Genomic DNA, 114308 nt, shown 5'->3' with positions numbered 1-114308 from the left:
GGGACAACGGGCTTCTGCTGAAACTTACCATCTTGGTCCTTTACGCGGACAGTGATGTTATGCGAGACGGGATTTTGTTCCCTGCTCATATCCAGAACAAAGTTAGTCCCTTCTTGTCGGAGGTAAGTAATCTCGTTTTCATCGTATACTTCAACCAACTTAGTCTTGGTGTTTCTGCTAACATCCGTCATCGTATAGTACCGAATAACCGCAATCAGCTTGGCTTTAACCGTCGTGTCATACACAGCGATACACTCGTCTGCTTTGAACTCAGTAATGCAAATCTGTCCATCCTCGTCAAAGTAGTAGTATTCGAATACTTCTCCATCGATAGAACCGTCCTCGATAATATCGTAAGACAAGCTCTCTTCATCGTTATCCATCAGGACGGCCTGCAGCTTTTTAACGTACTCTTCCACGTCTGCTCCTGCCTCATTGGAAGAATAGCGAATAGGGTTACTTGCAATGTATGAAGTACCGAAGTCGATAATTTTCCGAGCAAAATTTAAGACGATTTTGTTATTCGGCTTACCCTTTTCCTCTTGTTTGTGGAGAATGTCCTGGTCTCCATCGACATACCTTCGCATGAGCGAGTAGTCCTTCGTCTGATGCTTTTTTATCAGATCTGATACCCACCGCCACGAATTGTTGGCTTTGTTTTCTTCGTAAAACTGCTCCAGCAGCATCGTTTGCATTTTCGTCACCCCCTAAATTGTTTTTTGGAACCATCACCATAACTGGACGTATACAATTCTTGAGGTGATTGAAATTGGCTACGTTTTTCTTTTATTTGTGCGCGATTGTTTTATTTGCAACGATTATTTTGGCTATCATTTTCAGGAGAAATAAAACTACAAGCCTTGGAATTATCCTAGCTGGCTTAATGGTTTGTATCCCACTATTTTTCCTTGCAGATTGGGGATTAAAGAACCAACACAAGGCCGAAATAAATCGTGTAATTACAAAAAATCATGGTACGGTTATTGAAATTGATAAAGTAGATGCAAAGGAAACTCCTTTTTATCTGGAAGCCAGTGCATCCAACCGTTATTACAAAGTAATTTTGAATTGAACAACGAGAAAATCATTGGCTGGTATAGATCTACTAACTCCATCAATGACATACACTCCACACCTTCAAAAGGATATCCTGAAATGTGGATTTTACCTGAGTCTTTTGATACGAGTTATTAGGCCACTTTCCAAGGGATGACCTTGAATCTGCTGATCAGCAACTGATGAAACACCTTGCTGTTCCAAACTAGATACCGAAGACCATCCATAGAGTGATCATTTTCCTTCACTGGCACCTCAGCGCGGTCGCCTGTAACATCTTCCGGATATCTGTAGTTCGTCAATTCTTGAATGACCTCTTTCAAATGATCGGAAATGAAAATGTTTGGCCTGCCGTTGTCACTCTTCACTTTAAACAGAGTGGAGACAGCCCGTATGCCTTCTTTCAAGTGCTTCTGAGCTGCTTTAGCTGGCAAACCATTAGTCAGATACGTTTTAATGTTGCTGGCGTCCTCTGAGTCACACCAAAACATTTTGATCTTCCACTTCTTCATGATCTCCTTGTCTTGAGCCACCCAGCAATCTGAGCTGCCGGGGACAAGAATCTCCATTTGAGCCTTGTAGATGGCATCAACAACCCACAACTCTCCGTTGGCGGTCATTGCCCCAACGAGAGTAACTCCGGGGTTGGTAAAGCCCCAGTCTTTGCCCGCCTCAATGTGAACAAAATGTCCGTCTTTGAACTTCTGCTCGCAAAGAGCGCGCGGTACAACATGTATCGATCGGTCAAATTCCTCGTAAACCTGCCCAAAAAACACATCGAACCGGGCGAAAATCTCCCGGTCAACATATCGTTTCGGCATGGTTTCAATCATGCGCTGAATATTCTTTTGCAACTCCGGCAAGGGGTTGTCCTTGCTCGTCCAGTAAAAATTTTGCCATTCTGGATCATTGCGATACTCGTCCAGTTGGCCGCCTGCTTGCGTATGCTGCCCATTCAATACGATGTCATGGTAAAACCAGTTCATTCCCTCTGGCGTGGTCGTCCAAACGCTCCAGCCTCCTTTATCAGCGAGAGCATAAGATAGATATCCGCTCCATGTCTGCTCCTTCATCTTGGAAGCCTCATCAAGCCACACGCCATCCAGCCCTTTACCGACTAGCGTCTTCGGATTGTCGGCAGATTTAAACTGAATGAGGATGTACCCTTTCAGCCACACCCGATTCTTAGACAAGTCCCAGCTCTCGATCATTTCCTCTGGGATGACTGCTGCCAGCTCTTCCTGCTGTATCTCTGACATGGAATATGTCGGGGAAATGCACCAGTATTCTAGCCTGGGCTTCGGTTTTTTCATCACCTTCAAATTACGAGGTGGCTTGTACGGCAGTCCCTTACCTGCCTCAATATCAGCAAGGATGTTATCAAAAAACTTGCGAGCTCCCACGTTTGTTTTACCACCACGGCGTCCGCAGTTCATGACCACGTTACGGGCATCACATTCCATGACTTCAATCTGTTTGGGGTGAGGTGTCCAGTTCTCAAATGGATCAAGGTCAAGCGCCAGACTTGTCACGCGACCACCTCCGTACGGTGATCTCTTTCTCTTGCCCACCGCCATTGCTCAGTAATTGTGCTTTTAGCTGTATGGCCTTCAATTTCTTGTCCTGGACTCGGGTCAGGGCTTCCTCGAGAGACAGGATATCTTCAATCGCTCGATACTCCGTCTCTTCGATTTCAGTCGTGACCAACTGATTTCGAGTAAGCACAACTGTCTTGGATTGCCCAGACTTTTCATCGTGGACCTGCACAGGCTCCTTTATGGAGACCCTCTCTTGAAGGACACGACGCTGTTTTTCCGTTAATCCTTCCGTCAGTTTGCGAATCCGCATCATCATTCGGCGTTCTCTGATGCTAAAAAAACGAAGCTGCTCATTTACTTGAGCCATTGGATCGAGGTCAATTTGCTCGTACAGTTCGAGCTCCTTCTCGTCAAGGGTGTCAAGCCAGATGGTTTCATATTCACCTGTTTTAATGGCATTATGATTCCGTAATGGTGCGCCGCCTCCAACGTTTCCTACTGCATTTTTATTACCAGTAGGAGCACCACCACTTTTACCGAATGCGTTTTTGTTCCCCTTGGGTGCCCCGCGTTTTCTTGTTGTACAACTTTCATCGGGTGAGTGTTGTACAACTTTCCACTTATCACGCTGTTTCCAAACAGCAATGACCTTCTCATTTACCCCTAGCATTTCAGCGATCTGTCGGTTAGTTACGTTTCCGTTGTGTTCCAGCCAAATTTGATACGCTCTGTCTCGATTCGGATTTCTCTCCCTAGGCATTACATATCACCTCACCTCCGCAAGGGATTGAATTGTGTTTGAATTAAAATTGAAACAAATACCCTATTAATTCGTACAAATTACCAAACAAAAGAAAGAGGTAATGTCATGGAATTAAAACTTTCCGATATTCTTACCATAATCCAGGCAGTTGCAATAATAATTGCTGGGCTTATCGCGATTACACATTACTGCTTCCAACATCAACGTAGGCAATCCAAAATTGCATTAATATTGGAAACTTACAAGCTACTCCCTGTGATGATAGTCTTTTTTTTACTCTCTCTCATATCATTTTTGACCCCCATTTTTATAGAGGGCGCCAAGCTTAGTGATGCATCTGTCAAAATTCTAATTATTAATATAGTTGCACTAATAGCCGCATTCGTAGAAATAAAAATACTAGCAAAATACGCAAACGAAAAAATTAAAAATGTGCTGTATATTATCTTGTTTTTCGTTCTGCTATATTTCGATCTCAAATTGATGATCCCACATATAAACGAAATCAGTTTTTTTGTAATTGCATTGGGATGTTTCACGCTACTATGCTATTTCGTGTCGGCTTGTGTTAATTTGTACTCTTTGTTTTTTAATGACATGAAAGGTGCAAATATGTTATTCAAGCTTCAAAATGGGGAGGAGTTCTCTGCTGAGTTACTCTCTGAAACTAAGCAGGGGGACTTCATAGTAAAAAAGGCTTCCGAGCCCAACACAGAATATTGGATAAATCGTGATCAAGTTATACACATAGTTAAGGAGGTTCCAAGAGTCAGAAGTTAATTTCTTTCTGCAGCTCAATGTCCAACTCTATCAGCTTCTTCAAATCATCCACCGTTTTAATCTCGATGTGGCCTGATTGGAAGTCCTTAACCCACTTTGCAATAGCTGCTTTCACGACTTTTCGGTACTGCTCCTTTGATTCCAAGATACTCTCCATGACAGCGATCTCGTGTTGAAGAAGTAGGTCACCTGCAGAAGAACAAGAACGTTTGTTTGTATTTTTCATTGTGTCGCCCTCGGCTTTCCTGTAAAATGGAAAACGAGATAGCGAGTGATGACTACTGCGGCCGCAGGTATCGCTATCTCAGCCGGGGTGACTCGGTTGCTTAGGGGGACGTTGACGCGTCTCCCTTTTGCTATTTAAGCAGCTTCTCCAAGTCTTCTATTGAGTACAGGTTCAATGCCTGTTGCTTCGAAGAACCTCCTTTTGATGACATCACAGAATTTTGGATCAAGCTCCATGGTTCTACAGCTACGCCCCATTTGTTCGCAAGTCATGAGTGTTGAACCGCTGCCGCCGAAGAGATCTACAACGATGTCATCCTTTTGACTACTGTTACCAATTGGAATTGCCAACAATTCAAGTGGCTTTTGGGTAGGATGAACGTACTTACTGACGTCACCGCGTGAGACCTCCCAAACTGAATCAGGCTCTTGTTTATCCCCTAGTAGACCTGACCGCCACACAGTAGTCTGCTTGCGATCGCCATACCATGCCGGAGCTTGTCCTTTCAAATGCGCATAGAATACTGGTTCATGTTTGAACTTGTACTGAGCAAATCCAAATGTAGCTGCATTCTTTACCCAGATACATTGCGTACGGACCACAATACCTGCTTCGTTCATTTTCGATTCAAACTCACGTTGATAGCTGGACGGATGGAATACGTAAATAGCCGCTTTGTCATCCATTAGGTCCGAATAGTTCTGAAATGTGTACCCTAGAAACTCCTTAAATTGCTCCATTGGCATATCATCGTTCATGATGCTCGCCCTGCCATCTGCAGCAAGCTCTGAAGAATCACTCTTGAATGCAACGTTATAGGGCGGGTCAGTTACGACCAGGGCTGCCTTTACTCCATCCATGAGCTCTTGGACGTCATGTCGACTGGTAGAATCTCCACACATCAGTAGATGCCTTCCAAGTCGCCATATATCTCCCTGCTTTGTCTCGGGCTCCTGGATCTCATCTAAAGCCTGCTGAACGTCGAAATCATCGTCAACGACCGGCTCCTCTATATGGATACCCAGGTATTCACTAAGTAGTTCTGTGACTTCTTCCTCGTCAAAACCAGACAGCGAGATATCCAAATCGCTTTCCTTGAGATCAGCCAGTACATAAGCTAACTTCTCCTCATCCCAATCCCCGCTGATTTTGTTCAATGCTAGATTGAGTGCTTTTTCCTGGTTATCATCCAGATCAACGACTGAGACCTCAACCTCTGCTTCTTGCAGTTCGTTGATGAGAATTTTTAAACGCTGATGTCCACCAACGAGGTTTCCTGTTCGTTCATTCCAGATCAGAGGCTCAACATAGCCAAATTCCTCGATGGACCGTTTCAGCTTTTCGTACTCAGGATCACCCGGCTTCAGGTCGATCCGTGGATTATATTCTGCGGCTCTGATCATAGAGACTGGAATTTTCCGTATGTCCATGCTATTCAGTCCTTCCTTAAGACACAGTAAGAATGAAAAAGCCAGCCTAAGCGAGTGACAGCTTTCTGAGCCGTCGCTTTGCCTTTTGGCTGGCTTTGATCTTTACGAATTTTGAGCTGCGACCTAATGGACGAAATACTTTTACGATCTCGTCCGACCGGCGTAGCACTTCCTCCGTGTAATATATTTCCCCTGTCGCTGAGTCGACATATTGGCGCACTACATTTCACCCACCTCCAAAAGAAAAACACCGCTAGGGTGTTTTTTGCTCTACATCTTTTTTTTGTTTGGATAAATCCAAGTTGAGCCTTTCATATTAAATTCATATAAAACCTCAGGCTCGTCATTATCATGTAATAATAGCAGTGTATCCTTAGCTCGCTGCACATCATGGACTAGTTTGAGCCTTTCATTTTTGAGAGTGTTGTATTCAATAGATACATTATTAAGATCGATAGTAGCTCCTGCCTCTATACCTGGGGGAACGAGTGGAACAAATATTTCGATACCCTTTTCAAAAACCCCAATATTAACATTAATATCGTATTTTTTCTCTTCTTCATATGAAATGTCAATTTGGATCTTACAATCAAAAATCGCGTCAGGGTTACCGAAGTGAGCCAACTTTAAAAATGATGTATTTATACTTTGTTGTTCACTATCTTTTATACGGCTTATTAAATCTGAGTAACCTGGCGTATCTATTATTCTGCTATTTTCATTCGTGTTAACATTAGTTAGTCTGAGTGGAGCTGTAAAATCGTGCACCTGAATATAGGATCGATTATTTTTTCTATCCTGGTTATCCTCTTTCTCTTTTTGCTTTTGAAATGAATAAATAGCTATGGTTATTGCGCCAATTAAGCCAAGGTAACTCCCCCAAAAACCAATCCATGCATTTGTATCACCGTTCACACCTGGAGCACGCCAAGACATTATCACGTAATTAATTAAAATTGGCGATAAAAATAACCAGACGTATACATTTTTTATAAGTTTCACTTTTCTCCCTCCAATACTTCCACATTTCGACAGAAGAGAGAATTTTCCTTTTAACGTCCATCGAACAGGGAGCGAGTGACCTGAGTCTCGACTCGCAAATAAGTCCCTGTTTACTGGGCGCTACTTCCCATCACCATAACATAATTGTCGCAATGACGAACCTCCAAGCAGATCGGTCATGGCCGTTATCGCAACGAACGATACAAATACAATGTAAACAGCATTTAATACGCTATCACATATTCCCCGTACCCTTCGCCGCAACTCCAAGGCATGCTTTGTGTTAAATCACATCATGCGTGCTAGGACTCCTGCTGCTCTGCTTGGTAAACCAACAGCTTTCATCGTCCATTCGACATGTACCGGTGCGTCATTGATAAGGGATAGACGGTATCTCCCAAGAGCCGATGTCGCTTGCTCTTGACTCAAGATTACCGTCCATAACATTTCAAATCGTCCTGCCTTTTATCCCTGATTTTGTCCGGGTTTTATCCAGCTTTTTGTCGGGTTTTTGTCGGTCTTTTCGGCATAAAAAAGACACTCAGATCATCCCGAGTGCCGTAGCAATTTGACGTATAGCATCTTTTTTTCTCTCATAGTATTGGTCCTTTGTCAGGCCCATATCAAGATAAACGTTGATGTCTTTTACACGTGATGTGCTGAGATACTTCTCTTCGATGATCTGACGCTCTACTTCATCCAACGAATACTGTAATGCCCTTTCAATCTGTCTTGCTTTCAACTCATTCGTGGACTCAGACTTTTGAAGCCGTGGAAACAGTTGATCGATACCCTTCTCCTGTCGCTCTTGTTTATTTTGTACAGCAACACGAAGGGCTTTATACTCTTTTAATGCTTTGACAACAGCCTTTCTGACTTCTTTTTCATCTACTGGTTCCAGAAATGACAGTTGCTCTTGTGCGCTCATCTTTCCAATTCCCCCTCGCGGCAAGCCCGTGATATAATTAGTTTAGGCGAACATATATACGGGCTCCCATTTGGGGGCTTCTTTTTTTGTCTCTTTTAATTGACTCCCGAAATAGTATGTTAAATAGACTTTTTACTTTAAAAGGAAACAACAACCATATTTTTACGTATAACATGTAACCGAAAATATTGGAGTGATTATAGAATGTTCACAAATGACTTTGGACCATCTTTCTCTAGTGGTTTTGGTCCGCCCTGGTGGTTTTTAGTGATTGCTGGAATAATTGTACTTTTCATCTTAGGAGCGATTATAAATGGTATCAGGATTTGGATGTCAAATAATGCCTCCCCAATCTTAACTCAACCTGCAAAAATAATTGGTAAACGCACTAGCACTTCAGGTGGCGGTAATGATACCAGTGTATCCACATACTATTACCTTACTTTTGAACTCAGCAATGGAGAAAGACTAGAATTCCATGTAAAAGGTAGTGAGTATGGCTTGCTGGTCGAAGGTGATACAGGCATATTAACTTATCAAGGCACCCGATATAAGGAATTCAGCAGACGGCCTTTGTAAAATAGGGTCGTCTTTCTACATTTCTATCTCCTTTCTATACCCCCTTCATCACAATTTCTCATGTGTTAAAAATCCTGCAGCAACTCTAGGTTCAATTGTTCAGTCCGATCTCTAATTATTGAATTCCCCCATTTTTTCAACTCATGTAAATTAGTCCAAGCATTATTTCTTTTCCTTCATATGTTGATCCTACGAAACTTAAATTAGTGTAGAAGGTGAAAACGTGAAAAAGAAAAAAAGATCATCATCCAAGATTGTGAAAAAAGGAGGCGTAAAACGGACAAAAATCATCACCCTAAGTCGGAAAAATGTACGTATAACAGAGAGTCTCGGAAATGGCTTTTGGCGCCACAGGTTTCAGCCCATCGAAATTAGACCATATTCATATGAATATATTAACTTGATACCAGCACCAGAAGGTACTAGGAGGGTTATCAGCGCTGGATGGATCATTGAACAACTTGAACCTGTATATGTGCTTGCAAATTACCCACTTGGACTAGATAGATGGTTTATGCAGATCTATAACCCAACTAACGCTTATAGAAGAGTATTAACTTGGGTAATAACTAAATCGCCATAAAAGGAAATTTGATGGACACGCAGCTGTTCAATTGCTTTGGTTTTGTCAGAAGTCTCGATATATCGAGCAAACATTTCGACTCCTGTCTCCTTGCAGGAGTTTTATCTTTTCGCTTGCAAATTAACTAGGAAAATATGTCTGCTACGCTTCATTCGACTTTCCTCTTCTCACAAGTAATGTTTTGTTAAGCTAATGATTTTTCACTGACGTTGTTGTAAGATAATCCCAGCACCATCAGCGAAGAGGAATGATTATGTGATTACATCCGCCGAAGAATTTGTAAGACTTAGAACAAGTGAGAATCCTGATGAATATCTTCGTGCAGCTTGGGATGAAGCCCCATTGGATGTTTGGCATGAGGTAATTCAACATTATCCAGACATGTCTTTTTGGGTTGCTCAAAACAAAACAGTTCCTATTGAGATCCTCAAGCTCCTTGCAAAAAATCCAGAGTGGAGAGTTCGAAGCATGGTCGCTTCAAAAAATAAGCTCCCTGAAGAATTGCAAGTAAAACTTGCTCATGATCCTGACTTTTCCGTTAGAAGGAGCATTGCCGCTAATAAAAAGGCAACTCTCAAGGCCCTTCAAATTCTTGTTGATGAACAAGATGATGACCTTAGAAAACTTGTTCTTGCAAGAATTGCTGAAGGTCGACACAAATAACTTAATTTGAAATGTAGCTACCTAGAAGGAACACCTAGTCTTTTATCCGTAACGACGCTTAAATATCCAAAAAACCATTGCCGGTTTATTCCCATCCGCAGAAACATTATCTTACGTACTACTTGTATCCCGTTCCCCTCCCCAATTCCAGAGTCCTTGCTGCCCTTTTGCTGGCACCGGATCGATTCGTTTTACGTTCGTCATTTCCCAGGCGTACCGACCTGGTTCAAACCATCCGAAGAGCCTTTCATGTCCGTCGATCCTTATCGACTTGTGTCCGGTTTCACCGCCATACGCAATGATTCCGTCATCCGATAAAGAAATTGGGAGACAATCATTAAGACTACATGTTGCCACAATCGCCCCGGTTGGCAAATTGTCTGCTGTATACCCGTGCAAATCCAAAACACTTCGGAAAGGCTCTTGTAGGCAAATCTCCTTGTCCACTTTCTTAGCGGCATGAATCCCAATGGGTCCGCGGTACCTAGTTGGCCAGCCTCTAGTTTCGAATCGTTTTTCCCCGAGGGCGATCAGTGTCGCCCATGGCTGGTGAATGGTTATGGCTTTCACTTGGTTCCCTCCATTCAAGCTGCTTCTATAAGCCTGCTTCGCAGTTTCTTTATGTCATCAATAAGCGCTGCCTTGTCTTCGGGAAAAAACAGCATCATATCCAGCTTGATATCTATCAAATCTTTGATTTCCTTCACCGACATATCCTGTTCCAAGAATTGCTCGGTTGGAGAACCTAAGCCACTAAATTGGAATCTTGATGAACAATTGAAGAGAGTTCTGGATGTTAAAAATATTGGCAACCAATAATTATTTCCCTACACAATTTGTAAAGCAACTTCCTAATGTCCTCCATATGGGATACAATTGGTATTTGTTGGATTTCCTAAGGAGGATTTGTAATGTATGAACCATTGATTTTTAAAATGCTGTTACTTCTTGTCTTATCTCTTGGAATACTACTGATTGCAATATTTCCATTGATCGGAAAAGTACATAAAGGGTTTGCTACGGTAAGTTTAGTTGGTGGATTATCAGTAATTTTGCTCCTGCTATTCATCATTTTCGGACACCCTGTCCTTAGAGAGGCGATTTTTACATACGGTTTATCTTTCTGAGCACTGTGTATCCAGCGTCATACAGCTTCTTCGTCGAACACATCAAACGGTGTATTCCTACTCTCATCACGGATGTATGTGGTCCATCTAACTTTGCATGGATCGCATTGCATGTGGGCTATGATGGACCAAGGGCATTGACGCTTGAAGTCGATACGCCGCAGCTCACGGCCCTGCTTACCGCAACACTTGCAATCAAACTCGTGAAATTTCCTCATCCCGTACACCTCACTCGCACAGGCCGTAAGCGCTGGAACACGCTGGCACGTTTTCAAATTCGATTGCTTTGACAAGATCAAGCTGCTTCCCACCATATGAAGTCTTGGACCAATCTACCCACTCGTAGATGTCGTTTCCCTGACCGTGGGCCGTGGGAAAGAAGGTTGCGGCTCCACGCTTTGATGCAAGCTTGACCAACTGCTCCCACTCAGCCACCCTCGCTATTTCCTCCGGGAACCTTCGGGCTATTTCAAAAAGTTCTGCCTTGTTGCAGTTGATGCATGGCATGCAGCCGACCCGGCCCATTCCGAGCTTGTACAACGGGTTTGGTTCGATGTTGTGGCGACGATGCATTGCGAAAACGTCTGCTACCGTCCAGCGGATCAATGGTCGGTAAACTGAGAATCCTTCCCCGTCTTCATGCTCAGGCAGGTTAGCCCGCGCTCGGCTCTCTTCGGCCCGTACACCTTGCCAGCTTACGATGTCGTATCCTTCAAGTAGTAGCGGTTCATACACCTGTTCCTGGATGACCTCCACCTTTAGAAACTGAGTGCAGAACCTTGCTTTGGTCGAAGGGAATCTGCCCTTCCAAAGGCACAGGTCAAGAAACGGAATTCCGGTAGGGTGCAAAGCCATCAAGGCTCTATCCACCACAGCAGCTGCTTCAGATTCGCTCATGCCTTTCTGTTCGGGTAGCCATTCCCAGTCACCAGATTTATGTGCCTTTTGCTTGTCTACTGGCTCCCAATCTGGCCTATCATCAGGCTCATCATCTTCCGAATACTCATAATGCCAGCGACCCGGGACGTCTGCTGTCAGCTTTCGAGGCCAGTGCTCTTGAACATACAATCGCTTCTTTGCGATCCGTTCGGTGAAATCTGCTTTCACCCGTTTGATAGCACCGAGCTGTTGTTCCAAATAGCTAAGATATTTGTATGTCATTGGGTGTTCATGGCCTGTGTCTGCGAAGACTGGGATTACTGTCTGTCCCAGTTCCTTTGTTGCGTAAATCCACATTGCGGCGCTGTCTTTGCCGCCTGATACCGAGAGGACGTTTGCTATTTTCAATCCCCGTCACCCCTCTCTTTTCTCCCTGAGCAATTTACAAAGCCTATAATCCGCACATATTTTCCAATAAGTCCTAATATCGTTAATGTATCAACGAACCATTTTGAAATGAGGTGACTTTATGAAAAAGTTATTTGTTATTGCATTTACTGTTGCTATGCTTGTAGCTCCTTTGTCGAGCGTGCAAGCTGCTGAACCCGATTGTGGCTACCCGCCTGGCTGGGGTGGTGGTGGTAGACCCTACGATTGTACGCCTATACCCCCAATGTAATTTGTGTAAGCCTCCACTTGGGGGCTTTATTCAATTGAGCTTGTGTTCCTATCTTTTTTGTTCCAGTCTCCTCGTGGCATAATGATGACGAAGGAGTTGGTCACGTGGAAAAGTCGTTTTACTATTCGGTGTCTTGGTCCGAAGTGGGTTACTTGAAAGAAACATTACAATCTATGGAGATACCGTTTGCTATTGAACAGCCCTCGGATAAGCTGAAGCTTACTCCTGGAGACGTTGCTTTTGTTTTCCCTGATATGCATGTAAGGGTTTATCGCCATATTCATGAGCTATTTGGCAGCCATGGGCGAGCTTACCCCAGATAATTCATTCGGTAAAACGCCCAGTCTGTCGTAACATTCAGTGGTCTAGCTACCTGTTGTCCTTGACCGTCTCATACGGTCTAGCATTCCCATTAGTTCCGGGTCATCACGTAATAAGCGCGGTGATTCCCGGGACTGGAACGCCCCTGCCCTTTCTTGCTCCATTTGCCACTGAACAGATGCTGGGAGACTGTCTGCTCTTAGCTTGCTATCTCTGATCGGTACAACCTTTTGCGATTGCTGTTGTTGGAACTCCTGATTAGCCTTCTCTGCTTGTTCAGCAGTACGCACCCCTTGAACGAACATCTTCTCAAGCGTTCCTTTTGCGTAATCCCAACCCTTACCTTTTTCGGCTGCATATCGCATTACCCAAGCCAACATGTCCAGCTGTAACCCGTCATCGAGATAGCTATGTAATAACTGCATGATGACTGGATTAGGGTCAAAGTTGAAATAGTATTTATATTGGTCAATCACGCTGTTAAATACATGTAGGTCCCTACCACCTACCACCACGACGCTTTTATACCGTGCCTTGGAATCAGTAGTAGTGGTATCAGGAATCAGTTTAAGGGAATCAGGAATCAGAGAATCAGCAGGGCTTTTAGTAGGCTCGTCACTACCTAGGTACGGAATTTCCGAGGAAAGCCCTAGGCTGTTCTGAGGCTGTGCCTTACCTTGGTCGGTCACAGCCCTAGGCTTGTCCTTACCTACTTCGGGCTTTGGTATTTTGCTCGCTGCTTCTCTATGATGAGGATTTTGATGGTCCTTAAATTTTGGAATACTAATGAAACGCTCTCCATCCACTTCGTATCTGATGATAAAGCCAGCGTGATGTAATTCCTGCAAGCACTGGTCTACCTCGACATTCTCATATGGGAAAAGCTCACCCTTAATTCTCTTTGGTCTATCCTCTAGAAACCCCTCACGATCAGCTAAGCACCACAAACCAATGAACAATAATCTTGTGTGGGGACTGAGATCAGACAGGTCCTCGTTTTTAAAAAATCCTGGTTTGATGTTCCTTGCTCTAGCCACTTCCCTCAACTCCTCCCGGCTATGATGCTCCTCCCTGATAGAAAGGAAGGAGAGTGCTTTGTTGGTATTCAATAAACGCTAAGCGACCCGCTCGCGTGTTATGAGCCTTCCAGTGACACGTCCCAGTCTGTGTAACTGGTCCGCATGCCAATGCAACGTTCCAGGGCTCCCCAGTTCCTCCTTGGCTTCGGAAGATAATGTGGTGCCCTTCTAATGTCCATACTTGCTTACTACTTTTCTTACAAAGCACGCAGCAGCCCTTATCCCGTTCCCACACCTCAGCGAGAACTTTGGAAGTAATCTTCCCGCGATCCTTTTGTTTCTTAACTCTTCGCTTAAATGTAGGTTTAGGAACGGCTCGAACTTCAATGAACATGCTCATTTTTATCGCCTTCCTTTTGTGCAAGTACTCTATACTGCTTTATCTTGATTGGAGTCCATTCCGGATAGTACCTCCTCATGAATGCCGCTGCGAATCGTTTTAGCGTCTCGGTATCTTCAAACACTCGATACATGTCGGGGAGTAGAAACCATCGCTCTATCATTACTCAGCTGCCTCTTCATCGGGTTCAGCCTGACCTTCTTCTACGACCTTATAATCCACATCGAAAATGTTGTCTGACTCAATTCCGTTATCTTTCCGAAGCTTCAGAACGGCTTCATCAGTCGAAAGCTTCTCCTGCACTTCGATGCTAATCGGCATGTATTTCGCCATTTCCTTGATGCAGGTTTTCTTGCACATACTCTCAAAGTGGTCTTTCCATGGACCTACTAGCTTTCCGTCTTTTTTGGCTGCGGAATGCGCCATGGCATGCTTTTGGCATTGCTCGGCAGTCATGGTTACAAAATCAAAAGCTCCATCTTTTAGTCGATAAGCTGAATAGTAACGAACTGGCTTCCCTTGATCATTTGCTCCCCTAGATTTAATCGCCCCGATAGCTTGGGCCATCATAATGTCCATGAAATCATCCTTATTCGGAGTGAAGTTCTCTAGGTGGTGCAGCATATCAAAAGGAACATGGACTAGACGCTTGTCCTCACCTTTGATGTAAATGAACAAGTCGTTTTCGTAGACGGTCTCAGCATAAATCTTAGAAACATCACCAGTGCGCCGAATCAAATCAATCTGTCCTTTATATCCAATCTGAAACTGGCATTCCATTTGCTTAGTACGGTTGTTTTTGAACGGAACTAAATAGGCGTGTCCGATTAAATTAGGCTCCAGTCCCAACGTCGCGCAGTTCATTACAGCTCCGACAATTGAAGCAGGTGTGCAATCAATAAGTGCTGGTGTCCTACTGATAGCTGTTAATGTGATTCGAGCTAAACGCTCCGGTGTCATGTGCTTTGGAACCAACGATTTAATAGCTTGAAAGTTGTCGGCAAGCTCTTTCTTGATCACTGCGTTAAAGTTTTCAGCCTTAGTCATCGTGCGCTGTGCTAACTGCCCGGCTAAGGCTGACTGATTTACCGTCTTGGCTTCAGACATTATTCATCGCCTCCAATTACCCGAAATATTCGGCCGCGCTTCCCGGTCTTCCATGTAAACCGAAGATCCCCTTGAAAATACGCTCTTTCGCTTGTCTGCATATAGCCCTTAATCTGATTCTTTGCTGCTTCCTCTCGCTGTTCGGCTTGGCTTTTAGCTACTCTTGCTAGATGCAACTCTTGGATAATCGGGTATGCCTCCTCAGGTAGCTCAATCGAAGAATCTGAAACAGATTCAGGAAATGCATCCTTGAGATACTCAGTATCTTGATGAGAAAAGACTGGCGGAACTTTTGCCATCACATGCTCTTCCCAGAATCCCTTTTCAATAGTAATCAGGTTCTTGATCAGCTCTTCATCCCGTTCGATCACGCGCCATTGGAAATCCCAGCCCCCAATTAGCACCGCGATGAACCATCTATCTGCCCCAGTAACAGCCATGTAATGGTTGCATTGAAGAATGTATTCCGTTGGAGCCTGCGTACCAGACCAGTCATCCTTGCAATATTCAGATGTGTTCTTGCATTCCAAGCCTGCATTCTGTCCAGGTAGCCAGCGATCAATGTTTGCTAACATGAAGGGATGCTCAGGATGCTGGAATATCGCGTTTTGGCGCCATACTTTATATCCGGTATCCTCTGCAAACCACTCAGCAATAACAGGTTCCAGAAGTCGTCCTGCCTTCATTTTTGGATTGTCCTCTACCGGAGGTAGCTCTCCCAATTTCTCTAGATAAACTGCCATCGATGATTTGTAGCGACTTAACCCACAAATCGCAGCAGCATCGGAACCACCAATTCCAAGACGTCGATGTTCCAGCCAGTCTTCATGCTGCATGTTTAGCGTATTCACCAAGCGAATGGCTTGCATGCTCAGTCCCTCCCTCTTGTTTTTTAGAGGTAAACACGTTACGCTAGAAATAACCAAGTTTTAGCCGCTAGACTCCGTTGCCGCGGAGTCTTTTTCATTGTCTAGCTCAATGTCATCCAGTGTGGTCCAGTATTCTTCCCCTCGGAAATCTCGTACCTTGACATCAACACCATGAAATTCTTCTTTTGCGTCAACGACGATGACCTTGTGCTTCAGAGTCCCTGTTCTCCGGATCAAGTCCTCACGCTTCTTTACATTGAACGGCCTGCTCCAAACCACGTTCATCCTCCTTTCCTTTTTGGATACGAGGTGCCGCGTCCCAACCTCTACGCGGCCGTTGCAGCTCCCTTGACTGCGCCACGCTCTTTCTCCCTCGCTATGTAACCTGTCTCATCAGTGCCGGTAGGTTATTCCCGGCAGACTGAGGCAATGTTGCCCCAGTTTCGACTATTTGAGTAAGCGCCTTGCCTGTTCTCTGATTCCATCAATGAAATCCTCAAAGTCCATTGTTGCTTTCCCATCAACTAATAGCTCCAGCTCCTCGATAACATCCCGTACTGTCCATTCAATTCCACTGTTATCGATATCAAATGCCAAAGTTTCTATAGCACGCTGCCTGCTCGGCTCCGTTTTCTCTACATACTCTTGAAAATCAAGCACTGGTGCGCGCATTCTTAATCTCCTCCTCTAATGCTGCGATCTCCCTTACACGCCACTCTATTTCATGGGCCAAATCACGTTTATGAACATCTAGTTCCTCACGAAGACGTTTCATTTGAACGTATTGCACATCTACCGCTCGCCAATCATCATCAGCTTGTCGATATGCTTGTTCTGCGTTTTCAAGTTCACGCTGCAGTTCTGCTATTTGAGAAGTCACTGACTTTTTCAAAGGCTTGTCCTCCCCATCCAGGTATGGTACTCTTCGGTTAGTAATGTTTTTCTAAGCCGTCCGTTCGCCGCGGGTGGTTTTCTCTTTTTCTACCATTCGGTCCAATTCAACCATTTCCCCGAGAGTAATCACCTTGCGTCCAACCGGGTGATCTCCGTCGCATACTAACTCGATTACACCTTGAGCAGTTGTTAGTTCCTTCATGCCTTCTCCTCCTCTAGATCTTCTTTAAATAGAAGCAACCGATCACGATAGTTTTCGTTTTGTTCGTCTGCTGTCGTGTATTGCTTTGCGACCTCCGGCATCAGAACTTCCGTCATAGTAGCGTCATATTGGTATGTTTTTTCGAGTACCTCGAGCATTCTCCGATTCCAGTCTTGATTTGTTTTCATTGAGCCCGTCCTCCCGCAAATAACATTTCTTGTCGTTCGCGGCGCATTAACTCACGTGGATCGGTTATGACAATCTCCAGGTCTCTTGCTTCTAATAACCAGTTGTGTTGATGAATGGCTGGATCAATCCCGTACCGTTCGTCCATCAAGATATGTACGTCATCACATGCCTGGAATAGGTCTTCAATCTGCTTACCTGCTTCCTTCAAGAGACTTTCTTCATCTGTCGATAACGAATCCCATGGCCGCCTTTTACGCTCCCATTCAATCAATGCCTGTGCTTCATGGATTACATCCTGGCACTGTTTGATGAGGTTATATAAAGTAGCTGTAAGATTGACCATCAAGCGCGGGTCAGTCGGCGGTGGTGCATCGCCAAACAGATGTTTTATCATTCGAACCGATCGGTGATTGCCACATTCCTTCACGAACGCTTCCGCGTCCTCTCGGGACGGTGTCGCTCGACCATTAATCACATCCGATACCCAGCGCGCCGATCTTCCTAGCCTCTTCCCAAGTGATTCGTACGTCAGTTGTTCGCCTGTACGCTGATTTTGATAAGCATATTCACATATGTCATGTATCCGAGAGCGAGAGTATAGTGAGATTGTAGTGCTGTTGTTCCCCATCTGTTCTCCTCTTTTCTATTTGGGTTTCGAATTACAATGAAACTGTGCTCATCTTTCAGACTTCCCCTCGGTTACTCGCCTTGGGGTTTTTCTTTTAGGCCAGCCTTACAAGAAATAACTGGTAGGACTTTCCATAATCCCTGTCGAATCTGATGTCGGAAGAACGTGAACTTTGGAGAGTGGCGTTCTTCAGAGGCCGAAAAAAGAAGGGGTGAAAATATGATTACTTATGCGGAAGTCAAATGTTTTAACTGCGAAAACAAGTTTCCTATCTATTGGAACAACTGGCATAAAAACTTACCGATTGAATGCCCATTTTGCGTTGCAAAGTTTGATGAGAAATTCACAGAAATGCTTAAATATGCTTTAGGGACTGCTAGTGAGTTGAACAGCGAACTACGAAGTCGACATGCTGATGGAGTCCATGATCTTTTTCAGGTGGATTTTAAACATGTATACGTTCCAATCGAAAAGTATCGCTTAGATGACTAAGTAGGTGCTGTGATTGCATTTCGGTAAGACCGGCTGTCTCTAACACGCCTCTGATTGTGTCATTAAGGTGCTGATACCGGTCTTTACCGATTAAAATTTTCACCTCAATCTCGTTCTGTTTGTGGTTTGCGATTACTCTTTCTAAATTTGCAATGCCATTTGAACGGTTCATAACTTCTCACCTCACTTTCATCACACAACTGCATGCAGCGTCGAGTCTTGGCAGTGACCCCACCTTGACCTTGTTATCACCCTTACCTGGTGAAATGGTGGAATGTATTATGGCGCGGCTCATATCTTCGCTCGCTCCCGCTCTTCGGCGCTCTATGCAGTTGTGTGAGGGTCGTTCAGAACTCCTTTAGGCTGTTTCCTCTTTCTTTACTGGTTGATCCGTTTCAGTGACTTCTTTTGGTTCTGCTGGCTTTGACTTAAGCAAAACCTCCAAAGCATGGACCATTCGTTTCATATCAGGTGCGAACTCACGATGGAATTCGATTCCTTTAGGTTGTTTGATCATTGTTAGTCTCCTTTCAGGCTGTTTTTTGTCCTATTTTGTCACATTTACTTTCAAAAAAAAGTGTCCAATCACACTCAAGTGCCACAGCAATTTTTTTTGCTGTTTTGACTGCTATCGAACTTCCATTTTCCGCCTTTGTATAGGTAGAACGTTCTACTCCAGCCAGCTTTGCTGCTTTTTCCTGTGTAAGTCCCTTACTACAACGTAAGTCTATTAACCAATTACGACGTTTCATTTCTTCACCATCCTATCGAATAGATAATGTTCTGTATGATCACATTATAATGTTCCGATTCGTCACAGTCAACGTTTAATGTTCTTTTTCAGGACATTTATTTTTTTGTGATGTTCTATCACATATAATAGACTTCAGTCATGTAAGTTTGGAGGAAAGTGCTATGAGCCTGGGACAACGTTTAAAAGCGTGCCGGAAAGCGAAAAAACTGACACAGCTTGATCTCTCAGAGACCTTAGGCTTTAACCGTTCAACGTACGCAAAATACGAAACAGGGGATAATGAACCTGACAACCAAACCCTTCAAAAGCTAGCAGACTTTTTTGGAGTCTCTGTTGACTACCTTCTTGGGCGTACAGATGTTGATTTCATTGTCAAAGAGGACAACACTCATTATGATAAGTCCCCCTCCCCTATCGACAAAAAGGACACAGGACTTTCAGAGTTTGAAAACCTCTTCTTTTTCGAACTGGATAAACTGAGCGAGGAAGATAAAAAGAAGGCTTTAGAGCATGTGAGATACTTGAGGTATCTTGCTGAGCAACAGAAATGAGAAGGAGACACTCGGATCGGAGTGTCTCCTTGTTTTTGTATGAGAAGACTATTTGTGGACAGAGAATGAAGTATAAAGATAATAAAACCGAATTGCAGATATTTGGGTAGATCTATGATGTTCTGTAGCATGCAAAAAAGCTCTAAAACTCCTACGAGATATAAGCCTTCGCTTGTATTTACCTTAACAACCACTTAACCCCTTCGTGAGTATATGTTTTATCAAGCAATAAAAAGCCCCAGTGAGTGCTTCTTAACAGGGGCCTTACGATACATTACAAAATTTGGTTACAGGAAATAATGTTTCCGTAATTACATATTCTTCATTTAACAGTGAACCCAACTGTGTACTCTCGAATAAATATCGAAGCATTTAACGAGTACATGTTAAGTAATTCATCAATTTTTCTTGTATCTTGAAAAGAGCCATGTGACGCTATGGCTTTTGTAAACCCAAGCACCCTTGACTTTAATAACTCCAACTTCTCCGAATTCATAATCCGGATATTAGGATTTGGAGATGAGGCATACTCAAAAACTGTAAACGGATGGATCATGACTGGCGTAAATCTGCAAGAGCTATCATACTTCTCTTGAAACCAGACTATGGAACCATTTAATTGGTTACAGTCATGTTTATTTATTGTTGGAGCGGTAGCCCCATTCTTGCACTCAATTACGATATACTCAAGATTTCCAATTTCCCATAAAACATCTGGCCCTTTCTTGTACTCAGCCTCCGGTCTTTGTGCCGAGAATCCTAAATGATATGCCAGTTCCTTGCATGCTTGCTCAAACACAGAGGCTGAGTCAGGTTTAAAGACTAATTGTTCTAGTAGCTTATTTACACCTATTACAAGCTTGTTAGTAGTGTTGTATTTTTGACCCAAGAAGGTTGAAGCCTGTACTGCCTGACTACCTATAAACCTCTGCAACTTTGCATATTGAATGCCTTCTAGTGGATGAAGAACCAAGTTATTATCATTAACTGCAGATTTTAAGGTAACATGTGATTCTTCTTGATCAATAAAATATAAATATTCAGCTAACTGTTGCTTCAAATATCCCTTACTTTTCAAATCAGCAGTTTCATTTACCGCTTCATTGATAAGCTGAACAGACTTAGTGTAATCCCTAATCAAGGCAGCATTGAAAGCCTCGCGTTGTTTCTTAGTAACTGAATTTACCTTAAAGGTCGCATCATATTTGAGATGTAATAGTACCCCTTTACTCTTGGAGATCCATGAAGTGTTTCTATATAGACTATAATTTATGACATCCTTTAGTTCCCATATACTTGCCCCTTTAACCTGTTTAGCTAATTGTTCGGAAAGCTTGATCTGCGCTTTAGTAGCAGGGGTAAATTTATCAATCGCACCTTCACCATAAAGATTGTTAATGAGTGTTCTTCCCATTAGGAAAACAACACAGTAGTCATCCTTAGAACGAATTCCTCTTCCCATTCCTTGTTCAATTCTTTGAATTGTTTTTGACAGAGTATCATCTGTGCCAAATAATACTCCCTGCTCAATTTTGTCTATCTGTCTACGAACATCTGGCAAACCATCAATAACCAATATCTCGCAAGCTTCCTTAGCTAAATCAATTCCATCATACTTATTTATAAGTACAACAAGTCCAACATGGCCATTTTTAAGCCTTGTTATGCCTTCTTGAAGGTTTGAAGCTGTAAGGATTAAATCACAACTGTCACTCCAAAAGTGAGCACGATAGTGGGATGGGACGATAACAACAACATTATGTTTTTTTGACTCTTCCTTTAAAAATTCCTTAATGTCAATATCTTTTATATCAGGATTCACTTCTTGCGGTATAACAATCATTCTATCGCCAATGTCGTCCGTAGACTCTGGAGTAATTGTAAGCTTAATTTTTTCAGTGTCGATATTAAAATGCGAAACTAGTATGCTGTCATCAGCCAGGGTAGCACTCATAAAGATTTTTCTCTTACAATCTACAAAACTCGGAATAGAGTCGATTGGTAAGCATCTGGGTGAGATTTCTATTTTATCACTCCCGAAAACACAACTACTCAATGGTAAACAGTTTTTAAGTAACTGCCAAGAAAATCGAAGTGAATCGAAATCCTTGACTGCTTTTCCCTTTCTATAATCTTCTTCTGCAATTCTATATGCTTCATACAGTATTTCTGTCACTTGTTTAATATTATCTTGCCAAGACCAAAACGGAACTAGCATATTTACAGTAGGGCTTTGAGCTTCCAATTCTAAAATTCCAGTGTGATATTGTTCGGTAAGTGGACCTTTAAAAATTCGATATAGTTTGGTATAGAGGTCTGTAGAATATGGGATTTCCATAGTGAACTGCGACTCTGTTATATCTAAACAAGCATGGGCATCGTCGATAATAATACTTCCAATCGGTATTCTTTTTTCGTGAACTCCAAACGATGACTTACCGTTAAAAAGCTTATAAACATTAATAACTAAAATTGCTTGACCTTTCTTAAAACTAATAGAGTCTTCATCGTCTGTAACCTCAATACCTAACTTTCTAGCTTCTTCAAAAACCTGGGAGACTAGATAGGGGTCAGGTACTATGTATACAGCAGGACCTTTTCCTTCATTTAAGCAACTCTTAAGAATTAGCAGGCCAACAACTGTTTTTCCACTGCCTGTATTCATTTTAATTAAATTGTACTCATTGTTCCTAACGTTATCGTCAAACCATTTATTCCATACCTCTGTCTGGACATCTCTAGGATAATTATAAATTGGATCTTTTTTTGGTAATAAACTGAATATCTCACGTGGGTTTATGACTGTATCGGCAGAATTATCTCCACCAAGCATATCGAAATTAATCTTCACTTTACATTCCTCCAATTGTAAATCCTATACATTAAAAACTTTACAGATGACAATTATCCTATATCTAGTATCTTCAAAACCTTTCTGTACTTATATAGCTGTATTAGACTGATTATGACCTAATAGCATGTTTTTTGAATAATCCTTCGAAGAACTCCACTATAATTTCCGACCCTCTTTCTTCGTCCATCAATTCGTACCCCCCAAATCTGTACACTTCATATCCGTTCAGTTTTAGCTCCCTATCTGCTTGTACCATCTCAGCATATTTTTTGGGATTGGAAATATCGCCATCGGAATAATGCTGCTTTCCGTCTATTTCGAGGACTACTCGCTGTTTGTTTGAGAATAACAAGAGAAAGTCCATACGTTGTCTCGGCAAGTACACTTTTCCTGATCTTTGCCTAATAGTGTAAGGATCATAATGTAAATAAACTTGAGGTATTAAAGCAGGGAAATTCTTGTCAAACTGTTCCCTGAAATACTTAAAATAGCTTTTAAACAATAATTTCTCCGGTAAAGAATCTAAGGAACTGAATAGCCTTTTGTAAAGTTCAATTTCCGTCTCTCTACTAAGATTTTGAATATCGTTCATTTCTGCCCACCAAAAAACAAGGTCTGTCCAAAACAACCCCGTGTTTGGAATAGGGCGATCATAAATCAAGCAGTTATCTTCATATTTGACGATTTTAATGTCGTTATTGATTGAATCACTTATAACAATTTCCGGCTTGTGCCCAACTGCCGCGAATATCAAGTTTTTTACATGGCCTTTTACTCCATTGAGCACCTTATCTATTTTATAGACTGGAAACCCTGAAATATTTTCTGCCAATATTAAACTAAATCCATCATGAACTAAGTGCTTATTTATAGCTTCAATATACTCACCCTGCTCAACTTGCGGTCTCACTAATGGATGCACTACCTGCTCAATAAATTTGACAAACAATTCATCGGTTGCAATCATTAATTCTAAATACTTTTCAAATAAGTAAACATCGTCCCAGTCAGAATTATTGACCATGTGTTGCCATACATCACCCGCTGCTGTCTTAAACCTGTAGTCTGTTGAAGGCATACTGTCTAGATTCCATATCCTGTTGAGAAACTCGACCAATTCATATTTTCCCGTAATATTGTTCCTAGCGTATAACTCGTCCATGATATTTCGCCTGGTTATCTCACTGATCATAAAAAGTCCAGTTGAATTGAGGCGACGCACTAACTTAAGCAATGCGTTAGCTTTCGATCCATAGTCACTAATAATCCTTTTAGCTAAGTCCAATAGAAATAATTGATCTTTACCTTTAAGTCTTTTTTGGACATAAACTCGTCTGCTTTGAAAAGCCTCAGATTCGTCTCCACTTTCCAATCCATATCGGGTACAAACAGTCGGTAAATCATATGTTTTTTCCTCTCTTAGTACCAGAGTTATCTCATCAATAAGCTCATTGATACTCGCCATAATTCCCCCCATTTTAGAGCAACTTTGCATCGCGTTTATTCTCTTGAATAAGTGAAAAAAACATGAAGCGTGACTTATTTCTTGACGCACCTCGAAGTTAAGATTGACCACCTCAATTATTATTTTGGATTTAAACTTGAGAGATAGGGAGGCTCAAATAGAACCGCTAACATCCCCCCTGAGGCCATTAGTACTCTCGGTCCACCACAGCCTCGCAACAACCATTATTATTTTATTGTCAATAATACAGATTTCGCTTTTTAGTACGAATTACCTACAACATTCGATCGAGTTTATCTGACATAAAACGACAAAACCTCCTGATCAGTGATCAAGGAGGCACTATTTCTTGCGTTTGTTTTGCATAATAAATTTAATATCCAAGAATTAATTGAACTAGTTAGCTAAAAAAATATATTAATAAAAAACAGTTTAAGTAGTTGCTTAACCCATGATCCGTAGACTTATTCTGAAACAAGTACTACCACGCTAGAAGTACTACGTCTCCCATGAATAAAACAATTCTAACTTCCTATCCAGATATTGTGAAATGGATGTTTGCAATAAATTTTTATTAATGAAAATATCTTTACCGTCAACAAAGTAAATATCAAATCTTTTAAAAATATCCTGATATTCTTTAGCAGAATAAGTTCTTTCATTAGATATTAATTCCTGTTGGGTTTTATTATCTTGTATCAAACTAAGTAATGTTCTTTGAGAACCATCGTTTTCCAATATTCTGACAAACCTTAAAATGTTATCGTTAAAATCATTTGATCTGTAATAATACGTTTCAAGAGTATCGTAATTCCCAGTTGATCTATTTTCTGATGTTAGATATCTATTAGTGAGTATTGTTTTATAAATTTCAGGTTTTTTATATTTTAAGGTTATAAGGTAAAAATAAATTTCCAACATTTTAATATCAGTATCACTTTCAAAAATAGTATTAAATAATAGTTTTATATTAGTTGAGACAGTGTTAATATCCCTTAACGATAGTTTTAAACTCTTAAAAAGTTTAACAGAGAAACTACATAGATTGCTTTCTATTATTATTCCTTTTTGCTCGAAAATAAATTCCGTATATTCCTCTACTGTTGGGCTAGGAATATTAAAATTTAAATTAAAGAATCTTCTTAAATACCCCTGAGAGTCCATATTATTACCATACACTGTTGAGATCGAATGTGATAATTGCTCCATATCAAGTGATAAAACAAATATAATATTATCTATATCAAAAAAGTGCTTCACTGCTTCCAATGTCTCAATTGCATATAGTGGTTTGCATCTATCTAACTCGTCAATGAATAGTACGATTTTTTTCTCTTTACTAATTTCAGTAAGTACACTTTTAAACTCATCTTTTATCTTTTCATATTCTTCAAGTTCTTTGAATGGATCATAATTACTATCAGTCTTAAGAGAATCTATTACTTCTGCTTCGCTAGTTCCTAAAATATCCGCAATCTCATTTAGGTCGACGCCACTCCATTTTTTCACTGTGCTTACTGTCAAATGCTTTGAAATTCCTAAAGCCTTCTCCATCAGGTTCGTTTTAAGTTTAGTTTTTATTCCAGTAAACTTATACTGTGTTATTAATGTGTTTACAATTGGGATCAATGCATTGTCCCAATTATCAAATGACCAAGCATTATAGTAAAACGTGTCAAAACTTTCTTTAAACTCATCAGAAATATAATTCTTCCACATGTTAATAAAGGTGCTCTTTCCAGTGCCCCAAGGAGAGTTCAAAGCTACTACTAAAGAACCTTCATTAACATATTCTTTTGATTCTGATAACACTTTTGTTAATTGAATCGCAAATGTCTTTCGATTTAGCTTATCGTCATTCTCAAATGTTAAATAACTCATAATATTCCCCTTTGGCTTTCATTTTCATTAACATTTTTCCTGGTATAAATTCGTTAAAAAGTCCCCATTACCTTCCTATTCCAAACGAGTTAAGTCAGCATAAAACGCCAAAACCTCCTGATCAGTGATCAAGAGGGTGTTTTAAATAAAACTAAGAAGATATGCAAAACACATACCCTTAATTTTTTGAATTTATTTTGTATAAGTCTCTTTCAATAAGCATTCTTTTGAAGTTACGAAATACATGTTGGTCAAAGTTCGATATACATTCGTTAAACTTTTGATAGATCTCTTGAATGTTTTTAGGTGTTACTAGTTGTTTATTGTATCTAGCAAATGGGCCGTCTGTTTCAAAAAGCATAAGGTCCTTTGGTATTAGGCTTATTATTTTTTGACCCTTCTTAGATGACAACATGCTATGGTTTATTGAGAAAAGATAGTTACATTCAATAATTTTTTCGAGTGTACTAAGCTTACCACTATACCAATGAAAAACTGCTTGCTTTACTTTATTCTTCTTTAAAATCTCAAGGACCTCATCTTCTCCACCTGTCGAATGGATAGAATAGATCTTTCCAAAATTATACTTAGGTTGTGTTATGAATTCAAAATTCTCAACTTGTTTATTAATCAATTCTTTCGTATCACTGCTGATGTCAATTCCTACTTCACCAATATAACTTGTTGTTTGAACTAACTTGTCAAAAAGGTCCCTGTTAAACGGAAACTCTCCAGTAAGATCAGGATGATAGCCAATCGCAAGCTTTACAAATTTGTACGCTGCGAACTTGGCATAATGTTTCTCGAATAACTCCGGCAAGTTTGTGACAAACAGAGCATATATCTTATGAGTTTCATACTCGTTTGCGACTCGAATAGGATCAGGGTAATGATCAATATGCACATGAAAATCAATAAATCGCATACTTGGACCAGAACCTTTCAAATTCGCGGCTGAACTCCTTTAACATTATTGTCGTCCTCTCGTTATAGTCCCCAGTCTCATAATCCCGAGGTCGGATATCGATGTAAGAGTAAATACTCCCATTATCAATATTACCCTTTAACTCTCTGAAATAATCCACAGAAGACTTATACTCATTTTGAACATACTTGTCCTTAATACTACGCAATTTATAGTCATAAGGAACATCGTACTCAACGTCGTAGTGTTCATTATCGTATGCAGCTAAGGAAATTTTCCTTAAAATACACGGTATACAGTGCCCGCATTGGAATTTCCCCACATAAATATTTTGTCTACTCCTGCTACAAGTATATGTATTAGTAATAGCAACTTTAAAAGTGTTGCTTAAACGATCAATAATAGCACCCTTTGTTTCAAATAAAAACGGATTCGAAATCATAATATCTAGCTCAAGTACCTTCAATAATTGATTATATAGTGAAATAGTTCTTGGATGTGTAGTCTTTGTAGTGAAACGATGATTAATTACTGGATTCAAAGATAACACACCATTTTCATATATAAAGACATCCTTAATCTGATAGGAATATGCCAGAGCACAAGCTAGGGCCAAGAATAGAAGGGAACGCGTTGCCTGTGTGGGCTCAATCTTTGTCACTTTTAAATTTGGCGATATTTTTGAAGCTGCTGATGGATCCTGTAAACAAATAAATTCACTCACTAACTTCTGACGTTTGTGCTCAGAGTTGTTGCTGTTCTGATACCCATTATATAAACTAGGTATACCATTAGCTATATTATGGTATGCTCCACTAAATGAATCTAGTCCACCAGAAAGTAGTGATACGGCTTTAAAGTTTCCCTTTGTAAGGTCAGTGAATAAACCGGTTCTAAACTCCTTTTCTCGTTGAGTATATGTAATCTCTACCTGATCTCCACTGACAAAAGTTATTAACCTACTTAGAATTGGCCTAGCTTGTTCCCACAAAGAAACATTTGTAACTGGAACACTAACCTCAAACTTTCTTGACCACGAATCTCGTCTCTTTGTTTGGATATCTCTAATGTAAATTGTACTGATAACGTCGACCAAATCTAGAATTTTCTGATCGTTATCTGTGATAAAATTATTTCCTAAATTCTCTAACAATCGCTCATGCGGTAACTGATCCAATGTAGTCAAAGTTCTTACCCCTTTTATCAGAACTCACCGATTTTAACAGCATTTGCCTTGGATGTTATTTGCTTTAACAGTACTTTAAGTTGAACTTTCCCATCAACATAGTCCGTAATGAGGTCATTCAATTCTTCTGAAACAATCAGCCTCACCTGCTGTTTTATTAAGTCATTAATTTGATCATGACCAAAATCAGTATAGACATCACTAAATGCTTCAATTAGTTCTCCCTGGACCAAAAGAAAAATGAGATAAAAACAGAAGTCTAAGACAAATTCTAAAATTGCCTTATCTTCCTTCAATGTTGCTGTAAGAGCAAGTTTAAAAGCCCTTAACATTACATCAGCAAAATCAGTGTCTACTGTCTCCTCGACAATATCAAGAATTCGCTGGATTATTTCCTGTAATGTTACTTCATTGATTTTGACTTCTTCGAAATCAATTTCTCCAAACTCGCCAGCCCTTACCCGATTAATCCCATTAATTCCTGCCACGACAAATAGTCTAAAAGAGTCCTCTTTGAACACTTTATCAAGTTCTTTTTCAGTAATAATTTCTGATGTAGCTATTGGAACAGATTCCTTAATGTCTTTGCTTGAATTATTTTGAATCAACTGTTTTATTTTCTCATTTAATTTACGCTTTGAAGTTCCCATAACCTTCCTCCAAATACCAAATATTAGTTATTTTTACCTATTTAGAATATACCATTGTTTTTTCCATTTTGTCATTCAATCACAAATTATTAAGATGTAAAATTTATTTTTTAACACTATCTTTTTGTCCCTTTCTATTACCTTATAGAACTTTTTATACTGGGTTAAATCCACCTATATATAACCCCTTCTTCCTCAGATTACACCCCCGTACTGTTCAAAGATTAGGAGTGACACAAACAATACACTGGAAGATAGATGGAATATAGGATATATTAGCAAGATAAATAGAACAAACGTTCCTGTAGGGGTGAACCAATGAAATTGTCCTATTCTCCTACTCCGCTCGAAATCTGGATAAGTCAACTTTACAAACAGCTAGGAATTAACACACCTGAAGAACTAGATGAACAACGTATATCAAGATCACTAGGAATCCATCTCTTTTACAAAGAGATACCATCAATGGCATATGAATTCGGCCGCTTCAAAAGTATAACGATAGACAAAAGACTCCCTTCACTTATGCAAAGGGAGCATTTTTATCATGAGCTGTGTCATATCCTCCGTCATTCCGGACGCCAGCTAATGATGCCCGCCGCCTTCCGTGAGCTACAGGAATGGGATGCAAGGAATTTCACAAGATACGCTGCCTTACCCCTACATATGCTGGAGAACTATGATTACAAGCAGCCTGAAATATTAGATATCCTATCAGATCAGTTTAAGGTTACACCGGAACTTTGTTCTGATAGGTTGCTGAGAATCAAATCAAAATTGTCATGCAACCCTATTCAATTCATCTCGTAACATATCTAAAGCACAATTCAAAAATAGGAGGGAACCATGTTGCGGTTAGGAGTTTATGCACGTGTCAGTTCGGACGATCAAGCAGAACGTGGTACAATCGAAAACCAGCTCGAGTTTGCGCGTAAGTATGCAGATCTCCATCAGTTAGAAATCGTTAAGTGGTACAAGGACGACGGCGTTACAGGAACCGTCCCACTGGAAGCTCGTCCAGCCGGACGCGAACTGTTACAAGATGCTAAGAATGGCGAGATTGATCTCCTTCTCATCTACCGCTTAGACCGACTTGGACGTTCCGCCAGAATCATCCTGAATTCCGTTCACGACCTAGAAAGTGACGGTGTAAAAATCCGTTCTATGACGGAGCCCTTTGATACTGGTGATCCATCTGGCCGTTTCCTTTTAACCATTCTAGCAGGGGTGGCTGACTTAGAGCGTGAGACCATCATAGAACGTCTGTGGTACGGTGCAAACCGCGCTGCACGGGCTGGTAAATGGCTTGGAGGTATTGTCCCCTATGGATATCGCGTAGACAGTGAAGGCTATCTGGTGGTTTGTGAAGAGCTACTCCCCCACTCAGATATGACAGAGGCAGGAGTTGTTAGGCTGATTTTCCATATGGTTGCTAACCAAGGCCACTCATGCATAAAAGTCTCAGAATACTTAAATGCCCTAGGTGTTCCTACGGCTTATGCAAGGGATGATCGGAAAATTACTCGAGGAAAACGAAAACAGAAAACTGCAGGTATTTGGCGCCCCTCGAGAATACGTGGGATCATTACGAGTACCACTTACTATGGATTACATATCTATGGAAAACGGAGCAAAAGAAAACGCGATTTGATAGAACGCGAAGTTCCAGCCATTGTTGATATTGAAACATGGGAAAAAGCACAGGCAGTCCTTCGAAGTAATCAAATAGAAGCAATGCGTAACACCAAGAATCAATATTTACTTCGAAGCCTACTAAAATGTCAGTGCTGCGGATTAACGTATGTGGGGATTCATTATCCTGGAAGTAAACGAGCTTTGAAAGGATTCTATGTCTGTACTGGTAAACAAGCATTTAAGGGTCCAATGCAAGGGAAGTGTACATCAAAGAATTTGCCGCAAGATTGGATCGAGGACCTTGTGTGGAGAGATTGCTTGGCCTTTATTAATCAGCCAGGGGAGGCCCTTAAGGAGATTGCTGCAGCTAGGGAAGTAAAACAAACTGAGAAGGTCGATTTGGAATCTGAAATAGCACTTATTCAAAAGAGCATCGATGATAAAGATGTAGAACGCCAGAGTATCCTGGACCTCTTTCGTAAAAGCATCATTACTTTTACCGATCTAGAGAAACAGATCCAAAAAATCAATCAAGAGAAAGAGATCCTCGAGCAACGCATAAAAGAAATACGGACCTCGCTGCAAGTTGACCGTGATTATTCTACTAAGGTAATGAATGCTTTTCAATTACTCACATCACTACGAAACAAACTAGATGACAATCCATCATTTGAAACGAGACGTGAAATTGTGAAGGCTCTGGTACAACGCATTCAGGTGCATACAACCCCTAGTGAAGGATCAAAACGCCCTCGTGCTTCTGTCACCGTTCAGTATTGTTTTTCCAAGGATATTATCTACACGGACATGGATTGCACGAACCGATTAACAGAAACCGAGCAGGAAAGGTAAAAACCTGCTTAGATCGTCCAATCGTAACAACCCCTGATTCCAGCGGCTGGCGCAGTACCTCTAATACATGCCGAGAAAACTCGGGCATCTCATCGAGGAAGAGGATACCACCGTGAGACAAGCTACACTCTCCGGGACGCGGGATTTGCGCACCACCGCCAATCAGTGCAGTAGCGGTAATTGTATGGTGCGGGGCACGAAAAGGTCTTTCCTCGACAAGCCCACTCTCCCGCTTCAATTGACCAGCAATACTGTATATTTTCGTCACTTCGTAAGATTCATGTATGGTCATGTTCGGCATGATACCAGGCAGGCAAGTAGCTAAAAGGGTTTTCCCTGAACCTGGAGGCCCCACCAATATCACATTATGAAATCCAGCTGCAGCAATCTCCAAGCCACGTTTTACAAAGTGTTGTCCGTAAACATTGGCAAGATCCGGGGGCAACTGGTTGGCATTTGTCTTGCTTGTCTCCGATTCGGTAAAAATCAAGTCTGAGTTCTTACTATGAAGTCCTTCCTTCCAGTAGTTCACAGCCTCTTCCAGATTGCTCGCAGGCAATACGGTAATGTCGACTAACCGTGCTTCCGATGCATTTTGTTCGGGGAGGATCACGTGGGTAAATCCTGCATTTTTAGCTTCTAGCAAAATGGGGAGTACACCCGTTACAGGGCGAAGAGAACCGTCTAATGCCAACTCACCAAGGACGAGGGTTCTCTCTGGTCTAGGGAGCATTTGCTTCGAGGCTAGTAAAATCCCAAAGGCAATAGCAAGGTCAAAGCCTGAGCCTTCTTTGCGCTGGTCAGCTGGTGCCAGGTTGACGGTGATCCGCTGCATTGGGTAGTCGTATCCTGCGTTGCGCAAGGCTGCACGAACGCGATCTCTCGCTTCTTTTACTGCGGAGCCGCCAAGTCCGACCAAATCGAATTGAGGTAAGCCATTCGCTATGTCTGTTTCTACAGTGACGACCATTCCGTCTATGCCGAGTACAGTGCCTGAATAGCTGCATGCGTACATATTCTCTCCCCCTCTGGTTATAGGGTAGGAAAAGACAGAGGGGGTAGGCAAGTAAATTGGAGCTTCTATCGCCAAAACGTTTATGTCGAGAGCAATTCTTTAATGGCTTTTTTGTAACGCAACAACCGCTCATGGTCTTTTGAGTTTGGATCTGGGATACGGCTCAAGTCACAATTATCTTCTAGGTCTGCCAGTTTAACAGCCCTTGCTATCAGGTTGAGTTTTGCTCTTTTGACAAACTCCATATAAGTTTCGTCTTCATCTCTAGTAACAGCTATTACAGCCTCAACAATCTCATTAGAAAACCCCGCTTGAAATAGATCTTCTTTTGTTACCTCTGTGTCTTCCAGTACATCATGGAGTACAGCAACGATCCTCGATTCCTCGCTTGGCATCTTCATCATTATCCTTAATGGATGAAGTATGTAAGGATTCCCACCTTTATCAAGCTGTCCAGTATGTGCATTGGTTGCAATAACAATCGCTTTTTCTAAAGTACTCATCTACTTCCCCCCTTTTCTAATGAAATGCCAATTCTATTGAACATTTTTTAAAAGCCCACCTAGGGTTTCAGGTAAACATTCATCACATAATAACTTTCCGTCTACTCTCGCTCCGTAATTCCTTCTGATTTAAACACTGCTTGAATTCCATCAAATACTTCCTCGATTGCTACGCACTGTCTTTCCAAATATAGTTGGTTTATTTCTTTCAAACTGATGAATCAGTTCTTCTCCAAAGATGCTTATTGATTGCTCCCAGGGATGCCCTAAGTATCCCCATTTAAAATCTTTATTCAAATAGAAGCTATAGTCCCCATCCGGGTAAAACCCTATCCTTCCGCTTGTATTACCATTCTCTAGATGCGGATTATAGAGGTAGCATTCGTGATGCCAATCAAGTGCATAGATAAATTCGTCAGACCCAGTCACCGCTCTCAGGTTCGTAACACACTTCTCCTCAAGATCATCGATATCCTCATCCGTATATTCAGTAATATCAAAAGTAACAAAAGGAATCGGTAAATGAAAGGAAGGCCAATCACTGCTATGGACACTAGGTTTGAAATTGAAATCCTTATAAAATCTTCCCCAAACCAGACGATATTGCACATCCGAAAATGGTATCCAATTGTCCATTTTACATCTCCTCTGGATTTATTATTGATTCATTCCTGTTTGTGAACGGAATGCAGTTTCAAGTTTCCTCTCACCCGACCTTACGCCCAACACACGAATCTCTCTGATTTTTCGAGGCAGTTGACCAAAAAGATCTACACTCCCCCCAAGCAGCTACCACTCCTCCATACATTTATGGAAAACTTTCACTCCAACAGGTATACTGCAAATAAACAGGTAAGGAGTTGGTTCTATTTGATTTTTACGGTTGATCGCCATCAAATTTCCATCCACTACGAACATGCTGAACCTGTTCAGATCGACTGGGACGAAGTATACAGTATCTCTTACTATAAGATCGATTGCATTGAGTACGAAATGGGTTACCTCGTTTTTGACTTGGTTTACGGTGAGTATATCGAGATTAATGATAGTGATCAAGATTGGGAAAAAATCGTAAATGACCTCGAAAAATACTTACCTTCGCAAACAAGCGATTGGAGGCATTCTTTACGTATTTGGTCGATCGACGACGGTATTCTTTATCTTTATGAAAAAGCGTAAAAACGAAGGTGAACTGAATTGAAAATTTCCAATGATTTAGAACGAGTATTATTGCTGAAACCATTTGAATACGATGGGGAGAACGATAATCGCTGGTCCTGGACCTATGATCAAGACCACATTCAGATCAATATATGCCTTGGCCGTATCTTTCTGAAAATCTTCAAGAATGGGACCACACCGTTCCAGATGGATGTAATTACAGTTTACTCCTGATTAGTGATTTTCCACTCATTGACTACGAACAAGACAAATACAATCCGGATTTTGTCATCTCGGTCCTGATTCCCAAATATGTAGCCGTTTTACGTAAAGTCGCTGGAGAAGTTTACTACCACTCTGGTAATCATCATGCTGAATACGTAAAAAAACTGCTCACTCCACCCCTATTGCGACAACTGCGCAGTCGTGGCTCAGTCACCCTTAACCTCACTGCTTTCTCTTCAATTCATTCAGTAGTTCAATGATTCGTTGGTTTTGATCGACTTGCGTTACTATGTTTTGATTCAGCTTCCGAATCGCATCGTAGATTGCAAAAAGTCCTGCCAGCAGTAGAATAGCAAACAACAAATCCATGCCGTTTTTACCTCCTTATGATTCATGTTGATATAAAAAAGACCCGCGATCGAATGCGAGTCATTTCTCGTGCTGTGTTGTATCTTCTTGAGCAAATCGAGCTACTTCTAATAGACAGAGATGTACTCTTTTTGCACGTGATCTGCTAACCAAACGAGCTCATTTCCATGGTAAAACTTCACACCATCTTGCCAAGCTTGCCTCGCATCGATTCGCAAAAGTACGGGATGATCGTCTCGTCTTTTCCCAACCTGCTGTGCTGTTTGGACGTCTTCAGACAGATGCACATACTGTCTTCCTTTTGGAACAAGACCGCTAGCCAAAATAGATTCGAGGAATCTTTGCGGCGTGCCATGAAAAAGATACGCAGGCGGTTCTTTTTCTTCCTTTTGAATCTTTTGCGGCACTGAATGTCCGTAGAGAGCGCGAATTTTGCCTTGATTGATCTCATGGCGCTTTTTTTCTGATAACGCAATCATCGTATGTAAATCTTTTTCTGTAACCGCTCGCCACTTACGCTGTTCATGAAGTGACGAAAGCAATTGCTTGATAGGAACCCATCCTTGTTCGTCTAACTCAAGCTCATATTCATGGGGTGCATGACGAAGCGCATAGGACAATTCTTTACTCAATTTGTGATAATCCATACACTCATCTCCCCTTACAGGTCATAGTCACTTCTTTACGCAAAAAAGTAACTGAGACTCACTATTGCAGCAATAAATAGGTGAACGATGAAATTTCCTGTTAGTCGAACCCAGAGCTTTTGGCTTTTCATCGTCCAAAATCCATAGAGGAGAGCAACGATCAGGTAAGCCAGAACATAAACGAAAAACACAGGACTGCTCTCCTTTTTAGGACATTTCTTTTTTTATGTTAGCAATTAGCTTGTCAGCATTGTTTTCATCATTATCAAACATAACCAGGTCTTGCAATTCAATCCCTTCCACGGATTGAATTGCTGTGGACATAGAATCGGCCAGCTGCTGCATATCAGCTTTGTCTGCTATTTCAACATCTAGAACCAGTACAAGTTTTTTCTTCATGGCGAAAATCCTCGCTTTACGATAAGTATGGATAGTGCAATCGAGCCATATCATCCCCATTATACATAATAATCCGGTACACATCGATACCGGGTGATCACAGCCTAATCGGGAACCTCTATATATGCGGAAACACTCGATTTTAAAATCTCGATCAGTTCCTCATCCATGTACATGTATTCATCAGGAATGCCCAAGCAAATGATCCTTTTATCCATCAGTTCCAAGCTAAACTTTTCTTGTAACCGCCTTGCATGTTTTTTCTCCATACAAAAAATGAGATCAGCCCAGCCAATAAGACCACTTGTTACTTTGATACGCGCCCCAGTTTCCGTACCTGCTGATCTTACCTCATAGTCATTGATTCCTTGAAAAATCTTTTCTGCCGTCAAGCTCCTCCATTTATTTCTGCTGCAGATGAACAGTAGCTTCATTCTTCCTCCTCATCCAAATCTTCAAACTTCCATTCCTCTGGTACCGGAAAATAAGCGTCATACTCTTTCCTGGCATCCTCGCTCATTTCCTCTAGCCATGGCCAATAATGCATGACATAGTCCTCACCAAAACCCATCCGCCAAAACAAACTATAAGGATGCTCCTCTGGAAACACTATCCATGGCGGCAAATAGAAATGTGGTTGATACCCCTCTAGGCTTTCACGTACTTCCATCCACAATCTTCCTAGTATGTTTGGATCGTTACTCGTACGATCGATTAAGGCTGCATCCCCAGTAGAGAGCAGGATTTCACGAATGACAGGGTGCTGTTCTACTTTTGCTTGTAATGCCTTGCGCATGTTCTCTTTTTTAAGGGTAGTCCCTGAAACTTTCTTGCCTTGCAGATAGTGTTCCAAGGTTGTCCATATTTCCCCTTCCAGCTCTACTGGATGACTGGAGAAATTGGAGAAGCAGCCGTACGGTTTGTCTGGTTGATCAAAATGAATTTCGATAGGTTGCTGTATATGTTTTCGGATATGATCCTGCATGAATATTTGTACCTCCTATCTATCGTAACGTTTCCATAATGACTAACTAACAATCCATGCCTTCTGTAGATACTTCCGAAATATCTCATCCAGCTTATCTGTTGGGTCCTCCAGATCATTTGTATATTGGCTTGTCAGTGCAGTTAGACGCTCTATTTGATCCTCAATAAAATGGTGAAGTTCTTCGATTCTTGGCTCAAAGTTCAACTCATCCCCAGCTATTTTTCTTTGGAGCAACTCAGAAATTTTACCTTTTAACGTAGAATCGGTTATCAGCTCTGCAACTAGCTGATCAAATCCAATGGGGGGATTCGTATGATATGTTTCAATCCAGATACATGCGAGAATGGGGCGTAACACGTAGAAGTATTTTTTGATTTTGACTTGCTCGCCTTGCAGATAGTCCCGAAAATTACCTTTTGCCATACTAAGATAATGATGCAAGGAAGCCTTTGGCGAAAATACTTCCCCTTGCAACCTTACCAGCTCATCTCGAAAGCCTAATGTATCAAGATAAACAATGTCTGACACAAGCCATTCTTGTAGGGGTGGATTCGATTTTCGAAATAGCTTGAGCGCTTTTCGAATATCCCAGCCGTTTATATCTAAGAGGTCATTGATCGGTACTTCCACAACATCCCGTTTGTCGTCAATGGACAAATACCATTCCGGTTTCTTCACATAAACAAAACGTACATCAAAATCGCTATCTTTGGACGGAAATCCCCATGCCCGGCTTCCTGATTCAACAGCGAACAATATTTTCAAGTCATGCACTTGTTCGATTTCTTTTAACTTTTCCAAGATGATCTCTCTCAAGATTCATTCCTCCTCCACAACAAATAACAGTGCTTCCTTTACTTTTGAAAAAAACTCGCTGAACCAATTAAGATTCAGCGAGTTTTCTGTCCTATCTTATTTTACGGTAACTTCAATTTCTACTGTATAGCCTTTGTATTTTGCTGTAATAGTGGCCTTACCTTTCTTTTTCCCTTTTACAGTTCCATTGTCTGATACGGTGGCTACAGAAGACTTGGAGGACTTCCATGTAGCTTTGGAACCGCTGATATCATCGCCATCATATGTGAGCTTGATCTTTTCGGAGTCACCTTTTTTGATTGTAATCGTGTCGTCATCTGCCTCCAACTTGCCTGAGCCAGATCCGTCAACTTTTACCTCAATCTCCACTTTTTCGCCTTTATACGTAGCGGTAATCGTTGCCGTTCCTTTTCCTTTTGCAGTAATCGTACCACTGCTGCTGACAGTCGCTACAGAAGTTTTAGAGGATTTCCATGATGCTTTAGAACCACTGATGATGTCGCCATCATATTTCAATACAACGATTTCTCTGTCACCTTTATCCATGGTGAGGCTGGTATCATCAGCTTCCAGCAATGAGGAGGAACCATCAACAGTTACATCAATATCTACTTTTTCGCCTCTGTATTCGGCAGTAATCGTTGCCTTACCTTTACCTGTCGCTGTGATAGTACCGCTGCTGCTGACAGTTGCTACGGAAGATCTAGAAGTTTTCCAGGTTGCTTGGGAATTACTGATCACAGCACCATCGTAAGTCAAAATAATGATTTCACGATTTCCTCTCTTCATGGAGAGGTTGGTGTCGTCCGCTACCAGCTTACCTGAAGTATTTGCATCAACTTTTACTTGGATCTCTACCTTGTGACCTTTGTATTCAGCTGTAATGTAAGCAGTTCCTTTACCTCTAGCTGTTACAACCCCGTCACTTACAGTTGCGACAGACGAATTGGATGTTTTCCAAGTTGCTTTGGAACCCGACAATCTTTCATCGTCATATCTTAACTGAACAGTTTCTCTTTGTCCGTCTTTCAAAGAAATACTAGTATCATCCGCTTCCAGTCTACCTGAGGCATCTGTATCGACATAGACGTCAATTTCTACCTCGTCGCCCTTGTATTTGGCAGTAATCGTAGCTGTACCTTTGGCTCTAGCAGTAACGACCCCATCATCACTGACTCTAGCTACGGAAGTATCCGACGATTTCCAAGTTGCTTTGGAACCAGACAGTTTATCATCGTCATATGTCAATTTGATTGTTTCTTTATCGCCTTTCTCCATCTTGAGTCGAGAGACGTCTGCTTCCAGTTTCCCATCTGAGTTGCTTTGATCAACATTTACTCGAATTTCTACTGTTTGGCCTCTATATTCCGCAGTAATGATTGTGCTTCCAGAAGATACAGCTTTTACCTCACCATCATCCACAGTAGCAATGGATTTATCCTCAGTACTCCAATCTGCCTTTGATCCAGCTAGAGTCTTATCAGCATATTTCAAACTAATTGTTGATTTCTTACCTTTTTTAATATTGATTTCAGTACGATTTGCTTCCAAAATCTCAGCTTTTGAAACGGTGACTCTGATTGTTACTTTATGTCCATTGTATCTTGCTGTAACAATAGTCGATCCTGCCTTCTTTCCTGTCACGACTCCATTGTTAACAGTAGCGATACTAGAAGTACCTATTTCCCAGTCAACCAGTCCATTATCGATGGAGTTGCCATTATAAGTAAGGCGAATCGTTTGCGTTGAACCTACGGAGATATTCATTGCACTCGAATTGGCTTTTAGGCCAGAAGTGCTTGCTACCACGCTATAAGCTTGTAAAGCTTGTGGTGTTACGACTTGAGCTGAAGCAATACCTGTAACTGAAAACTGAACAGTACAAATAGTTGCAACCGCTAGGGAGACGTTTTTCATTAAGTTGCTTTTGATCTTTTTCATGTTTTTACCTCCAAATTATTTCCTATACTTGTATTGACGTATGAGATGGAAAAATGTCACACCATATCGGCTATTTTTTTGAAAAATATTTGTTTTTCTTTCAAACAATTGTTGATACCCCAGATTTAAAAGCAAAAGAGATACTAGTTATGGGCTTGTCTGTACAAATCGATCCATGTCATCAAAAAAAATGCTTCCCAGCTTTTGAGCCGGAAAGCGGATATTGATGCTTGGAGGAGTTTCATCGCGTCGAGTACAGTACATAGTACGCTGGCTCTGCGACTGATGCTGTAGACGTATCCCCAATATATTCGTGGTCAAGAGCCCGTTTTTCCTAGAACGCACTCTCATAATGCTCAATGACCGGCTTCATGAAGTCTCCACCTTGCGTTGATGTACCGGTGTAAATCGCGATGACATCAAAACGAAAGGCCGGGATTGGCTGTGAGGTTTTTTGCAAATATTCGATGGCAAGCTCACGCAGCTTCTGTTTCTTCTTCCACGTAATGGACTCGCCCGCTGTTCCAAAAAATTGGCTGCTCCTCGTTCGAACCTCAATGAAAACCAAGCAATTTCCGTCTAGAGCAATCAAATCCATTTCCCCACGTTTTGTTCGAACATTTCGATCGACAATGCGGAAACCCTTGTTCACTACATAGCTTTCAGCAAGCTGTTCTCCTCTTTGACCAAGAAGGCGGCGGCGATCGCTCATGATTTGGTTCCTCCGCCTTTATCGATGCGATAGACAAAAGCAAGGATTTCTGCCACAACTTGATACAGCTCCGGAGGAATTTGTTGATCCAAATCCAGCTTGCCCAAAACCTCTACAAGTGATGGGTCCTCTTGTACGGGTATATCATGCTCCTTTGCTGTCTTCAGTATATTGTCAGCCACGTACCCCTTGCCTTTTGCTACAATCTTTGGCGCTTCCATGATACCCGCCTGGTATTTTAGCGCAACTGCCTGTTTGCGTTTTTGTTCTGAAGAGGATGGTGGCTTCATACGCGAAGGTCAACCCCTTTATAGTCAGCCAAGATGGGGCCTTTGGTTTGAATCGGGCTTGTTGACTTGCCGCGCTCGGCCGGGACAGGCTGGACCCGCATAGCCGATAGATGGTAACCGACGTCCTGTAATTGGTCAGCAAAACGATCCTTGGACCCTTGAATGAGTGCTTCCACCCATGGTGTATCGTTAAAAATTTGCAGGTTAACAATTCGATTCACGATACTTACATCAATCATGGTTGTCCCCATGCTTTGGAGTTCCAAATGAAAGAATAGACGGCAGTTCTCCGGATCAAGCTGGCCAGAGCCTTTCTTTTTCGACTCAATTTGGACGAAAGCCGTCTCATCCCCTTCACCTTGGCGAATCGGAATTTGCATCACAATTTGAGACAAAGCTTGGTTAGCGGGCTGTACCATCATCAACTGTTGCCCGGTCACTTGTTGCAGCAGTTGATCTGCAGCTTCACGCAAGGCGGTTGGAATTGCTTGAGCTGGCGCTTGACTGATTTGGAGCAAGAGGGATTTGACTGTATCCATCTGCTTTAATGAATGGGAATCGATCGCCCCTTGTGAAAATGCCTGTCCCATCAATTCTCTCTCGTGGGTTACGCCTAAATGACGAAACAATTCAGCAATCGGGTTAGCAGCTGTGGCTCCATTTACCGCACCAGATGCTTGAGACACCATTTGTGGCATGACTTTTTGTCCCGCGTCTGTCACTACGGTCCTTTGCTCTGCCGTCTGCTTGTTTTGGATCGACTCCTGATTCATCTGTGTTGACTGAGGAATAGGCAAGGACTCATTTCGAGCAATTTTTGACTCGACGCTTGCACCACTGGTCTGGTTCGACACCAACTGATTACTCTTACCAGTCATGGCGTTTTGCTGCGATTCCACCTGCTTACCGGCGGTGTTTGGTGCAGGTACTGTCTCAGTGGAAACAGATGACGAAACAGCTTGTGATGGCGATGGTATGGTACTGAAAGCCTGTGTTGATGATTGGGGCGATGTCTGCACTTGCGATGAAGGCTGACCGCTCTGCGCAGGCAGAGGCTGAGTCTGGCTTCCTCCAGTCGCGTTTTGCGAAGCACCTTGATTGGGCTGATTCCCTTGTGGCATTTGTTTGACCGCCAGTCCCTCGTCTGTACCATCGTTGCCCTGGATAAGGAAAGAGAGTCCCGTCAACTTTTCTTTTAACTGACTGACAAGCTGTTTGACATCTCCCGTTGCTGCATTAGCTTGTCCGGGTACTTGCTGTGATTGGCTTTGAGGCACCTGCCCTGTCGTCTGGGAAGGCTGGCCCTCTCCCTCTAAAAAGAGCGAGGCTTGCTGCAGCAGGTTTTGTATGAGCTGCCCCATTGGCTTGTCCGATAAAAAAGCCTTGAGCCCTGCGATTGTATCGGGAGACAGTGGCAAATTTCGTTTCATGGCAGTCAGGAATGCCTCGATAGTGGCATTGTCTACGCCTAATCTCCCAGCAACGGCTGAAAAAGCTTGTATGGTTTCCTTATTCACAGGAAGATTGGCACCAAGCAGAGCTTGCACGATTGCTTTGTTCTCTTTTGTATCGGCAATCCCTAGTGAACGCATTAGCCCTTCTAGAGATGCTTCTTTTCCAGCTCCGTCCCCAACGCTTTCCAAAACCTTCAACGTGACGACACCTGTTGATGGCTGGACTTGCAGCCAAGCTTTCTGGCCCGGTTCCAGACTTGCTTCCATTTTAGCCTGAACCTGCATTCCCCCGACTTGTACGAGCGCCATATTGTCCGGGTAATGCTTGATTACCGTGCCTTTAAACACTTGACCGGGAGTAAGCTCAACCGGCTTCGGAGCGGATATGGGTGCTTTTTGCACGAATGATTGAATAAGTTGCGACGGGGAAAACATGCAGATCCTCCTCCTGTAGCTCGTATGTTACTAGCACTTTTTAGGCGTGTTCTTTTACGCCAGTAAATGTCTTCCGATGAATCGGCGTAGGTCCAAATCGAGCGATTGCTGCCAGATGCTCAGGGGTGCCGTAGCCTGCGTGTTTGTCAAAGCCATAGGCTGGATATTGTTCGGCATACTGCGCCATCAATCGATCACGGGTGACCTTCGCTACGATCGATGCGGCTGCAATCGAGACACTCTTGGCATCTCCCCCAATAATCGGAACCTGCTCGCAATCCATTCCGGTTAGCTGCACAGCGTCAATCAGTAATGCATCTGGTGCTTTACCTGCCTGTTGGATCGCCAGCTTCATCGCCTCTTTTGTAGCAGCTAATATATTGATCGCATCAATTCTTGCTGCTTCGACAATTCCGATTCCCACAGCAAGTGCATCTCTTTGAATGATTTCGCAAAAAGCCTCCCGGGTGGATACGGGTATCTTCTTCGAGTCATTCAGGCCTGGCAAGTAAAAATCCTTGGGCAGGCACACGGCACACGCGACAACTGGACCAGCCAATGGACCTCTTCCGACCTCATCAACCCCGAATATGTACTGATGCCCCTTCTCAAACATCGCTTTCTCATAGACGGTCATGTCAGCCCACATCTGTGCGAGCTTTTCTTGACGCGCAATCGCTGCTTCCATCTGCTTCGCCAGAGCCTGTACACCCGCTCTTTTATCTTCTTTCAGCAATTGTAAAAAATCTTTGGGTACCTCGTCCAACTTTTCCATCGTCACTCGTATTTCTTTTATCGACATATCCGCTAGATTCATTGACTCATTTCTCCTTACCGATCCTCATAGTAAAAACCTGCCTACCGTATATGTCGATAGACAGGTTTTTGATGGCTGGAAAAGCTTATTCTGGAAAAGATACCGGCTTACCAATCGGTTCGTCCATTTCCCAGTCAATCGGGCGCTCGACAGAGATCGTTCCCAGCTTGCCGGAACGCAGCTCACGCAGGAAAATTTCCGCTGCCTTGTCGTAGTCGATATTTCCGCCAGAAACGAGGCATCCACGCTTCTTCCCGATTTCTTCGAGCATTTCTACTCGATCCTCAGGCAATTCTTTTAGCTTGAAGCGTTCGATCAGGCGTTCCGGATAGTAGTGCATCATGTAGCTGATGACAAATAATGCTACCTCCGTAAAATCGATGAGCTCGTCTTTAATTGCCCCACTTGCCGCCAATCGCAGACCTACCATCTGATCTTCAAATTTCGGCCAAAGAATACCAGGCGTATCGAGAAGCTCCAGTGTATCGCCCATTTTTACCCATTGCTGCGCCTTGGTTACTGCCGGACGATCACCTGTTGCCGCTACCGAGCGCTTGGACAATCGGTTAATGAGGGAAGACTTGCCGACATTGGGGATTCCCAAAATCATGATGCGGATGGCACGCCCTTGCATCCCCCGCTCACTGCGCTTTGCCAGCATGTCAGCAGCTAGCTCCTTACACATTTCTGGGAGCTTGCTGACACCTTTTCCACTGAGAGCATCAATCGGCAATGTGCGAATGCCTTGTTTGCGAAAATAAGCAATCCACTCATCTGTTGCCCGTTCATCCGCCAAATCTGCTTTGTTAAGTAATATCAAACGTGGTTTATCACTGACAATCTCGTCAATCATCGGATTACGGCTGGAAAGCGGCAGACGTGCATCGAGAAGCTCAATGACTACATCGATTAATTTCAGCTTTTCCGTTACTTGACGACGTGCTTTAGCCATATGGCCAGGAAACCATTGGATCGTCATGATGTCTCACCTACCTTGAAGCTTTGCGTTATCTAGTCAAGCGAATTCCCGCAACCGGCCAAAATGTAAACTCAGCTCTACCAACAACCGTACTGACGGCAACAGGACCGATGGCTCTGCTGTCATGACTGTTCAGCCTGTTGTCGCCCATCACAAAGATATGGTCTGCTGGTATTTGGACCGGGGGAAAATCGTGGGTAAAGAACGGCTCTCCCTGCTGCTTCGCTTGTTCTTTTAATTGTGTAAGATACGGTTCCTCTACCACTTTGCCATTGACCAGCAGCTGATCGCTTTTAACCTCAACTGTATCACCCTCAACAGCAATGACTCTCTTGATGTAATCCCGTTCCTTTTCAGCATGGAACACGATGATTTCACCAGGCTTCGGATCTTGCAAAAAGTAAATAGCTTTGTTCACAACTAATTTTTCGCTGTTATGTAATGTACTTTCCATGGATTCGCCTTCTACAATAAACGGGGCGAACAAAAAGGTACGAATGAGAAACGCCAAGACTAAAGCGATCCCAAGTGCCTTTATCCATTCCCATAGTTCATTTTTCTTCTTATGACTGGAGGTAATTTCTTCGCTCATGACTTACGATCCTCCCATGAGAACTCGTCCAACCTTAGCTGTAACATATGTCAAGATGAACTATTTTATTTCAAGATCGCTAAATGGAAAAAAGAGGCCTGGCAAGCAGGCCAGTCCTCTTTCTAAGCGTTACGCTTATCGACGAATTTCTTTAATACGAGCTGCTTTACCTACGCGATCGCGCAGATAGTACAGTTTCGCACGACGTACTTTACCATGACGCACGATTTCGATCTTGTCGATCTTAGGCGTGTGTACTGGGAATGTACGCTCAACACCTACGCCGTAAGAAATCTTACGAGCTGTAAATGTTTCGCTGATACCTGTACCGCGACGGCGAATGCATACGCCTTCGAACAGCTGGATACGCTCACGCTGACCCTCGATAACCTTAACGTGTACACGAACAGTGTCACCAGGTCGGAACGCAGGAATGTCCTGTTTCAATTGCGCTTTTTCCAGTTCACGGATAATTTGGTTCATTTGAATTTCCTCCTTCCGATAGACGTTCTTACTCGTCTAACCCATAGGTCCAGCCGCTTAGGCTGCGTTACGAGTAGCGGACCGCCTTAGTCAGCGGGCAAAATTGCCACAAGAAGTATATTAACACAGTGGCTACAAAACTACAAGGTTCTTCTCCTATTTGTGCCCTACTTTTTTTCTTGCTCCAATTCAGCCAATAGCTTTTTCATTTCATCTGTCAGCGCAAGCTTTTCCAACAAATCTGGACGCCGTGCTTTTGTTCGACGCAACGATTCTTTTAACCGCCAGCTTTCAATATTGGCGTGGTGACCCGACAACAATACGTCTGGCACCTTCCAGCCGCGAAACTCAGCCGGTCTTGTGTAATGAGGGTATTCGAGCAGTCCTGTTGAAAAGGAATCCTCAACAGCTGACGTCTGGTTGCCCAACGCCCCTGGTTGCAAACGAACGACACTGTCAATGACCACCATCGCCGCGAGCTCTCCCCCAGTCAGGACGTAGTCGCCAATCGAGATCTCATCCGTGACGAGATACTCCCGAATTCGCTCGTCGTACCCTTCATAATGACCGCAAATGAAGACAAGGTGCTCTTCTTGCGCTAACTCCTCTGCAAGCTTCTGATGATAAGGCACACCCTGTGGACACATCAGAATCACTCGGGGCTTTTTCTCTCCTGTCAAGGCTTCTACGGCCCGGAACAACGGCTCTGGCTTCAAAACCATTCCACCGCCACCACCATAAGGGGTGTCGTCTACCGTACCGTGCTTGCTCTCAGAGAAATCACGAAAATTGGTGACGTGAAAATCAACCAGTTCTTTTTCGCTTGCCTTTCCCAAAATGCTGCTGGACAAAACACCTGTAAACATCTCGGGAAAGAGCGTAAAAATGTCGATCCGCATCTGAAGTTCCTCCTACAGCAAGCCTTCCATCAGATGGCAGACCACACGTTTGTTTGCGATGTCCACTTCCTTAATGCAGTCATCGATATACGGCAGCAAGATTTCTCCGCGTTTTCCCTTCACTACCCATACATCGTTTGCTCCCGGCTGCATGACATCCACGATTTTCCCCAGTTCTTCGCCCTCATCGGTTACGACGACGCAGCCGACGAGCTGATGAATGTAGAACTCATCCTCTTCTAATTCCATCAGCGCTTCCTCTGGAATTTTCAACTCTCCGCCCTTGTACTTTTCGATATCGTTAATATGCTCATAGCCTTGAAAGCTCACAATCTCAAAATTTTTATGCGAGCGACGAGAAGCGATTTTCAATTTGAGCGGCTCACTGAGTGTCGGATGGAACAAGTACAGCTCATTTCCTTTGCGAAAACGCTGGTCTGGAAAGTCAGTCGTTGGTGTTACACGTACTTCACCACGCAGGCCATGCGTATTAACCAGTTTGCCTACCCCGTAAAAACTATTTTGGCTCAACGTGTTCATTCCTCCTTTTCTTTGTTCCCATTTTTCATTTGTAGTCGAATCTCATGCACCAGGCCATCTTTTATCATGATTTCCGTTCCGGACATAATTTCATCCCATACATCGCCCTCTTGAATCGTGACAGGGCTTTGGACAGTCTGGTAATCGATCTCGCTTCCCTCTGAGAGATTTTCTACCTGCTGGAGGGTATATGTCAGGTGATCTATCTTTTCCTTGCGCCGACGCTCTTCCTGCGCGATTTTTTCCTGCGCCAACGCATATGTATCCGCAGACTTTTTCTTCGCCTCGGTTAATAGCTTTTTCGATTGAAACTGCCACTGCTCCCACTCTTTACGCTGCAAACGAAGTCGTTGGCTATACTGATCAATGAGAGCAGCCCGTGATGCTTCCGTAATGATCAGTTTAACCTGTACCGTCCGAAATATAGTAAGCACCTTCGCCACTCCTTTCGGAAAAACCATCATGGTTGATGAGCATCCTGGATACTAGAAAAAAGACTGGGAAAGCTCCCAGCCTTTTCTCATACAATTTCAACCGTGACACGCTTGTCCGTTTCCACGGATGCGGCGATCACGACCGTGCGCAGGGCTTTCGCGATTCGACCTTGCTTGCCAATAATCTTCCCCATATCATCAGGGTGTACCGACAATTCAAAGACGAGAGTTCGCTCTTTGTCCACTGCGTTAACACGAACCTCATTCGGATGATCGACGAGAGCTTTAGCGATCGTTTCGACCAGCGCTTTCATCATCAAACCTCCAGATGACCGACTTATTTGCCGTATTTGGTTTCGTGTACTTTTGCGAGTACGCCTTCTTTGGAGAGAAGGTTACGAACGGTGTCAGTTGGAGCTGCACCATTCAGGATCCATTGTACCGCTTTGTCGGTATCAATTTTCACCACTGCCGGTTGAGCAACCGGATTGTAGTAACCGATTTCTTCAATGAAACGGCCATCGCGTGGGGAACGGGAGTCAGCTACTACTACACGGTAGAAAGGAGCTTTCTTGGAACCCATACGCTTCAGACGGATTTTTACTGCCATGTTGTGTCACCTCCTGTATTAATCAACGCTAGAAGAGCATCTGCGTTGGTGCTACTATATCTGAACCATCGCGGCCAGCTGACAAGTCAGTGTCGCGAAGAGATCATGCCTACTCACTTGAACGGTGGCTTGAAGTTAAAAGGGAAGTTCATCCCGCCCTGGTTGTTGCCTCCGCCTTTTCCCATGAAAGGTAATCCGAAGCCTTTTTTCTTCGACTTCTTGACCATCTTGTCAGCAGCGCCTGAGAATTGCTTCATCATCTTTTTCATTTCCTCGAACTGCTTGAGGAAGCGATTGACTTCTTGAATACTCGTTCCGCTTCCGCTTGCGATGCGCTTGCGACGGCTGGCATTCAATAAATCAGGATTCGCGCGCTCTTGTTTGGTCATGGATTTGGCGATCGCTTCAACGCGGGCAATCTGCTTCTCATCCACGTTCATTTTGCCCTTCATCTTGTTCATTCCTGGCAGCATGCCGAGAATGTCTTCAAAAGGACCCAGGTTGCGAAGCTGCTGCATGGAATCCAGGAACATGTCGAAGGTAAACTCACCTTGACGCATTTGGCGTTCCATATCGCGTGCTTTGTCTTCATCCACGGATGCCTGTGCTTTTTCAATCAGGCTGAGTACGTCACCCATACCCAAAATACGGGAAGCCATACGATCCGGATGGAACGGTTCGAGCGCATCCAGCTTTTCACCCATCGCCGCGAATTTGATCGGCTTGCCAGTGACAGCTTTGACGGACAGTGCCGCACCGCCTCGGGTATCACCGTCGAGCTTCGTGAGAACCACACCAGTCAGTTCGAGCTGGCTGTTAAAGCTCTCTGCTACATTGACGGCATCCTGACCTGTCATCGCGTCCACGACGAGCAAAATCTCATCGGGCTTGGTTACTTCGCGAATTTGCTTCAACTCATCCATCAGCGCTTCGTCAATATGCAGGCGACCTGCGGTATCGATAAGGACTACGTCGAGATGATTCGTCTTCGCGTGTTCAATCGCTTGGCGAGCGATATCGACAGGACTGACTTGATCACCGAGAGTGAAGACGGGAACATTCAGTTGATCCCCTAAAACCTGAAGCTGCTTGATCGCAGCAGGACGGTAAATGTCTCCCGCTACCAGAAGCGGCTTGCGGTTTTGCTTTTGCAAGTACTTGGCCAGCTTACCAGTTGTGGTCGTTTTACCTGCCCCTTGCAGACCTGCCATCATGATGACGGTCGGCGGGCGGTGCGCCATCGTGAGCTGAGCGACGTTGCCACCCATCAGAGCGACCAGCTCTTCGTTCACGATCTTGATCACCATTTGACCAGGCGTCAGGCTTTTCATGACTTCCTGACCGACTGCGCGCTCCTTGACACGAGCAACGAAGTCTTTTACCACTTTAAAGTTAACGTCTGCTTCCAGCAGGGCCAGACGGACCTCACGCATCGCTTCATTCACGATGGTCTCGTCTATTTTCCCTCTGCCGCGCAGTTTGTCAAACGCGTTTTGCAGCCGATTGGCTAAGCTCTCAAACGCCATGCGAGCCCTCCTAATCCATCTCTGACAGTTGGTGGAGCAAAGTGTTCAGCTCGTCTCTTGTCTCGCTCTCCGAAAGCTCATTTACAAGTTCGGTCATGCGATTCAACACGTCCATGCGCTTTTCATGACGCTCAGCGAGGCGAAGCTTCTGATCGTATTCAAACAGTTGCTTCTCTGCCCGCTTAATATGATCATAGACAGCTTGGCGGCTGACCTCATGCATCTCGGCAATTTCTCCGAGCGATAAATCGTCCAGATAATACAGCTCAAGATATTCTCGCTGCTTGCCCTTGAGTAGCGGCGCGTAAAAGTCAAACAAGAGATTAACTTGATTGGTCTTTTCTAACATGAAACCAATCCTTTGCTATGAGGTACTCGTTTCAAACTGTAAAGACTTTTTCTTTACAGCACGTAGATTATAGTACCTAATTCCACACCTAGTGTCAAGCTTTTTTATTGACATCATTTTTATATCCTCGAAACACTATGTTTTACGCGTTTTCCTGCTGTTCTGTTTCATCTTTTTGGATCAATCCAGCAAACAGCGCGTGAACAAATTGCTCGGGATCAAACTGCTGCAAGTCATCCATTCTTTCACCCAAGCCGACGTATTTCACCGGAATGTTCAGCTCGTTGCGAATCGCAATGACGATACCGCCCTTTGCTGTACCATCCAGCTTGGTCAGGACCAAACCTGTTACACCAGCAGACTGTCCAAACGTTTTCGCTTGTGAAAGCGCATTTTGCCCAGTCGTAGCATCCAAAACTAGCAAGACCTCGTGCGGAGCTCCTGGCAATTCGCGCTGCAATACGCGGTGAACCTTCGCCAGCTCTTCCATCAGATTGACTTTGTTTTGCAAACGGCCTGCCGTATCGCACAACAGCACATCGACCTGTCGGGATTTCGCTGCCTGAATCGCATCGTAGATCACGGCAGCTGGATCAGAGCCTTGCTGCTGCTTGATTACGTCAACTCCTACACGCTCTCCCCAGACCTCCAGCTGTTCAATAGCTGCTGCACGGAATGTGTCACCTGCTGCCAGCAGCACTTTTTTATTTTGCTGCTTGAACATATGCGCCATTTTACCGATCGTAGTCGTTTTCCCAACTCCGTTAACCCCTACGAACAAAATGACGTTCAGACGACCGTCCTCTACATTCAGAGTCGTATCCGCAGCATCATCATTTTTCAAAAGGGCAACCAGTTTTTCTGAGAGAATGGGCTGCAGGTCGATCGCATTCTCGATTTTTTGCTTGCGCACCTCTGTCCGCAAGTCGTCAATGAGCTCCATCACGGTATTGACGCCCACATCGGACGTAATCAAAATTTCCTCTAATTCATCGAAAAAGTCATCGTCGATCTTTTTGTAGCGACGTACCAGATCCTCTACTTTTTCTACTAGCAGGTCTCTCGTCTTAGCCAAGCCATCCGTAAACTTCTGGGTGACCTCTTCGGACTTTTGGACAATAGCATCACGAAGGCGCTTGAAAAAACTCATGTTCATCTTCCTTTGCGGGTAGTATCAATTGAATGGCAAATCCGATTAAGAGGCAGATTCGATAAACTTGTCACTGTCCTCCAGCTTCACGGAGACGAGTTTGGACACGCCGCCCTCCTGCATCGTGATACCGTATAGCACATCTGCGCTCTCCATTGTGCCTTTTCTGTGTGTGACGCAAATGAACTGTGTCTGGTTGCTGAAATGGTGCATGTACTCGGCGAAACGGTTAACGTTTGCCTCATCCAAAGCGGCTTCTACCTCATCCAATACACAGAATGGCACTGGCTTCACACGCAGGATGGCAAAAAGCAAGGCCATTGCAGTCAAAGCACGTTCGCCCCCGGACAAGAGCGCAAGATTTTGCAGCTTCTTGCCAGGTGGCTGCGCCACGATATCGATGCCCGTCTCAAGCAGGTTGTCTGGGTTGGAGAGTACAAGATCTGCGCGTCCTCCTCCAAACAGTTGGACAAACACGTCGCGGAATTGCTCCGAGATCGCATCAAATGTTTCTTTGAAGCGGCGCGACATCTCTGCGTCCATTTCTTGGATCACTTGATAGAGCATGTCTTTTGCTTCATTCAAATCAGCTTCCTGCGAGCTTAAGAACTGCTGACGCTCGGACAAGCGCTCATATTCCTCAATCGCGCCAAGATTCACAGTGCCAAGTGCCCCAATTTGCTTTTTGAGACGATTGACCACTTGTGTCTCTTCCTGAATCTCGCCACGTGCCGGATATTTTTGCTTCGCCAGGTCGTAGCTCATTTCGTATTCTTCGGAGAGTTTATTCAACAAATGATCGAGCTCTACCTCGTTGCGGTTGACTTTTACTTCTTCCTGATGAAGCTTTTCCTCGAGTGATTTGACCTCGCGGCGGATTTCCTTCACCTGCTGTTCCACTTGCTCCTGTTTGTAAAAGAGAGTCGCCCGCTCACTTCGCCGCTCTTGAATCAAGCCAGCTACACGGTCTTTATCCTGACGCAATTCGCTAATGCGCTGATCCAGCTCAAGCCCGGATGATTCGTTCGTACGCTCCAGCTCATCAAGAGATGCCAAGTTCGCGTTTTGTTCTTCCCATTCGCGCTGCAATTGGCTCTTTTGCTCCAGCAAGCGTTCGGTTTGCTCCAAGCGAGATTGATACTCTTGCTTGACCTGGGCATTCAGTACTTTGAGACTTGTTATTTTTTGATTCATTTCTTCTTTGGATTCGAGCTGCTCTTGGCGTTTCGCCTCTGCTTCTGCAATACGCTCACCTAGCTCTTTTTCCTCTTGTTCCATGGCGGTCAAAGAGGCTTGCAGCTGCTCTTGCTTGCGTTTGGCTTCTTCCATCTCGCGGCGATAGCCTTCAATATCTTGTTCAACAAGCTTTGCCCGCTCGCCCAAGGATCTGCCTTCCGATTCTTTTTGCTGCAAGAGCCCTTTTACTTCCTGTTCTTTCAGTCGCAGACTCTCGCCTTCTGTGCGCAGAGCTTCTTGCTCGTTCTGCATTTGCGCCATTTCCTTCGTCAACTGCTCCATAAGGGTAGTATGCCCAGAAATTGCCTGGTCGATTTCTACCAGCTGCGCTTCCAGCTCTTCTGATTGACGGTTGCGTCCAAGCAGGTTCGTGCTGTTCTTTTTCAAGGCCCCCCCTGTCATGGAACCACCAGCATTCACGATATCGCCTTCCAGCGTCACGACACGATAGCGGTAGCCAAGCGTACGGGCCACACGGTTTGCCTGCTCCAGCTTTTCCGTAATAATGACGTTGCCCAGAAGACTTTCGAGGATGGGTCGGTATGCTTCCTCAAAGGTCACGAGCTCACTCGCGATTCCGACGACTCCACTCTCCGCCTCCAGCAGGCGCTTATCACTTGCCTGCAAGGTGCGAGGACGGATGACATCAAGCGGTAGAAAAGTCGCCCTACCTGCATTGTGCTGCTTCAAGTGAGCAATGGCTGCGCGACCGGATGCTTCGTTGTCCACGACGACGTTTTGCAGTGCGCCACCCAATGCGACCTCCATCGCTGTCTCGTATTGCTGTGGCACGACAACGAGCTCAGCGACCGCTCCATGGATTCCTTTGAAGCCACGCTCGCGTGCTTTCAAAATTTCTTTTACCCCTTGCTGAAACCCTGCGAACTCCGACTGCATTTCTTTTAACAGGTCAAAACGCGACTTCGCTGCTTCCCGCTTTTGTTCCCAGTGGCGCAGCTCTCGACGGGCTGTTTCTAGGCGGGCTTGTCCTTCGCGCATGCCCTCGACCAGCTCTTTGTATCTAACGCCGGTTTCTTGAATGGTAGAAACGATCTGCTCCAGCTGATCTTGGAGCTGGCTCAGCTGAGCTAGTCGCTGCTCTTCTTCTTCATCGAGCTGTTTTTTTCCAGACAATTGACGTTCAACTCTGGCCTCGCTTGTCTTGAGAAGCTGCTCTTGATGGCGATTTTCGTTGCGCAGATTCGCCATTTCGTTGAGCTTTTCGAAGTAATCACTCTTCAAACGCTCTACGTCATCTGTCAGTGATTGCACCATGGAAAAAAACTGACCTTCTGCTTCTTGCAGCGAAGCGTGGGCTTCGGTCATTCGGCGATCCGCTTCCTTGGCCCGCTCTTGTTCTTCTGCCAGTTCTGCCTCAAGCCCGTGCTGCTTCTCGGTAATCCGATGCATCTGCTCCATCGTCTGCTGACGATTGGCATTGAGATTGCGCATACGCTCCCGCAATACCTCACGTTGTCCTTCGACTTTCTCGGTCTCTTCACTGACTGTCAAAAGTACTTGTTGCAGTTCTTCGATAGATTGGTCAATTTGGGTGACATGAAAACGCGCCTGCTCCAAATCAGCTTCTTGCTTGGATGCTTCGGTCGTTTGTCCGATTAACAGGTGCTTGAGTTCCTCTACGCGTCCTGTGGCTGTTTCCCACTTCGTATGAGCTGCTTCAATTTGCTGCACATAAAGGGCTACTTCATGCTCAACCAGTTGGCGATGAAGCTCCTTGTACGTCTTGGCCGTTTCTGCCTGCTCCTGCAAAGGTCCGATCTGCTCCGTAATCTCACTGACGATATCGTGAATACGCACCAGATTTTGCTCGGTGTCATCGAGCTTTTTCTCAGCCTCGCGCTTGCGTGTTTTGTATTTGACGATTCCGGCTGCTTCTTCAAATATTCCACGGCGATCCTCTGACTTGGTACTGAGAATTTCCTCAATTTTACCTTGACCGATAATGGAATACGCTTCTTTACCCAGCCCGGTATCCATGAACAGCTCCATGATGTCTTTTAGACGGCAGGATCTGTTGTTTATGTAGTACTCACTGTCACCAGAACGATACACTCTGCGGGTAACGGATACCTCCGAATATTCCACATCGAGCGAACGATCTGTATTGTCCAAGGTGAGTGTCACTTCTGCGAAATTCACTGGCTTGCGCTTGTCACTGCCGGCAAAAATAATGTCTTCCATTTTCGCTCCACGCAACGACTTCGCGCTCTGTTCCCCCAGCACCCAGCGGATCGAATCAGAAACGTTACTTTTCCCACTTCCATTCGGTCCCACTACGGCTGTTACCCCTGGTACAAATTCCAATTCCGTGCGATCGGCAAAGGATTTGAATCCAGCCAGCTCCAGGCGTTTCAAATACATACGTACGGTCCTCCTTAAGAAACCATCCAAGACTGCCTGCCAAATTGACAGATTGAAAACATGCAAGGATCGGATGGTACCCGAAAAGAAGCCCCTGCATCGAACAGGAGCTACCTACTACGAGCCTACTTGGTCATCTGTAGGTAAGTGTATCATAGATAGCGGTCATCTCGCAGTATTTTCCCTATGTTTCCCACCCGTAAGAAAAAAGCTGCACCATCTTGTAGCAGATGATGCAGCCCTTCTCGCTGACGAGTGATTATTTATCCCCCAGCTTGACCAATGCTCGTGCAGCAGCTTGCTGTTCCGCTTCTTTTTTGGAGCGGCCAGAGCCGATGCCAAGCGAACGATTGTTCAAAAGCACCTCAGATACGAATTCTCGATTATGAGCTGGTCCTTTTTCTTCTACAATTCGGTAATGGATGTCTCCCAGATTGTCTTGTTGAACAAATTCCTGCAACTGGCTCTTGAAGTCGGTTACCTGGGCAAACTCTCCCTTGTCGATGCGCGGGTACACGTATTTTTCCATAAAGGAAAAAACTGCGTCCAACCCCTGATCTAAGTAAAGCGCACCTACAAACGCCTCAAAAACGTCCGCTAGCAAGGCTGGTCGCTGACGTCCACCTGTCAGCTCTTCCCCTTTTCCCAGCAATACGAGATCGCCAAAATTCAACAGTTCAGCAAACTTGACGAGAGAAGGTTCACAGACAATGGCTGCACGCAGCTTCGTCATTTCCCCTTCACTCATCTTCGGAAAAGTTTTATACAAAAACTGGGAGACCGTCAACTCCAACACAGCATCCCCCAAAAACTCTAGCCGCTCATTGTCTGATATTCGTTTGCCGCGTTGCTCGTTCACGTAGGAAGAATGGGTGAATGCCTGCCGCAAAACACTTTCATCGCGAAAGCGAAAGCCTATCGTTTCTTGCAGCTGTGCAAAATTCATCACCCTCACCACCATTCCAGGAGACTGCCTACTTTTTCTATCAGTAGGGCTCATTTATGCTTCGTATCGCTTCAAGACTATCGATGCATTGTGACCGCCGAATCCAAATGTATTGGAAACAGCCACATTGACGGTCGCCTTGCGCGCATGGTTCGGAACATAGTCCAGATCACATTCTGGATCCGGGTTTTCCAAGTTGATTGTTGGAGGCAGTATTTGATCACGCAGCGCATATGCCGTCGCGATTGCCTCGACACCGCCAGTAGCACCCAGCAAATGGCCTGTCATCGATTTGGTCGAGCTGACAGCCAGTTTGTATGCGTGCTCGCCAAACACACTCTTGATCGCTTGTGTTTCTGCGATGTCTCCTTGGTCAGTAGAAGTACCATGTGCATTAATGTATTGGACTTCCGTTGGGTCAACGCCAGCGTCTTTCAGTGCGCTTGCCATGCAACGCGCTGCCCCTTCGCCACCGGGAGATGGAGAAGTAATGTGATGAGCATCTGCACTCATTCCGTAGCCAATGACTTCCGCGATGATGTTTGCTCCACGTTTTTTCGCATGCTCAAGCTCTTCCAGAATCAGAACACCAGCACCTTCGCCCATTACGAAGCCATCGCGATCTTGGTCAAACGGACGGCTTGCTTTTTGCGGCTCATCGTTTCTGGTGGACATCGCTTTTGCTGAGCAAAAGCCTGCAAATCCCATTGGACGCACCGTTGCTTCTGCTCCGCCTGCGATCATGACATCAGCGTGATCGAACTGGATCAGACGCAGTGCATCACCGATTGCATTTGTACCTGTCGCACAAGCGGTAATCGCGCTGGAAGTTGGTCCTTTTGCACCGTATTGAATGGATACTGCACCAGACGCCATGTTCGCAATCAGCATCGGAATAAAGAACGGACTCACACGACGCGGTCCTTTTTCCAACAAGACGGAATGCTGTTCTTCCCATGTAGTCAGACCACCGATTCCGGACCCGATGTATACACCCACTCGTTCCGCATTTTCTGGCGTGATCTCCAGTTTTGCATCTTCTACAGCCATTTTGGCGGCAGCTAATCCAAACTGAACGAATCGGTCTGTACGTCGGATATCTTTCTTGTCCATATACTGTTCAGGATCGAAGTTTTTCACTTCGCCTGCAATTTGTGTTGGATAATCAGAAGCGTCAAAGGCAGCCACACGGTCAATGCCTGATTTTCCTTCCAGCAAGCTGTTCCAAAAAGTCTGCGCGTCATTCCCTACTGGAGAAACGACACCAACGCCAGTAATCACCACTCTGCGTTTCATTGCAATCACCTCTATATGAAAGTCAGCAGTCAGCTTCTTACATTCACTGCATGCAAAACGTGTATTTGTTTGGATAATGTACAGGTGGCTATTGAAGGAGAAGTCCCGTATGGTACGGGACTTCCAACAGATCAACTACTTGTGAGATTCTATGTATTTAACAACCTCACCAACAGAAGTGATCTTTTCAGCATCTTCGTCGGAAATCTCTAAATCAAACTCATCTTCGAGTTCCATTACGAGTTCAACCACATCCAGGGAGTCAGCGCCCAGGTCTTCTTTGAAAGAAGCTTCCAAAGTAATTTTGGACTCATCTACACCCAGACGATCGACGATGATTTTCTTTACACGCTCCAAAGTATCTGCCATCTTGCTTCACCCCCTCTCCCGTATTATAGTGGATGAGCTTTCAAAAAACCAGTTTTCGTGAAAACGCTCGATTGAGGTTTTCTTTCTACATGTACATTCCGCCGTCTACGTGCAGGGTCTGCCCTGTCATGTAGTTGGCTGCGTCGGATGCCAGGAACAGTACTACAGATGCGATATCATCAGTTTGTCCCAAGCGGGCAAGCGGAATTTGGCTTGTGAGTCCTGCTTTGACATCCTCTGGCAATACAGCAGTCATTTCTGTATCGATAAATCCTGGCGCAACAGCATTCACCGTGATATTACGGCTAGCCAGCTCGCGAGCAGCCGTCTTCGTCAAGCCAATAACCCCAGCTTTTGCCGCCACGTAGTTAGCTTGTCCTGCGTTCCCCAAAACACCTACCACAGAAGTGATATTGATGATTTTGCCTGAACGCTGCTTCATCATTGGGCGGGTCGCTGCCTTTACGCAGTTGAATACACCCTTCAGATTCGTCGCAATGACATCGTCCCACTCGTCTTCTTTCATGCGCATGATCAGGTTGTCGCGAGTAATTCCCGCGTTGTTCACGAGAATATCGATCGCACCAAAATGATCCAAAGCAGCTTTGAACATGTCGTTGACATCTTCTGTAGAAGAAACGTTCGCGCGAATCATGATGGCATCGCGGCCCATTTCTTTAATAAGCGCAACAGTCTCGCTTGCTGCCGCTTCACTACCTGCGTAATTGACAACCACATTAGCGCCAGCTTCTGCCAGCTTCAATGCAATCGCACGCCCAATACCACGGGAAGCCCCTGTGACCAGGGCTGTTTTTCCTGTTAGCATAGTACCCCTCCGTTCAAAAGCTCAGTAAGCGAATCCATATCCTGTACAGAGATAATCGTCGTATCCGCTGGTGCGATTTTCTTGATCAAACCGGCCAAAACTTTTCCTGGACCGATTTCAACAAAGGTTGTCACGCCTGCTTCGACCATCCATTGTACAGAATCCTCCCACAAAACCGGGGCGGAAACTTGTTGAACCAATTGATCTACAATAATGGTCGCCTCAGACACTGGTCTAGCCGTTACGTTTGCCACAACAGGCACAGTCGCTTCTTGTACCGTAACGCCAGCCAAAACTTCTTGCAGTTTATCTGCTGCCGGCTGCATCAGGCTCGAGTGGAACGGACCGCTTACATTCAATGGAAGGACACGCTTTGCGCCCGCTTCCTTCGCTTTTTCACCGGCCAGCTTCACACCTTCAGCAGAACCAGAGATGACAATTTGCCCTGGGCAGTTCATGTTCGCTAATTGAACAGGATGTCCAGATGCTGTTACTTCTTCGCAAACCGCATGCAGTGCCGCGCGATCCATGCTCAAGACTGCGGCCATTGCACCTTGTCCCGCTGGCACTGCCTCTTCCATGAACTGACCACGAGCTCGCACTGTTTTGACTGCATCTGCAAAGGACAAGGCCCCAGCTGCAACCAAAGCAGAATACTCACCCAAGCTGTGACCCGCTACGAACGCAGGCTTATAGTCAGGCAACTTTTCGTTCAATGCTGCCAAAACAGCGATGCTTGCTGTCAAAATAGCTGGCTGTGTGTTTGCTGTCAGCTTCAATTCCTCTTCTGGCCCTGCAAAACACAGTCCCGACAAGGAAAAGCCGAGCGCTTCATCCGCCTGCTCAAATATGTGACGGGCCTCTTCCGATTGTTCGGAGAGAGCTTGACCCATTCCTACAAATTGTGAACCTTGCCCCGGAAAAACAAAGGCTACTTTTCCCATTCCTACTTGCTCCCTTCTGCCGGCGTCGTGCACCACTTCAAGAGCGTTGCTCCCCAAGTCAAGCCGCCACCAAACCCAACCAGAATCAGGTTATCGCCTTCTTTTACGCGACCAGCCTTAACTGCTTCATCCAACGCTACAGGAATAGAAGCAGAGGACATGTTTCCATAGCGATCCAGGTTGATTGCTACTTTATCCTCAGACAGACCGAAACGCTGTACGGCAGAGTCAATGATGCGTTTGTTTGCCTGATGCGGCACCAACAGGTCGATCTCGTCCTTCGATACGCCCGCTTTGGACAAGACAGCCTCTGTTGCTGAATTCATCACACGAACGGCGAATTTGAAAACTTCTCCGCCTGCCATGTAGAGATAATGCAGTCCTTGTTCGACAGACTCCGCAGATGCAGGCGTTCTAGAACCACCTGCCGGCAAGCACAAGAGAGATCCGCCTGATCCATCTGCGCCGAGCTCAAAGGACTGGAAGCCGTAGCCTTCGGTAACTTCACCGATAACAGCTGCACCTGCGCCGTCTCCGAACAACACACATGTATTTCGATCTTTGTAATTCGTAATTTTGGACAAGGTCTCAACGCCTACGACCAACACTTTTTTATACAAACCGTTTTCGATGAACTGAGTCGCTGTCGTAATTCCATACAAAAAGCCTGTGCAGGCCGCGGAAAGATCCATGGCAGCCGCACGTGTTGCACCCAGCTTTTCTTGCAGCAAGCAAGCAGTAGACGGGAACGACATGTCAGGCGTTACGGTAGCTACAATGATCATATCCAGCTGTTCCGCGCTGATGTTTGCTTTCTCGAGCGCTTCTTTGGCAGCCTCGTAAGCCAAGTCGGAGGAAGCTTGCTCCGGTGAGCTAATGCGGCGTTCTCTGATTCCAGTGCGGGAAACAATCCACTCATCAGAGGTTTCCACCATTTTCTCCAGATCAAAGTTCGTCAACACCCGCTCCGGGGTATAAGAGCCTGTAGACAAAATCCCTACTGAACGCTTTGCACTCATCTGCTTCACTCGCTTTCTCCCAAAGTATTTTTCTGTAATGATTGCTGGATAACCCCGTTCACGTCCTGCTGAATAAACCGCGTAGCACTCACAATCGCGTTTTTCATCGCACGCTCATTTGAGGAACCGTGGGCCTTAATTACTGGGGATTTCAATCCGAGCAAGGGGGCACCACCGTATTCCGCATAATCCATTTTCTTTTTAAAGCGAACCAATCCAGGTTTCAGAATCGCCGCTCCTAGCTTATTAATCAGGCTGGAAGTAAACTCCTGCTTCAACTGCGAAAAGATTGTGGAGGCAGCACCCTCAACGGCCTTTAACAAAACATTTCCTACAAAGCCGTCGCATACCAGCACATCACAGTTTCCTTGCATAACATCGCGCGCTTCCACATTTCCTACAAAGTTCAAGTCAGCTTCTTGAAGGAGGGGGAAAACAGCTTTCGTCAATTCGTTCCCTTTTCCTTCTTCCGTCCCGACGTTGAGCAAGCCTACTGTCGGACGCTCGAAGCCCAACACTTTTTCAGCATACAAGCTACCCATCACCGCGTATTGTACAAGCTGATGCGGCTTGGCATCCATATTGGCTCCGACGTCCAGCGTCAGTGTTACGCGGCCTTTTGTATTCGGGATATAGGCACAAAGCGCAGGGCGCTCGATTCCATCCATCCGACCTGCGTACAACAAGCCTGCTGTCATTAATGCGCCTGTATTTCCAGCCGAGATCATCGCGTCGACTTTTTTCTCGCGCGCCATCTCAACAGCTACGACCAGCGAAGAATTTTTCTTACGCCGAACAGCTCGAACCGGTTCATCATCTGGTAAAATCACTTCCGCTGCAGGAACGATTTCGATGTTTGCCGGAATATCCTGCGGCAAGTGGTTCCGAATAGCCTGTTCATCTCCCACCAATACAACTGTAATGGCCGGGTTTTCCTTGATGGCAGCAAGCGCCCCTAATACGGTACTCTTCGGTGCGTGATCGCCGCCCATCGCATCCACTGCAATTCGCAACCGTGACTCCTCCTTACTCCTCATCCATGCTGTTATGGTAGCTCGACATTTCAACCACACGGAACGTTGCGGTAAAGACCAACTCACCTTGGACCTTCGTCTCTACACGCACCTTGCATTCGTCGCCGTTACGGCTTCTCACCACTGCTTTGGCAACCAGCTTTTCCCCTGCTCGCACAGGACGGACAAAGCGGATTCTCGCCGTAGCTGTCAACGCTACCTCTGCGTTGATTACTGCTACTGCCAATGAGTTGGCCTGAGCAAATATATAATGCCCTCTGGCAATTTGTGTTTTTGAAAAAACGTGCTCTTCTTTAATTTCCAATACGGAAATGGCCTGTGAATCGAGCTGTAGATCAACCATTTCACCGATGATTTCATCGATGCCCAATGATTTTACAGGATCAAGACTTTTCTCTGCGACTGTCTTGATACGTTCACGGAGCTCCGGTATTCCTAATTCCAGTCGGTCTAAACGTATGGTTTGAATACTGACATGAAATAACTCAGCCAGATCTTCGTCCGTCGCAAATGGATTATCCGCCAGATACTGCACCAAGCGGGACTGGCGATCTTTTTTTGGCAAGCGGGCGATGCCGAACACCCCCTTAAGCAGGATTCAATTGTACTATGTATGATTGCGATCTGTTTTTAATACCTGGTACCAAAACACAGTATAAGGGAGAAGATGTGGAATTACAAGTATCGTTACGAAAATAGGTAACCATCCCTAACGGTAAATGAGCCGAATGATCTCCTCAATCCCCGGTTCTTTCATCTGAATGTCCAGAGGCTCACCCCAGCCCGCCACTTCAGCAAGGATTCGCGGGGAAGAAATTTTCCCTTTGTCGAAGTAAATCGAAAGTACATTCTCTGATAGCTCCATCCGCTCGATTCCCTCTAAGTCGTAAAGCTTTTCGGGCGGTTGTCGAAATTCGATTCGAATGAGGCTTGGCAGCCCTATCTGTCGTCGCAAATCGGCCAAGCTCGTATCCATCATCTTTTTGCCATGGTTGATCACGATGATTCGGTTGCAGAGTTGCTCGATATCGTCCATATCATGAGTCGTTAGTAGAATGGTCTTCTTCTGGGACTGATTCACTTCTTTCAAAAATGCTCTGATGCGAGTCTTCGCGACCACATCCAGCCCAATCGTCGGCTCATCTAAAAACAGGACCGGCGGATCATGCAGCAGAGCCGCAGCTAAATCAGCTCTCATTCTCTGACCCAATGACAGCTTACGTACTGGCGTATCAAGGAACTCATGCAGATCCAGTAGTTCCTGATACGCCTCCATCGATCGCCGATATGCCGTGTCGTTAATCTTGTACATCGCTTGCAAAATTTCGAAGGAATCTCTGACTGGCAGATCCCACCACAGCTGTGTTCGCTGCCCGAACACCACTCCGATTTGTGAGGCTACTTGAATTCTTTCCCGCTGTGGACTATATCCGCCTATTCGTATTTCTCCCTGACTGGGATGAAGAATTCCTGCGAGCATTTTAATTGTCGTCGATTTTCCTGCGCCATTTGGCCCGATATATCCCACGAACTCGCCTCTGTCAATGGAAAAGGAGATATCATGGACGGCTTTGACTTCCCTTCGTTCACGAGAAAAGAGTGTTCGTAGAGAAGCAAAGCGCCCCTCTTTCGCTTTTGTCAGGAAAAATGATTTTTCGATATGCTTTGCTTCAATCATGTTACCCCTCCTTAGCTCCCTGTACTATGGTAGTGTCGAATCCCGACATTCCACAGCATACGAGAGAAATAAAAAGCAATCGCTGCAGCTACCGGGGTGAGTATCGGATAAAACCATTCGCCCCCTTTGCCCAACAGCGTCAGCATTGGCAAATAATTCATATACGCGATCGGAATCGCTGAGAAAAACAGCCATTTGAGCCAGTTTGGATATAGCCCGATTGGATAATTGGAAGCATTGGCTGGCGCATAAATGGTAAAGGTCAGCATGTCTTTCATCTGATGTGTCCAAAAGGCGACCCCAGCGGTAGCAAGTCCAATGGAGAAGTAGATCACTCCACCAGACAAAATGGCAACCGGTGAGAATAGGACCAACCCCATGATCGTTTTCCCTTCCGCCGCAAGACCCGACAAAGAGATGACCAAAACGGACACCCCTTGAACCAACCCTCCCACTCTCGACAAGTCAAGATTGCGTGTCAATAGCAAAAGCAAAGGGGAAGCAGGACGAATGAGCAACTGATCGAGCTCCCCTTGTACGATGTACTTCTCAAAGTCGTTGATTTCCGGGGCGAACAGTCGATACAAAGAGACAGATGCCGAGGATATCCCGTAAAGCATCCCAACCTCGTAAATATTCCACCCGACCACATCGTGAAATCGGTACAAAATCGCAGAGAGAATAATAAAATCAAGCACCATAATCATTCCGGTCGTGGCAGCGCTCGTGACAAAATTTATCTTGTATTGCATTTGCGAGCGAATGCTGGCCGCGATCAGTTTGCGATAGAGGGCAAACATGTGGTTATCCTCCTTGAATTTCTAGCTTTCTTCTTGCCATGTTCGTCACCAACAAAGCAACTGCCGTTAAAACGAGCGCCCAGCCAGCTTGTATAAGCATGCCATAAGGAGGTGCAAGCTCTAGCAAGGTCATGACCGGATAGTAAATCATCGCTGAAAAGGGCAAATAAGGCGCTACCTTTCCAATCATCCCGGGCATCAAGTCCAGCGGGATCATTTGTCCACCTAACCCAAATATCAAAGACAAAAGAATGAGGTGTACCCAGCGAATCTCTGTCGTCCAGAAGGAGGAAATGCCCGCTAGATAAAAGAGCAACATGCCTACGTAAGTACCGAGCAGTAGCGAGAGGATAAACCAGAAGTAAGTGAACGGATGGGAGGGAAAAAAGAAGCCTACCGCTAATCCTAGCAGCAAGCTGATCGGAACACTTCTGTAACAAGCGTTGTACACAAGTCGTCCAAACTCCTGACTGAGCATGTACCAGAGATAATGAACAGGCTTGATCATATCCAGACTGACAGCCCCGCTTCTTACCGCTACTTGCACATTCAGACCTGGGGACATAAATGTTGTCATCCAGAGAACACTTTGGCAAATCGCGATGTAATACCCCATCGTTTTGACATCATAGGGGCCGTATACTTGTTTTCCAGAAAGGACACCCGTCCAAATGGCAATAAAAACAAGCCCAAAAATCGAGCTTGCGAAGTTGTTGACGACATGCGATAAACGATACTGAAGATTTCGACGATAGCTCTTGCGAATAATCCGCCAATAGACCATAAAACCCTCCTCTTGGAAAAGTCAGGATTACCAGAATAGCAGGGGCTCTACACAATTGCAAGAAAAAAAGAAAGAGCCCTTCCTATTTGAAGGACTCTCTTTCGATAAATCCATTTGCTGTCACGCTGGTTACCCATTCACGCCAGCCAAATGGAACTTATCCTATTTTTTATGGATCAATAGCTTCATGTGGAAGCTACAATCACCTCTACATCATTGGCATGCAAGGCCTCAGCTATTTCCTTTTCAGGCAGCTTATCAGTCACGATAATATCGATCTGATCAAAACCAGCAACGCGATACAGCATGCTTTTTCCGAATTTGGTATGGTCGGTAAGTATGATCACTTGATCGGCGCGCTTGATCATTTCTTTGATCAGAAAACCGTGATCTTCCTGCGTAGACATGAGCCCTTCCTTTGTAAGGCCGCATGCACCAACCAATACTTTGTCGACATGAAAATCAGCGAGGTTTTGAATCACGCGTGTACCGAGCACACATTGATCCTCTGCATGTACGTCTCCGCCCAAAAGCTTGACAAGAACGCCTTCTTTACGGGACATACTGGAGGCAGTCGCTAATGAATTCGTGATGATGACATGGTCGCGGGTCTGCAAGGATTCCACCGTGAACTGAACAGTTGTGGACGCATCGAGCAGCAAGTAATCGCCATCTTTGATCAGACGGGCCGCCGCTGCTGCAATACTTTGCTTTCCTGTCAAATCAAGCTGCATTCGTTCCTGATGGGAGTAGTTCTTTTTGTTGAGGCTGGGCAATACTGCTCCTCCTCTGGTCCGCAGGATTTGCCCCTGCTCCTCCAGCTTGACGATATCACGCCTCGCTGTGTCACGGGAAACCCCAAACTGCTCAACTACCTCTTGCACACTGATTCGCTGGTGCTCCTGCAAATACGCAAGAATTGCAGCCAGCCTCTCCTCTTGAAACACGAAGCCTCAACCCCATCCTTATCTCGCCTTCATTATAAGTCATTTAAGCAAACGACGCAAGCGATAATAAGTGTTTGTAAGTAATCGTAAGCAATAGAAAGGAACAAAAAAAGCAAGGCGATTTCTCACCTTGCTTTCTTAGCAGCGAATATTACTTCGCTACTTTCACGCCTTTGTAGTGACCGCAGCTTGGGCAAACACGATGCGCAAGCTTGTATTCGCTGCAATTATCGCATTTGATCATGCCTGGAATCTCTAATTTGAAGTGCGTACGACGCATTCTTTTACGGGTTTTGGAAGTTCTCCGTTGAGGTACTGCCATCTTCCTTACACCTCCTTCAACTGACAAATGCTAAGAAGCTCTATTGGGTGGACAGTATAGGCAAAAAGCTTATGCCATCCTTCAAAAATGAGACGCTGCCACGAATGGTCGGCGAATCATCTTGAATACAGTAAGAAAACTTATTTGCTGTCTTTGAAAAAGTCAGCCAACCCAGCCAATCGCGGGTCAACACGCTCATTCTTACAGCTGCATGCCACTTCATTACGGTTCACACCGCAAGTCGGGCACAGACCTTTGCAATCCTCCTCGCAGAGCGGGAAGGTCGGCATTGCCAGTAAGAAATCCTCTTGCAGCAGCGAGTCCAGCTCGATTTCATCGCCTTCCAAAGGAAGGATATCACTGTCCTCGTCGTCTTGCAGGATCGGATCATCCGCAAGAGCAAATGTCTCAGAGAAATCTACTGTTGCCTGATCGATAAAAGGATTCAAGCATCTCGCGCAAACAAAATTCACATCTGCCTTCATGCTTCCTTTTACGTAATAGAGATTGCCCAGCTGTACGGCTTCACCACTCGCAGTCACAGGAGTAATCCCGCGAATCTCATGATGGCGCTTCTTCAGCTCATCTGCATCCAGGGTTACCTGAAATGGCAACGGCTCTCCTTTTCGGTGCTCTAACTCTGCCAACTTAATGTTCATAGCATTTCACCTCATGCACAACAAAGATGATTATAGACCCTGCCCAAAGCTTTGTCAACCATTTTTGCTTGACAGCTAGTTTGCTCAGGTAGATTTCGGTTTTTGTCCATTCAAGTACGTAATCGCTTCTTCTACCGTCTTGACTGGAATCACTTTCATTGAAGTTCCAATCCGCTTGGCAGTCGCTAACGCCTCCTCATAATTGGAGTTCGTATCTGGCGTATCCCGCGGAGCAAAGAAGATCTCTGCGCCCGCTTTGTCCGCTGCGATTACCTTTTGATTAATGCCACCGATCCTGCCTACTTTTCCGTCTAACGAAATCGTGCCTGTTCCTGCAATTTTATAGCCTTTTGTCAAATCCGTCTCCGTATTTAACTGGTCATAAATCTCCAGCGTCATCATTAATCCAGCAGAAGGGCCACCAATCCCTTGAGAGGCAATGGTTACTTCTTTCGGAATGATGATTTCCTGTTTGTTGTCAGGGCGTACACCAATTCCAACTGACTTGGATTCAGGTAGTGGTTCCAAGGTTAACATCGTTTTGGCCTCTTGTCCATCTCTTGTGTACGTAATTTCGACTTGATCGCCTGCTTTTTTTGTGGAGAGAGCTGTCAGCAAATCTTTTGCCTCCGACGTGCGAACCCCGTCTACATACGTAATGACATCACCAATTTGCAATGCTTTATGGGCAGGGAACCCTTCCAAAGTACCCATCACCCACACTCCCTGCTTCTCGATTTTGACTTCGAAGCCGGCCAGACGGAATGCGACTGCCTCCGCAATTTTTTGTGAATTGTCCATGATCGCTTGTTCTCGACGGATAAAATCTTCGCTGTCCTCTCCCTTGCTGACAACCAGCTCCTTGGGCATCAACTCAACATCCTGCGCCATTTTTGCATACCAATACCACGGCAAATTCGCTTCGCCCATTCGAACCGTCGTGAGCATGAAGGAGCCGGTCTCATCTTTCTTGCCGCCTTCCACTTGAATCATCGGTCCCAACTCAATCGCTGAACCCGGACGACTCACGTAATAATTCGTCGGTACAAAAAAAGAAATGCCCAACAAGACAAAAACCAAGGCAAGTATCCAGCTAAAGCCTCTGGTTCCTGTAGATCTGCGTCTATTGGCATAAAGCTGTTCCTCACTCATTCTTGTGCCTCCCAACTTGCAATTCGTTCCTGAATGCGTTCGATATGCTCAGTACCCGCACGTTCGCCTAGCTCGATAATTTCTTCGATACCCGTGTACGCGATACTGCTATAGTGTCCAACATCCGGCCTGATTACGATGTCTGCTGCAATGATTCGATGTCGCAGAATTTCCCTTTCCATCACATCAATCGTCTGGGCGATGACATCAAAAATACTTTTGACCTCCATCCGTGTATCGAATTGGGCGACATCTACCGCAATCACGATATCGGCACCCATTTCACGTAGAACCGTCACGGGCACACGATCAATGACTCCTCCGTCTACTAAAAGCCGCCCCCCTACTTTTTCAGGCACGAAGATACCTGGAATGGATATGCTAGCCCTTACCGCTTGATCAATCGGACCTTCTCGAAATACGACTCGCTCTCCTGTTTCAATATCCGTCGCCACAATGGCAAGCGGCTTGTTCAGCTCTTCCAAGCGCTTTCCGTGCGTTAACAGGCGAATCAATTGCTTGATCTTTTCCCCTGTAACAAAACCCATGCTGGGTACGGTCAAATCAAGCCAATGCTTGCGTTTTAAATTTAGAGCAAGCTTTCCCATCATATGCGGTTCAATTCCGTTGGCATAGACGGCCCCAATCAGACTGCCCATACTGGAGCCGGCCAGCATGTCAATTTGGATGCCATGTGCTTCTAGCGCATTCAACACACCAATATGCGCAAAACCGCGAGCGCCCCCAGAACCCAGGGCTACACCCACGATTGGTTTACGCTTTGTCTGCATGGAAAAACCCCTCCCTGTAACCAGCCTATGTGGTAAACCGCTGTTCCTTTCACACTTGGGAGATATTCGTCGACCAAGCTTACGCATAGTTCTCCCGCCTGCCACGTAGACATGTACTACTACCTTTCTTCGATTCAGGAGGAATCCATGTCACGCCACTCACCCGTACTTACTTTGTTGCTCGCCCTCTCGACAGTTTCCATTGTTATTTCGTTGGTTGCATACTCGCAGATTTCTTTTGAAGCTGCCGTACGCGGTCTGAAAATATGGTGGGAGGTAGTTTTCCCCTCTACCCTTCCCTTTATTGTGCTGTCTGAGGTGTTGATGGGTCTGGGCGTCGTTCATTTCGTCGGCGTGTTACTGGAGCCATTAATGCGCCCGCTGTTTAACGTTCCGGGTACTGGCGGGTTCGTACTGGCTATGGGCTTCTCGTCTGGCTATCCAGTAGCCGCAAAGCTGACAACAAGACTGCGTCTGCAAGGCAATGTGACGAAGGCTGAGGGTGAACGTCTCGTCTCTTTTACAACGACGGGAGACCCTTTATTCGTCATGGGAGCAGTGGCAATCGGCTTTTTTCACAGTGAGCAAATGGGCATCATTCTAGCTCTGACTCATTATTTGTCAGCTGTACTCATGGGTGTGATCTATCGTTTTCATGCGCCCTTTGCCATTACTTCAGCCCCATTGGAGAAAAATTCACTTCCTCTTCCTTTACGTGCCTTGCAATCGATGCATCGGGCCCGTGTCCGCGATGGACGTCCGTTCGGAAAATTAATGGGGGAAGCGGTACAATCCGCTCTGAATACATTGCTCATGATCGGTGGCTTTATCATCGTTTTTTCGGTATTAATCCAACTTTTCTCCACCATTCATCTGACACAAATCATCAGCACGCTTCTCTCGATTATTCTCGGTCCCTTTGGTTTCCCACCAGCCTTTTCGCAAGCAATCGTGGCTGGTTTGTTCGAAGTAACCCTCGGCGCACAGGCAGCGAGCATTGTACCCGATGCTGTTTCCTTGGTCTGGAAAGCGGCCATTGCCAGCGCTGTATTGTCTTGGGGCGGTTTGAGTGTTCACGCGCAGGTTGCGAGCATCTTGAGTGAAACGGATATTCGTGTCGCTCCCTACTTGATTGCCAGAGCCCTTCATGCTTTACTAGCTGCGATTTTGACCTTTGTCTTTTGGGGCCCTCTTGCCACAGTCAGCTCCTGGTTCGTGGAGAAAGCCGTCCCTGTATTTGTGCAAGCGAAATCGGAGATCCCTGCGTCAAGTTGGTGGGAGACCTTGCTACTATCAGGAGGAATCGCCATTGGCGTCGGTGTGATTCTTTTGTGTACCAGCCTGACTCTTTCGCACATGAACCGTAGCAAAACCCGATAATTTACTCGGCCATTTTTCGCTTCAGTGCCTCTTCTACGTTCGGCGGTACCAAATCGGCGACACTCGCCTTGTATTTCGCAACTTCCTTTACAATACTTGAGCTCAAATACGAATATTGATTGTTCGTCATCATGAAAAACGTTTCGATATTTTCGTCGAGCTTTTTATTAATGGAGGCAACTTGCATCTCATATTCGAAATCAGAAACAGCACGAAGGCCACGAATAATCACTTGTGCGCCCTTTTTGTTCATATAGTCAATCAACAAGCCGTCAAAAGAATCCACTTCTACATTTTTCATGCCAGCCGTCGCCTGACGAAGCAATTCGACGCGCTCTTCTACGCTGAACAATGAGTTTTTCTTCGAATTGATCAAGACAGCGACAATGACCTTATCAAAAACGTTGGCACCCCGCGCAATAATGTCGAGATGCCCATAAGTAACAGGATCGAAGCTTCCTGAACATACAGCGATTGCCATAGCGGGTTATCCTCCCTTAGTGCTCTTTTGCACCTTGATTTGAAAGTTAGGCTTGTTGCTCCAAATCGTAATAATACACGGTAACGGCTGTATCCCCATACTTAGCCGCTCGATCCTTCACACAATGACCAATCGCATCCGGAAAGGTGTCTGTGATATCATGCTCAGCCACGATCCACGCTCCATCCGCCAACATTCCCAGCTCCTGCAACATCTCAATTTCTTCGACAATCTTTTGCTGGGCGTATGGCGGGTCCAAAAAGACGAGATCAAATTTTTGATTGCGCGTACTCAGTGTGCGAATAGCCCGGTCCGCATCCATCCGATATAGCTCGGCATAATCGTCCAGCCTGCAAGTGCTGACGTTTTGTTTTACGACAGCAAATGCTTTGTGATCTCGCTCCACGAAAACAGCCCGATCCGCTCCCCTACTCAATGCCTCGATCCCGAGACCACCTGTTCCGGCGTACAGGTCCAATGCCCACCCGCCATCGAAATACGGACCAATCATATTAAAAATCGATTCTTTGACTTTATCGGTTGTCGGTCTGGTTCCTTTGCCCGGAACTGCTGCCAACCGTCTTCCTCTGTGTTCTCCAGAGATTACTCGCATACTCATTTCACCTGTCTGCTTTCCTATGTATGTTGTATGAGGTTGTTCAAAAAGTCTAGCGTTAGACGCGATTTTCCAAGACTGAGAATGATATCATACTATCACAACTGCATACACCCGTAAAATTAGCAACTGGAAAAATTTATGTGCAAGAAAGGTATACAACCCCATTCGATTGGAAAAGATGATGAATAGCGACGCAACGGTGTCGCTGACAACCGCGGAGAAGACTTACGTTTCCCCATAAGCTCTTCCTCCGGTTTCTCCTCTCCCATAATTGAAAGGCTGTTCACTTTGGCGCACGACGTGTCTGATAGGAGCATTTCGTGCCATCGCTCCCTTCATCGGGAGGAGTTGAACGGCTGCCCCTCGTCATTTGGCGATGGGGTATTTTTTTGTGTCCAGCGCATACTACATGTACGTGCATCACCCTCTACATGTACATTGCCTGAAAGGAGTGAGTCATTCATGGCAGAGAAGCGACCGTCTGCACAAAAGCTGAAGGCCTCCGAAGCCCAGTCCATTGCGGACCGAACTGGCAAAGATGTCGAGCTGGCGCGTGACATGCAATCGCGTGCAGATCAATCGGACATCGTCAAACATGGGCAGTAGCTGTATACGAAGTCAGCCGCATCGAATCGGCTGGCTTTTTACTTTTCCACCTTCATTTCCCTCGGCACTTCTTCTATGCAGATACAGATACTATATAAAATAGCTGTGAAGGAGGTATCCGCATGCATACGGTGTGGAAGGGCTCAATCAGCTTCGGCCTCGTCAATATACCTGTTCGCATGTTTACTGCAACGGAAGAGCGTGATATTCGCTTTCGCCAACTGCATAAAGAGTGCAATACCCCGATCAAGTACACGAAAATGTGCCCGCACTGCCAGCGTGAGGTCGATACGAGCGAAATCGTCCGTGGCTTCGAATACGAAAAAGGACATTTTGTCATGATCGACGATGATGATCTGGAAGCCATTACGCCAGAAACACGCAGAGCCATTGAAATTATCGACTTCGTAGACTTGTCGGAGATCGATCCCGTTTATTTTCATAAAAGCTATTTCTTATCGCCCCAAGACACTGGCGAAAAAGCATACGCCTTGCTGCGATCCGCTATGGAACAGACAGGAAAGATTGGCGTTGCACAGGTGACGATGCGCAATCGGCAAAGCCTGGCAGTTATCCGACTGTATGAACATTGCATCATGCTGGAGACGATCTTCTATCCAGATGAAGTACGTCCCGTCAGTCAAGTGCCTGCCTTGCCAGAAGCCACTGTACCGTTGGCTGAAAACGAACTGAAGATGGCAACGGAGCTCATTAGCAATATGACGATCCCTTTTGATCCCGCAAAATATACCGATGAATATCGTTCCGACTTGCAAAAACTGATCGAGAAAAAACTGGAGGGTCAGGAGATCGCTACTGCACCTACTGTGGCAAGAACCAATGTAATTGATCTCATGCAGGCCCTAAAAGAAAGCTTGGAGTCTACAGCTGGTCAAGGCGCAGCGCCCATTAAAATCGAGCCTGAACCGACTCCGTCAAAGCCTGCGCGAAAACGCACCACCGCTGCCTCTACGTCCGAAAAAGAGCAGGCATCGAAAAAGGAGACCGCAACCAGTCCAAAAAAGACTACCACTACAACCAAAACACTACGCAAAAAAAAGGCTACCACAGTTTAGGCTCCACAAAAAAACCTGCCCACTCTGGACAGGTTTTTTTGTATTCGTATCATGGAATCTAGCTAGGCGCCATCTTCCTGCATGGTTCAATATGGATATGAACGGCGTTAATCCGGTGAATCTTGCGCATCTGTTCTTCAATTTTCTCGGTGATGGTGTGGCTCTCCACCACATTCAGACCGGGATCTACATGGATCACAACATCAACCAGTACGCTGCTTCCATGGTAGCGGGCTTTGATGTCACTGATATCCTTTACTCCTGAAATCGAGGAAATGGTAGCCCGCAGATCCGCAAGCTCACTCTCGTCAAAGCCATCTGTCAAACGGTGAGTTGCTTCCCTAAAAATGTCCCAAGCAGTCTTCAAGATGATGAGACCAACAACAAAAGCAGCTAAAGGATCAAGCCAATGCAATTGAAATTGTGCGCCAGCTACCCCGATAAACGTCCCGATACTGACGAATGCGTCTGAACGGTTGTCAGCGGCCGCTGCATCTAGTGCTTGGCTGTTTGTTTTGATGGCGAGCTTTTTATTATAGCGATAAACGAAAAGCATAATGACTGCAGTCGCAAGTGCTGTCCACCCTGCCAACAGGTCAGGAGCCGAATGTTGTGGGTCAAACAAGGATGGTACGGCATTCGTAACGACTTGAACTCCGACAAATAGCATAATAAATGATGCGACAAGTGCTGAAATCGTCTCCGCCCGGAAATGGCCATACGGGTGATCTTTATCAGGTGGTTTCCTTGCAATACGCAGCCCGATCAAAACAGCAATCGATGCAACGACATCCGTTGAGTTGTTAAGACCGTCGGCCATTAAAGCTTCCGACGCAGTGACATACGCAACTCCTATTTTTAATACAGAGCAGAAAATGTAGGCGAAAATACTCACCCACGCTCCACGTTCTCCTTGTTTTAGATCCGAATAAACATCCATTCCTCATCACCTCAAAATACTTCTCCGTCCTGCTTCGACAACGAGGAAAATCAAGGCGCTGGAAGCAGTTGCTTTTTTTCGAACTTCATCGTAACAGATAGGATTCATGTGGGTCTACAGAAACAGTTTTAGTCCGATTCATGAGAATAGGGGGAAGGAAAATGTGTTGCACGCCCGCAATTTTTTCACTGAGAAAATTTCCCTTGAAATTTAATGGACTTCCCGTTATCCTATTCTTGCAATCCAAAATAAGAAAAGCACGGGAGCTTGGAAATCACCAGGCTGAGAGGATGGTACTGTGCCATCGACCGTTGAACCTGAACTGGGTAATGCCAGCGGAGGAATGTCATATACGACACGGAAAGATGCGTGTATCTTTAGGATACCCGTTTCTTCTCTACTCTCGCGTTGGCGTCGCATGTTGTTTATGCGGCGCTTTTTCGCGGGCAGTTTCTTTCGCCTCCCTAAACGGTTCTCGCTTTCGTGCAACCAAAACAAGGAGGTTTTTCTTATGTCATTGGTCTCATCTTTTCCAGGCAGTCGCAAAGTATACGAAACAGGTAGTCGTGCGGACATCCGTGTCCCGATGCGCGAGATTTCCCTTCATCCTACCGAAGGATTGTCTGGCTCCATCCCCAATCCTCCTCTTCGCGTATACGATACGAGTGGCGAGTATACCGCAACGGGTTACGTCCCTGACATTCAAGCAGGACTGCCCTCCATCCGCCACAAATGGATCGATGAGCGAAATGATGTAGAAATGTATGTCGGTCGCGAACCACAACTAGTTGATGACGGCATCCGAAACGAAGAAAAGGCAGCCACCCTCCCTACTTTCCCTCGAGAGGGCTACAAACCAAAACGGGCAAAGCCAGGGAAAAATGTTACCCAGCTTCATTATGCCCGAAAAAATATCATCACACCGGAAATGGAATACGTTGCCATTCGCGAGGGTGTCTCCCCTGAATTTGTACGGGCTGAAATCGCCGCTGGACGTGCGATCCTCCCTTCTAACGTTAATCATCCTGAAAGCGAGCCGATGATCATTGGCCGCAACTTTCATGTCAAAATCAATGCCAACATCGGAACGTCAGCCGTCAGCTCTTCGATGGAAGAAGAAGTCGAAAAAATGATTTGGTCGGTCCGTTGGGGTGCCGACACCATTATGGACCTCTCAACGGGAAAACATATACACACTACACGAGAGTGGATTATCCGCAATAGTCCTGTTCCAGTCGGCACTGTTCCGATTTATCAAGCACTTGAAAAAGTAAATGGGAAAGCCGAGGATTTGACATGGGAGGTTTACCGAGACACCTTGATTGAGCAAGCGGAACAAGGCGTCGATTACTTCACAATTCATGCTGGTGTTCTTTTGCGCTACATCCCCATGACAGCTAACCGTGTTACCGGTATTGTCTCTCGCGGCGGATCGATTTTGGCTGCATGGTGCCTGGCCCACCATGAGGAAAACTTTTTGTATACGCATTTCGCTGAAATTTGCGAAATTCTGAAGGCCTATGACATTTGTGTATCCCTCGGAGATGGACTACGTCCTGGCTCTATCGCGGATGCGAATGACGAGGCGCAGTTCGCGGAGCTTGAAACATTGGGAGAACTCACAAAAATTGCGTGGGAACACGACGTACAAGTCATGATTGAAGGCCCTGGTCACGTCCCCATGCATCTCATTCGTGAAAATATGGATAAACAGTTATCCATTTGCCATGAGGCTCCTTTTTACACACTTGGGCCGCTCACGACAGACATCGCCCCCGGCTATGACCACATTACTTCAGCCATTGGCGCTGCCATGATTGGATGGTTCGGAACAGCGATGCTCTGCTACGTAACGCCCAAGGAGCATCTCGGTCTACCCAATAAAGAGGATGTCCGCAACGGTCTAATCGCATACAAAATCGCAGCGCATGCCGCTGATCTTGCAAAAGGACATCCGCGGGCAAAACAGCGCGACGACGCCTTATCCAAAGCTCGTTTTGATTTTCGCTGGAATGATCAGTTCAATTTGTCCTTGGACCCAGAGCGCGCCCGCGAATATCACGACGAAACGTTGCCAGCAGAAGCCGCCAAATCCGCCCATTTTTGTTCTATGTGCGGGCCTAAATTTTGCAGCATGAAAATATCGCACGACATTCGTCACATCGCCAATGAACAAGGGGCTGCCCAAGATCCCGCCATCCTTGCAGGTATGCAGGAAAAATCGCGTGAATTCCGCGAACAGGGAAGCCGTTTGTACCAGTCGTAATCAAGGGGGATGGATATGGAGGAAGCTAGTCGTTTACGCGAAAAGATCATTCGACTAGAGGCTGAGCTAGAGCAGTCTAAACAACAATTGCGGCTGATTCAACAGGACTGCAGCCACGTCTTTATCGAAACTCCACTTACGCGAACATGCTCCAAGTGCCTGCAAACCGAAAGCCTCTATTATTAATAGAAAAAGGTCGAAATCCCTTTGGAGGATCTCGACCTTTTTTCTGCTTATTTCGTCATTCCGACTTGCAACGGAAGTCCTTCTTTATAATAGAGAGTGGGCGATAGCAGAACGAAGAATATATGCACATGCAGAAAGCCTTGCTTCTTCAAAATACCGTGTATGGCACTAGCAATCGCGTCATGCTGCTTTTGTTCACGGGGAAACATCATGATCTCTACAGACAAAGGACTGTTCGTCAATTGCTCCACCTGAAGCAGCTCCAATTTCACCTTTTCCTGAGCTACCTCAGCAATTTTGGAAAACTCTTCTATAAGAATCTGAGAAATGGGCTCTATGTCTTGCTTTGCAAAGCCTTTAAACCGAAGAAACGGCAAGTCAATTCCTTCTTTCGTAAATGAGTTCGCACAGTCATTATAAACAAGTCTCTAATTGTATATCAATGAAAAAAGGGTTAAAGAAAGTGAACAACAAACATTCCCAACCGGATCGAGACACAAAGAGGGCCATATCAGAGAACTGCTCCCTTCCCATGAGGTGTGGTGGACGTACCACGGAAGGAGGAAGCAGTTCAACCAGATACAGCCCAATCCGGTAACCCATCAGTTACTTTAGATACATGTAGTATAGCTCGAATTCAATACTTAATCAATAAAAAAGTTTCGTAAAATTCTAACAGGAAATTCATCCACCAGCACCACTCGTATAGATCACGCCCATCCGTGAAACTGTATTAGAAAACTGGGCAAGTCCCAACTAAACGTAAAGGTGGCAGCTATGGAACTGACCCCGCTTTTTCCTTTTGAGCCTACCAGCACGGAAGCCATACCTGTGGGACCACAATGGATAGGCCAAGTGAAATGGGATGGCGTTCGCATTCTTACCTACTACGATGGACAGGAGGTCAAACTGTTCAACCGAAAATTAAATGAACGGACTTTCCATTATCCAGAAGTGACTGATCTTCGCTCGTATTGTCGTGCCGATTCTGTGATTTTGGATGGCGAAATCATTGCTCTCGGCTCGGACGGAAAGCCTTCTTTTTACGAGGTCATGAGAAGAGACGGGCTGCGCCGTTTAGAGAAAGTCCCCCAGATACAAAAGCTTGTCCCCGTCACATACATGGTCTTTGATGTACTGTACTGCAATCATGAATGGGTAACTTCCTATCCACTATCAGAGCGACAACAAATACTGGGCAAGATCATTACTCCTACTTCTCATGTTCAGCTAGTTGAAAACTTTCCTGATGGAGACGCTCTTTACCGTGTCGTAGAAGCTCAAGGCATGGAAGGAATCATTATGAAGGATGCGTCAAGCAGCTACTTGATCAATGGGAAAGATCAACGCTGGAGAAAGAAAAAGTACTACCGGGATCTCATCGCTGTCGTAGGCGGCGTTACACTTCGGAATCAGATTGTCAATTCGTTGCTTCTGGGACTCTTCGATCAACAAGGTTCTTTTTGGTACATCGGTCATGCAGGTACTGGAAAATTGACGCAAACGGACTGGCGTGCTTTAACGGAGAGAATACAGCCCCTCGTCCAACAGAAGATGGCTTTTGTTAACAAGCCACCACGCGCAGCCAATACCTTATGGATACAGCCGGAAATCACCGTCAAAATCAAATTTGCGGAGTGGAAGGAAGGGCATTCCTTGCGACAGCCAAGCATACAAGGCTTTGTTGATGTCGCTCCCCACCAGTGTGTTTTGGAGTAAGGAACCCCCTTGGCTTTCGACCTTATTGTCGAAATGAACCAGCCTGTTTTGCCCTCCCCAGCCTTTGTTTGCCATGATTGAGAGCCTGCATTTCCCCGTAGCTCGTCAACAACGCAATCAGTAACAAGGCAATATAAACAACGGCTGTCGCAACCCCTCCTACCTCTGATTTATCTTTAAAAAAGTCCCCAATCAAAATCACTAGCACGCAACCAATCAAACAAACTGTCGTGCTCCACACCATCGACCGGTAAAATCGATAAAGCTTCGTTCCTTCGGGAATGAGGCTTTGCTCTCTTCCTTTGTTCTTTCGCCTTATATGAATAAGCAAAAAGAGCGCCAACGGCAATTGGAAGACGAGTATGATCATCGGCAAGCTATAACTAATAAACTGATCGATATGTGCTACATTTGGAAAAGCGAATATGGACGATACAACCATAAACCATCCACACGGAGCGTTGAGTGTATTATAATGCTGCTGTCCCCCAAACGATCCAACCCCCACTAAAAATGCCAAATAGGCGACGATGACCTTAATCGTAAAAGCAGGGAACCATACGCTAAAGAGAATCATTTCGACCCTGTCCAGAAAATCTGTCACGTGGATTTGCTGCACGAGAATATAGATGGGGAAATTCAGCCGCCCTGCGATAATGAAGCCCATCACCCCGAGCAAGATGAGCAATATAATCGTCGTCCCAAATCCAACAATGATAACCCCATGCTTCATCGCAGCATAAAAGAGTCGTGGTTCTACAATGGCATGTAAAAACGCTCCGATCAGAAAAATATCCCCATATACACCCAACGGCATCAAATTACTGATCACGATCCGGTCCAAGCTGTTAGTCAAGATCGGCTCCAAGCGCTCTATGTTGTATTCATTAATCAAGAGGAAATAAAGCGATATGCACATCATGAAGTAAAGAGGAAAATAAAGCTCATTCACCCGTGCCGCCACCTCAAGACTCGTTTTGCCATAGTACATCATCAGCAGGACGAAGACGAGTAGAATGATCTCCAATGGGGTGGTTGGCAATAACGAGATATGTAAAAAATCAGCAGCCCCTTTAATATCGATCGCCAGGATGATCCAAATGTAAAACAATATGAGCAGATTGATAGCTCCACCAATCCACTTCCCGCCAATAATAAACAAGATTTCAAAGATATTTTTCCCTGGGTACGCCTCAACCAGCCCGCTCAAAACGTAGGCGATCAGAATCGCATAAAAGATGGGTAACAATTGAGAGAACCAAGCATCCATCCTTGCTACCTGAACGACCGACCGCAAGAAACTGATCATCATTCCTGTCATCAAGACACTGCCGACCAGCCAGGCAATTTGTCTGTGATTGATCACTTGCTTGTGAATCATACTCGGGCCTCCTTATACGAACTGATCCACCCACCGCTTAACATAGGGAGATAAAATGTTCATGATATGACTCGTAGGTAGCAATTGATAATACTGGAATTGCAAAGCAATAAGAAATGCAATGGTTAAGGTGTAGAAAATAACAATGACTCGCTGCTGTCTTCCATCCATGCCTTTTCGCTTCAAGATGAATTCTCCAAACGAAAGTATCAGCATGAAGACAAAAAAGACCAGAAATATTCTATTCATGACCATCTTCACCTTGGGTAATATTTTTCGTTGTTTGTCCGATATTGGCCATGTTCACTTTGGTTCGGATTTCATAAGTGATTTTCGGAAGCTCCTCATTCCACCTGTTCCGATACCGGTCTCGCCATTCACGTGGATGATTCCTTGACAATGCGATTCCTAACCCAATGAAGTCTGATCGTTGATGTTGGATCGTTTGCATCATATGTTTCACACCGCTATTGATTTGCTCGACGAGCTTTCCTTGCAGCATTCTGATATTTTTCTCTTTTTCAAGATCGAGGTTTGACAGATTCTCCACCACAACTGCAGATGCGTAGAGGTCAATTTTGTAATGGACGTGGCCTTTCCTGATCTCGGGCGTAATATTCGCTCTTCCTTTCGAGAAGCTAATCGTAAGTCGTTCTTTCTTGTTAAGGGGCAGGACGACAGAAAACGGTGTAAAATCGCGTTGGAACAACCGCAAGCCAGTCAGTTCTTTCGGTTTCGCGATGGCAATGAGCTTGTTGTGTCGAAACAAACCTACCCCTGTCGCCTCTACTTCTTTCGACTTTCCTTTTGGATGGGAATCCACTGCTGCCAGAACGGGTAAAATAGCATCAACCCCTGGTGTACTGAGCATCTGGGCTACATCCTTCAGCGTTACCGTAATCCCCCCCATCTTGACCAACTCACGCATCGCTTCCCCTGAAAAACGTTCAAATTGCGGTTGGGCGGTTAGTAATTCGATGGCTTTGCCTTGTGTCATGATGATATAAGCTGTCAATCTGTTTTCAGGAAAACGTGCGACGATATCCAGCACTTCAGACATGCCGTCCCTCGCCAATTCTTCGCCTATGACGATCATCCGGTGATGGGAGTAGTAAATTTCTCGTGACATTCTTGCCTGGATCAATCCATTCGCTTCCCGGATTGTCCTGCCTACTGCGGAATCTACGTAATAACTCTTGTCACCACTCGTCCCCCCACCTCCTCCGGACTGCGCACCTAGGCTGCTAACCAGTGGAACCTGGATAGATAACCGATACCTGCCGTCTGGTTCCTTATCCATCGCCATCGCAATAACGATGGCCATATCATTTACTTCACGGCGATCCCAACATCCAGATACTAGGAACATACAGAGCGACACTACCAGCATGCGGGTCACAGCCTTCACGATTGCCCCTCCTCGTTCGAATGACGGTTGCCTGTCACTCCTGATTGCCCTCCTCTATGCTGAATTGAATTTGCATAACCATCGTTCATGCGCCTTGCATTTTGCACCCCTAAAAAGCTGGGGCGTTTTTCCATCATCGACCATGGAGCCCTCATCAGTACGTCTCTGAGATCGCCGATCGACATTGGTGCTAATGGTGATAAATAAGGCACACCAAAAGAGCGCAGGTTGGCCATATGACCGAGGATTAGCAGTAACACTACCAGCATCCCATAGATGCCGAGGATCGAAGCCGCAATCATAATCGGAAAGCGCAGCATTCGCAGTGAAATCGATGCATTAAAATGTGGGATGGTAAACGAGGCAATACCTGTCAAGGATACGACGATAACCATGGGTGCAGAAACAATCCCTGCCTGCACGGCTGCCTGACCAACGACCAGCGCGCCTAGAATACTGACGGCTTGCCCCACCGTTTTCGGGAGACGAATCCCCGCTTCTCGCAAGGCTTCAAAGGAAATTTCCATGATAAGAGCCTCCACAATAGCAGGAAAAGGAATGGACTCGCGAGCAGCCGCAATACTCAAAAGGAGCGTCGTTGGCAGCATTTGTTGGTGATACGTTGTAATAGCCACATACAAAGCAGGGGTAATGAGCGAAATGATGAGGAATATGTAGCGCAGCAGCCGAACAAGGGTGGCCATTTGAAACCGTTCGTAATAATCCTCGCTTGCCTGCATCATCATCCAAAACGTAACGGGCGCTATCAAAACCATCGGTGTCCCATCCACAAATATCGCGACTCGTCCCTCCAGCAATGCCGCTGCAACGGTATCCGGGCGCTCTGAATACATGACCTGAGGAAAAGGCGAGTACGTGTTGTCCTGGATCATTTCTTCGATATATCCGCTTTCCAGCACAGCATCCATATTGATCTTGCTGATTCGACCAGTGACCTCCTGTACGATCTCTGGATCAGCAATCCCATCAAGAAAGGCAACCACCAGATTGGTGTTCGTCTCACGTCCAACAACCAAGGACTTCATTTTCAATCGAGGTGTTCGCAATTTGCGCCGCAGCATCGACGTGTTCGTGCGAATATTTTCGATAAAACCCTCACGTGGCCCCCGTACGACCGCTTCTCCTTCTGGTTCGTTGACGGAGCGTTTTTCTGCTCCACGAATGCCGAGCGTCAGTGCTTCTGCATTTCCCTCTACGAGAATGCCCGTATCACCTGAAAGCACAGCCTGTAGCAGCTTTTTATAATCATCTACTCTTCCCATCTGAGAAACGGGCAATAGTGCCTCTTCTATCACCTTTATATCTTCATCGCCGTCTTCCAGCACCATTAACGATTTCAGTGCAGAATTGACCTCTTTGGTATCAATCAGCCCATCTACGAAAACAGCTATCGCACGAACACTGTTTTTTTGACGGAATTCTCGTATGACAAAATCGGAGCAATCAGCGAACATTTTTTTCAACAGATCAATGTTCTCTCCCAATCGAGGCGAAATCGGTATACCCTCCAGCTCAATCAAGCTGCAGGAATTCATTGTCTCAATCAGTTCTTTCATTTTATCTTTCTTCTTGAATTTCATTTCATCACCAACCACTGGAAAGCTACCCGTATTATGGTTGATTGACAGGAAATATATGCAAAGAGCTATTCCTTTTACATAGAGAAACGCAGATAGGAGATAGTAGGAACACCTATACCGTTTCAAAAGAAGGTGAAAACGTCATTGCGTCCTGCAACAAAAGAGTACGAGCTGACGATCGATAATCACACATTGTCCATTACAAATCCTGACAAGCCTCTATGGCCACAAGCCAAGGTAACCAAGCTAGATTACTTGCGCTACTTGCTGATTGTCGCAGCCCCACTCCTTCGGTATAGCAAGGATCGGCTCTTAACCGTCATTCGCTACCCTCACGGAATCGGTGACAAGCACTTCTATCAAAAAAACGCTCCTGACTATGCGCCCGACTGGATACAAACGCATACATGGGAAAATGTTCGATACGTACTGTGCAATGACAGGGCGACACTCGTGTGGATGGCGAATCAAGCAGCATTGGAGTGGCACGTCTCCTTTCACCTCGCCAAGGATGAGACTCCGACAGAGCTCGTTTTTGATCTCGACCCTTCCACAGATGATTTTGCTGTTGTGATAGAGTCTGCCCTCTTGTTGAAACAGCTGCTCGATGAATTACAGCTCCCTTCATGGGTCAAGACATCTGGTTCCAGCGGCTTGCAAGTATACGTCCCTATTGAACTTCGCTATACGTTTGAACAGACGCGCCAGGTCGGACATTTTATCGCATCCTATTTGGTCAGCAAGCATCCCTCGCTATTAACCATTGAGCGCTTAGTGAAGAATCGGGGTGATAAGCTGTACATTGACTATTTGCAACACTGGCGGGGAAAGACACTGCCAGCCCCTTATTCAACCCGTGCAAAAGAACAGGCAACCGTATCAACGCCACTCCTGTGGGAAGAGGTTCCCCATTGTCATCCCACAGACTTCACTGTTTATACGGTGCCCGAACGGCTGGAAACATTCGGAGATTTATTCTCATCTATATCTGCTCCGACGAAACGAGCCTCCCTTGATGCCATCCTCGGCTTTTTGCAGTCCCAGTAAGCCATTAGTTGGAATCCAGCAGTCTATTTGTGCTATACTTGGCACAGATGTTTTGAGGCAAGGAGGCACATTCATGATTGATCCGATCGCAATTGCAATCGGCCCCTTAAAGATTCACTGGTATGGCATTATTATGGGGCTGGCGTTTTTCTTGGGTACTTATCTCGCGCGCTACAATTCCAAACGTTCTGGCATTGATCCTGATCACGTCTTGAACATGGTGGTTCTGATCATTCCTGCAGCCATCGTTTGTGCAAGATTGTATTATGTTACGTTTGAATGGGAGCAGTACAAAAACAATCCACTGGACATCTTCGCAGTATGGCAAGGCGGTTTGGCTATTCACGGTGGATTAATCGGTGGTGTTCTGGCAGGAAGCTGGTATATTCGAAAACATAATCTGCCGTTCCTTCGTTTGGCTGACATTTTTATGCCGAGTGTTATTTTGGGTCAAGCCATCGGACGGTGGGGTAACTTTATCAACCAAGAAGCACATGGTGATGTTGTTTCGGCCGAATTCATGGAAAAGTTCCCCGCATTCATCCGCGAGCAAATGTTTATCGGCGGACAATATTACCATCCTACATTCTTGTATGAATCGATATGGAACCTTGTCGTTTTCGGCATTCTCATGCTCATGCTGTACCGATTCAAAAAATTCGATGGACAGATATTGTTCAGCTACATGATCCTGTATTCGATTGGACGCTTCTTCATTGAGGGCATGCGTACAGACAGTTTGTTGATAGCCGATACTCTGCGTGTCGCTCAATTAGTCAGTCTGTGCTTAATTGCTGCCGGTGTCATCTTGATGCTCGTGTTTGCACGCAAAAGCAAGCAGGCAAGACATTCCCAAAACTCGATCGAATAACGTCAACATGCCATATCCATTGCCACTCAGGTCAGTCCGACTGGGTGGTTTTTTCTTTGCCTTGTCTGAATTGTCGCAATGCAGGCAATAACTAGGAGATAGACTGAAAAAAGGAGGGGAATCAGATGGATGATGGAATTTTGGAAGAGTATCTCGATCGCCACGTACGTATTCATTTTGCTCCTGATATGATCGGACAAGGATTATCCGCATTTGCAGAAGGCAAGTTGTATGATTACAGCCCCAATGGCATTTTAATTGAAGAGCGGGATGGTTCGTTGGACTATATCCCATTCTCTGCCGTACGCCTCGTGCAAATTAAGCCCAAGCCCGGCTTATGGGAGCGTTTAACTGGATCAAGTTAATGAAAAAGACACCTTCCCGCGTACTCTCCACGGAAAGGTGTCTGTTATCTGTTGTATAAAGATGTAGCTCTACAGGAATACGTCAAACACGACGTAGCATGCAGCAGCCAAAAGTCCGGTAATCGGAAGGGTAATGACCCAAGTGACCAAAATTCGGCCAGCCACGCCCCATTTTACTGCGTTCAGCTTTTGCGATGCCCCAACCCCCAAAATGGCGGATGTGATCACATGCGTTGTGCTCACCGGCAGTTTCAAAGCTGTAAAGATTGTGATAATCAAGGCAGAAGACAGGTCTGCTGAGAAACCGGAAATTGGCTTGATTTTCATAATCTTACCACCCAAGGTCTTGATGATACGCCATCCACCAAAGGCTGTACCTAAAGCCATTGCAATAGCAGCTGAAAGTTTTACCCACAGTGGAATGGTGAATTCGCCCGGTTCTTGTATCAAGAATCCTCCAGAAATCAGAGCAAGGGTGATTACGCCCATTGTTTTTTGCGCATCGTTGGCTCCATGGCTGAAGGCCTGCCAAGCCGCTGATACAACTTGCATCGAACGGAAGCCTCGATTGGTTTTGTGGTACGCTGAGTTACGAACAAGCCAAGACACAAGCTTGATCACGACAAAACCAACAGCAAAGGCAACAAGCGGTGATACGATCAACGCTTGGATAATGCTAATGAATCCTGACCAGTTAATGGCACCACTTCCTGCGGCACCAAAAGCAGCACCTGCGACGCCGCCGATAATCGCGTGCGAGGACGAACTAGGAATTCCGAACCACCAGGTGATTAGGTTCCATAAAATCGCAGATGTCAATGCAGCCAAAACGACGACCAATCCATTTTCCAGCTTGAATGGATCGGTAATGCCTCCCCCGATTGTCTTCGCTACACCTGTATACGAGAGTGCACCAATCAAGTTACACAAGGATGCAATAATAATCGCGGTTTTCGGACTTAATGCACGCGTCGAAACAGAGGTCGCAATCGCGTTCGCCGTATCGTGAAAACCATTGATAAAGTCAAAAGCTAGCGCCATGATGACGACGAGTACGAGAATAATCACCTCTGGCGAAAGATCAGGCATTCTTTAACACGATCCCTTCTACCAGGTTGGAGACGTCCTCAGCGAAGTCAGCACAGTCTTCGAGCTTATCGTAAATCTCTTTGAGTTTGATCGCTTCCATTGGGTTGGTATCAGGAGAATTCAACAAATCAGATACCATTTTGCGGTAGTTGGAGTCAGATTCATGCTCCAAATCTTTGATTTCCCCAGCGATTTGTGTTACGACTTTATGATCCAGCTTGCGCAGTGTGCGAATCAGCTCGATCAGCTTAGCCGAGCATTTCACCAAAATATTGGCTTGTGCCAGTACACGCGGATCTGGTTGAGTCACTTGATACAAATACATACGATCAGCGACACCGTCAATGTAGTCGATCATCGAGTCCATCGTATGAGCGAGTTGGTGAATGTCTTCACGCTCAAGCGGAGTGATAAAAGTAGAGTTCAACTCGTTCATAATGCGACGAACGATTTCGTCTCCTTCTTTCTCGACAGCCTTGATTGCCTTAACCTTTGTTTCTAGATCTTGATAGTTTCCTATCATTTCATAGAAAAGATGCGTTCCTTTGTGCACAGTGGCAATCTGCTGCTCGAACAGATCAAAGAAGATATACTTGTTTGATTTCAACATACGGGACTTCTTCACTCCTTTGATTAAATGACACCTAAGTGATTATATCGAAAGTTATTGTTTCCGTAAATTTAAAATCAAGGTCAAGTGTGTATATTTTTCTTTAAGGAATTATTAAGTTTTTGTAAAGGCTCTTTACAATAAAAAAAAAACACCCGTGTCAAGAGAGATGACGAGTGTTAGTCTTGCCAATATTTATCTTTTCATTCGAAGCGACCATCATGCAATCTTTCCTTTTTTTCGCTTCATACATAAGCATATCTGCTTTTTTCGCTAACTCTTCCGCTGTTGAAGCATGGTGTGGATACGAGGCTACTCCGATACTGACCGTGACACCTGAAAGAGCATGTCTCACTTGATTTTGAATTCGTTCCCCGATTTGCAGTCCTCTTCTTGTGTCTGTTTGCGTTAACAAAACGACGAATTCTTCCCCACCCCATCTTCCAACCGTATCTTGTTTACGTACACTTGCTTGCAAAAGTCTTGCAAATTGGCAAAGGAGTCGGTCTCCTTCCAAATGACCATATGAATCATTGAATATTTTGAAATTATCCAAATCAATAAACAATAAAGTAACAGATTGATGATTGCTTTTTGCCAACTCTACTTCTTCGACTAACTTGTCCAGAAATCTGCGATTGACGAGAACGCCTGTAAGCGAATCGTGATAAGCCATCTGCCGCAACTGATCTACATACTTCCCTATTTGATAGGCAGCAAGGGTCTGAATGACAGCCACAAGTAAAAGAAAGACAATCATACTCTCATCCGTCGGCAATCCGTATCCGATCAGCCAAACCGAGATGATCACACAGGACACACCCAAGCTAATCCAGCGTGAGCCCAAAGTACACTACCCCCGATCTATCCGATGTAACCCTCTTTCGATTCATACTTTAGACCTATCTGTCAAAATCTAAAGCAGGTCTTTTTTCATATAATCAGGAATATTTTACCTATCTTTTTTTGCAAGTTCAAGCAAAACCACGAAACTGTCACTTATTCATTCAAACGAATCTTGGAAAAATCCTGACAACCAGACGGGAGTCTAGGACATGGTGCAGCATGAATTGGAACCAATTGGAAGGGATAAGCTAATGGCTAATAAAAATAGACGGGAGTGAATGAATGTATGCCCCGTATTGAAGCAGTGGCTACAGCAGTACCTTCCCACGAGATTACACAAGAAGATTCCATGAGGCTGGCACGCCTATTTTTTCAAGATGCTTTTCCTGACATAGACCGGTTGTTACACGTATTTGCACACAGTCACATTCAGAAGCGACATTTCAGTATGCCAATGGATTGGTTTTTGGAGGATCGTCCGTTTGCAGAGAAAAATCAATTGTATATCGAACATGCGGAAGCCTTGGCAGAGGAAGCAGCCCGAAAGTGTTTGATGAAGGCTGGTGTCGAGCCGTCATCTATCGATTGTCTGATGTTTGTATCAAGCACCGGCATTGCGACCCCGAGCCTTGATTCCCGCTTGATACACCGTTTAGGACTCCGTTCGCAAGCAACCCGTGTCCCGTTGTGGGGCCTGGGCTGTGCCGGGGGAGCCATGGGCTTGTCGCGAGCATGTGAGTACACCCAGGCTTATCCGACGCGGCGCGTATTGCTTGTAAGCGTAGAACTGTGTGGCTTGACCTTCATCCGACAAGATTTGTCCAAAAGCAATTTGGTCGCAACGTGCCTCTTTGGAGATGGAGCTGCAGCCGTATTAATAGAAGGAGATCAAGTCTTGTCCTCTTCGGACACACCTAAGGTTCAATTTTGCGATGCACGTACGACAACATGGCCGGACACTGTAGATGTCATGGGATGGGAATTGACCGATCCGGGGCTAAAAGTCATTTTCTCCCGTGACATCCCTACTCTCATTCGTTCTTCGATGCGAGAAAACGTCGAGAGCTTTTTGTCACCGCATGGGGTGTCTATTGATCATCTGCGTCATTTCATTTTCCATCCAGGGGGAGCCAAGGTATTAACGGCTTACCAGCGGTCTTTGGGCATTGGCACAGAAGCCACTCGTTTTTCTGAAGATGTCCTAACCAATTTTGGAAACATGTCTTCCCCTACGGTTCTGTTCGTCTTGGAAAAAAGCATGGAGAAGGCGTGGGAGCCAGGAGATCGCGGTTTGGTCGCTGCGCTTGGACCTGGATTTAGCTCGGAGCTCTTACTTCTGGAGGCGAAATAGTCATGTTGCTCTTCTTTGGATTCGTCATGGCTGCAGTCGTGTTGCAGCGACTGGTCGAGCTTCTCGTTGCCGTGAGGAATGCCCGCTATATCCGCTCAAAAGGAGGCTACGAGGTTGGGGCGAGTCATTACAAATATATCGTCCTGCTTCATCTTCTCTTTTTTCTCTCGCTTATTTTCGAAGTGGTGGGAAAAGACAGCGCCGTGGTTCTGCCCTCTTGGTGGGCGGTTCCATTCAGCCTGTTTTTGATCGCGCAAGGGCTTCGTTACTGGTGTATTCACAGTTTGGGCAAACGGTGGAATACCCGCATCTTCATACTCCCGGGCGAGGCTCCGATCAAGCGAGGTCCTTATCGCTTCATTCGTCACCCCAACTACTTGGTCGTATCGCTTGAGCTGCTCCTACTCCCTCTTACATTTTCCGCTGTGGCAACTGCCCTGACGTTTTCTCTTTTGAATGCCTGGCTGCTCCTGCGCATACGGATTCCCTTGGAAGAAGCAAGCGTCTACGATGGTCATAGCGAGTCATAAAAACGAAAAGTCTTTGGCACATGCACATGCCAAAGACTTTTTATCGAACAAAAGGTTTATCATTTGTCATTTCGCGGGAAAAGAAAAGAAGCTGTTACTCTTTCCCGTGAGGTGGATCAAGTGAATCGTACAACCATAGTGGAGCCTCAGGAGACGAAGCGTATCATCGTCCGAGACTTTTTCGCTTTGATTGAAACGGTACCGAATAAGGATGACCAGGCTACTATTCAAACTTTTCTTCGCTATTTGCAAAGCCTACTAAGAATTAAGCAAGTCGTTCCTCCGGTTGTTGAAATCATGACGGTCGTCAAACAAAACAAGCCACTTCTCTACCACGCGGCACGCAGAGTTACTCTTCCTTCAAGCAATCTGCACATGCTATTTCAGCTAGAAATGGATATTATGCTTGCCCACGAAAGGCTCCGTCAGTACGACAAATGATTTGGGTAAGCTTTGCCTTACCCTTTCAAGTTTTCTGGATTCAGACATTCAAGCTCTGCAATGACAAAACGACCATCTTTGCGAATCAGGACGTCATCAAACCAGATTTCCCCTCCGCCCCAATCCGGACGCTGGATGGAAACCATATCCCAGTGCACAGACGATTTGTTGCCATTGTATGCTTCGTCATAGCATTGACCAGGCGTGAAGTGGAAGCTTCCGTCTATTTTTTCATCAAACAAGATATCTTTCATCGGGTTGCGAATGTAAGGATTCACACCGATAGCGAACTCCCCAATGAAGCGCGCTCCCTCGTCCGTATCCAAAATTTGATTCAAGCGTTCGGTATCGTTCGCTGTTGCCTCCACAATTTTACCGTCCTTGAAGGTCAGGCGAACATTTTCGAAAGTAAAGCCGTGGTATGGTGTTGGCGCATTATGAGTGATAACACCATTTACGGAATCCTTCACAGGTGCTGTATACACTTCACCATCTGGAATATTGCGCAGGCCCGCACATTTCACAGCAGGAATGTCCTTGATTGAGAAGATGAGATCCGTTTCAGGTCCTACCAAGCGTACCTTGTCTGTGCGATTCATCAAGTCAACCAGACTGTCCATTGCTTTGTCCATTTTCGCGTAATCCAGGTTGCATACTTGGAAGTAAAAATCTTCAAAAGCTGCTGTAGACATGTTCGCAAGCTGTGCCATAGAAGGATTTGGATAACGAAGAACAACCCACTTCGTTTTAGGCACGCGCACGTTCATCACTGGCAGCTCATACAAGCGAGAATAGATGCCGAGCTTGTCACTTGGAACATCAGCCATCTCATTGATGTTGTTCGCTGCACGAATTCCGATGTAACCCTGCATTTTCTCCATGAGTTCAACCTCATGTTGAGCCATGGTCTTCAACTGCTCTTCATTGCAATTCATTGCGATTTCTCGGCTTACGGCGGGATCAATCAATTGAACATAAGGACTGCCGCCTGCTTTGTAAATCTCACGCACGAGGGCTTGCACCAAATCCGGTGTGTCCCCTTTCGCGTTGATCAAAATGTTTTCCCCTGGCTGTACTCGTACAGAATAGTTAACCAGATTGTACGCTAATTGATCTAATCGTGAGTCTCTCATTCCTGGCACACCCTTTTTAAATTTTCTGATTCCTCTTGTATTTTTACCGATACAATCTACTAAGTCAATAAAAATTTTTTTATCAACGAACCAAAAAGCGACCAGCCTCCTTGCATCCAGGCTGGCCTCGCTCTTTTCCTATGTCTTTACATCGTCTGTTCCTTGTCCTCAATGGTTCCCATCTTGTACATATCACTGACCAGCTCCTGCGTCGTTGCCAGTCCAGCTGTATATTCGTCTGCCTCTTGATAGTAGACGGCTCCGCCTGCATCCTCACTGTCCAACTCTCTCGCCATGGATTGAGCCTGCTCTTTATCATAACCTGCCATTTTCCTTCCTCCTTCCTTTTGGTTTTCGATCCGCTTTAGTTTGTACGGGAATCTCCACATTTAGCCAACAAAAAGACGCTTGCCCAATCGAGGGACAAAGCGTCTTTTATAAAGGAAATTATTTATTGTTATCGGATTCAGGTGCGCTCATTGTCCAACCAGCAGCTGGAGCATTTACAGGAGTAATGCGATTAGTTGTAACAAATTGATCTGTTCCTGGCATCATTGTCCATCCAGCTACAGTAGAGATTACTGGAACGTATTGGCCACTCACCAGTACGAACTCATCTTTACCTGGCATCATCATCCAGCCACCTTGTTGAGTCAGCCCTTGAATTGGGTTAACGGTTTGTGGCGCTGTAGGTTTTACTTCAGGTGTAGTTGTTGGTGCAGTTGTTGTTGTTTCAGTTGCAGGCTTCTCTTCAGTAGCAGGCTTTTCTTCAGTTGCAGGTGCTTCAGTAGCTGGCTTTTCGTCAGTTGCAGGTTTTTCTTCTGTAGTTGTTGTTGTTGCTTCTGTTGCAGTAGTCGTTTCAGTAGCTTTTACTGCCTCTTCTGCAAATGCAGCTTGTGTAAACAGAGCAGCTCCTAAGATACAAGAACTCATGATCAGTGTGCTTTTCTTTTTCATATGTGTACACTCCCATTCCCGCGGTACACACTTTTGTCTTGCAAGAATGTCCCCAGACCCGAACTTGATGGCATGTCTATATGGACTGCTGCATTTTCCTGAGGAAATAAGTAAACTGCTCTAACTCGTCGTCGTTCAGATTCTCCAGCAGCTTTCCTACTAGCGCTCTCCTGTCGCACAAAAGTCCTTCCAGAGTCGGAATCGCCTGTTGTGATAACGTGACCCACACTACACGTCGATCCTGTTCGTCTCGGATACGGTCGATAAAACCAGCCTTCACTAACCGATTGAGTGCAATGGTGGTGGCACTATTGGACAGTTTCAAAATGGTCGCCAGCTCAGAAACTGTGCTTCGTCCTTTTTGATGTAGCACACGCAGCAAGATAAACTGCTTCGGACTGATTGACTCTTCTTCTAGCCAATTGTTAATAAAGAAACGAGCAATTTCGACAAATACTCGATCCAGTTCCTCAAGTTTACTGGCACGGGACATATTGCTCACAACATCACCCATTTTCGGAAAATTAATAATATAAGTACTTTTACTATAAAACTATATAGCCTAAGTACTGGAAGATCAAGAGAACTCCCGAAATTATTTCTTTTCACGAAAGATATGTATGAGCCAGACAAAGTGTTTACCACTTAATATTTTTATTGTAAAACTTATTTCAAGAACATCTTAACTCAAACAGGAAAAACTGACAATAGGTAAGCTTGCAAAATAATGTTACGACTTTCTCGAACTACACCTGCGAAGCCAATTATTTCCTTGAATCATCTTTCGTATCTATTCGTAAAGCATGTATAATGGGAAGACAGCCTTACACACACGAGGCTTTTGACTCAGGCATATTTGCCACAGAAACCACATACATAGGAGAATTTCAATGGAACAAACCAACCCTACACCAAAATGGAAAGTAGAATTGCTTGATTGGTTAAAATCGTTTGTCTTGATTGGCGGATTGACTGCCTTTATCTACGTATTTGTAATGGCTCCCTATGTCGTCCAAGGGCGTTCCATGGAAAGTACGTTGCATGACCGCGAGCGTGTCATCGTAAACAAAGCGATTTACTACCTCAAAGAACCGCAGCCTGGCGATATCGTCATCGTTCATCCGGATGCAACTGGCGACAACTGGATCAAGCGCGTGGTCGCAGTAGCTGGTGATACGGTTGAAGCCAAAAATGATCAAGTGTATGTCAATGGCCAGCCGCTCAGCGAAGAGTATTTGGTCGAAAACAAGCTTAAAGCTTCAACAGCAGGTGTGACATTAACCGAAGATTTTGATCCTGTGAAGATTCCTGAGGGCAGTGTGTTTGTTATGGGGGATAATCGCAACAACAGTATGGACAGCCGCGTCATTGGCCCTGTTCAACTGGATCATGTAGTAGGACGTGCAGAGGTCGTTTATTGGCCGCTATCCCAGATTCGCCTCCCGCGTTAACCTTTTCCAGGCAGCAAAAAGCCGCTCCAGATCGGGGCGGCTCTTTTCATTTTCGATGGCGTTATTTGTGGGCAATTGCCGCTTCAGATAAATAATCCTCCAAAGTGAGGCCACCTGCCATAATTTCTTTCGCCATTTCCTTCCCTACATAACGCAAATGCCAAGGCTCATACGCATATCCAGTCGTATCTTCCTTGCCCTTCAAATAACGAATGACAAACCCAAAGTCCGCACAGTTGGCTGCCAGCCATATTCCTTCAGGCGTCTCACCAAATGATTCTTCCAATCGTGTATTTGCATCATAGCCAGACACATCCATTGCCAAGCCAGTCTGATGCTCACTCTTTCCAGGTACGGCACTGTAGGCAGCTGCATGTTCAGCACCTTGCGTCCTTACATACGTTTCGTACAGCGATCTTTGGGTCTTATACGAGCGGTAGCCAGAAACGGCGTACAGTTCAATACCTTCTGTCTTTGCTTTGGCAAACAGTTCTTCTAATGCTTGTGCAGCTTCTGCTCTCAGCAATCGCTTCTCTACTTTTTCATCAAAAGGGAACGGCACATTTGGCTCTACCAAATCCGGTGGAATATAATCGGCAGGCAATGCCCGCTGTTTATTTACGACAACCGAGAGATCTGTTGCATTCGTAACGGTTGGCACTCCATCCACATCTTTTATCGTCTCTGCAAGAGATGCCCGTTGGGGACGTGCTGTCTCCTCGTTATTTGGTTCAACTGTCGTTGACTGCGTTCCCTCTCCCGCGGACTGTCCATTCGACTCGCTGGATAACAATCCACTCAATGAGGGAGGTTCACATCCACTGAGTAGTGCTACTGATAGTGCTGCGATGATCGCGAGACTGCTGGTGCGATTTTTGTTCATGATCGATCCTCCTGGTTCCTTACAGACACATATGTTCTGCTTTACCTTACCATGGAGTAGTACGAAAGAAAAGGTAGATAGGTCACGCTTTTTCGGAGGTATATTCCTCGTTTAGGTTTTTGACAAGCGCCGGCAACCATTCATCCAGCGACCAGAATGGGAAGCCCGCGGCCTTAGCCTTGCTGTTATCCATGTAAAACGATGCTACAAATCCAAAGGGAGACGCATCAGAAGCATCTGTCGTTTGCTCGATTCGGGCAGGCTTTCCGACTGTTTGCGCAATTGTCTGCATCAGCTCAGCAAGCGAAACAATCCCATCCGAGCACGCATTCACAGGCCCTGTGATGGACGTTGTCGCCACCCATTCCAAAAATTGTGCCGCTTCCTGTGCATGAATAAAGCACATACGGGCAGCGGGATTCATCATACCAATCGGCCGCTCCTCTTGCACTTGCTCAATATGAAACCATAGCCGACGTGTGTAATCGTCTTCCGCTAGCACGATCGGAAAACGAACAGCTACGACAGGAAAGGCCTTCTCCTGAAAAAAGACGGCTTCTGCTTGACGCTTCCCCTCTTGATAGGTTGTCTCGTCTCTCGTTTTCCGATGGATTGCATACGTGTATGGATCAAATGCCTCTTCCTGTAGTTGTTCCTCGGCATAATCGTAGACGGACAAGGTAGAGGTCAAAACGTACTTACCTACTTTCCCCCGAAAAACCTTACACGCATCCATAGCATTTTTGGAGGAATAACAGATGTTATCGTACACCACATCCCACTGCTCTTCTCCAGCAACAGCAAGAGAATGGACGTCATCGCGATCAAGCGTAATTCTTTTAACAGAAGCAGGCAACTCCACTTGGCTAAGCCCCCTCGTTGCCACCGTAACGTCTACCCCAGCTTCAACGAGAAGCTGCACCAATCGCTTTCCAAAAAATCGCGTTCCGCCGAGTACAAGCACTTTCTTCATTTTTTGCTACATCCTTTCCTTGATCAGCCTACTTTTTGCTATTCAACTCGATAGACCGCTCTCCTTCCTTCCACATGACCGTATAGCCCAGCTTCTCGCCAACTTTTTTGACAGGCAAGTAAGGAATTCCCTTCACCATGACGACATCAGTCTGGAAGGACGTCACTTTTTGTCCCAACCCTAACAGCAGCTTATTGGCTTGAACATAGGCCACTCCATCTATCATCACTTTTTGCTCTGCTGTATATGGGTAGACATTGCCGTTTACTCGTAAATCAAAGGGGCCTTCTTTTTCTTTTGGCGACTGGTTTGGCTGAGCAGCCGTATATGCAATGGCATCCACCCCGAGTACAGTACCCTCGCGCGTGTTATCCGCTCCGCCGTACATTTTTCCCGTTTCAAAATCGTACACAATCGCTTGGACGTTGCCAATGTTCGTTGGTTCCTCAGCAAAAACGTGACCTTTTGCCATCAATTGCAGGATAACGTCTTGGTCAATGCCCGCTTCCCACGTCACACTCGGATAGCTGCTAGAAAAAATGCGTGGTGCACGAATGGCATCCTGAATCTCCATTCCATGATCGATCACATTGAGAATCGTCTGTGATACAGAAGCGATGATCGTCGACCCACCTGGTGAGCCAATTGCTAAAAAAGGCTTCCCGTCTTTTAGCACCATGGTAGGCGTCATGCTCGAACGTGGACGCTTGCCGGGCTCGACCTGATTGACACCGCCAGGAATCGCATCAAAATCAGTAAGCTCATTATTGAGCATGAAGCCGTAACCCGGAACCATCACACCGCTGCCAAAAATATCTTCAATGGTCGTCGTATACGCAACGATATTCCCCCATTTGTCCATCACAGAGAAGTGCGTGGTCTGCTTGACCGGAGACTGATCTCTCAATTTCATGGACACCTCTGGCTTTTTGCCGGGATCGTACTTCCAAGGGTCTCCTGCCACTACATTGGCATTCGCGGTCTCTTCGCGAATGAGCTGACGCCTTTCCTTGATGTATTTGTCCGCAATCAGCCCCTTTTTCGGTACCGGATACACGTCCTCGTCCGCCATAAACGCCGCCCGATCTGCGTAGGCGAGGTGATTGGCTTCGATCAGATGATGCAAATAGGCTACAGACCCGATTCCGTCCTTTTTGTTATCGTAGCCTTCCATCAGCTTCAAAATCTGAATGAGTGTCAAGCCGCCAGAACTGGGTGGTGCCATCGAAATCACTTCATATCCACGATACATGCCGCGGACCGGTTCACGCTCTTTTACTTGATACGCCTGCAAATCATCGAGTGTCATGGAGCCACCCGTCCTCTGTACTTCTTCGACGAGAGCCTTACCGATTTCCCCTTCGTACAAGGCATCTGAGCCTTTGTCGCGGATGATCTTCAACGTTTTCGCCAATTGGGGCTGAACCAGCATCTCGCCTTCTTTGAGTGGAACTCCGTTTGGCGCAAACACTTGTGCAGCAGTCTCATGCTTTTTCAGCTTTTCCATGGAATTAGCAATAAATTGAGCGGACACCCAGTTGACGCGAACTCCTGTTTCCGCCAATTCAATTGAAGGTTCTATCACTTTTCCCAAGTCCCATGTTCCATACGATTCCAACGCCTGCTCTACGCCCAGCAAGGTACCTGGGACACCTACGGCCTGACCGCTCGTATGTCTCTCCTCAAATGGGATCGGCGTACCATCTGCCTGCAAAAACATATCGGGAGTCACCTTGGCAGGCGCCACTTCCCGACTATCTATCACCGTCACTTTGTTCTGATCCTTCACATAAATCATCATGAAACCACCGCCGCCGATACCAGACATATACGGTTCTGCCACATTCAAAGCAAATTGGATCCCAGCCGCAGCGTCAATCGCATTGCCGCCCTTTGCCAAGATATCTCTACCGACCTGCGCCGCTGCTGGATGAGAGACCGCGACAATTCCTTTTGTAGCTCCTTGCACACCTGCTGGCACCCCTGGGACTTTTCCCACAGCAAAATGAGGAAACGAAAGCACGGAAACAATTGAGAGGGCAACCAACATCCCTTTTTTCATGCGATCCCTCCTATTCGATTTCATAACTTCTACTATTATTATAATTTTCAGCATTTTTTAAGGTCAACCCACATTCACAGTTGCCTAGGCAAACTTTTCTCTACAGAAAAAAACACTCTTCTGCATCGAGACTTTTCGTCTTCCCAGAAGAGTGTTCCGATTTTTGCTTATGGCATGATGACCAAATTGCTCACCACGCGTCGTTCTTTGCCGCCAGATGGCTTGTTCAACAGCTTGCCATTGTAATAAAACGCACTGGAGCCGCCGCCGTCGAGGTTATACGCATCCACGACATGCCACTCTTGCAGCTTTCTTTGCGCTTCCTCCAGCGTAACACCATTACTCCAGCCATCTCGTCTTCCATCAATGACAATCAGCAGCAAATCGCCGTTGTCGAAATGGCCGATCAGTGTTCGCGGTTGACGTGCATTCGCCCATTCACGAGGAATAGGCAATCGCTTTCCGTCCTGCAAAAGACGGGGCAAAAAGCTCGCTCCCTGCAATATCCCTTGTTGTGTAATTTGCGCCTGCGTCTTAATGTTTGTTCCGACCAGATGACCTTTGTTGTTAAATCCGACAAAGCTCAGCTTCGCATTATTGGAAAAGGTTCGAATCTTGCCGTCAACAACCGTAATGCCTAACGGAGTCAGATTGCCCTGCTTGTCCGACATAAAGCCGCCTGCATTGATCGCAAGAATAGCTCCTGTGCGCTTACCAGCTTGACTCGTCGTTTCTCCTTTACTTTTCACGGAGTTGTTGGCCAGCACCATTTTCAGCGCTTTCGGATCATTGAGGCGAACTTTGGCCATGTAACCGCGGTATCCTCCTTCTTGCAAGGAATAAATTTTCACTGTCGAGTTTTTCCCGAAGTGTTGACCGATCGGCTTGCCAAGCATGTTGGACAAAATCGTGTCCAATACATCCGCAGATTTTTGTGTCTGGGATTTGCTCGCTTCAAGTGCGCTGCTGATCTTCTTGTTTTGCTGCTCGTATTCTTTCTGTTCCTTTTTCGAGCGATCCCGGATGTCTTCAATGACGAATTCTACGTTTCGAAGCTGCACCTTGGTGTCATTGAGCCGTTCCCCCAGCTCATCTGCTTGGCTCTTCGCTACGGCAGAAGGAAGCTTCAGGCCTTCTGTCTGGAGCTTGTCCACTGGATTGTCCAGCGCAAAAGCGACCAAAAAACCGAGAGCAGGCGCCATCAGAAAGAGAAAGAAACGGTTTATCTTACCAAGCACGGGCAGCATCCTCCAATTTTTTCAGAGATGCCTTCAAATCAACCAGCTGTTTGTTAAGCTGGTCAACCCGATCCTGCAGAGCTTCTTTGGTCTTGTTAGTGCCACCAATGGTTTCACCCGTCAATGCCAAATCTTCTTCCAGATTTCCCAGACCCTTCTGGACATTTTGCATTTCTTCCTGCACCAGAGTCAATTGATCTCCCAATGCCTTCATCTGCTTTTGATTATCTTCTTGAACTTGATCAATTCGTTGGTTCACAAATTGCTGCTGCTTGTCCAACGTATGAACAGCAAAGGCATATCCAGCATAGGCAAGTCCTACCCAGACCAGAACGGCCAAAACGATCGGTAGTAAAGGACGCTTACCTTCTGTCTGGGAGGGAATCAATGCCTGAAAAAGACTGCCTCTTCTGCGTCTTCCTTTCTGCTTCCCGTTTGCCGGGAGTGGCAGTGTGGGTGACGAAGTCGATGACGCTCCCATGTATTTGTCGTCCATCGGCTCCCTCCTCCTTTCTGTGACATAGAGTGAGGTTTCATTATAACATAGAAAGTTTTTGAAGCAGCATTTTGCTGAATAATGGAAAAACAAGTCGAATAAAGAAAATACCGCCATTTTTTTGGCGGTACCTCGCTTTATTTTCGGAGCTGAAATTCGTTTTGCAGCTGATTGTACAGTCTTTGCAAAAACAGGATCGGGTCTTCCTTGGTGGTCTGTTCGTCAAACAGATCTAATTTTTTGCGCATGATGCTGGCAATTTGATTCCCAAGTTCATACTTTTTCGCTTGAGTTAAAGAAGATAATCTGCTGATGAAGGAGGAAAGCAACTGCCAGTCCTCTCGGGTAATCGCCTGTTTTTGGCGTTCATCAAGCACGAGTAGCGCATGATTCAAATCAAAGCCGTTTGACTGTCTGTCTTTCTTTTTCTGAAAAAGAGTCGATCGCTGTCCTGACTCTACCACGACAATCGTGCCCGCAACCATATCGCCAATTCGCTTATCACGGGGGTGGAAAAAGCAGACGAGCGCCCCGAGAAAATAACCAGATGGCATTGCGTCAACGATGCGAAACAGATTCCGGATCGTCGAGGAAACAAACGTCGCAGGCTGTCCATTATCACGGATGACTCGGATTCCCACCAGCCTTTTGCCAACGGTTTGCCCGCCCCAGAACGCTTCCAGTAACCAATAGTAGCCAAAGTTCACTACGAAGATAACCAGGAGGACGATTGCCAACACATAGTTGTCAGAATCCAGGAAAAAATCATCTTCATTTCCAAATAAAACTATACCAAACATTATAAATACAGTAAGATTAACCAGGAGCAAGATTCCTGTATCAATCAGCATCGCAGTGGCGCGACTGCCAAGACCTGCCGTCTGAAATCGCAGCATAACATGCTCGGGTGTCACGACAGACGCTTCTCGATTTGACCCACTGACGTATGTCGGTTCATTCATGATGGTTTTCTTCCCCCCCTCGAAACTTTGAGGTTTTTTCTAGTGATTACACACGCGCTAATGTAAGGAGGCATTATACATGGATATTACCTCGTTTTGGCACAAGCATAAAGCCTCTTGGGCCGAACTGGAACAATTAGTGGAGCGTTTTACCCGACAACCTCGGCACATCAGTGCTACCGATATTGATCGCCTGACACAACTATATAAGAAAACATCTGCTCATTTGGCCTATGTACGCTCCTATCATCCTGCAGACGAGATCACCCTCTACTTAAACCAACTCGTCTTGCGTGCACATAATTTGGCTTACAAGCAGCGAATAGGCAGCTGGCAGCAGCTCAAGCATTTCTTTGGCAGCTACTTGATGGGTCTCGTACATAAGCGAATGAGCTTCATTGGTGTGGCAGCTCTTCTCTTCATCATCGGTGGTATTTCTGGCTTTGCCGCCGTCATGGTCGATCCACTCAACTTGTATTATGTATTGCCACAAGGGATGGCTGAGCAGATCGATCCATCCAGGCTGGGAGAAGGGCACGAATCTCTCGACAGTCCGGTCATCTCCACGATGATTATGACCAACAACATCAAAGTGGCGATGCTGGCGTTTGTCAGTGGAATTACGTTTGGAATCGTCCCCATCTACCTTCTCTTATTCAATGGCCTTCTGGTTGGAGCTTTGGCAGCCGTCTACTATCAGGCAGATAGCAGCTATGCGTTTTGGGCCTACATTTTGCCACACGGCGTGATCGAGCTGACTGCCATCTTCATTGCTGGCGGAGCAGGTCTTCACATGGGGTACCGCCTGCTTGTGCCCGGCCGCTACGCACGAAGACATCAATTTTTGGAGGCGGCAAAAGAGTCTGCGCATCTGCTGCTGGCTACCATCCCACTCTTATTCATCGCAGGAATCATTGAGGGCTATATTACTCCATCGAGTCTCTCTCTCGAAGCCAAGTACATCGTAGCTTTCGGCACGTTGCTTTTGCTGATCGCCTGGTACCTCCTTGGATACAGACCCGATTCTCACAAAGCTTCTCTTGACTTGATGTCCAAATAAGTATTGATAACCGTCAGCGTCAATTGATCGGCCGGAACGTCCAGTACCTGGATACCCGCGCCGATCATTTTTTGTTGAAACGCCCTGCGATCGAGCTGGAACCGTTGAGCTACCGCCTTTGTAAACGCCAAGCTGCTGTTGCTCGTGTCTATATGACTCCATTCATGCAGAAGCGGATCTGCCAAAGACAGCAGCAAGAGCAAATGCGAACGGCGCATCCGCCACAAGTAATTGCTCAACTGATCTTCGACGAGGTAGTTTTCCATATCTGAGAAAAGAACCACCAAGCTCCTTCTCTTCTGCTGGCGATTCAAAAATTCAAGCGCCTTCGCCGGATCTGCCTCTACAAAATCACTTGTCAGGTTGTAGGTTGCCTCCAAAAGGGTATGCAAGTGGCGCAATCCTCTGCCTGGAGGTATGTACGTCTTGATTTCATGCGAATAGGCTAGTAGCGCTACCTGATCTCCTTGACGCAATGCCACTGCCGCTAACGTGAGCGCAGACTCCAGCGATCGATCCAGTCTCGTTTGGTTATCCAGCTCGACGCCCATCAACCTTCCGCAATCGATCAGAATAGTAATCACCTTGCCATGCTCTGGTCGATATTGGTTCGTCATCAGACGTCGGGAGCGTGCTGAAGCAGACCAGTTAATCATCCGAGGATCATCGTCAGGCACGTAATCGCGGATCGCATGGAATTCCGTACCCGCTTTCGCCCTGCGCATGATTTTTTTCCCGTCGACGATCAAGCTCTCCTGCAACGAAGCCAAATAGCCACGAACGGCTGAAAGGTCGGGGTATACCTTGATCGTTTGTTCACACGAAAAGCGGCTTTGACGATACCACAAGCCGAGCTTGCCATGCCAGCGCATGTAAAGCCAGCGGAACACGTACTCTCCGCGTTCTTTTCCTCTTGTTTCAAAACTGATGTTGGTTAAGGGTTGCTCCATCACACCCGTGACCGGTCCGGTTTCTTCAAATGACAGCGGAAGATCATCCACGATGGAGTACGAAACGGATTGCCCGCTTCTGTTCGCAAGCTCAAGCTCGATCGAAAACGATTGTCCGATATCCGTCTGCTCAGGCAAGATTCGCCGGATCGACAAGTCTCGGCGTTTGGGGATGGTAACCCAATCCAAGATGCTTGCGACGAGGAGTAAACCGTTGTACAAAAAGAATATCGAATAGCCAATCTCCAGTAGAAATCCGACGATCGCGATAGGTGTGCCTAGCAAAACTGCCACAAGCAGCCGCTTGGATGGCAAGACAAAACGGTCTGCCAAAAAATCAGCGAGGAACTGGAATAGCCGCCAGCGTCTCTTCGATGATGTGGTCACTGGTACCCCCCTCCAATTCTACCTGCGGTGACAGTATGAGTCGGTGCCGCAATGCAGGACGGGCCACCATCTTCACGTCATCAGGCGTCACAAACTTGCGATTGTCCAAAAGTGCCCATGCTTTGCTGGCCATCAACACGGCGATTCCGGCACGAGAGCTGGCACCTAAGAGCAATCGTTTCGTTTCGCGTGTATTGCGAATCAGTGTCGTAATGTACTCCAGAATCGAATCATCCACAACCACTTCTTCTAATTGGCGTCGCTTCTCCAAAATCGCATCCCATGTAAAGAGCGGCTCTTGATTACGCTCGTGGCTGCGCTTGTTGGGAATATGTTTGGCGAGGATTTGCTTTTCATTTTCATGGGAAGGATACGACATCGTTAGCTTGAACAAAAAGCGATCGAGCTGTGCCTCTGGCAACACATACGTTCCTTCATACTCCACCGGGTTTTGCGTAGCGACGACAAAAAACGGATCTGGCAAAGGATAGGTGACACCATGAATCGTCACTTGCCCCTCCTCCATTGCTTCTAAAAGGGCCGCTTGGGTTTTCGGGGGAGTCCGGTTGATCTCGTCCGCCAGCAATAAGTTAGCGAAAACAGGACCTTTGATTGTCTCAAACTGGTTCTGCTGCATATTGAACACTACATGACCAATAATGTCCGATGGCATCATGTCAGGCGTAAACTGGACGCGCTTGCTCACGCCCCCCATCAATTCCGATAAAGTCCTTACCATTTTCGTCTTTCCGATACCGGGTACACCTTCTAGCAAGACGTGTCCGCCGGCAACCAAAGCTGTTAACAGTAACCGAACATTTTGCCGCTGACCAACCAGCTCTTTTTCCATTTGTTGCAACAATTGCTCCACGGTAGTTGTCACTCCTTCTCCAGACGCTTCGTAATCTCATCCAACAAGAGACTGTCTGCAAGCAAACTCTTCGCCGAGTATCGCCCTTCGTTTTTTGCCTGCTCCAGTCGTTCCAGCAGATGAGCGAATTTCTCTATCTCTTGATTTGTCCATCTTGTTTTGGCATATCGCACGATTTCCACACGATCAGCCCGTTGGTGCACTCCCCACCGATCGTACAACAGCTGTCGCATGTACGCTTCTCGATGTCGCAACGCATCCTTTGCCAGCCCTCTTCGCTCATACCAGCTAGACACAGCGAGCAACGTCTCATCACCACGGCGAACTGTCCATTCCCTAAGCGTATAGACCGGTCCGAAACGTTTTCCTCTCCACCACACGTACAGCAAAAGCAGGATCGCGAGTTGAATGCAGGCGGCTACGAGCCAGCCCGGGTAGATTGCCAAAAAGCCTGGTTTTTCCTGCAAGCCGTGATGGTATTCGTCTACCCAAAGAACGGACCAATCTCCTTGTACATACGGCCAGATCGCTTCAAAGTGGGACAGTCGATCAATTTTTTGATTGGTTAGCCATTCCGGTACAAGAAAAAACGTGACACTGCCATCTCCCACCTCTGTTCTTCCCCCGAGTATCCCCTGATCGTCGTAGAGAAGTGGCTCCATGTCATCATCTTCTAAAAATCTCAATGAGGTCTCTGCTTTGCCCATGAACCTGCCCTGAACGAGAGGTCCCTGAATGTTTCGCTCCTGATTTTCTTTACCCCGGATGTACTCCGTATAAAAGGGAAGCTCTTCCCACTCTGGTCTCGAGTCAAAGAGAATCAGATTATTGCCTTCACTAACCCAATCCAGAATGTCTATCTGTTCCTCTGGCATCAGTCTTTCCGGCTCTACTACGAGCATGGCCTGCCCAGTTGCTGTTGGTAAAAAACGCATAGGCTGCCGCCATTCCTTTACCTGCTTGCCTTTTTCCTCCAGTAGTACGAGCACAGCCTTGATTCCGCTCGGCTGTGCAGACGAAGCCAAGTACGACGGGAGAGGCTCAGCTGTAGGCTTGACGATCAACCAGCCCACGATGACAAGCAACAAGGTAGCCACAACGATTCCGACACGATAGGTGCGCAAACTATCCATGCTGTCCCTCCTCGCGCCAGATGCCTTCCAGTTCGTTTACACGCTGCCAGAACGACACTTCATCAACAAGCTCCTGCCCGTACCAAACAGCGTCGAACTCACGTGCGAAGCGGCCGAACACATCGCGTAAGCTCGGCTGATTGGCCTCAATTTCTTCTGCGTATTCCCAATTCGTTTTCCATTTCTCCACACGAACCCATGATTTCATTTGCAAATAAACCAACAACGCCAAAAACAACGAGCGTTCTCCTTCCCGCCATTCTCCTCGCGCTGCTTTTTCTTTCGCATCACGCAAATAGTCTGCATGAGAACGTATTTTTTCACCGTCCATAAACAGCGGTCGATGCTTCTTCTGTTCCCAAATCATTCTGCGGAACAGCCAGTAAATGATGCTGACCAGTCCCAGTACTGCCATAATGAGCACGAGTGTAGATACGGTATTAGCCGCACCAGACGGAATATTGGTCCACTCAAAAAGATCGGCGATCAACTCGATCACAAAATCCATCGCTCTTTGAATCCAGTTCTCTCCACTGCCTTGGGGCAAATTGAACTCGTCTCTGGCTAGAATCTCTTGTAAATGCTCCTTGTCATCTACCCAAGGACTCGTGCTAATCATGTGTAACTCCCGGCTCTTGTGCAGGGGTAGGAGTTGCTGGTTCTACTGGTGCAGATGTGGCAAGCTGACGGCTTACTAGCTCTTGTAAATCTGTCCCGTCTTTTCTTACGCGCAGATCAAAGTAAGCCAAAGCGTAAACAATGGCCATCCAAGGGCTCAAGAGGCAGGTAAGTGCAACCAGAATAATTTGCGCGAGGATAGATGTACCTAAGACGCCAGTGAGTACTAATTGCATGCCGCTAGAAAACATCGAGTAGATCACACTGAGAACTACAAAAATACCGAATAAACGCCAAAAGTTTCCTTTTGTCAAATTCCAGCTCTGGCCGATCCCGATACCATCGCGTTCGAACAGAACGAGCGGCATATAAAAACCCCAACGCAGCATGAAAAAGCCCGGTACGAGCATCATTCCAGCAATTAAGAATAAATAGCCAAATAAAATCAGAATGATCATAAGCACAATGCTGCCTTCATCTGACGGATCAAACATGGTTTCCAATGTCATTCCACCGGCGAAGGCGATCATAACGAAAATCAGTCCATATACGATGACAAATGCTGTCGACACTGCAAACGCGATTACTCCATATAGGAAAGTACTGCCCGCAAGCGGCCAAAATCGGCGAAGTGCTCCCTTCAAGGCATCTTTTAAGCTCAAGGTCTCTCCCTCGAGAGCAGCCTTCGTGAGTAAAATTGAGCCGGAAATCATTTGCGGATAGGCGATGATCAAAAGGATCGGTGCGACAAGGAATAGGAATATGAGCAACATAGGAAGGCTTTGTGTCATAAATTCTTCTTGTCCGGCAAATCTTGCGCCTAACGATTCTGCAAAGTCCAGACCTTCTGTATCTTGTGCGAGCAAAGGCACTCTGGTAAGGTCAACCAGAAGTAGTTGCTGCAGGAGTAATAATGGACCGAACCAAATTAAAGCCAACAAAAAGAATGCTCCAAAATGCTGGCGATACACAGAAAAGCTCTTGTCCAACAGCTTCCCCACTCCCATGGGGGCAATCGGCGTACGATTCATGAGAAACCTCCATCTTTCTTTTTGAGATTACCTGATAAGTATACACGATTTCCCTGTTTTTTTAAAAAAATCATCTAATTTTGCTAATGTTTTCCTGCCTGATTTTGTCAAATCAGGTGTTAGTCCAATGCGGTCGCCCCCCTTCTGAATATGATATTGCATGCATAGGAAGGAGGGAGTTGACTTTGAAAGCATTGAGAAAGAAGAAGCTAAAAGCAAAGCAAGCCCGCTGCAAGAAGCGATCTACCAGACGCAAACCCAATAATCTGCTCAGGCAATTACGCCGTTTTGTGCGTATCCACGTACGTGCACCTCGAGTGAATGTGACCACCCCCACTCCGCAAGTAGAAGCACCTGTTGTACAAGTAGAAGCGCCTGTTGTACAAGTAGAGGCACCTGTTGTACAAGTAGAAGCTCCGAAGCCAATCGTCATCCCGGCACCAGTCGTGAAGGTAGATGTCGAAACGGAAGAAACAGCGGAACAAGCATGTATAGAAGGGCTTCGTCAAGAACTCAGCAAATGCATGAGAAATGATCAACTTGTGGAGGTCTTATTGACGACGGATTGGGGACCTGAGAGTCGTTCTTACCGAATCGGCAAGCTTCTTAGAGTGGAGGAAGGAATCATTGAATTACAGACCTTACCCTCCTCACGTACAAACGGAGCTTCTATCCTTATTCCTATCACCCACATCGTCGCGATTATTCCAAATGCAGAACCCAATTGAACAAGCTGATATTCTGCGAGGCTTAAGGATTGCCTGAAGATGCGGGGAGTCTGTGCGTAGTAGATTCCCCGCATTTTCCCCCATTTCGTGCAAACGAATGTGAGACAAGCCCATTTGTTCAGACTGGCCTGTCCACTCTAGCAGGACATTGTATGACTCTTTCGTCCCGAAGGAATAAGTAAACGCCCACTTCTCCGATCTTTCTCAGGGAAGTGGGCTGCTAGTATTCGTTTTTTGGTTTTACCTACCCCTGTTATTCCATACGTCTAGCACATCTCTTGCGACTCGATCCCATGTAAATCTTTGTTCGGCAAGCTGGCGCCCGCTTCTCCCCATTTGACGTTGGAGATCGCGGCTGGACAATAGTTGTTTCAGCTGTACTGCAAACGCTTGAGGGTCCTCCGGCTGCTCGACCAACAGTCCATTGCCTCCGATGATCACCTCAGCATTTCCCCCCCGCTTTGTCGTGACAAAGGGCAGACCGGCGGCCATTGCTTCATAATGGACACGTGCCAGTGGTTCCTCCCATTGCGATGGACAGACAAAAACGTCACCTGCCCAGAACCAGTGGTGAATCTGATCTGCCGGAACAAATCCCGTTGTAATAACCGGAACAGGCGAACGATTCGCTAATGAGCGTACATATGCTGCATAGTCACTGATTTTATTTTCTCCGTACCAGGACCCTCCAACCAAGACGAGAGCGATGTTGGAATGGTAGGAGCGGAGTTCATTCATCGCGCGAACCAGAATGTCGGCCCCTTTTTTCGGCGTCAATCGTCCTACAAACAAGATTACTTGTTTGTTGCCAAGATTGTGCGTCGCCCGCAGTTCCTGACGAATCTTTTGCGCCGTTTTGGATCCTTCCACCGGAACAAACGTTTCCAGGTTCACACCTGAATAAATCGTACGAAGCTTATTTGCGGCTTCGGGATACAGCGAGGCAATGACCCGGCCGACATAATCACTGATGGTGATGATGCTTTCTGTTTCAGCAACGGCTCTAGCAGCTTCTGCCTGCCCTATTTTTACCGGATCAAACATATCATTGTGCATACTTAAGATGATACGGGCGTTCGGACATACCTCACGAATGATGGGAACCATCCGTGGTCGGTTAAAAACATGGATGACATCATAGTTGTTCGCACTCAGAAAAGCGGCTACTTCGCGCGCATAGATCTCGAACACACCTTGACCATCTACCCGCACATAATGCGCATTGCGAACTATTTCATCCTTCGGTAGCGTGGGATCCGACGTTCCCAGGATCGTCAGCTCATGATGTCTCCCTAAAATATCTGCAATCCCTGAAATATAAGTTTGAATCGCTCCCCCTCGAATAGGAGGGACTGGCAATTTTTCTGTACAGACCATGATAGCTTTCATCCGAATTCTCCTTTCCCGTTCCGACTTCTTACATTAGTTGCCTCTCGTCTTCTTTGATTTTTGACGCTGCTTCTTCATCTGATTGTTGATGAATTTACGGCTTGGTTTCGCCGACTTGGCAACCTTCTTGCTCTTGTTCGAAGTGACGGTCCGGGACTGCTCTTTAGATGTCCACACAGATCCTTTTTTGTTTTTCTCTGCTTGACTTGCGGGTTTTGCTTGTGGAGATTTGGCCTTTACATTGATAGAGACCTTTACTTTGCTTTGAGTCTTACTTGACTTTTTGCTGTTGCTTTTTGAAACAGTAGAGCTTATTACCCGCTTTTTATTTCGACCAACATGTTTTCGTGGTTCTGTTGTAACGAGGGGCGCTGATGGCGTAAAAGGAACATTTCCCGAAAATGCGATTCGAGTTCTGCGGGTAGTACTGCTTTGTTCTGACTCTGCCCCTTTTTGCTGGCTTTCTTTCGATTTAATTGGCTTTTGCTCGGAAGTCGGAAGTGAAGCGGCTACCTGTTCGCGTGCAGGCTCCTTGACTTTGGACTCTTTGTCTTTGGATCCCTTGACCTTTGACTCTTTATCCTTAGACACTTTATCCTTAGATGCTTTATCCTTAGATACTTTATCCTTAGACGCCTTATCCTTAGACACCTTGATCTTAGTAGACTTTTTGTCTTTCGGTTCCTCGACCAAAGCCTCTGTTGCTGGTGTGGACACCGCAACAGGTAAGAATTCCTTGATACCTGATGCCACCCTTTGCGGTTCTACCACTTCCGTTATTTGGTCATAGTTGCCGGGTTCGTATTTGCTGATGTCTTTCGCGAGCTCTGCCAATGCCGCATCTTTCGTTTTATCCCCCGTCAAAACTCGCTGCAGAATGCCTTCTGCTTCCGTCGACAAAAAGATTTCGGGATCATAAAACATCTCTTTGAGATGCTTATAAAATTCGTTTGGTACTGCCATATCATTTAAGAGCACTTCAAACGATTCGCGATCCAGTGGATTTGCCTTATGATAGGCTTCGATCATGCCGCGCATCCAGGTAACATCCCAGACTCCCATATCATCCATCGTACTGGTGATGAGCTTGCGCAAATCCCGAAACGGCAAATCGTATGACACGCCATCCAGGTCAATCACCCAAAGTCCTCCGGGACCATTTTGACCATTTGACCAGCCGTAATCCTGGTGCACCAATCCCCAGTGCGCCTCTCCCATTTTGATCATTTTCGGATAGGCAGATGCTTTTAATTTCTCTAAGGCTGCCCATGCTTGCTGTTCATAGTGATCGACGACGGCCAAAATGGATTTACTTGCTGGGGTTTCACTGTAGGCTTTCGCTACTTCCCGCATCCACCCGATTTTTTTGGCAATCTTTTGATAGTGATTGGGCCAACGATATAAGCGGGAAGAGTTTTTGGCTCCTGCGGGCGGAACATAGCCTTTCGAATGACGATGGAATTCACCAAGACCGTAGCAAAGCTCTTGCGCGCCTACCAAATCTACTTTTGTTGCCGGTTGCAAGGCAATCCAATCGGTAACAATCCAGAGTTTCCCGCCTTTTTCCACATAAAGACTGCCATTTCGGGCAGGAATCAGTGCTGGTACCCTTGCACCCTGTTTGACGACGTATTCTTGGAAAGCCACACTATAGAGACTGCGTTCAGGCGTACGATGCAGTACCTTTAGGCTGCGCGGACCTTTATCTGTCTCGATGCGCCAAATAGCCCCGCCTTTGTCTGGCTTGGAAGTAATGAGCGTACGACTCTTCACCGACATGTCATACTCTTTGATCACTTGTTCTGCGATCGCATCTACTTCCGGTGGCACTGTCAAATCCCAGTTAGCCGGCGTTTCCACATTCCCTTCTCGGGTATCCCATGGCTTAATCACATATTGTTCCATTCCATTCCCCCCACACTTCTGTGGTGATGCCTTCGTCCTTCTCCATAAGCTATTCGCTCTGTTCTTTTCTCGAACCGGACAAATATCATTGGGAGTCTGCCAATTCGTTATTCGCACAGGGATAAAGTCTCGCAAAAAAACAGCTTGACTCCTCGCATGGTAGCGATAGTCAAGCTGTTCGTGTTAAATCATCAGCAATTCGCGTATTTCTTGCTCGGTTAAAGATGAGATTGCTTCTTGCCCCGGTGTAATGATTTCCTCGATCAAGTTTTTCTTTTTTTGTTGCAGCTCGTACATCTTCTCTTCAACCGTTCCCTCTGCAACAAGCCTGATCACTTGAACGACGTTTTTTTGTCCGATGCGATGGGCACGATCAGCTGCCTGTTGTTCCACAGCGGGATTCCACCACAGATCATACAAAATCACGGTGTCCGCTCCCGTCACATTCAATCCTGTTCCCCCAGCTTTCAAAGACATGAGAAACAAATCCCGCTCTCCCTCGTTAAATCGGTTGCACAAATCTAGTCTCTCTGCTACTGGCGTCTGTCCATCCAAATAGAAAAACGGGACACCGTGATACCCCAGCTCGCGTCCGATTATCCCTAGCATCTCCGTAAATTGAGAAAAGAGCAAAACGCGCTTCCCAGCGTTTTTGCATTCCCCGATAATCTCGAATAGCTGTTCGAGCTTGGCGGACCCTCCGTCATACTCTTTGACGAACAACGCTGGATGACAACATATTTGCCGCAGTCTCGTCAAGCCTGCGAGAATTTTGATCCGATTTTTTTGAAAACCTTTATTGTACAGGTGCTTCACTGTTTCCTGTTGGAGCTGCGCCAAGTAGGCGACATACAGCTTTTTCTGTTCTGGCAAGAGTCTTGCGCTTTGCAGTGTTTCAATTTTGGCTGGCAATTCCTTCAGTACCTCGGTCTTGAGCCTGCGCAATAAAAATGGACGCGTCCGCTTCGCAATCGTCTCTCGCGGCAAGTCGAGAAATTCCTTTCGTGCCGGAAAAAGCTCTGGGAAAACAGCATCGTAGATGGACCACAGCTCCTCTACCCTGTTTTCCACAGGTGTTCCTGTAAGGGCAAAGCGATGCTTGGCTTTTATACGCTTTACTGTCTGAGCTGTCTGAGTGACATAGTTTTTGAAGGTCTGCGCTTCATCCAAGATCAAGGTGTGGAAGGAATGCTCCTCGAACTTGGCATGATCACGGCGCAGGAGCGGATACGAAGTAATGAGCACATCGATTTCTGACAGTTCGTTTACGATTTGATTCCGCTCTTCCTTCGTGCCATCCACAATAACGCTACGGATATTTGGCGCGAACTTTTTGATTTCATTGTGCCAATTGTATAAAAGAGAGGCAGGAGCCACGATAATCGCTAGGAGCTTTTGCTCTCGGATTTCGGGCAGAACAGAGAGAAGAAAGGTTATACTTTGCAATGTCTTCCCCAGGCCCATATCGTCTGCGAGAATTCCCCCAAAGCCGTAGTGTGCCAGTGTTTTCATCCATTGATAGCCAAACTTCTGATAATCTCGAAGTGTCCCCTGCAAAGACTCGGGTACTGGAAAGTCCAGATTATCAGGGTTACGCATATTCTCCAAAAACTGGCGCAATGATTTGCCTAGCTGAACAGACTGTCCCTGCATGGGTATATCGAGCAAGCGCAGCCCGCGAAAAGCAGGAAGTTGAAAACCACTTCCCATTTGCTCAGCATATTGCATGCCCATCTCGTCTAGGAAACGATTGATTTGCTCAAATTCCTTTGTCTCAAGCGGCAGAAGCGCTCCATTCGACAGCCGATGATATCTGCGCTTTTCTTCTACCGATTGGATCACACTTCGGATCTCGGACTCGGGTATTCCATCCATATCAAAGCGAAAATCCAGCCAATTTGTTCGCTCATCGACATCCACTTTTACTTTTGGTGGTAGATGGAGAGGCTGAATCCTGATTTTTACGGATGTTGTCGCGTATACCTTTAACAGCTTTTCCAGCTTAGGGACGACGTGGTAAAGGAAGTCGTACTCAGCTTCCTCGTCATCTAGAAAATACCCTCCTTCCGTGCGGGTAAAGGCACTTTCCTCCATCAGCTCTAAAATCTGCCGCTCCTTCTCCCCGTCACGCATCAAAATCAGCTCACTGCCACGTTGCCCTCCTCCTTCATACCCTTCCAGCGGATTGATGACGATATCACCATATTGAAACTCAAGCCCCGCCAGCAGCCGGTCCCTTACCCTGTCCAAATACAGCTTGGCTTTTAACTGGAATTGCACGACTCGTTCCGAGACAGCCTTTGCAACTTGCACGTTCCCTAGTTTCATCAAGGCCGGGATAACCTGCACCATGAATGGCTCGATTTTTTCCGCGGGAATGTGAATCCGCTCACTGCTATGCGATTCTAACAAGTGCTTCAGCTCTGCCAAACTGTGGCATTGTTCCTTTTGGAGTCGGTGCCATTTGCCATCTACAAGCAACAATCCGTAAGCTTCCAAGACAGTGATTCGCTTGAATCCTTGGACTTCCAACTGATATTGATCAGTCTTTGTCTGGTCAAATTCGAAGTGGAGTGGTGGCGGCTCATCGATACATGCAAACGTTGGATACATTTGGTCATGATGCTGAATGTGAACAGACGGTGCGGTAAGTAGCAAAGCAAATAATCGCTCCCAGGTAAATGGTGGAACAAGAAGAACCCGTTCCCCACCCACATGCTTCTGTTCCTGATAATGGTAGCTTGCTGTCTCTCGATATATTTTTTCCGTGCGGTAAATTTGCAGGAGTTCACGAAGGATGGCTTCATGCTCTGGCAAAAAGCGATGCAAATTCGGATCATAGGTAAATTGGCTAGAGAAACGATACACTTGCTGCTTATCCACCCGGTCTAAAAACGCGCGAATGTCCTTTACGATGTACAACCTCTTTGGCCCTAGCTTCAGCTCTATTCCGATCATGCTCTTGCGAAAGCCGTACGGTACGATTTTACAAATGATTTCCAAGGCAAGCGTTGTTCGCGAATCCAGTAACACGCGATTATGGCTTGTCCGAATCGGCCGGTCCACGAACAAGCCGAACAGTCCCTCTGTCAGTTGGGAATCAGCCTGTGCTGTCATGCCTGCTTGTCTCGTTGCAAAGGATGTGGAATAGCTGCCATGATCCTCGTCTACTTGCAGATCACGCATAGTTAACAACGAGGCTGCGATATGCTGGCAGTAATGATCGTACGACGCTAAAGTGGGACAACTGCACACGGCTGCCATACCAGACTCGTCCAGTTCAATCGTGACTTGATAGTTATTTTTTCCTGCGTTCACTGTCGTTTTGATCCAGGCAGGCTCCTGTTGAAAATGCTCCACAAGCACGTTCCCAGAACGGTAAAAAGTCTTTCCTCTTTCATAAGAAAGGCGACCGCACCATTCTTTTATCGTTTGATGACTCACTTGAAAGCTCATTTTCTGTTCCATCCTCATCATGAAATATGTTTAATATTACAGAATGCAACAGAAAAAAGATACGCATGTACGCGTATCTTTTTTCAATACATACAAACGATTAGTCGTCGTCATCTTCGTCTTCATCTTCGTCCTCGTCTTCATCTTCGTCCTCGTCTTCGTCATCAGATTCCTCGTCATCGGATTCTTCGTCATCATCGGATTCTTCGTCATCGGATTCTTCGTCGTCATCTTCATCATCTTCTTCATCACTGCCGAAGTACAAATGTCTCGTGGTACCATCTTCGTATTCGATTTTTACTTCCAATTCTTCTGCACCTTCGCCGATGGCATCACGTAATTGCTCCAACCATTCTTCCATGTAAACTACACCTCCTGGCTATAGATGATTACTCGGTATGCCAACATTTTTCTGTCGACTTTGATACTATATGACGTGTTCCTTTTTCTTGTATGGACAGTTGTCTCCTTACTGAAAGAAGTTTTTTACACAACTTGGAATACCGCTTCATTTGCACTTCGACCCTCGTTGCTGTTGCAGATGTACGTTTACATATTTGGAAGTAGACTGGACAAACTTTTGATGGAATCGACTTAAATACATCATGACTTCGCTACAGAAGGGAGAGCTTCTTATTGAAAAGACGATTTATCAAAAGCTTGTTGATCGGGATTAGCTTGTTGCTTACAAGTGCCTTGCCAGTTGACTCGACTATGGCCTCACCAGATCACCCGTACCATTTTGGATTTAAAAAGAGCAAAAATGGTCAGTTACCCTCTATCAACGAGGAAGGCTTTAAAGGCATTGTAGATCGTCACGGTGCGGTTTTTTTAGGGGATACCACGAAAAAAGAGCTTTACTTGACGTTTGATAACGGTTATGAAAATGGCTTTACGCCAAAGATTTTAGACACACTTCTCGCGAAAAAAGTCCCTGCCATTTTCTTTGTGACAGGTCATTTTGTGAAGGAACAGCCCGAGTTGTTAAAGCGAATGGCACAAGAGGGACATCTGATCGGCAACCATTCCTGGAGCCATCCCGATATGACAACCGTATCAAATCAGAAAATCAAAGACGAATTGACGAAAGTAAGCGATGCGGTCCAGCAGGTGACCGGACAAGCGAACATGCGTTACTTGCGACCTCCTAGAGGAATTTTCAGCGATCGTACACTTGCTGTAACCAAAGATTTGGGCTATACCAATGTCTTTTGGTCGGTTGCCTATAAGGATTGGGATACCAAAGTCCAGCGTGGGGCAAAATATGCCTATGATAGCGTGATGGCCCAATTGCATCCTGGGGCTGTTATTCTGCTCCATTCTGTCTCCAAAGACAATGCAGAGGCTCTCGGGATGATGATCGATGAAGCACGCAAGCAAGGGTATGAATTCAAGAGCTTGGATCAGCTTCCCAAAAAGTAGGACAAGCCCTTCCTTTGCAAGCAAAAACTCCCGCTGCTTCGCATGTGCAAAGCGCGGGAGTTTTTTGGTTTAGTCGCGATCCAGCAAGGATGCTCCAGCAATACCTGGATGAGTCATTTCAAATGGATCAAGAATCAAATCCAGTTCTTCTTCTGTCAGTACATTGTGTTGCAAGCACAGCTCACGTACAGACTTTCCTGTCAAAATGGCTTCGCGGGCAATGCGTGCAGCAGTCTCATATCCGAGATGAGGATTCACCGCAGTGATGACGCCTACGCTTTTTTCCACGTATTCTTTCATGCGCTCGCGGTTTGCTTCGATGCCTTCCAAGCAGTGACGCGTAAAGACATCGAATGCATTGTCCATAATGCTGATCGATTGCAGCAAGTTGAAGACAAGCACAGGCTCCATCACGTTCAGTTCTAGCTGACCTGCCTCGGATGCCAAACAAATCGTATGGTCATTTCCGATGACTTGAAACGCTACCTGGTTGATGAGTTCTGCCATGACAGGATTGACTTTTCCTGGCATGATCGAGGAGCCCGGCTGACGTGCTGGCAAGGAGATTTCTCCCAGTCCAGCTCGAGGTCCTGATGCCATCAAACGCAAGTCATTCGCGATTTTAGACATATTCATCATGCAAACTTTCAGTGCTGCTGACACTTCTGTGTACGCATCTGTGTTTTGTGTAGCATCCACGAGATGCTCCGCACCTGTCAGCGGGAAGCCTGTGATATCGGCAAGATGCTTGACTACTGTCGTAA

General features: G+C 45.6%; 132 protein-coding genes and 1 riboswitch (2 of these 133 cut by a window edge). Of the genes, 29 read left to right on the top strand and 103 right to left on the bottom strand.

Annotation, left to right across the window (positions count from 1 at the left end):
- Positions 1–695: the 5' portion of a phage portal protein gene (locus tag FB479_RS02790; RefSeq protein WP_142062224.1), read on the bottom strand. It extends 853 nt beyond the left edge of the window; only the first 695 of its 1548 coding nucleotides appear in the window; its start codon is at positions 693–695; its stop codon lies beyond the left edge, outside the window.
- 74 nt (positions 696–769) lie between these two features.
- Here FB479_RS02790 and FB479_RS02785 point away from each other — a divergent pair, with 74 nt between their 5' ends.
- Positions 770–1072, top strand: a complete 303-nt coding sequence (locus FB479_RS02785) for a hypothetical protein (RefSeq protein WP_142062221.1) — start codon at positions 770–772, stop codon at positions 1070–1072.
- Positions 1073–1190: 118 nt separating this feature from the next.
- On the opposite strand, the gene FB479_RS02780 is transcribed toward FB479_RS02785, so the two are convergent.
- Positions 1191–2588: a terminase large subunit domain-containing protein gene (locus FB479_RS02780; protein WP_142062218.1), complete on the bottom strand. Its 1398-nt coding sequence runs from the start codon at positions 2586–2588 to the stop codon at positions 1191–1193.
- Positions 2569–3354 carry a phage terminase small subunit gene (gene terS / locus FB479_RS02775; RefSeq protein WP_142062215.1) on the bottom strand — a complete coding sequence of 262 codons (786 nt, stop codon included), beginning with the start codon at positions 3352–3354 and terminating at the stop codon, positions 2569–2571. The genes FB479_RS02780 and terS overlap by 20 nt, the downstream gene beginning before the upstream one ends.
- A gap of 108 nt (positions 3355–3462) precedes the next feature.
- Here terS and FB479_RS02770 point away from each other — a divergent pair, with 108 nt between their 5' ends.
- Positions 3463–4137 (top strand): hypothetical protein, encoded by a 675-nt coding sequence (locus FB479_RS02770; protein WP_142062212.1) that lies wholly within the window; start codon positions 3463–3465, stop codon positions 4135–4137.
- Here FB479_RS02770 and FB479_RS02765 read toward each other — a convergent pair.
- From FB479_RS02765 to FB479_RS02750, 6 genes are all read right to left on the bottom strand, one after another.
- Positions 4127–4363, bottom strand: a complete 237-nt coding sequence (locus FB479_RS02765) for a hypothetical protein (RefSeq protein ID WP_142062209.1) — start codon at positions 4361–4363, stop codon at positions 4127–4129. The genes FB479_RS02770 and FB479_RS02765 overlap by 11 nt on opposite strands.
- Positions 4364–4497: 134 nt before the next feature.
- On the bottom strand, positions 4498–5793 hold the full coding sequence (locus FB479_RS02760) for a site-specific DNA-methyltransferase (RefSeq protein ID WP_142062206.1): 1296 nt from the start codon (positions 5791–5793) through the stop codon (positions 4498–4500).
- A 46-nt stretch (positions 5794–5839) separates the two neighbouring features.
- Complete coding sequence (locus FB479_RS30325; protein WP_185746317.1) at positions 5840–6013, bottom strand: hypothetical protein; 174 nt, start codon at positions 6011–6013, stop codon at positions 5840–5842.
- Positions 6014–6063: 50 nt separating this feature from the next.
- Positions 6064–6795 (bottom strand): hypothetical protein, encoded by a 732-nt coding sequence (locus FB479_RS02755; RefSeq protein WP_142062203.1) that lies wholly within the window; start codon positions 6793–6795, stop codon positions 6064–6066.
- A gap of 288 nt (positions 6796–7083) precedes the next feature.
- Positions 7084–7242, bottom strand: a complete 159-nt coding sequence (locus FB479_RS30320) for a hypothetical protein (RefSeq protein ID WP_185746316.1) — start codon at positions 7240–7242, stop codon at positions 7084–7086.
- Between the two features lie 94 nt (positions 7243–7336).
- Positions 7337–7723 carry an ArpU family phage packaging/lysis transcriptional regulator gene (locus FB479_RS02750; RefSeq protein WP_142062200.1) on the bottom strand — a complete coding sequence of 129 codons (387 nt, stop codon included), beginning with the start codon at positions 7721–7723 and terminating at the stop codon, positions 7337–7339.
- A 204-nt stretch (positions 7724–7927) separates the two neighbouring features.
- Here FB479_RS02750 and FB479_RS02745 point away from each other — a divergent pair, with 204 nt between their 5' ends.
- The 3 genes from FB479_RS02745 (at position 7928) to FB479_RS02735 (ending at position 9548) form a co-directional block, all read left to right on the top strand.
- Positions 7928–8302, top strand: coding sequence for a DUF2500 domain-containing protein (locus FB479_RS02745; RefSeq protein ID WP_142062197.1), 375 nt, complete (start codon positions 7928–7930; stop codon positions 8300–8302).
- 223 nt (positions 8303–8525) lie between these two features.
- The gene (locus FB479_RS02740; RefSeq protein WP_142062194.1) at positions 8526–8885 is read left to right on the top strand and encodes a hypothetical protein; all 360 of its coding nucleotides are present in this window, start codon (positions 8526–8528) and stop codon (positions 8883–8885) included.
- Between the two features lie 255 nt (positions 8886–9140).
- The gene (locus FB479_RS02735) at positions 9141–9548 is read left to right on the top strand and encodes a HEAT repeat domain-containing protein (protein WP_142062190.1); all 408 of its coding nucleotides are present in this window, start codon (positions 9141–9143) and stop codon (positions 9546–9548) included.
- Positions 9549–9659: 111 nt separating this feature from the next.
- On the opposite strand, the gene FB479_RS02730 is transcribed toward FB479_RS02735, so the two are convergent.
- Both FB479_RS02730 and FB479_RS30815 read right to left on the bottom strand, forming a co-directional pair.
- Positions 9660–10118: an ASCH domain-containing protein gene (locus FB479_RS02730; protein ID WP_142062187.1), complete on the bottom strand. Its 459-nt coding sequence runs from the start codon at positions 10116–10118 to the stop codon at positions 9660–9662.
- A 14-nt stretch (positions 10119–10132) separates the two neighbouring features.
- A complete protein-coding gene (locus FB479_RS30815; protein ID WP_255438255.1) occupies positions 10133–10255 on the bottom strand; it encodes a hypothetical protein in 123 nt (40 codons plus the stop codon).
- A 204-nt stretch (positions 10256–10459) separates the two neighbouring features.
- Here FB479_RS30815 and FB479_RS02725 point away from each other — a divergent pair, with 204 nt between their 5' ends.
- Positions 10460–10675, top strand: coding sequence for a hypothetical protein (locus FB479_RS02725; RefSeq protein ID WP_106653783.1), 216 nt, complete (start codon positions 10460–10462; stop codon positions 10673–10675).
- Positions 10676–10903: 228 nt separating this feature from the next.
- On the opposite strand, the gene FB479_RS02720 is transcribed toward FB479_RS02725, so the two are convergent.
- The gene (locus tag FB479_RS02720) at positions 10904–11962 is read right to left on the bottom strand and encodes a phosphoadenosine phosphosulfate reductase family protein (protein WP_255438254.1); all 1059 of its coding nucleotides are present in this window, start codon (positions 11960–11962) and stop codon (positions 10904–10906) included.
- A 375-nt stretch (positions 11963–12337) separates the two neighbouring features.
- On the opposite strand from FB479_RS02720, the gene FB479_RS02715 reads away from it, so the two are divergent.
- A complete protein-coding gene (locus tag FB479_RS02715; protein ID WP_041749502.1) occupies positions 12338–12556 on the top strand; it encodes a hypothetical protein in 219 nt (72 codons plus the stop codon).
- A 42-nt stretch (positions 12557–12598) separates the two neighbouring features.
- On the opposite strand, the gene FB479_RS02710 is transcribed toward FB479_RS02715, so the two are convergent.
- The 10 genes from FB479_RS02710 to FB479_RS02665 form a co-directional block, all read right to left on the bottom strand.
- Positions 12599–13591 (bottom strand): DnaD domain-containing protein, encoded by a 993-nt coding sequence (locus FB479_RS02710; protein WP_142062183.1) that lies wholly within the window; start codon positions 13589–13591, stop codon positions 12599–12601.
- A 19-nt stretch (positions 13592–13610) separates the two neighbouring features.
- Complete coding sequence (locus tag FB479_RS02705) at positions 13611–13967, bottom strand: HNH endonuclease (RefSeq protein WP_255438277.1); 357 nt, start codon at positions 13965–13967, stop codon at positions 13611–13613.
- A gap of 168 nt (positions 13968–14135) precedes the next feature.
- The gene (locus tag FB479_RS02695; RefSeq protein WP_142062174.1) at positions 14136–15080 is read right to left on the bottom strand and encodes a recombinase RecT; all 945 of its coding nucleotides are present in this window, start codon (positions 15078–15080) and stop codon (positions 14136–14138) included.
- Positions 15080–15949, bottom strand: coding sequence for a YqaJ viral recombinase family nuclease (locus FB479_RS02690; protein ID WP_142062171.1), 870 nt, complete (start codon positions 15947–15949; stop codon positions 15080–15082). Before FB479_RS02690 ends, FB479_RS02695 begins: the two co-directional genes overlap by 1 nt.
- Positions 15950–16009: 60 nt before the next feature.
- On the bottom strand, positions 16010–16228 hold the full coding sequence (locus FB479_RS02685; RefSeq protein WP_255438253.1) for a hypothetical protein: 219 nt from the start codon (positions 16226–16228) through the stop codon (positions 16010–16012).
- A gap of 168 nt (positions 16229–16396) precedes the next feature.
- Entirely contained in the window at positions 16397–16621 is a 225-nt protein-coding gene (locus tag FB479_RS02680; RefSeq protein ID WP_142062165.1) for a hypothetical protein, read from the bottom strand.
- Positions 16602–16841 (bottom strand): hypothetical protein, encoded by a 240-nt coding sequence (locus FB479_RS02675; protein WP_142062162.1) that lies wholly within the window; start codon positions 16839–16841, stop codon positions 16602–16604. Before FB479_RS02675 ends, FB479_RS02680 begins: the two co-directional genes overlap by 20 nt.
- 51 nt (positions 16842–16892) lie before the next feature.
- On the bottom strand, positions 16893–17045 hold the full coding sequence (locus FB479_RS30315; RefSeq protein ID WP_185746315.1) for a hypothetical protein: 153 nt from the start codon (positions 17043–17045) through the stop codon (positions 16893–16895).
- Entirely contained in the window at positions 17042–17233 is a 192-nt protein-coding gene (locus FB479_RS02670; protein WP_142062159.1) for a hypothetical protein, read from the bottom strand. The genes FB479_RS30315 and FB479_RS02670 overlap by 4 nt, the downstream gene beginning before the upstream one ends.
- Complete coding sequence (locus FB479_RS02665; RefSeq protein ID WP_142062156.1) at positions 17230–17862, bottom strand: helix-turn-helix domain-containing protein; 633 nt, start codon at positions 17860–17862, stop codon at positions 17230–17232. Before FB479_RS02665 ends, FB479_RS02670 begins: the two co-directional genes overlap by 4 nt.
- A gap of 219 nt (positions 17863–18081) precedes the next feature.
- Here FB479_RS02665 and FB479_RS02660 point away from each other — a divergent pair, with 219 nt between their 5' ends.
- Positions 18082–18354 (top strand): hypothetical protein, encoded by a 273-nt coding sequence (locus FB479_RS02660; RefSeq protein ID WP_142062154.1) that lies wholly within the window; start codon positions 18082–18084, stop codon positions 18352–18354.
- Positions 18355–18712: 358 nt separating this feature from the next.
- On the opposite strand, the gene FB479_RS30310 is transcribed toward FB479_RS02660, so the two are convergent.
- On the bottom strand, positions 18713–18871 hold the full coding sequence (locus FB479_RS30310; RefSeq protein ID WP_185746314.1) for a hypothetical protein: 159 nt from the start codon (positions 18869–18871) through the stop codon (positions 18713–18715).
- 13 nt (positions 18872–18884) lie between these two features.
- Positions 18885–19106 (bottom strand): helix-turn-helix transcriptional regulator, encoded by a 222-nt coding sequence (locus FB479_RS02655; RefSeq protein WP_142062151.1) that lies wholly within the window; start codon positions 19104–19106, stop codon positions 18885–18887.
- A gap of 163 nt (positions 19107–19269) precedes the next feature.
- On the opposite strand from FB479_RS02655, the gene FB479_RS02650 reads away from it, so the two are divergent.
- Positions 19270–19659, top strand: a complete 390-nt coding sequence (locus tag FB479_RS02650) for a helix-turn-helix domain-containing protein (RefSeq protein ID WP_142062148.1) — start codon at positions 19270–19272, stop codon at positions 19657–19659.
- A 322-nt stretch (positions 19660–19981) separates the two neighbouring features.
- Here FB479_RS02650 and FB479_RS02645 read toward each other — a convergent pair whose 3' ends face one another.
- From FB479_RS02645 to FB479_RS02620, 6 genes are all read right to left on the bottom strand, one after another.
- The gene (locus tag FB479_RS02645; protein ID WP_221629569.1) at positions 19982–22510 is read right to left on the bottom strand and encodes a DEAD/DEAH box helicase family protein; all 2529 of its coding nucleotides are present in this window, start codon (positions 22508–22510) and stop codon (positions 19982–19984) included.
- Positions 22511–22622: 112 nt separating this feature from the next.
- Positions 22623–23978, bottom strand: a complete 1356-nt coding sequence (locus FB479_RS02640) for an AbiJ-related protein (protein WP_142062145.1) — start codon at positions 23976–23978, stop codon at positions 22623–22625.
- A 498-nt stretch (positions 23979–24476) separates the two neighbouring features.
- A complete protein-coding gene (locus FB479_RS02635) occupies positions 24477–25859 on the bottom strand; it encodes a KAP family P-loop NTPase fold protein (RefSeq protein WP_142062142.1) in 1383 nt (460 codons plus the stop codon).
- A 178-nt stretch (positions 25860–26037) separates the two neighbouring features.
- Entirely contained in the window at positions 26038–26805 is a 768-nt protein-coding gene (locus FB479_RS02630; RefSeq protein WP_255438252.1) for a TatD family hydrolase, read from the bottom strand.
- Positions 26771–27970, bottom strand: a complete 1200-nt coding sequence (locus tag FB479_RS02625; RefSeq protein ID WP_056486517.1) for a 7-cyano-7-deazaguanine synthase — start codon at positions 27968–27970, stop codon at positions 26771–26773. Before FB479_RS02625 ends, FB479_RS02630 begins: the two co-directional genes overlap by 35 nt.
- A gap of 17 nt (positions 27971–27987) precedes the next feature.
- Positions 27988–28620, bottom strand: coding sequence for a hypothetical protein (locus FB479_RS02620; protein ID WP_142062139.1), 633 nt, complete (start codon positions 28618–28620; stop codon positions 27988–27990).
- A gap of 318 nt (positions 28621–28938) precedes the next feature.
- Between FB479_RS02620 and FB479_RS02615 the strand changes: the two genes are divergently transcribed.
- Entirely contained in the window at positions 28939–29430 is a 492-nt protein-coding gene (locus tag FB479_RS02615; RefSeq protein WP_142062136.1) for an ImmA/IrrE family metallo-endopeptidase, read from the top strand.
- A gap of 36 nt (positions 29431–29466) precedes the next feature.
- Positions 29467–31107 carry a recombinase family protein gene (locus tag FB479_RS02610; RefSeq protein WP_142062133.1) on the top strand — a complete coding sequence of 547 codons (1641 nt, stop codon included), beginning with the start codon at positions 29467–29469 and terminating at the stop codon, positions 31105–31107.
- On the opposite strand, the gene FB479_RS02605 is transcribed toward FB479_RS02610, so the two are convergent.
- The 3 genes from FB479_RS02605 to FB479_RS02595 all read right to left on the bottom strand — a co-directional run bounded on the left by FB479_RS02605 (position 31049) and on the right by FB479_RS02595 (position 33261).
- Entirely contained in the window at positions 31049–32122 is a 1074-nt protein-coding gene (locus tag FB479_RS02605) for a YifB family Mg chelatase-like AAA ATPase (protein WP_142062130.1), read from the bottom strand. The genes FB479_RS02610 and FB479_RS02605 overlap by 59 nt on opposite strands.
- An 80-nt stretch (positions 32123–32202) precedes the next feature.
- Positions 32203–32625 (bottom strand): HD domain-containing protein, encoded by a 423-nt coding sequence (locus FB479_RS02600; RefSeq protein WP_142062127.1) that lies wholly within the window; start codon positions 32623–32625, stop codon positions 32203–32205.
- Positions 32626–32775: 150 nt separating this feature from the next.
- On the bottom strand, positions 32776–33261 hold the full coding sequence (locus FB479_RS02595; protein WP_142062124.1) for a DUF2716 domain-containing protein: 486 nt from the start codon (positions 33259–33261) through the stop codon (positions 32776–32778).
- A 234-nt stretch (positions 33262–33495) separates the two neighbouring features.
- On the opposite strand from FB479_RS02595, the gene FB479_RS02590 reads away from it, so the two are divergent.
- Positions 33496–33804 carry a hypothetical protein gene (locus tag FB479_RS02590; RefSeq protein ID WP_106653420.1) on the top strand — a complete coding sequence of 103 codons (309 nt, stop codon included), beginning with the start codon at positions 33496–33498 and terminating at the stop codon, positions 33802–33804.
- Positions 33805–34233: 429 nt separating this feature from the next.
- Here the strand turns inward: FB479_RS02590 and FB479_RS30305 are convergent, their stop codons facing one another.
- The 7 genes from FB479_RS30305 to FB479_RS02560 form a co-directional block, all read right to left on the bottom strand.
- A complete protein-coding gene (locus tag FB479_RS30305; protein WP_164724464.1) occupies positions 34234–34380 on the bottom strand; it encodes a hypothetical protein in 147 nt (48 codons plus the stop codon).
- A gap of 107 nt (positions 34381–34487) precedes the next feature.
- Entirely contained in the window at positions 34488–35027 is a 540-nt protein-coding gene (locus FB479_RS02585; RefSeq protein ID WP_142062121.1) for an RNA 2'-phosphotransferase, read from the bottom strand.
- Positions 35028–35234: 207 nt separating this feature from the next.
- Positions 35235–35426 carry a hypothetical protein gene (locus tag FB479_RS02580; RefSeq protein WP_142062118.1) on the bottom strand — a complete coding sequence of 64 codons (192 nt, stop codon included), beginning with the start codon at positions 35424–35426 and terminating at the stop codon, positions 35235–35237.
- Between the two features lie 104 nt (positions 35427–35530).
- Positions 35531–35860: a low molecular weight protein tyrosine phosphatase family protein gene (locus tag FB479_RS02575; RefSeq protein WP_142062115.1), complete on the bottom strand. Its 330-nt coding sequence runs from the start codon at positions 35858–35860 to the stop codon at positions 35531–35533.
- Positions 35857–36411 carry an NADAR family protein gene (locus tag FB479_RS02570; RefSeq protein ID WP_142062112.1) on the bottom strand — a complete coding sequence of 185 codons (555 nt, stop codon included), beginning with the start codon at positions 36409–36411 and terminating at the stop codon, positions 35857–35859. The genes FB479_RS02575 and FB479_RS02570 overlap by 4 nt, the downstream gene beginning before the upstream one ends.
- A 42-nt stretch (positions 36412–36453) precedes the next feature.
- Positions 36454–37230 (bottom strand): nucleotidyltransferase domain-containing protein, encoded by a 777-nt coding sequence (locus FB479_RS02565; RefSeq protein ID WP_142062109.1) that lies wholly within the window; start codon positions 37228–37230, stop codon positions 36454–36456.
- A 96-nt stretch (positions 37231–37326) separates the two neighbouring features.
- Positions 37327–39171, bottom strand: a complete 1845-nt coding sequence (locus FB479_RS02560; protein ID WP_106653414.1) for an Ig-like domain-containing protein — start codon at positions 39169–39171, stop codon at positions 37327–37329.
- A gap of 53 nt (positions 39172–39224) precedes the next feature.
- On the opposite strand from FB479_RS02560, the gene FB479_RS30300 reads away from it, so the two are divergent.
- Entirely contained in the window at positions 39225–39398 is a 174-nt protein-coding gene (locus FB479_RS30300) for a hypothetical protein (RefSeq protein ID WP_164724463.1), read from the top strand.
- A gap of 107 nt (positions 39399–39505) precedes the next feature.
- On the opposite strand, the gene FB479_RS02555 is transcribed toward FB479_RS30300, so the two are convergent.
- The 32 genes from FB479_RS02555 to FB479_RS02400 all read right to left on the bottom strand — a co-directional run bounded on the left by FB479_RS02555 (position 39506) and on the right by FB479_RS02400 (position 67626).
- Positions 39506–39883 (bottom strand): YraN family protein, encoded by a 378-nt coding sequence (locus tag FB479_RS02555; RefSeq protein WP_106653413.1) that lies wholly within the window; start codon positions 39881–39883, stop codon positions 39506–39508.
- Positions 39880–40173, bottom strand: a complete 294-nt coding sequence (locus FB479_RS02550) for an EscU/YscU/HrcU family type III secretion system export apparatus switch protein (protein ID WP_106653412.1) — start codon at positions 40171–40173, stop codon at positions 39880–39882. The genes FB479_RS02555 and FB479_RS02550 overlap by 4 nt, the downstream gene beginning before the upstream one ends.
- Positions 40170–42062, bottom strand: a complete 1893-nt coding sequence (locus FB479_RS02545; RefSeq protein WP_142062107.1) for a hypothetical protein — start codon at positions 42060–42062, stop codon at positions 40170–40172. The genes FB479_RS02550 and FB479_RS02545 overlap by 4 nt, the downstream gene beginning before the upstream one ends.
- Positions 42063–42102: 40 nt before the next feature.
- Positions 42103–42879, bottom strand: coding sequence for a ribonuclease HII (locus FB479_RS02540; RefSeq protein ID WP_106653410.1), 777 nt, complete (start codon positions 42877–42879; stop codon positions 42103–42105).
- 85 nt (positions 42880–42964) lie between these two features.
- Positions 42965–43858, bottom strand: a complete 894-nt coding sequence (gene ylqF, locus FB479_RS02535; protein ID WP_007719698.1) for a ribosome biogenesis GTPase YlqF — start codon at positions 43856–43858, stop codon at positions 42965–42967.
- 28 nt (positions 43859–43886) lie between these two features.
- Positions 43887–44450: a signal peptidase I gene (lepB, locus tag FB479_RS02530; RefSeq protein WP_142062105.1), complete on the bottom strand. Its 564-nt coding sequence runs from the start codon at positions 44448–44450 to the stop codon at positions 43887–43889.
- A 135-nt stretch (positions 44451–44585) separates the two neighbouring features.
- Positions 44586–44933 carry a 50S ribosomal protein L19 gene (rplS, locus tag FB479_RS02525; protein ID WP_015891886.1) on the bottom strand — a complete coding sequence of 116 codons (348 nt, stop codon included), beginning with the start codon at positions 44931–44933 and terminating at the stop codon, positions 44586–44588.
- A gap of 167 nt (positions 44934–45100) precedes the next feature.
- Positions 45101–45832 (bottom strand): tRNA (guanosine(37)-N1)-methyltransferase TrmD, encoded by a 732-nt coding sequence (gene trmD / locus FB479_RS02520; RefSeq protein ID WP_142062103.1) that lies wholly within the window; start codon positions 45830–45832, stop codon positions 45101–45103.
- Positions 45833–45844: 12 nt separating this feature from the next.
- Positions 45845–46372 (bottom strand): ribosome maturation factor RimM, encoded by a 528-nt coding sequence (gene rimM, locus FB479_RS02515; RefSeq protein ID WP_106653407.1) that lies wholly within the window; start codon positions 46370–46372, stop codon positions 45845–45847.
- A complete protein-coding gene (locus tag FB479_RS02510; RefSeq protein ID WP_255438251.1) occupies positions 46369–46836 on the bottom strand; it encodes a YlqD family protein in 468 nt (155 codons plus the stop codon). The genes rimM and FB479_RS02510 overlap by 4 nt, the downstream gene beginning before the upstream one ends.
- 56 nt (positions 46837–46892) lie before the next feature.
- Positions 46893–47120, bottom strand: coding sequence for a KH domain-containing protein (locus FB479_RS02505; RefSeq protein WP_007719711.1), 228 nt, complete (start codon positions 47118–47120; stop codon positions 46893–46895).
- A gap of 23 nt (positions 47121–47143) precedes the next feature.
- Entirely contained in the window at positions 47144–47416 is a 273-nt protein-coding gene (gene rpsP, locus FB479_RS02500) for a 30S ribosomal protein S16 (protein ID WP_047067992.1), read from the bottom strand.
- 113 nt (positions 47417–47529) lie between these two features.
- Complete coding sequence (gene ffh, locus FB479_RS02495; RefSeq protein WP_047067995.1) at positions 47530–48942, bottom strand: signal recognition particle protein; 1413 nt, start codon at positions 48940–48942, stop codon at positions 47530–47532.
- Between the two features lie 10 nt (positions 48943–48952).
- On the bottom strand, positions 48953–49291 hold the full coding sequence (locus FB479_RS02490; protein WP_106653406.1) for a putative DNA-binding protein: 339 nt from the start codon (positions 49289–49291) through the stop codon (positions 48953–48955).
- Positions 49292–49433: 142 nt separating this feature from the next.
- Positions 49434–50441, bottom strand: coding sequence for a signal recognition particle-docking protein FtsY (ftsY, locus tag FB479_RS02485; protein WP_106653405.1), 1008 nt, complete (start codon positions 50439–50441; stop codon positions 49434–49436).
- Between the two features lie 45 nt (positions 50442–50486).
- Positions 50487–54059, bottom strand: coding sequence for a chromosome segregation protein SMC (smc, locus tag FB479_RS02480; RefSeq protein ID WP_142062100.1), 3573 nt, complete (start codon positions 54057–54059; stop codon positions 50487–50489).
- A 259-nt stretch (positions 54060–54318) separates the two neighbouring features.
- Positions 54319–55005 carry a ribonuclease III gene (rnc, locus tag FB479_RS02475; protein ID WP_026043146.1) on the bottom strand — a complete coding sequence of 229 codons (687 nt, stop codon included), beginning with the start codon at positions 55003–55005 and terminating at the stop codon, positions 54319–54321.
- 54 nt (positions 55006–55059) lie between these two features.
- On the bottom strand, positions 55060–56301 hold the full coding sequence (gene fabF / locus FB479_RS02470) for a beta-ketoacyl-ACP synthase II (RefSeq protein WP_106653403.1): 1242 nt from the start codon (positions 56299–56301) through the stop codon (positions 55060–55062).
- A gap of 135 nt (positions 56302–56436) precedes the next feature.
- Positions 56437–56670 (bottom strand): acyl carrier protein, encoded by a 234-nt coding sequence (gene acpP / locus FB479_RS02465; protein ID WP_005834336.1) that lies wholly within the window; start codon positions 56668–56670, stop codon positions 56437–56439.
- Between the two features lie 85 nt (positions 56671–56755).
- Positions 56756–57496, bottom strand: coding sequence for a 3-oxoacyl-[acyl-carrier-protein] reductase (gene fabG / locus FB479_RS02460; protein ID WP_047068008.1), 741 nt, complete (start codon positions 57494–57496; stop codon positions 56756–56758).
- On the bottom strand, positions 57490–58440 hold the full coding sequence (fabD, locus tag FB479_RS02455; RefSeq protein ID WP_142062097.1) for an ACP S-malonyltransferase: 951 nt from the start codon (positions 58438–58440) through the stop codon (positions 57490–57492). The genes fabG and fabD overlap by 7 nt, the downstream gene beginning before the upstream one ends.
- Before the next feature lie 2 nt (positions 58441–58442).
- Positions 58443–59459 (bottom strand): beta-ketoacyl-ACP synthase III, encoded by a 1017-nt coding sequence (locus FB479_RS02450; RefSeq protein ID WP_142062920.1) that lies wholly within the window; start codon positions 59457–59459, stop codon positions 58443–58445.
- 5 nt (positions 59460–59464) lie between these two features.
- Positions 59465–60472: a phosphate acyltransferase PlsX gene (plsX, locus tag FB479_RS02445; protein WP_142062094.1), complete on the bottom strand. Its 1008-nt coding sequence runs from the start codon at positions 60470–60472 to the stop codon at positions 59465–59467.
- 13 nt (positions 60473–60485) lie between these two features.
- Positions 60486–61076, bottom strand: coding sequence for a transcription factor FapR (fapR, locus tag FB479_RS02440; RefSeq protein WP_106653400.1), 591 nt, complete (start codon positions 61074–61076; stop codon positions 60486–60488).
- 126 nt (positions 61077–61202) lie between these two features.
- Positions 61203–62171 (bottom strand): ABC transporter ATP-binding protein, encoded by a 969-nt coding sequence (locus FB479_RS02435; RefSeq protein WP_106653399.1) that lies wholly within the window; start codon positions 62169–62171, stop codon positions 61203–61205.
- Positions 62172–62182: 11 nt separating this feature from the next.
- Positions 62183–62971: an ABC transporter permease gene (locus FB479_RS02430; protein ID WP_142062091.1), complete on the bottom strand. Its 789-nt coding sequence runs from the start codon at positions 62969–62971 to the stop codon at positions 62183–62185.
- A gap of 4 nt (positions 62972–62975) precedes the next feature.
- Entirely contained in the window at positions 62976–63755 is a 780-nt protein-coding gene (locus tag FB479_RS02425; protein WP_106653397.1) for an ABC transporter permease, read from the bottom strand.
- A 185-nt stretch (positions 63756–63940) separates the two neighbouring features.
- The gene (locus FB479_RS02420) at positions 63941–64702 is read right to left on the bottom strand and encodes a DeoR/GlpR family DNA-binding transcription regulator (protein WP_142062088.1); all 762 of its coding nucleotides are present in this window, start codon (positions 64700–64702) and stop codon (positions 63941–63943) included.
- 151 nt (positions 64703–64853) lie between these two features.
- Complete coding sequence (rpmF, locus tag FB479_RS02415; RefSeq protein ID WP_005834357.1) at positions 64854–65024, bottom strand: 50S ribosomal protein L32; 171 nt, start codon at positions 65022–65024, stop codon at positions 64854–64856.
- A 140-nt stretch (positions 65025–65164) separates the two neighbouring features.
- Positions 65165–65683, bottom strand: coding sequence for a YceD family protein (locus FB479_RS02410; RefSeq protein WP_088908229.1), 519 nt, complete (start codon positions 65681–65683; stop codon positions 65165–65167).
- An 84-nt stretch (positions 65684–65767) separates the two neighbouring features.
- Entirely contained in the window at positions 65768–66835 is a 1068-nt protein-coding gene (locus tag FB479_RS02405; RefSeq protein WP_142062085.1) for a SepM family pheromone-processing serine protease, read from the bottom strand.
- Complete coding sequence (locus FB479_RS02400; RefSeq protein ID WP_106653393.1) at positions 66832–67626, bottom strand: patatin-like phospholipase family protein; 795 nt, start codon at positions 67624–67626, stop codon at positions 66832–66834. The genes FB479_RS02405 and FB479_RS02400 overlap by 4 nt, the downstream gene beginning before the upstream one ends.
- A gap of 147 nt (positions 67627–67773) precedes the next feature.
- On the opposite strand from FB479_RS02400, the gene ylbJ reads away from it, so the two are divergent.
- On the top strand, positions 67774–69006 hold the full coding sequence (gene ylbJ, locus FB479_RS02395; protein WP_142062082.1) for a sporulation integral membrane protein YlbJ: 1233 nt from the start codon (positions 67774–67776) through the stop codon (positions 69004–69006).
- 1 nt (position 69007) lies between these two features.
- Here ylbJ and coaD read toward each other — a convergent pair whose 3' ends face one another.
- Both coaD and rsmD read right to left on the bottom strand, forming a co-directional pair.
- On the bottom strand, positions 69008–69487 hold the full coding sequence (gene coaD / locus FB479_RS02390) for a pantetheine-phosphate adenylyltransferase (protein WP_106653391.1): 480 nt from the start codon (positions 69485–69487) through the stop codon (positions 69008–69010).
- Positions 69488–69533: 46 nt separating this feature from the next.
- On the bottom strand, positions 69534–70100 hold the full coding sequence (gene rsmD, locus FB479_RS02385) for a 16S rRNA (guanine(966)-N(2))-methyltransferase RsmD (RefSeq protein ID WP_106653390.1): 567 nt from the start codon (positions 70098–70100) through the stop codon (positions 69534–69536).
- 468 nt (positions 70101–70568) lie between these two features.
- Here rsmD and FB479_RS30295 point away from each other — a divergent pair, with 468 nt between their 5' ends.
- Together FB479_RS30295 and ku are read left to right on the top strand one after the other, a co-directional pair.
- Positions 70569–70712: a hypothetical protein gene (locus tag FB479_RS30295; RefSeq protein WP_164724462.1), complete on the top strand. Its 144-nt coding sequence runs from the start codon at positions 70569–70571 to the stop codon at positions 70710–70712.
- 122 nt (positions 70713–70834) lie between these two features.
- The gene (gene ku, locus FB479_RS02375) at positions 70835–71788 is read left to right on the top strand and encodes a non-homologous end joining protein Ku (RefSeq protein WP_142062079.1); all 954 of its coding nucleotides are present in this window, start codon (positions 70835–70837) and stop codon (positions 71786–71788) included.
- A gap of 58 nt (positions 71789–71846) precedes the next feature.
- Here ku and FB479_RS02370 read toward each other — a convergent pair whose 3' ends face one another.
- Positions 71847–72728 carry a cation diffusion facilitator family transporter gene (locus FB479_RS02370; RefSeq protein ID WP_047068037.1) on the bottom strand — a complete coding sequence of 294 codons (882 nt, stop codon included), beginning with the start codon at positions 72726–72728 and terminating at the stop codon, positions 71847–71849.
- A gap of 250 nt (positions 72729–72978) precedes the next feature.
- Positions 72979–73089: riboswitch (TPP riboswitch) on the top strand.
- 150 nt (positions 73090–73239) lie between these two features.
- Between FB479_RS02370 and thiC the strand changes: the two genes are divergently transcribed.
- Together thiC and FB479_RS30290 are read left to right on the top strand one after the other, a co-directional pair.
- Positions 73240–74994, top strand: a complete 1755-nt coding sequence (gene thiC / locus FB479_RS02365) for a phosphomethylpyrimidine synthase ThiC (protein WP_142062076.1) — start codon at positions 73240–73242, stop codon at positions 74992–74994.
- Positions 74995–75009: 15 nt separating this feature from the next.
- A complete protein-coding gene (locus tag FB479_RS30290; protein ID WP_164724461.1) occupies positions 75010–75180 on the top strand; it encodes a hypothetical protein in 171 nt (56 codons plus the stop codon).
- 47 nt (positions 75181–75227) lie between these two features.
- On the opposite strand, the gene FB479_RS02360 is transcribed toward FB479_RS30290, so the two are convergent.
- A complete protein-coding gene (locus FB479_RS02360; protein WP_142062073.1) occupies positions 75228–75557 on the bottom strand; it encodes a DUF1904 family protein in 330 nt (109 codons plus the stop codon).
- Positions 75558–75957: 400 nt separating this feature from the next.
- Here FB479_RS02360 and FB479_RS02355 point away from each other — a divergent pair, with 400 nt between their 5' ends.
- The gene (locus tag FB479_RS02355) at positions 75958–76899 is read left to right on the top strand and encodes an ATP-dependent DNA ligase (protein ID WP_106653385.1); all 942 of its coding nucleotides are present in this window, start codon (positions 75958–75960) and stop codon (positions 76897–76899) included.
- A gap of 22 nt (positions 76900–76921) precedes the next feature.
- On the opposite strand, the gene FB479_RS02350 is transcribed toward FB479_RS02355, so the two are convergent.
- The 4 genes from FB479_RS02350 to FB479_RS02335 are packed head-to-tail and all read right to left on the bottom strand — an operon-like array spanning position 76922 to position 81265.
- Complete coding sequence (locus tag FB479_RS02350; RefSeq protein ID WP_142062070.1) at positions 76922–78280, bottom strand: GerAB/ArcD/ProY family transporter; 1359 nt, start codon at positions 78278–78280, stop codon at positions 76922–76924.
- A 12-nt stretch (positions 78281–78292) separates the two neighbouring features.
- Entirely contained in the window at positions 78293–78529 is a 237-nt protein-coding gene (locus FB479_RS02345; RefSeq protein ID WP_106653383.1) for a hypothetical protein, read from the bottom strand.
- The gene (locus FB479_RS02340; RefSeq protein WP_106653382.1) at positions 78522–79688 is read right to left on the bottom strand and encodes a Ger(x)C family spore germination protein; all 1167 of its coding nucleotides are present in this window, start codon (positions 79686–79688) and stop codon (positions 78522–78524) included. Before FB479_RS02340 ends, FB479_RS02345 begins: the two co-directional genes overlap by 8 nt.
- Positions 79685–81265 carry a spore germination protein gene (locus FB479_RS02335; protein WP_370511669.1) on the bottom strand — a complete coding sequence of 527 codons (1581 nt, stop codon included), beginning with the start codon at positions 81263–81265 and terminating at the stop codon, positions 79685–79687. The genes FB479_RS02340 and FB479_RS02335 overlap by 4 nt, the downstream gene beginning before the upstream one ends.
- A 168-nt stretch (positions 81266–81433) precedes the next feature.
- Here FB479_RS02335 and ligD point away from each other — a divergent pair, with 168 nt between their 5' ends.
- From ligD to FB479_RS02320, 3 genes are all read left to right on the top strand, one after another.
- Entirely contained in the window at positions 81434–82336 is a 903-nt protein-coding gene (ligD, locus tag FB479_RS02330) for a non-homologous end-joining DNA ligase (protein ID WP_142062064.1), read from the top strand.
- 73 nt (positions 82337–82409) lie between these two features.
- Complete coding sequence (gene lgt, locus FB479_RS02325; RefSeq protein ID WP_142062061.1) at positions 82410–83207, top strand: prolipoprotein diacylglyceryl transferase; 798 nt, start codon at positions 82410–82412, stop codon at positions 83205–83207.
- A gap of 125 nt (positions 83208–83332) precedes the next feature.
- Positions 83333–83572, top strand: a complete 240-nt coding sequence (locus FB479_RS02320; protein ID WP_106653379.1) for a hypothetical protein — start codon at positions 83333–83335, stop codon at positions 83570–83572.
- Between the two features lie 69 nt (positions 83573–83641).
- Here the strand turns inward: FB479_RS02320 and FB479_RS02315 are convergent, their stop codons facing one another.
- The 3 genes from FB479_RS02315 to FB479_RS02305 form a co-directional block, all read right to left on the bottom strand.
- Positions 83642–84661, bottom strand: a complete 1020-nt coding sequence (locus FB479_RS02315; RefSeq protein ID WP_106653378.1) for an inorganic phosphate transporter — start codon at positions 84659–84661, stop codon at positions 83642–83644.
- Positions 84654–85271 (bottom strand): DUF47 domain-containing protein, encoded by a 618-nt coding sequence (locus FB479_RS02310; RefSeq protein WP_007728239.1) that lies wholly within the window; start codon positions 85269–85271, stop codon positions 84654–84656. Before FB479_RS02310 ends, FB479_RS02315 begins: the two co-directional genes overlap by 8 nt.
- Before the next feature lie 160 nt (positions 85272–85431).
- Positions 85432–86118: a GGDEF domain-containing protein gene (locus FB479_RS02305; RefSeq protein WP_106653377.1), complete on the bottom strand. Its 687-nt coding sequence runs from the start codon at positions 86116–86118 to the stop codon at positions 85432–85434.
- Between the two features lie 285 nt (positions 86119–86403).
- On the opposite strand from FB479_RS02305, the gene FB479_RS02300 reads away from it, so the two are divergent.
- The 3 genes from FB479_RS02300 (at position 86404) to FB479_RS02290 (ending at position 88439) form a co-directional block, all read left to right on the top strand.
- Positions 86404–87468, top strand: a complete 1065-nt coding sequence (locus FB479_RS02300; protein ID WP_185746313.1) for a type III polyketide synthase — start codon at positions 86404–86406, stop codon at positions 87466–87468.
- Between the two features lie 2 nt (positions 87469–87470).
- The gene (locus tag FB479_RS02295) at positions 87471–87998 is read left to right on the top strand and encodes an isoprenylcysteine carboxyl methyltransferase family protein (RefSeq protein WP_142062055.1); all 528 of its coding nucleotides are present in this window, start codon (positions 87471–87473) and stop codon (positions 87996–87998) included.
- A 120-nt stretch (positions 87999–88118) separates the two neighbouring features.
- Entirely contained in the window at positions 88119–88439 is a 321-nt protein-coding gene (locus FB479_RS02290; protein ID WP_106653374.1) for a hypothetical protein, read from the top strand.
- Between the two features lie 17 nt (positions 88440–88456).
- Here FB479_RS02290 and FB479_RS02285 read toward each other — a convergent pair whose 3' ends face one another.
- The 4 genes from FB479_RS02285 to FB479_RS02270 all read right to left on the bottom strand — a co-directional run bounded on the left by FB479_RS02285 (position 88457) and on the right by FB479_RS02270 (position 91031).
- Positions 88457–89572 carry an aminopeptidase gene (locus tag FB479_RS02285; RefSeq protein WP_142062052.1) on the bottom strand — a complete coding sequence of 372 codons (1116 nt, stop codon included), beginning with the start codon at positions 89570–89572 and terminating at the stop codon, positions 88457–88459.
- A gap of 146 nt (positions 89573–89718) precedes the next feature.
- On the bottom strand, positions 89719–89901 hold the full coding sequence (locus FB479_RS02280; protein WP_106653372.1) for a DUF4025 domain-containing protein: 183 nt from the start codon (positions 89899–89901) through the stop codon (positions 89719–89721).
- 118 nt (positions 89902–90019) lie between these two features.
- A complete protein-coding gene (locus tag FB479_RS02275) occupies positions 90020–90529 on the bottom strand; it encodes a hypothetical protein (protein ID WP_142062049.1) in 510 nt (169 codons plus the stop codon).
- 76 nt (positions 90530–90605) lie between these two features.
- Entirely contained in the window at positions 90606–91031 is a 426-nt protein-coding gene (locus tag FB479_RS02270; protein ID WP_106653370.1) for a MarR family winged helix-turn-helix transcriptional regulator, read from the bottom strand.
- A gap of 388 nt (positions 91032–91419) precedes the next feature.
- Between FB479_RS02270 and lepB (FB479_RS02265) the strand changes: the two genes are divergently transcribed.
- Complete coding sequence (lepB, locus tag FB479_RS02265) at positions 91420–91980, top strand: signal peptidase I (protein ID WP_106653369.1); 561 nt, start codon at positions 91420–91422, stop codon at positions 91978–91980.
- 61 nt (positions 91981–92041) lie between these two features.
- Here the strand turns inward: lepB (FB479_RS02265) and FB479_RS02260 are convergent, their stop codons facing one another.
- From FB479_RS02260 to FB479_RS02235, 6 genes are all read right to left on the bottom strand, one after another.
- Positions 92042–92863, bottom strand: a complete 822-nt coding sequence (locus FB479_RS02260) for a M15 family metallopeptidase (RefSeq protein WP_142062046.1) — start codon at positions 92861–92863, stop codon at positions 92042–92044.
- Positions 92864–92945: 82 nt separating this feature from the next.
- Positions 92946–93836: an NAD-dependent epimerase/dehydratase family protein gene (locus FB479_RS02255; protein ID WP_142062043.1), complete on the bottom strand. Its 891-nt coding sequence runs from the start codon at positions 93834–93836 to the stop codon at positions 92946–92948.
- Positions 93837–93864: 28 nt separating this feature from the next.
- On the bottom strand, positions 93865–95898 hold the full coding sequence (ggt, locus tag FB479_RS02250) for a gamma-glutamyltransferase (protein WP_142062040.1): 2034 nt from the start codon (positions 95896–95898) through the stop codon (positions 93865–93867).
- 167 nt (positions 95899–96065) lie between these two features.
- The gene (locus tag FB479_RS02245) at positions 96066–97145 is read right to left on the bottom strand and encodes a phosphodiester glycosidase family protein (protein ID WP_142062037.1); all 1080 of its coding nucleotides are present in this window, start codon (positions 97143–97145) and stop codon (positions 96066–96068) included.
- On the bottom strand, positions 97126–97632 hold the full coding sequence (locus FB479_RS02240; protein WP_142062034.1) for a coiled-coil domain-containing protein: 507 nt from the start codon (positions 97630–97632) through the stop codon (positions 97126–97128). The genes FB479_RS02245 and FB479_RS02240 overlap by 20 nt, the downstream gene beginning before the upstream one ends.
- A gap of 137 nt (positions 97633–97769) precedes the next feature.
- Positions 97770–98594, bottom strand: a complete 825-nt coding sequence (locus FB479_RS02235; protein WP_142062031.1) for an RDD family protein — start codon at positions 98592–98594, stop codon at positions 97770–97772.
- Between the two features lie 79 nt (positions 98595–98673).
- Between FB479_RS02235 and FB479_RS02230 the strand changes: the two genes are divergently transcribed.
- Positions 98674–99654: a stage II sporulation protein M gene (locus FB479_RS02230; RefSeq protein WP_106653362.1), complete on the top strand. Its 981-nt coding sequence runs from the start codon at positions 98674–98676 to the stop codon at positions 99652–99654.
- Here the strand turns inward: FB479_RS02230 and FB479_RS02225 are convergent.
- Genes FB479_RS02225 through FB479_RS02205 form a run of 5 tightly spaced genes read right to left on the bottom strand, consistent with a single transcriptional unit; the run spans position 99621 to position 104644 of the window.
- On the bottom strand, positions 99621–100991 hold the full coding sequence (locus FB479_RS02225; RefSeq protein WP_142062028.1) for a DUF58 domain-containing protein: 1371 nt from the start codon (positions 100989–100991) through the stop codon (positions 99621–99623). The two genes, FB479_RS02230 and FB479_RS02225, sit on opposite strands and share 34 nt — an antisense overlap.
- The gene (locus FB479_RS02220; RefSeq protein ID WP_142062025.1) at positions 100942–101862 is read right to left on the bottom strand and encodes an AAA family ATPase; all 921 of its coding nucleotides are present in this window, start codon (positions 101860–101862) and stop codon (positions 100942–100944) included. The genes FB479_RS02225 and FB479_RS02220 overlap by 50 nt, the downstream gene beginning before the upstream one ends.
- Before the next feature lie 8 nt (positions 101863–101870).
- Complete coding sequence (locus FB479_RS02215; RefSeq protein ID WP_142062022.1) at positions 101871–102995, bottom strand: DUF4350 domain-containing protein; 1125 nt, start codon at positions 102993–102995, stop codon at positions 101871–101873.
- Positions 102988–103614 carry a DUF4129 domain-containing protein gene (locus FB479_RS02210; protein WP_142062019.1) on the bottom strand — a complete coding sequence of 209 codons (627 nt, stop codon included), beginning with the start codon at positions 103612–103614 and terminating at the stop codon, positions 102988–102990. Before FB479_RS02210 ends, FB479_RS02215 begins: the two co-directional genes overlap by 8 nt.
- Positions 103607–104644, bottom strand: coding sequence for a DUF7847 domain-containing protein (locus FB479_RS02205; protein WP_142062016.1), 1038 nt, complete (start codon positions 104642–104644; stop codon positions 103607–103609). The genes FB479_RS02210 and FB479_RS02205 overlap by 8 nt, the downstream gene beginning before the upstream one ends.
- A 185-nt stretch (positions 104645–104829) precedes the next feature.
- On the opposite strand from FB479_RS02205, the gene FB479_RS02200 reads away from it, so the two are divergent.
- Positions 104830–105372, top strand: coding sequence for a hypothetical protein (locus FB479_RS02200; RefSeq protein WP_106653356.1), 543 nt, complete (start codon positions 104830–104832; stop codon positions 105370–105372).
- 240 nt (positions 105373–105612) lie between these two features.
- On the opposite strand, the gene FB479_RS02195 is transcribed toward FB479_RS02200, so the two are convergent.
- The 4 genes from FB479_RS02195 to FB479_RS02180 all read right to left on the bottom strand — a co-directional run bounded on the left by FB479_RS02195 (position 105613) and on the right by FB479_RS02180 (position 112483).
- Positions 105613–106761 (bottom strand): glycosyltransferase family 4 protein, encoded by a 1149-nt coding sequence (locus FB479_RS02195; RefSeq protein WP_142062013.1) that lies wholly within the window; start codon positions 106759–106761, stop codon positions 105613–105615.
- Between the two features lie 33 nt (positions 106762–106794).
- A complete protein-coding gene (locus FB479_RS02190; protein WP_142062010.1) occupies positions 106795–108666 on the bottom strand; it encodes a CotS family spore coat protein in 1872 nt (623 codons plus the stop codon).
- A 183-nt stretch (positions 108667–108849) separates the two neighbouring features.
- Complete coding sequence (locus FB479_RS02185; protein WP_142062007.1) at positions 108850–112122, bottom strand: DEAD/DEAH box helicase; 3273 nt, start codon at positions 112120–112122, stop codon at positions 108850–108852.
- A gap of 100 nt (positions 112123–112222) precedes the next feature.
- On the bottom strand, positions 112223–112483 hold the full coding sequence (locus FB479_RS02180) for a DNA primase (protein WP_142062002.1): 261 nt from the start codon (positions 112481–112483) through the stop codon (positions 112223–112225).
- Between the two features lie 275 nt (positions 112484–112758).
- Between FB479_RS02180 and pdaA the strand changes: the two genes are divergently transcribed.
- Positions 112759–113544, top strand: a complete 786-nt coding sequence (gene pdaA / locus FB479_RS02175; RefSeq protein ID WP_142061999.1) for a delta-lactam-biosynthetic de-N-acetylase — start codon at positions 112759–112761, stop codon at positions 113542–113544.
- Between the two features lie 69 nt (positions 113545–113613).
- Here the strand turns inward: pdaA and aspA are convergent, their stop codons facing one another.
- A protein-coding gene (gene aspA / locus FB479_RS02170) for an aspartate ammonia-lyase (RefSeq protein WP_370511668.1) crosses the window boundary here: on the bottom strand, positions 113614–114308 show its end. The gene runs 730 nt beyond the window's last position; the window shows 695 of its 1425 coding nt (coding positions 731–1425); its start codon lies beyond the right edge, outside the window — the gene reads right to left on this strand; the stop codon is at positions 113614–113616.

It is taken from the genome of Brevibacillus sp. AG162, from assembly GCF_006715575.1.
GTDB classification, from domain to species: Bacteria; Bacillota; Bacilli; order Brevibacillales; family Brevibacillaceae; genus Brevibacillus; species Brevibacillus brevis.
Note: the sequence above shows the minus strand (reverse complement) of the source record. Positions and strands in the feature narration are given on the sequence as shown.

Excerpts from the sequence above, each read along its gene's own strand:
- FB479_RS02425 (WP_106653397.1), bottom strand. The coding sequence starts at position 63,755 with ATGGTCTATTGGCGGATTATTCGCAAGAGCTATCGTCGAAATCTTCAG.
- FB479_RS02215 (WP_142062022.1), bottom strand. The coding sequence starts at position 102,995 with ATGGATAGTTTGCGCACCTATCGTGTCGGAATCGTTGTGGCTACCTTG.
- FB479_RS02430 (WP_142062091.1), bottom strand. The coding sequence starts at position 62,971 with ATGTTTGCCCTCTATCGCAAACTGATCGCGGCCAGCATTCGCTCGCAA.
- rsmD (WP_106653390.1), bottom strand. The coding sequence starts at position 70,100 with ATGCGAGTAATCTCTGGAGAACACAGAGGAAGACGGTTGGCAGCAGTT.
- FB479_RS02275 (WP_142062049.1), bottom strand. The coding sequence starts at position 90,529 with ATGAAAAAGAAAAGCACACTGATCATGAGTTCTTGTATCTTAGGAGCT.
- FB479_RS02210 (WP_142062019.1), bottom strand. The coding sequence starts at position 103,614 with ATGATTAGCACGAGTCCTTGGGTAGATGACAAGGAGCATTTACAAGAG.
- FB479_RS02300 (WP_185746313.1), top strand. The coding sequence starts at position 86,404 with ATGCCCCGTATTGAAGCAGTGGCTACAGCAGTACCTTCCCACGAGATT.
- FB479_RS02540 (WP_106653410.1), bottom strand. The coding sequence starts at position 42,879 with ATGAATCTAGCGGATATGTCGATAAAAGAAATACGAGTGACGATGGAA.
- FB479_RS30310 (WP_185746314.1), bottom strand. The coding sequence starts at position 18,871 with ATGATCAAACAACCTAAAGGAATCGAATTCCATCGTGAGTTCGCACCT.
- FB479_RS02665 (WP_142062156.1), bottom strand. The coding sequence starts at position 17,862 with ATGGGGAACAACAGCACTACAATCTCACTATACTCTCGCTCTCGGATA.
- FB479_RS02760 (WP_142062206.1), bottom strand. The coding sequence starts at position 5,793 with ATGGACATACGGAAAATTCCAGTCTCTATGATCAGAGCCGCAGAATAT.
- FB479_RS02580 (WP_142062118.1), bottom strand. The coding sequence starts at position 35,426 with ATGAAGAAAAAACTTGTACTGGTTCTAGATGTTGAAATAGCAGACAAA.
- FB479_RS02350 (WP_142062070.1), bottom strand. The coding sequence starts at position 78,280 with ATGATTCACAAGCAAGTGATCAATCACAGACAAATTGCCTGGCTGGTC.
- FB479_RS02260 (WP_142062046.1), bottom strand. The coding sequence starts at position 92,863 with ATGAACAAAAATCGCACCAGCAGTCTCGCGATCATCGCAGCACTATCA.
- FB479_RS02490 (WP_106653406.1), bottom strand. The coding sequence starts at position 49,291 with ATGTTAGAAAAGACCAATCAAGTTAATCTCTTGTTTGACTTTTACGCG.
- FB479_RS02195 (WP_142062013.1), bottom strand. The coding sequence starts at position 106,761 with ATGAAAGCTATCATGGTCTGTACAGAAAAATTGCCAGTCCCTCCTATT.
- FB479_RS02405 (WP_142062085.1), bottom strand. The coding sequence starts at position 66,835 with ATGAGTGAGGAACAGCTTTATGCCAATAGACGCAGATCTACAGGAACC.
- FB479_RS02725 (WP_106653783.1), top strand. The coding sequence starts at position 10,460 with ATGTATGAACCATTGATTTTTAAAATGCTGTTACTTCTTGTCTTATCT.
- FB479_RS02705 (WP_255438277.1), bottom strand. The coding sequence starts at position 13,967 with ATGTTCATTGAAGTTCGAGCCGTTCCTAAACCTACATTTAAGCGAAGA.
- FB479_RS02510 (WP_255438251.1), bottom strand. The coding sequence starts at position 46,836 with ATGATGGTTTTTCCGAAAGGAGTGGCGAAGGTGCTTACTATATTTCGG.
- lepB (WP_106653369.1), top strand. The coding sequence starts at position 91,420 with ATGGAACAAACCAACCCTACACCAAAATGGAAAGTAGAATTGCTTGAT.
- FB479_RS02185 (WP_142062007.1), bottom strand. The coding sequence starts at position 112,122 with ATGAGCTTTCAAGTGAGTCATCAAACGATAAAAGAATGGTGCGGTCGC.
- FB479_RS02235 (WP_142062031.1), bottom strand. The coding sequence starts at position 98,594 with ATGAATGAACCGACATACGTCAGTGGGTCAAATCGAGAAGCGTCTGTC.
- FB479_RS02315 (WP_106653378.1), bottom strand. The coding sequence starts at position 84,661 with ATGCCTGATCTTTCGCCAGAGGTGATTATTCTCGTACTCGTCGTCATC.
- FB479_RS02770 (WP_142062212.1), top strand. The coding sequence starts at position 3,463 with ATGGAATTAAAACTTTCCGATATTCTTACCATAATCCAGGCAGTTGCA.
- FB479_RS02615 (WP_142062136.1), top strand. The coding sequence starts at position 28,939 with ATGAAATTGTCCTATTCTCCTACTCCGCTCGAAATCTGGATAAGTCAA.
- FB479_RS02435 (WP_106653399.1), bottom strand. The coding sequence starts at position 62,171 with ATGATTGAAGCAAAGCATATCGAAAAATCATTTTTCCTGACAAAAGCG.
- FB479_RS02545 (WP_142062107.1), bottom strand. The coding sequence starts at position 42,062 with ATGTTTTCCCCGTCGCAACTTATTCAATCATTCGTGCAAAAAGCACCC.
- FB479_RS02450 (WP_142062920.1), bottom strand. The coding sequence starts at position 59,459 with ATGAGTGCAAAGCGTTCAGTAGGGATTTTGTCTACAGGCTCTTATACC.
- terS (WP_142062215.1), bottom strand. The coding sequence starts at position 3,354 with ATGCCTAGGGAGAGAAATCCGAATCGAGACAGAGCGTATCAAATTTGG.
- lgt (WP_142062061.1), top strand. The coding sequence starts at position 82,410 with ATGATTGATCCGATCGCAATTGCAATCGGCCCCTTAAAGATTCACTGG.
- FB479_RS02190 (WP_142062010.1), bottom strand. The coding sequence starts at position 108,666 with ATGGAACAATATGTGATTAAGCCATGGGATACCCGAGAAGGGAATGTG.
- FB479_RS02585 (WP_142062121.1), bottom strand. The coding sequence starts at position 35,027 with ATGGATTATCACAAATTGAGTAAAGAATTGTCCTATGCGCTTCGTCAT.
- ylqF (WP_007719698.1), bottom strand. The coding sequence starts at position 43,858 with ATGACGATCCAATGGTTTCCTGGCCATATGGCTAAAGCACGTCGTCAA.
- FB479_RS30305 (WP_164724464.1), bottom strand. The coding sequence starts at position 34,380 with ATGGATTTGTTGTTTGCTATTCTACTGCTGGCAGGACTTTTTGCAATC.
- FB479_RS30300 (WP_164724463.1), top strand. The coding sequence starts at position 39,225 with ATGTCACACCATATCGGCTATTTTTTTGAAAAATATTTGTTTTTCTTT.
- rnc (WP_026043146.1), bottom strand. The coding sequence starts at position 55,005 with ATGAATTTTGCACAGCTGCAAGAAACGATAGGCTTTCGCTTTCGCGAT.
- lepB (WP_142062105.1), bottom strand. The coding sequence starts at position 44,450 with ATGAGCGAAGAAATTACCTCCAGTCATAAGAAGAAAAATGAACTATGG.
- FB479_RS30295 (WP_164724462.1), top strand. The coding sequence starts at position 70,569 with ATGGCAGAGAAGCGACCGTCTGCACAAAAGCTGAAGGCCTCCGAAGCC.
- FB479_RS30315 (WP_185746315.1), bottom strand. The coding sequence starts at position 17,045 with ATGAAGGAACTAACAACTGCTCAAGGTGTAATCGAGTTAGTATGCGAC.
- acpP (WP_005834336.1), bottom strand. The coding sequence starts at position 56,670 with ATGGCAGATACTTTGGAGCGTGTAAAGAAAATCATCGTCGATCGTCTG.
- FB479_RS02670 (WP_142062159.1), bottom strand. The coding sequence starts at position 17,233 with ATGAAAACAAATCAAGACTGGAATCGGAGAATGCTCGAGGTACTCGAA.
- FB479_RS02600 (WP_142062127.1), bottom strand. The coding sequence starts at position 32,625 with ATGAGTACTTTAGAAAAAGCGATTGTTATTGCAACCAATGCACATACT.
- FB479_RS02680 (WP_142062165.1), bottom strand. The coding sequence starts at position 16,621 with ATGCGCGCACCAGTGCTTGATTTTCAAGAGTATGTAGAGAAAACGGAG.
- FB479_RS02555 (WP_106653413.1), bottom strand. The coding sequence starts at position 39,883 with ATGAGCGATCGCCGCCGCCTTCTTGGTCAAAGAGGAGAACAGCTTGCT.
- ftsY (WP_106653405.1), bottom strand. The coding sequence starts at position 50,441 with ATGAGTTTTTTCAAGCGCCTTCGTGATGCTATTGTCCAAAAGTCCGAA.
- FB479_RS02605 (WP_142062130.1), bottom strand. The coding sequence starts at position 32,122 with ATGTACGCATGCAGCTATTCAGGCACTGTACTCGGCATAGACGGAATG.
- thiC (WP_142062076.1), top strand. The coding sequence starts at position 73,240 with ATGTCATTGGTCTCATCTTTTCCAGGCAGTCGCAAAGTATACGAAACA.
- rpsP (WP_047067992.1), bottom strand. The coding sequence starts at position 47,416 with ATGGCAGTAAAAATCCGTCTGAAGCGTATGGGTTCCAAGAAAGCTCCT.
- FB479_RS30290 (WP_164724461.1), top strand. The coding sequence starts at position 75,010 with ATGGAGGAAGCTAGTCGTTTACGCGAAAAGATCATTCGACTAGAGGCT.
- FB479_RS02295 (WP_142062055.1), top strand. The coding sequence starts at position 87,471 with ATGTTGCTCTTCTTTGGATTCGTCATGGCTGCAGTCGTGTTGCAGCGA.
- FB479_RS02765 (WP_142062209.1), bottom strand. The coding sequence starts at position 4,363 with ATGAAAAATACAAACAAACGTTCTTGTTCTTCTGCAGGTGACCTACTT.
- FB479_RS02745 (WP_142062197.1), top strand. The coding sequence starts at position 7,928 with ATGTTCACAAATGACTTTGGACCATCTTTCTCTAGTGGTTTTGGTCCG.
- FB479_RS02335 (WP_370511669.1), bottom strand. The coding sequence starts at position 81,265 with ATGAAAGAACTGATTGAGACAATGAATTCCTGCAGCTTGATTGAGCTG.
- FB479_RS02610 (WP_142062133.1), top strand. The coding sequence starts at position 29,467 with ATGTTGCGGTTAGGAGTTTATGCACGTGTCAGTTCGGACGATCAAGCA.
- coaD (WP_106653391.1), bottom strand. The coding sequence starts at position 69,487 with ATGGCAATCGCTGTATGTTCAGGAAGCTTCGATCCTGTTACTTATGGG.
- FB479_RS02280 (WP_106653372.1), bottom strand. The coding sequence starts at position 89,901 with ATGGCAGGTTATGATAAAGAGCAGGCTCAATCCATGGCGAGAGAGTTG.
- fabF (WP_106653403.1), bottom strand. The coding sequence starts at position 56,301 with ATGAAACGCAGAGTGGTGATTACTGGCGTTGGTGTCGTTTCTCCAGTA.
- FB479_RS02505 (WP_007719711.1), bottom strand. The coding sequence starts at position 47,120 with ATGAAAGCGCTGGTCGAAACGATCGCTAAAGCTCTCGTCGATCATCCG.
- FB479_RS02620 (WP_142062139.1), bottom strand. The coding sequence starts at position 28,620 with ATGGGAACTTCAAAGCGTAAATTAAATGAGAAAATAAAACAGTTGATT.
- rimM (WP_106653407.1), bottom strand. The coding sequence starts at position 46,372 with ATGAACACGTTGAGCCAAAATAGTTTTTACGGGGTAGGCAAACTGGTT.
- smc (WP_142062100.1), bottom strand. The coding sequence starts at position 54,059 with ATGTATTTGAAACGCCTGGAGCTGGCTGGATTCAAATCCTTTGCCGAT.
- FB479_RS02180 (WP_142062002.1), bottom strand. The coding sequence starts at position 112,483 with ATGGAAGAATGGTTGGAGCAATTACGTGATGCCATCGGCGAAGGTGCA.
- ylbJ (WP_142062082.1), top strand. The coding sequence starts at position 67,774 with ATGTCACGCCACTCACCCGTACTTACTTTGTTGCTCGCCCTCTCGACA.
- FB479_RS02560 (WP_106653414.1), bottom strand. The coding sequence starts at position 39,171 with ATGAAAAAGATCAAAAGCAACTTAATGAAAAACGTCTCCCTAGCGGTT.
- FB479_RS02650 (WP_142062148.1), top strand. The coding sequence starts at position 19,270 with ATGAGCCTGGGACAACGTTTAAAAGCGTGCCGGAAAGCGAAAAAACTG.
- FB479_RS02370 (WP_047068037.1), bottom strand. The coding sequence starts at position 72,728 with ATGGATGTTTATTCGGATCTAAAACAAGGAGAACGTGGAGCGTGGGTG.
- rplS (WP_015891886.1), bottom strand. The coding sequence starts at position 44,933 with ATGAACCAAATTATCCGTGAACTGGAAAAAGCGCAATTGAAACAGGAC.
- rpmF (WP_005834357.1), bottom strand. The coding sequence starts at position 65,024 with ATGGCAGTACCTCAACGGAGAACTTCCAAAACCCGTAAAAGAATGCGT.
- FB479_RS02640 (WP_142062145.1), bottom strand. The coding sequence starts at position 23,978 with ATGGCGAGTATCAATGAGCTTATTGATGAGATAACTCTGGTACTAAGA.
- FB479_RS02230 (WP_106653362.1), top strand. The coding sequence starts at position 98,674 with ATGGATATTACCTCGTTTTGGCACAAGCATAAAGCCTCTTGGGCCGAA.
- FB479_RS02750 (WP_142062200.1), bottom strand. The coding sequence starts at position 7,723 with ATGAGCGCACAAGAGCAACTGTCATTTCTGGAACCAGTAGATGAAAAA.
- FB479_RS02635 (WP_142062142.1), bottom strand. The coding sequence starts at position 25,859 with ATGAGTTATTTAACATTTGAGAATGACGATAAGCTAAATCGAAAGACA.
- FB479_RS30320 (WP_185746316.1), bottom strand. The coding sequence starts at position 7,242 with ATGTTATGGACGGTAATCTTGAGTCAAGAGCAAGCGACATCGGCTCTT.
- FB479_RS02570 (WP_142062112.1), bottom strand. The coding sequence starts at position 36,411 with ATGCAGGATCATATCCGAAAACATATACAGCAACCTATCGAAATTCAT.
- FB479_RS02400 (WP_106653393.1), bottom strand. The coding sequence starts at position 67,626 with ATGCAGACAAAGCGTAAACCAATCGTGGGTGTAGCCCTGGGTTCTGGG.
- FB479_RS02255 (WP_142062043.1), bottom strand. The coding sequence starts at position 93,836 with ATGAAGAAAGTGCTTGTACTCGGCGGAACGCGATTTTTTGGAAAGCGA.
- FB479_RS02695 (WP_142062174.1), bottom strand. The coding sequence starts at position 15,080 with ATGTCTGAAGCCAAGACGGTAAATCAGTCAGCCTTAGCCGGGCAGTTA.
- FB479_RS02655 (WP_142062151.1), bottom strand. The coding sequence starts at position 19,106 with ATGAAACGTCGTAATTGGTTAATAGACTTACGTTGTAGTAAGGGACTT.
- FB479_RS02320 (WP_106653379.1), top strand. The coding sequence starts at position 83,333 with ATGGATGATGGAATTTTGGAAGAGTATCTCGATCGCCACGTACGTATT.
- ffh (WP_047067995.1), bottom strand. The coding sequence starts at position 48,942 with ATGGCGTTTGAGAGCTTAGCCAATCGGCTGCAAAACGCGTTTGACAAA.
- FB479_RS02660 (WP_142062154.1), top strand. The coding sequence starts at position 18,082 with ATGATTACTTATGCGGAAGTCAAATGTTTTAACTGCGAAAACAAGTTT.
- FB479_RS02285 (WP_142062052.1), bottom strand. The coding sequence starts at position 89,572 with ATGAGAGACTCACGATTAGATCAATTAGCGTACAATCTGGTTAACTAT.
- FB479_RS02575 (WP_142062115.1), bottom strand. The coding sequence starts at position 35,860 with ATGAAGCTACTGTTCATCTGCAGCAGAAATAAATGGAGGAGCTTGACG.
- ku (WP_142062079.1), top strand. The coding sequence starts at position 70,835 with ATGCATACGGTGTGGAAGGGCTCAATCAGCTTCGGCCTCGTCAATATA.
- FB479_RS02690 (WP_142062171.1), bottom strand. The coding sequence starts at position 15,949 with ATGCAAGCCATTCGCTTGGTGAATACGCTAAACATGCAGCATGAAGAC.
- ggt (WP_142062040.1), bottom strand. The coding sequence starts at position 95,898 with ATGAAAAAAGGGATGTTGGTTGCCCTCTCAATTGTTTCCGTGCTTTCG.
- fabD (WP_142062097.1), bottom strand. The coding sequence starts at position 58,440 with ATGGGAAAAGTAGCCTTTGTTTTTCCGGGGCAAGGTTCACAATTTGTA.
- FB479_RS02355 (WP_106653385.1), top strand. The coding sequence starts at position 75,958 with ATGGAACTGACCCCGCTTTTTCCTTTTGAGCCTACCAGCACGGAAGCC.
- fabG (WP_047068008.1), bottom strand. The coding sequence starts at position 57,496 with ATGCTAACAGGAAAAACAGCCCTGGTCACAGGGGCTTCCCGTGGTATT.
- FB479_RS02410 (WP_088908229.1), bottom strand. The coding sequence starts at position 65,683 with ATGAACATTAAGTTGGCAGAGTTAGAGCACCGAAAAGGAGAGCCGTTG.
- FB479_RS02240 (WP_142062034.1), bottom strand. The coding sequence starts at position 97,632 with ATGGACGACAAATACATGGGAGCGTCATCGACTTCGTCACCCACACTG.
- FB479_RS02245 (WP_142062037.1), bottom strand. The coding sequence starts at position 97,145 with ATGCTGCCCGTGCTTGGTAAGATAAACCGTTTCTTTCTCTTTCTGATG.
- FB479_RS02205 (WP_142062016.1), bottom strand. The coding sequence starts at position 104,644 with ATGAATCGTACGCCGATTGCCCCCATGGGAGTGGGGAAGCTGTTGGAC.
- FB479_RS02345 (WP_106653383.1), bottom strand. The coding sequence starts at position 78,529 with ATGAATAGAATATTTCTGGTCTTTTTTGTCTTCATGCTGATACTTTCG.
- trmD (WP_142062103.1), bottom strand. The coding sequence starts at position 45,832 with ATGCGGATCGACATTTTTACGCTCTTTCCCGAGATGTTTACAGGTGTT.
- FB479_RS02595 (WP_142062124.1), bottom strand. The coding sequence starts at position 33,261 with ATGGACAATTGGATACCATTTTCGGATGTGCAATATCGTCTGGTTTGG.
- FB479_RS02310 (WP_007728239.1), bottom strand. The coding sequence starts at position 85,271 with ATGTTGAAATCAAACAAGTATATCTTCTTTGATCTGTTCGAGCAGCAG.
- FB479_RS02550 (WP_106653412.1), bottom strand. The coding sequence starts at position 40,173 with ATGAAGCCACCATCCTCTTCAGAACAAAAACGCAAACAGGCAGTTGCG.